The following is a 113831-nucleotide window of genomic DNA, read 5'->3' as shown; positions in this document are numbered from 1 at the left end:
CGTCGTCATCCTGCCCGGCATCGTCACGCCGGCCGACGCGGCCACCGTCGCCGCCAAGATCACGGCCGCGCTGTCCACCCCGATCGAGGCCAACGGCCACGACCTGCACACCAGCCCGTCGATCGGGATCAGCATCTTCCCGGACGACGGCCCCGACGGCGATGTCATCCTGAAGAACGCCGACACGGCGATGTACCACGCCAAGGCGGCCGGCCGGAACAATTACCAGTTCTTCGCCGCGGAAATGAACCAGTCCGCCGCCGAGCGCCTGAACATCGAGGGCAAGCTGCGCCATGCCATCGCCCGCAACGAACTGAGCCTGGTCTTCCAACCCCAGTTCAGCGCCCCCGGCGTCGAGCCGACGGGGGTCGAAGCCCTGCTCCGCTGGCACCATCCGACCGACGGCCTGATCTCCCCCGCCCGCTTCATCCCGATCGCCGAGGAAACCGGCCTGATCGTCGACATCGGCGACTGGGTGCTGAGCACCGCCTGCCAGGAAATGGCTCGCTGGATCAAGGCCGGCCTCAAGCCGATGCGCATGGCGGTCAACGTCTCCGCCCGCCAGCTGCGGCGCCGCGATTTCTGCGAAACGGTGGCCAATGCGCTGATCACCTCCGGGCTGCAGCCCGAATTGCTCGAGCTGGAAATTACCGAAAGCTCGGTGATGGAGAACCCACAGGAGGCCATCCTGATCCTCGAACGCCTCGGCCGCATGGGCGTCACGCTCGCCATCGACGACTTCGGCACCGGTTATTCGTCGCTCGCCTACCTCAAGCTGTTCCCCATCGACCACCTGAAAATCGACCGCTCCTTTGTCGCCGACATCGAGCACGACCTGAACGACCGGGCCATCGCCTTCGGCACCATCGCGCTGGCCCACTCCCTCGGCCTGCGCGTCATCGCCGAAGGGGTGGAAACCGAGGACCAGCTCGAACTGCTGCGCTCGAACGCCTGCGACGAAGTCCAGGGCTACCTGTTCAGCAAGCCGCTCAACAGTGCTGCCGCCTTCGCCTTCCTGCACGCCAAGCAACGCGCGGAGTAAAATCGCGCCTTTGTCATTGACGCAGGAGTTCCCATGGCACAGCAACGCACGCTGGCGCGCTACCTCACCGAAGAACAACGCAACAAGGGCGTCCTCACCGGCGACCTGAAGTTCCTGATCGAAATCGTTTCCCGCGCCTGCCAGGCCATTTCCATCGCCATCGGCAAGGGCGGACTCGGCGGCGTGCTCGGCGAGGCCGGCAGCGACAACGTGCAGGGCGAAGCGCAGAAGAAGCTCGACGTGCTGTCCAACGACATCCTGCTCGACGCCAACGAATGGGGCGGCCACCTCGCCGCCATGGCCTCCGAGGAAATGGACCTGCCGCACCTGGTGCCGCACCGCTTCCCGAAAGGCGAATACCTGCTCACCTTCGACCCGCTCGACGGCTCGTCCAACATCGACGTCAATGTCTCGATCGGCACCATCTTCTCGGTCCTCAAGTGTCCGGAAGGCGCCGACCTGAGCACCCCGGAAGCCGCCGAACAGGCCTTCCTGCAGCCGGGCACCGCGCAGGTCGCGGCCGGCTATGCCGTCTACGGCCCGACCACCCTGCTCGTGCTGACTGTCGGCGACGGTGTCGTCGTATTCACGCTGGATCGCGAACAGGGCCAGTTCATCCTGACCCAGGAAGGCGTGCAGATTCCGGCCGACACCAAGGAATTCGCCATCAACATGTCCAACCAGCGCTTCTGGGAAGCCCCGGTCCAGCGCTACGTCGCCGAAATGCAGGCGGGCAAGGAAGGGCCCCTCGGCAAGGACTACAACATGCGCTGGGTGGCATCGATGGTGGCCGACGTACATCGCATCATGACCCGTGGCGGCATCTTCATGTACCCCATGGACAGCAAGCTCAAGGACAAGGGCGGCAAGCTGCGCCTGATGTATGAAGCCAACCCGATGGCCTTCCTGGTCGAGCAGGCCGGTGGCGCCGCCACCACCGGCCGCCAGCGTATCCTCGACATCGAGCCGAGCAACCTGCACCAGCGCGTGCCGGTGATCCTCGGCTCGATGAACGAAGTCGAGCGCGTCACTGGCTATCACGCCGTCTGACCTGCTACATTTGTCCACTCGACAACGTCATGGAACGACCGCGATGACCAAACTCACCCTTGCCCTGCTCTTGGCCGCCGGCACGCTGATCGCCGGCTGCAAGAGCAACGAAGCTAAGCCGGAAGAAACGACGGCTGCTGCCCCGGCTGCAGCCGCCCAGCAGGCGCCGGCAGCGGCGCCGGCCAAGCCGGAATGCCCGCCGGAACCGGCCAAGAAGAAGACCAGCAAGTCAAAGACGGCGAAGAAGACCGACAAGGCCGATACGCCTCCCGAGGACTGTGAACCGGCCAAGCCAAAGACGGCCGCCACCAAGGCTGCCGAGCCGGCCAAGCCGGCTGCCAAACCGGAACCGGCACCGGCCGCCGCCACCAACAGCACCGTCGGCAAGACCTGCAACCCGTGCGCCATGAAGTCCAAGGATGGCACCTTTGAAGGCGAGGTCTACGGCACGATTCCGGCCGGCAGCAAGTGGGCGCGCCTGCAGATCGGCATGCATCAATCCGAAGTCGAGCGCATCCTCGGCGTGACGTCGAACATTCGCGCCTACGTCACGGCCAAGGCCTGGATTCCCTTCTACTTCGGCGGCGACAGCCACCGCTACGAAGCGGTCTATGCCGGCCAGGGCAGCGTCGCCTACACCGGGGGCAGCTTCGGCGGCGGTCAGGGCATCCTGATGATGATTAATTTTGATCCCAAGATTCAGTAAAACTGATCAAAGGCAGGCCTGAAAAGCCTGCCTTATTGCCCCCTTGCCCTACCCAAAAGGAGGGTTTTCCCGGATAATTTAGGCTTTTCAGCAGGCTGGATTTCCGGATCATGAGCGTCAGCACCCTCCCCAAGTTTTCACCCCTGACCGGCGCCATCCGCGCCCTCGCCATGGACGCCGTCCAGCAGGCCAATTCCGGGCACCCCGGCGCCCCGATGGGCATGGCCGAAATCGCCGAAGTGCTATGGCGCCGCCATCTGCGCCACAATCCGGCCAACCCGGAATGGGCCGACCGCGACCGCTTCGTGCTGTCCAACGGCCACGGCTCGATGCTGATCTACTCCCTGCTCCACCTCACCGGCTACGACGTCAGCATCGCCGACCTGAAGAATTTCCGTCAGTTACACGCCAAGACCCCGGGCCACCCGGAATACGGCTACACCCCGGGCATCGAAACGACCACCGGTCCGCTTGGCCAAGGCATTACGAACGCCGTCGGCTTCGCGCTGGCCGAGAAGGTGCTGGCCGCCGAGTTCAACAAGCCGGGCCACACCATCGTCGACCACAACACCTACGTCTTCCTCGGCGACGGCTGCCTGATGGAAGGCGTCTCGCACGAAGCCTGCTCGCTGGCCGGCACCCTCGGCCTGGGCAAGCTGATCGCCTTCTGGGACGACAACCGCATCTCCATCGACGGCCACGTCGAAGGCTGGTTCACCGACCACACCCCGGGTCGTTTCGAATCCTACGGCTGGCACGTCATCGCCAACGTCGACGGCCATGACGCCGAAGCCGTCGAACAGGCCCTGCTCGCCGCCAAGGCGGTGACCGACAAGCCGAGCCTGATCTGCTGCAAGACGACCATCGGCGCCGGCGCCCCGAACAAGCAGGGCTCGCACGACTGCCACGGCGCCCCGCTCGGCAAGGACGAAATCGCCGCCGCCCGCGAATACATCGGCTGGGAACACGCCCCGTTCGAAATCCCGGCCGACGTCTACGCCGCCTGGGACCGCAAGGCCGACGGCGCCGCGGCCGAAGGCGACTGGAATACCCGTTTCGCCGCCTACCGCGCCGCCTTCCCGGCCGAAGCCGCGGAGTTCGAGCGCCGCGTCATCAACGGCAAGCTGCCGGCCAACTGGGAAGCGACCAAGGCCGCCTACGTCGGCGCCTGCCGCGAAAAGGCCGAAAACATCGCCACCCGCAAGGCTTCGCAGAACGCCATCGCCGCGCTGGTCCCGGCCGTGCCGGAAATCTTCGGCGGTTCGGCCGACCTGGCCGGCTCCAACCTGACCTTCGTCAAGGGCAGCAAGGGCGTCACCCGGACCGAGGGCGGCAACTACTGCTACTACGGCGTGCGCGAATTCGGCATGACCGCCATCGCCAACGGCATCGCGCTGCACGGCGGCCTGCTGCCCTACACCGCGACTTTCCTGGTCTTCTCCGACTACGCCCGCAACGGCATCCGCATGGCGGCGCTGATGAAACAGCGCCAGATCATGGTCTACACCCATGACTCCATCGGCCTCGGCGAAGACGGCCCGACCCACCAGCCGGTCGAGCACATCCCCAGCCTGCGCATCATCCCGAACCTCGACGTCTGGCGCCCGGCCGACGCCACCGAAACCGCCATCGCCTGGATTTCGGCGGTCGAGCGCAGCGACGGCCCGAGCGTGCTCGCCCTGTCCCGCCAGAATCTGCCGACCGTTACCCAGAAGATCGCCGACGCCGACATCGCCAAGGGCGGCTATGTGCTGTCCGAAGCGGACGGCGAAGCCCAGGTCACGCTGATCGCCACCGGCTCCGAAGTCAAGCTGGCGCTCGACGCCCAGGCCGCACTGGCCGGCGAAGGCATCAAGGCGCGCGTCGTGTCGATGCCCTGCACCAACGTCTTCGACCGCCAGAGCGCCGACTACAAGGCCGCCGTGCTCGGCGGCTGCAAGAAGCGCATCGCCATCGAAGCCGCCCATTCCGACTTCTGGCGCAAGTACGTCGGCCTGCACGGCGCCGTGGTCGGCATCGACCGCTTCGGCGAGTCTGCCCCGGCCGGCCAGCTGTTCGAACTGTTCGGTTTCACCGTCGCCAACGTCGTGTCCACGGCCAAGGCGCTGCTGTCCTGATTCAATACTTCAAACGCAGAGAGGAAATACATTCATGGCTATCAAGGTTGCTATCAACGGTTTTGGTCGTATCGGTCGCTGCACGCTGCGCGCCATCTACGAGCAAGGTCTGCAGAACGAGTTCGACGTCGTGGCGATCAACGCCTCCGGCGATCTGGCCACCAACGCCCACCTGCTGAAGTACGACACCACGCACGGCCGCTTCGGCACCTCGGTTGAAACCGAAGGCGAGAACGTCATCATCATCGACGGCAAGAAGATCCCCTTCTACTCGACCAAGAACCCGAAGGACATCGACTGGTCCAAGCACGGCGTCGACCTGCTGCTCGAATGCACCGGCGCCTACACCACCAAAGCCAAGGCCCAGGCCCTGCTCGAACAAGGCGCCAAGCGCGTGCTGATCTCCGCCCCGGGCGGCGACGACGTCGACACCACCATCGTCGTCGGCGTCAACGAAGGCGCCCTGAAGGCCGACATGACCGTCGTTTCCAACGCTTCGTGCACCACCAACTGCCTGGCCCCGGTCGCCAAGGTGCTGGCCGAGAGCGTCGGCATCAAGCAGGCGCTGATGACCACCATCCACGCCTACACCAACGACCAGGTCACCGTCGACGTCCGCCACAAGGACCTGCGCCGCGCCCGCGCCGCTGCCGCCAACATCATCCCGACCAAGACCGGTGCCGCCAAGGCCGTCGGCCTGGTGCTGCCGCAACTGGCCGGCAAGTTCGACGGCTTCTCGCTGCGCGTGCCGACCATCAACGTCTCGCTGGTCGACCTGACCTTTACCGCCGAGCGCGAAACCAGCAAGGAAGAAATCAACGCCTTGATGACCGCCGCTGCCAACGGCCCGCTGAAGGGTGTGATGGCCGTCAACAACGAGCCGCTGGTCTCCTCCGACTTCAACCACACCACCGTGTCCTCCACCTTCGACGCGACGCAAACCCGCGTCATCAAGGGCGCCGACGGTTCCGTGCTGGTCAAGGTGCTGGCTTGGTACGACAACGAGTGGGGCTACTCCTGCCGCATGCTGGACGCCGCTCGCGCCTGGATGGCCACCAAGTAAGCAAAAATAAGCAGTACCCCTCGCCCCGCACTTGCGGGGCGAGTCGTTTCAAGCTGGAGAAATTCAAAGTAGCCCACTGCCCAGCGGGAGTTCGAGATCAACCGCAGTTTCGCCCGCCGCGCCGTTGCCGCCGGGAGCGAAGCCGCCCAGAAGGAGCCGGCCCCGGCCGCCACGTCAGTTGCTGAAGCCCAAACGACTTGCCATCAACGGATACGGCCGCATCGGCCGCTGTTTCCTGCGCGCGCTGCTCGAATCCCCGGTCGCGCACAACCTGCAGGTCGTTGCCATCAACGAGCCGGCCAATCTGGAAAGCATGGCCTACCTGACCCGCTACGATTCGACGCACGGCCGCTTCCCCGGCCTGGTCGAAGCGGTGGACGGCCAGCTGTTGATCGACAACCGCGCCATCCGGGTCAGCCATGCGCGCACGCCGGAAGAGGTGCGCTGGGGCGACATCGACCTGATCGTTGAGTGTTCCGGCGCCTATGGCCGGCGCAGCGAACTGAGCCGCTTTCTCGACGCCGGCTGCCCGCGCCTGCTGCTGTCACACCCCGGCGCCAGCGCCGACGACGTGGACGCCACCATCATCGCCGGCATCAACCAGGACAGCCTGAACGGCAACGAGCGTCTGGTCTCCGCCGCTTCCTGTACGACCAACGCCATCGTCCCGCTGCTCGACCTGCTCGACCGCGAGGTCGGCATCGAGCAGGCCCTGCTCAGCACCCTGCATTCGGTGATGAACGATCAGCCGCTGATCGACGGTTACCACCACGACGACCTGCGCCGCACCCGCTCCGCCATGCAGTCCATCATCCCGGTGTCGACCGGGCTGGCCCGCGGCGTCGAGCGCCTGCTGCCACAACTGGCCGGCCGGGTACAGGCCAAGGCCATCCGCGTACCGACCACCAATGTCTCGGCCATCGACCTGACCCTCAGCACCCAGCGCCCGGTCTCGGCGCACAGCATCAACGCCCTGCTCGCCAACGCGGCGCGCGGCCCGCTCAAGCAGTTCGTCGCCTATTCGGAGGCGGCGCACGCTTCGATCGATTTCAACCACGACCCGCATTCGGCCATCGTCGACGGCAGCCAGACGCGCACCGCCGGCACCCACCTGGTCAACCTCTTCGTCTGGTTCGACAACGAATGGGGCTTCGCCAACCGCATGCTCGAAGTGGCCGACCACTGGTCGCACCACTGGCCCACGAATCCAACCTAACCAAAACTCAGGAGATAACCCATGAACGTCATCAAGCTGACCGACCTCGATGTTTCCGGCAAGCGCGTCTTCATCCGCGCCGACCTCAACGTGCCGCAGGACGAAGCCGGCAACATCACCGAGGACACCCGCATCCGCGCCTCGCTGGCCTCGATCAAGTACTGCCTGGAAAAAGGCGCCGCCGTGATGGTTACCTCCCACCTCGGCCGTCCGACCGAAGGCGAGATGACGCCGGAAGATTCGCTGATGCCGGTCGCCGTGCGCCTGGGCCAGATGCTGCACACCTCGGTGCGGCTGATCGCCGACTGGGTCGATGGCGGTTTCGAGGTCAAGCCGGGCGAAGTCGTCCTGCTCGAGAACTGCCGCGTCAACAAGGGCGAAAAGAAGAACAACGACGACCTGGCCCAGAAGATGGCCAAGCTGTGCGACGTCTACGTCAACGACGCCTTCGGCACCGCCCACCGCGCCGAAGCCACCACCCACGGCATCGCCAAGTACGCCCCGGTCGCCTGCGCCGGCATCCTGATGGGCGCCGAAATCGACGCGCTGGGCAAGGCCCTGCACAACCCGAAGCGGCCGCTAGTCGCCATCGTCGGCGGCTCCAAGGTGTCCAGCAAGCTGACCATCCTCAAGTCGCTGGCCGACAAGGTCGACCAGCTGATCGTCGGCGGCGGCATCGCCAACACCTTCCTGCTTGCCGACGGCAAGCGCATCGGCCAGTCGCTGGCCGAGCCAGATCTGGTCAAGGAAGCCCACACCATCATGGACATCATGAAGCAGCGCGGCGCCGACGTGCCGCTGCCGACCGACGTCGTCGTCGCCGACGAAGTGTCGGCCCTGGCCCGCGCCAACAAGATCTCGGTCGATGACGTGCATGCCAACGACCGCATCCTCGACGTCGGCCCGAAGACCGCTGCCAAGCTGGCCGAAATCATCGCCAACGCCGGCACCATCGTCTGGAACGGCCCGGTCGGCGTTTTCGAACTGCCCCAGTTCGCCGGCGGCACCAAGATGATGGCCTCCGCCATCGCCCACTCCGAGGCCTTCTCCATCGCCGGCGGCGGCGACACCTTGGCCGCCATCGCCAAGTTCCACATCGCCGAAGATGTCGGCTACATCTCGACCGGCGGCGGCGCCTTCCTGGAATTCCTCGAAGGCAAGACCCTGCCGGCCATCGCCGTACTCGAAGAGCGAGCCGCCAAGTAAGCAATACCCTGCCGTCGGTCTCGCCCCGAGACCGACGGTGCTGCACCCACAAAACATACAGGAAGAGACATGTCCCGCCATACCAAAATCGTCGCCACGCTGGGCCCCGCCTCGTCGGCGCCGGAAGTCCTCGAACGCATGGTGCAGGCCGGCATCGACGTCGTGCGCATGAATTTCTCGCACGGCACGGCCGAGGACCACAAGGCGCGCGCCGACGGCATCCGCGCTGCCGCCACCAAATTCGGGCGCACCGTTGGCATTCTCGGCGACCTGCAGGGGCCGAAGATCCGCGTCGGCAAGTTCGACGGCAACAAGATCACGCTGGCCGTCGGCGACAACTTCATCCTCGACGCTGCCTGCATGCTCGGCAACCAGGAACGCGTCGGCCTCGACTACAAGGACTTGCCCAAGGACGTCGTCACTGGTGACATCCTGCTTCTCGACGACGGTCGCCTGAAGCTGGAAGTGTTGAGTGTTCGTGGCCAGGAAATCCACACCCGGGTACTGGTCGGTGGCGAGCTGTCAAACAACAAGGGCATCAACCGCCAGGGTGGCGGCCTGACCGCACCGGCGCTGACCGCCAAGGACATGGACGACATCAAGACGGCGGCGCAGATCGGCGTCGATTTCGTTGCCGTGTCCTTCCCGAAGAGCGCCGCCGACATGTACATGGCGCGCCAGCTGTTGCGTGCCGCCGGCAGCAATGCCGTGCTGATCGCCAAGATCGAGCGCGTCGAGGCCGTAGCCAACCTAGAGGAAATCCTCGACGCCTCGGACGGCGTGATGGTCGCCCGCGGCGACCTCGCCGTCGAAGTCGGCGACGCGTCGGTGCCGGCCCTGCAGAAGAAGATGATCCGTCTGGCCCGTGACCGCAACAAACTAACCATCACCGCGACGCAGATGATGGAGTCCATGATCCATTCCCCGGTCCCCACCCGCGCCGAAGTCTCCGACGTCGCCAATGCCGTGCTCGACGGCACCGATGCGGTCATGCTGTCGGCCGAAACGGCGGCCGGCAAGTACCCGGTCGAGGTCGTCGAATCGATGGCACGTATCTGCGTCGAGGCCGAGCGCTCGGCCGAAGTCACCCTCGACCGCGAATTCCTCGACCGGGTGTTCACCCGCATCGACCAGTCGATCGCCATGGCGGCGATCTGGACGGCACACCACCTCAAGGTCAAGGCTATCGCCGCCCTGACCCAGTCCGGGTCGACCGCGCTGTGGATGAGCCGCATCAATTGCGGCGTGCCGATCTACGCGCTGACTCCGGATGCCGATGCGGTAGCGCGCATGGCCCTCTATCGCGAGGTCTACCCGCTGCAGATGACGCAGCAGCACAGCGACCGCGACCGGCTGCTGGCAGAGGCGGAACAGCTGCTGATCGACCGCGGCGTCGTCGAAAAGGGCGACCTGATCGTGCTCACCATCGGCGAGCCGATCGGCACTGCCGGCGGCACCAACACGCTGAAGATCGTCCGGGTCGGCGAGCACCAAATCCTTTAAAATAGAATAATCAGCTAAACACGTTACCGAACAGGAGTTCCCCATGCCGCTCGTCTCCATGCGCCAACTGCTCGACCACGCCGCCGAAAACGGCTACGGTCTGCCCGCTTTCAACGTCAACAACATGGAACAGGTCTGGGCCATCATGGAAGCGGCCAGCCAGGTCGACGCTCCGGTCATCATGCAGGCCTCGGCCGGCGCCCGCAAATACGCCGGCGAGCCCTTCCTGCGCCACCAGATCCTGGCCGCCCTCGAAGCCTACCCCAACATCCCCATCGTCATGCACCAGGACCACGGCCAGAGCCCGGCGGTGTGCATGGCCGCCATCCGTTCCGGCTTCACCTCGGTGATGATGGACGGCTCGCTGCAGGCCGACGGCAAGAGCGTCGCCAGCTACGAATACAACGTCGAAGTGACCCGCAAGGTGGTCGAATTCGCCCACGCTATCGGCGTTTCGGTCGAAGGCGAACTGGGTGTGCTCGGCTCGCTGGAAACGATGAAGGCCGACAAGGAAGACGGCCACGGCGCCGAAGGCCACATGACCCGCGAAGACCTGCTCACCGACGTCGAGCAGGCCGCCGATTTCGTCAAGCAGACCAACTGCGACGCGCTGGCCATCGCCATCGGCACCAGCCACGGCGCCTACAAGTTCACCAAGAAGCCGACCGGCGACATCCTGGCCATCGACCGCATCGCCGAAATCCACGCCCGCATCCCGAACACCCACCTGGTCATGCACGGCTCGTCGTCGGTGCCGCAGGAACTGCTGGCCGAAATCCGCGAATTCGGCGGCGACATGAAGGAAACCTACGGCGTACCGGTCGAGGAAATCGTCAAGGGCATCAAGCACGGCGTGCGCAAGGTCAATATCGACACCGACATCCGTCTCGCCATGACCGGCGCCGTCCGCCGCTACCTGGCCGAGCATCCGGACAAGTTCGACCCGCGCGACTACCTGAAGCCGGCCCGCGAAGCCGCCAAGAAAATCTGCCTGGCCCGCTTCGAAGCCTTCGGTACCGCCGGCCAGGCCAGCAAGATCAAGGCCGTCGCCCTCGACAAGATGGCCGAGCGTTACGCCAAGGGCGAACTGAACCAGATCGTTCGCTGAACGACCTTGAAGCATCCCCGAAAAGGCCGCGCCACGCGGCCTTTTTCTCGCCCCGGATTCGCTCGCCACGATGCTTGAGCGCTTCGTCGCCCCCCCCCGCTGGCTAGCCATCGCCCTCTTTGCAGGCGGGCTGGTCGCGGCCGGCTGGCGCATTCCCGCCGCACCGCCCCCGGTGCCGGAAGCCGTTCCCCCCCTACAGTTGGCTGCCGACGAATTGCCGCCGGCCGCCCGCAATTCGCCGCACCGCGCCAGCCTGACCCGCCTGGCCGATGGTCGGCCGGCCGTGGCCTGGCTGGGCAATGGCGACGCCGAAAGCGCCGCCATCTGGCTCGCCATCCGCGACGGCAAGGGCTGGCGCGAAATCGGCCGCATCGCCAGCCGGGAGAGCACGGCGGCGGCCGCCTTCATGCACGCCCAAGGGGTGGGCCACCCCATCCTGTGGGCCGAGGGCGGCTGGCTGCACCTGTGGTACGAGGCCTATCCACTGCGTCGCGGGACGGGAGCGTCGATCATGCACAGTATGTCGACCGACGGCGGGCGCAACTGGAGCCGGACCGAACGCCTGGAAAGCGGCCCCTTCGGCGGCTTCGGCCCTAACCTCGGTCTAGTACCGAAACCGCTGGCTGATGGCGGCCTGCTGCTGCCCCTGGCTCCGGAAGGCTCCTGGCTGCGCTTGGCGGCGACCGGGCAGGTCATTGAAAAACTGCAGTTGCCGATGGCGGCAGCGCCGCCGGAAGCGGCCCGGCCATGAGCATCGAAGCCGCCTACGGCCTGCTCGCGCATGCCCTGGTCTTCGGCGCGCTGACCGCGCTGCTGCCGTTCGGGATGTTCCGCGCCCGCGTCGCACTGGCCGCCACGGCGCTGTCGCTGATGATCGGCATCGCCCCGCTCATGCTGGCCTTCTTCGGACCGCCGTCGACGACGCTGCTCTGCCTGGCCGTGCTGCAGTTGAGCGGAGCGCCAATATCGCCGCTGAGTCGCTGGCCGGCCGCCGCCGTACCGGGTACGGCAGTCGGCCTCTATCTGTCCGCGGCCGGCTGGCTGCCCGGCGACATGTACGCCCTTGGCTACCAGCCCTGGCCCTTGCTGGCTGCGTTGCTGGCCATCGGAGTAGCCCTGTGCTGGAAAAACCAGACGACCTGGCTGCTGATCCTCGCCATAGCCCTGCTGGCCTATGCCGGCGGCCTGTTCGCCAACCTGTGGCAGGCGCTGCTCGATCCGCTGCTGGTCCTGCTCGCCCTGGCCGTCGTGCTGCGCCAGGGGGCCGTCCGCTTTATCGCGTCAAGGAATCGGTGATCAGGCGGCGGATGCTGCCAGCCTCGAACGGTTTGTCGCAGATGGCGGAAACGCCGGCCCGCTCGACGGCGGCGAGGCGCCCCATGTTCTGTTCGCTGGTCACCATCAGGATCGGCACGTCTGCCTGCCAGCTCTGGGTGCGGATGTATTCGACCAGCTCGCGGCCATCCATTTCCGGCATGTTGTAATCGGTGATGACCAGATCGACCATGGCCTGTTCAAGCAGGCTGACCGCCTCCTTGCCGTCGGCCGCCTCGGTAATGCGCTCGATACCGAGTTCGGTAAGCAGGCGGTGCAGGTGGCGGCGCGAGGCCAGGCTGTCATCGACAATCAGCACGCGCAGGTTCTCGATTTCGGCAACATCGATGTCCTGCGGCGGATTCAGGTAATCGGCAGCAGCATAGAGGGCGCGCGACAGCTGTTGCTCGTTGAACGGCTTGGCGACGATGCTGCAGGCGCCGGATTGGCGCACCGGTTCGAGCACCTGCGGCCGGGTTTCGCTGGAGACCAGAATGAATGGCACGGATTCCAGTTCCGCTTCAGCGCGCATGGCGGCCACCAACTCGGTACCAGGCAGATCGGGCAGATACAGGCTGCTGATCACCACCATGTTGTCGTACTGAGCCCGTAGCGCCGCCAGCGCCGCTTTCGCCGTATCGACCACGGTCACCTTCCCTACCCCCTGATGTTCCAGCATGCGCTGTACCAGATGCGCCTGCATGGACGACGGTTCGACCAGCAAAACCGACAGGTCGGCCAGGGAGGTAGTCAGGGACATGCATCACTCCGAAACGAAGGGGAATGATTGCACTATAGCAGTGCGCCGGCGCTTTGAAAGCACCGGCGCAGCGGGTGGTCAGCCGCGCAGGCGGGCGGCCAGGCGAGCGACGCGCTGACCGTAGGCCTTGGCGGTATCGAGATCGCCCTGCGGGATTTCCTCGACGCCGGCGTCGGACGGCGAACGGACCAGCAGGCCGACCGAGCCGCCGAGATGGTTGCTGTCGTTATGCGTGGCGGCCTTGGTGTTGGCCGGCAGCATGCCGAGGCTGACCCAGATGCCGCCGTGCTGCGAGGCCAGGGTCTGCAACTGGATCATCGCCGTGCCCTTGTCGCCGACCGGGCTGGCGCTGTTGGTGAAACCGCCGAACACCTTGTCCTGCCAGGCGCGGCCATACCAGTTCTTGGACGAGGCATCGGCGAATTTCTTGAACTGCCAGCTCGGGCCGCCCATGTAGGTCGGCGTGCCGAAAATGATGGCGTCAGCGGCATTCAGCTTGTCCCAGCCGCCTTCCGGCAGATTGCCTTCGGCGTCGATGGCGACGAGTTCGGCTTCGGCACCGTCGGCCACGTGCTGGGCGACGCGCTCGGTGTGGCCATAACCGGAGTGATAAACGACGACTGTCTTGCTCATGCTGTTTTCCTTTCGGGAATTAAAATTTCTTAGTGAGTCGGGGGCAAATCGAAAAGCAGAATCTCGGCCTCGTCGTCGGCGGCGAAGTGCAGCTCAGTTTCCTCGCCGATCTTGGCGCCGTCGCCGGCGGCCAGCGCGATGCCGTTCAACGCCAGATGGCCGCGCACGACATGCACATAGCCCAGGCGGCCCGCGGCCAGCGCATAGCCGAGCGCCTCGCCGGGCGACAGGACGGTGGCCGACAGGCGTGCATCCTGGCCGATGGTGGCGCTGCCGTCGGCGCCATCCGGCGAGGCGACCAGCCGCCAGCGGCCGCGCATGGCGTCGACCGGCAGCGCCTGCTGCTCGTAGCTGGCCGGCGTGCCATGCACCGCCGGTTCGATCCAGATCTGCAACAGATGGACTTCCTCGTCCGCCGATGGATTGAACTCGCTATGCAGGATTCCCTTGCCGGCCGTCATGCGCTGCACTTCGCCGCGCCGGATGACGCCGCCGTTACCCAGGCTGTCCTGGTGCTCCAGCGCGCCGGACAAGATGTAGGTAACGATTTCCATGTCGCGATGACCATGCCGGCCGAAGCCGGTGCCCGGCGCGACGCGGTCCTCGTTGATGACACGCAGCGCGCCCCAGCCCATCTCGGCCGGGTCGTAATAGTCGGCGAAGGAAAAGCTGTGCTTGGCCCGCAGCCAGCCATGGTCGGCGTAGCCACGTTGCCCGGAAGGCCGCACGGTAATCATCGTATTTCCTTTGTGAATTAATCGTATAGCTTTGTTTCAATAATAGGCCTAGAGTTCGTGTCTAAATGACGAATAGTTTTAGACATATCGTTCAATAAATTTCACATGAAAATTTCCTTTGAATTGCTACAGATACTCGATGCCATCGAGCGCCACGGCAGCTTCACCGCGGCAGCGGCCGCCCTGCACCGCGTCCCGTCGGCCCTGTCGCACGCCGTCGCCAAGCTGGAGGACGACCTCGGCGTCACACTGTTCCAGCGCGAGGGACGGCGCGCCACGCTCAATGTCGCCGGCCTGACCCTGCTCGAGGACGGCCGCCACCTGCTGCGCGCCGCCAGCGATCTCGAGCGCCGCGTGCAGCGTATCGCCGACGGCTGGGAGGCCGAACTGCGCATCGCGCTCGACGCCATCATTCCGGCCGAACGGCTGTTTCCCCTGCTGCAGGACTTCTACGCTGCCGGCCACCCGACGCAGATCCGGATTGCCGGCGAAGTGCTCGGCGGCACCTGGGATGCCCTGGCCACCGGCCGCGCCGACCTTGCCATCGGCGCCCCCGGCGACGTGCCGGCGCGCAGCGGCATCGCCAGCCGGCCGCTGGGCACGCGCAGCGATTTCGTCTTCGCCATCGCCCCCGACCACCCGCTCGCCGCCTGGCCCGGCCCCATTCCGGGCAGCGAACTGATGCGCCACCGCGCCATCGTCGTCGCCGACACCTCACAGGAGCTTGCCGCCCGCACCGTCGGCCTGATCGAAGGCCAGGACATCCTGCGCGTCCCCGACATCCGGGCCAAGGCGAGCGCCCAGGTCGCCGGCCTGGGCATCGGCCACCTGCCCCGCTGGCTGGCCGACCCGGAAATCGCCGCCGGCCGGCTGGTCGAAAAAACGCTGACCGAGCCACGCCAGGAATTCCCGATCAATATCGCCTGGCGCAGCCGCCACGTCGGGCAGGCGCTTAGCTGGTTCCTTGAGCGGCTGGCCGAGCGGACGGTCATCCAGGCTCTGATGGACGGCCTGTAAAACAATGACAGCGACAACCACAACGCCCCATTTCGGTGCTAAGGTTCGCTCGTCACCAAGAAAAAGCACAACAGTGAAAAATGGGGATAAGCGCAATTTCCGGTGAACCGCAGGCCAGCCGAGGACCGGGCCGCAGCTTCCTGCAAAAAAACGGTGCCTGGCTGCTCTGTGTCGCCATCCTGCTGGCAACGGCGGTGCTGTGCGCTATCGTTTATCAGAACACCGCACAGCAGGCCCAGCAGCGCTTCCTGTACCGGGCCGACCAGGAAAGGTCGCGCATCCTGTCCCGCATGGACGCACATGCCCAGGTCCTGCGCGGCGCCGCCGCCTTCGTCGAGGCGAGCGACGAGGTCAGCCGCGCCGAATGGCAGAACTACGTCAGCAACCTGCACCTGGAGCGGACCCTGCCCGGTATCCAGGCGACCGGGTTCATCCGGATGGTGGGAGCAGGGGACAAGGCGGCGCACGAAAAGGCGATGCGCGCGCAGGGCCTGGCCGGCTACACCATTTATCCGGAAGGCCAGCGCGACCAGTACGCCAGCGTGACCTACCTGGAGCCGCCGACCGGCCGCAACAGCACGGCTTTCGGCTACGACGGCTATGCCGAACCGATACGCCGCCTGGCTATCGAACGCGCCCGCGACAGCGGCGAAACTTCGCTCACCGCCAAAATCACCCTGGTTCAGGAAACCGAGCACGACGTCCAGCCCGGCTTCCTGATCTATGTCCCGATCTACCGCAGCGGCATGCCGCGCGACAATTTCACGCAACGCCGGGCGGCATTGCTCGGCTTCGCCTTCAGCGCCTTCCGCACCCATGACCTGTTGCGCAGCGTCATCACCGCCGACAACAAGGACGTCGAACTGCGCCTCTACGATGGTGCCGCCACACCCGAGAACCTGATTTTCGACTCACACCCCGGCCACGAAAAGCACGGTGGCCGCTACCAGGCCGAACTACCGATCGATTTCGGCGGCCACCAGTGGATCGCCCGTTTCAGCAGCCGCCCCGAACTGGAAACCGTCACTGCCACCGGACTGCCGGACAGCATTGCGACCAGTGGCGTGCTGATGGCCCTGATTGCCTATCTTTGGCAAATCCGCAACCAGCGCTTCGGGCTGCGCCTGTCGGCCTACGCCGATCGCCTCGCCGACAACGAGGAACGCTTGCGCACCCTGATCAACACGATGCCCGACATGGTCTGCCTGAAAGACAGCGAGAACCGCCTGATCGAGGCCAACAGCGTCTTCCTGCGCGAGCTGGGCCTGAGCGGCGTCAACTATCGCGGCAAGAACGGGCCGGAACTGGCGGCCGCCGCCGGCCTCGATTACGCCAGGCTGGCCGACATCGAGAATTCGGACAACGACGTCTGGGAGCAGGGCGAACGCCTGCACGACGAGCTGATCGTGCGCCACCCGGACGACAGCGAGCGGGTTTTCGAAATCGCCAAGGTGCCGCTGTTCGCCCCGGACGGCCGGCGCCAGGCGCTGGTCATGGTCGGCCGCGACATCACCGAACGGGTCGCCACCGAAAAGGCGCTGCGCGCCGCCGAACACAAGTTCCGCGGCCTGGTCGAGCAGTCGCTGGCTGGGGTATACATCATCCAGCACGGCCTTTTCCGCTACGTCAATCCGCAATTCGCCCGGATTTTCGGCTACGCCGCCCCCGAGGACATCATCGACCAGGTCGCCGTCTTCGAACTCGTCGCCCTGACCGACCGCGAACGGGTGGCCGACAACATTCGGCGCCGGGCCGAAGGGTTGGTCGAATCCATGCACTACGGCTTTACCGGACTGCGCCGCGACGGCCGGCCGATCGAGGTCGAAGTTTTCGGCACCGGCGTCGATTACGAGGACAAACCGGCGGTCATCGGCATCATCCTCGACATTTCCGAGCGCAAGCGCGCCGAAGCCGAACTCAAGCGCCACCGCGAGCACCTCGAAGAGGAAGTCGCCGCCCGCACCGCCGACCTGCTGCTGGCCAAGGAGGCGGCCGAGGCGGCCAATCGGGCCAAGACGACCTTCCTGGCCAATATGAGCCACGAGTTGCGCACGCCGATGAATGCCATCATCGGCATGACCTATCTGCTGACCCAGCGCAGCAATGATCCCTGGCAACGCGACAAGCTGATCAAGGTCGATCGCGCTGCCGACCACCTGCTGCGGCTGCTCAACAACATCCTCGACCTGTCCAAGATCGAAGCCGACCGCCTGACCCTGGAACACGTTCCGCTGCGCATCGACGACGTCGTCGCCAATGTCGAATCGCTGATCGGCGAGCGCATACAGGCCAAGGGGCTGACCCTGCGCAAGGACATCAGCCCGCAGCTGAGCCAGATGCGGCTGCTTGGCGACCCGCTGCGCCTGCGCCAGATCCTGCTCAACCTGGTCGACAATGCGCTGAAATTCACCGACCACGGCAGCATCTCGCTGCGCGCCGGCGTCATCGCCGAAACACCGACCGCTATCACGCTCAGCATCGCCATTCAGGACACCGGCCGGGGTATCCCGCCGGAAGCGCAGCAGCGCATCTTTTCACCCTTCGAGCAAGCCGACGGCTCGACCACCCGCGAGCACGGCGGTACCGGCCTCGGCCTCGCCATCGTCCGCCAGCTGACGCAGATGATGCAGGGCGACATCCAGATCAGCGGCACGCCGGGAACCGGCAGCACCTTCACGCTGACCGTTCGCCTGGACAAGCTCGCCGCCGACCAGCAAGACGCGTACAGCGCGCCGGATGTAGCGTGGACCGCCCCGACCTTCCCGCTCGGCAACAAACGCCTGCTGGTCGCCGAAGACGACCCGATCAACCGCGAGGTCGCCCTCGACCTGCTGTCCGATTATCCGGAGCTGAAGGTGGACGTTGCCGAGAATGGCGCGCAGGCCCTCGAACTGGCCGGCGCCGGCCCCTACGACCTGATCCTGATGGACATGCAGATGCCGGTCCTCGACGGCCTGTCCGCCACCCGCGCCATCCGCCTGTTGCCCGGCCATGCCCGGACGCCGATCGTGGCGATGACCGCCAATGCCTTCGCCGACGACCGGGCGCGCTGCATCGAGGCCGGCATGTCGGATTTCATTGCCAAGCCGGTCGCCCCTCGGCTGCTCTTCACCAAGCTGGCGCACTGGCTGAGCGCAGCGCCTCAAGCCTGAAACCGGCGGCACAGCCCGCCCGGAAGGTCAGGCGTGCCCCACCTCCGCCCAGTCGATGATGGCCTGCCACTGTTCCAGGTCGCGTTCGGCCCGCGAGCGCGGCAGATCGAACAGGGTCATGCCGGCGGCGGTGGCCTGGACATAGACCTGGGTGTCGCGCAGGTAGGCGAGCACTGGCAGCTCGAAGGTGGCGAAAAAGCGCTCCAGCTCGCCGGCGGCGCGAGTCCGGGCATCGACCCGCATGCCGATCACCGCGACATCGGCCTTGCCCTTGCGCACGGCCTTCTCGGAAAGCAGTTCGCTGAGGAAATGGCGGGTCGCCAGCATGTCGAACAGCGACGGCTGCACCGGCACGATGACCCGCGAGGACAGTTTCAACACCCGTTCCAGCATCTTGCCGTGCAGGCCGGCCGGGGTGTCGAGCACGACGTGGCTGGTCCCCTTGGGCGGCCGGGCGATGTTGTCGTGGCCGATTTCCCAGGTGTCGATGGTCGGCAATTCGAACGGCCGGATGCCCAGCCATTCGCGCGACGACTGTTGGCGGTCGATGTCGCCGAGCATGACCTCGTTGCCGCGGTTGGCGAAATAGCCGGCCAGATTGGTGGCCAGCGTACTCTTGCCGGACCCACCCTTGGGGTTGGCCACGAGAAAGGCTTTCATTTCTGTGCTTCCCTTTTGTCGAGAATGCCGCGCACCAGATTGACGTGTTCGCGCAGGGTGTAGACGAGATCGGTAAAGCCGAGCGGCACCCGCAGGGCCACCGCCTCCGCGTCGAGCGCATCGAGCCGGTTGCGGTAATCGTCCAGGCGGGCCGGGTCGAAATGATGGGTCAGGTCGTCTTCGAGGAATTTCAGTTCGCCATAGCAGCGGAACACCTTGGAGCGAACCCGCCAGGTGTAGATCGCCGGCGCCACCTTGAGCAGCGGAATGAGCAGGGCGACGATGGGCACCAGCAACACGATCAGCCGGTCGACCAGCACGGCCAGCCAGAAGGGCAGATAGCGCTGCAGGAAGGGCGGCCCGGACTTGTAGTAGCGCGCAGCTTCGGCCGACAGCGGCAGCATCTGGTCCTTGTAGGCCGGAAACTCGCCGGCGTCCTGGAAGAAGCCGGTCTTCCCATGCACCTCCGCAGCCGCCTGCAGGAGCAGCATCTGCAAGGCCGGATGCAGGTCGTCGCGGATGATCAGGTTGGCGGTCGGGGCCAGCACCTTGATGTCCTGCGGTGGGAAATCGCGGACCAGATCGGCCACGCCGTGCGGGAAAGTCAGCTTGGTCAGGAAGGGGAAGCGCCGCTGGTAGGCGCCGGACTGCTCGAAGCTCATCAGCTTGATGCCCGGCGAGCGCAACAGCACCTGGACTACCGGCGCGTTCTCGGCGGCGATGACGAAAGCGGCGTCGATGCGCCCCTGCTGCAATTCCTCGGCCGCCTTCAGGCCGGACAGCGGTACCAGCTTGTCGCCGGCCGGGATTTCGTTGGCCTGCAGCAGCTGCTGCGCCAGCTGGCGCACGCCCGACCCTTCCTGGCCGATGGCAATGCGCTTGCCGCGCAGGTCGGTCAGCCGGGTCAGGTCATGGTCGCCGCGGTAGAACACCCACACCGGCTCGTAGAACAGGCTGCCCAGTGACAGCAGGCCGGAGTCGTCCTCGGCATCCGGGTCGTCCTTGGGCGGGACGACGCCGCCCTGGACGAAGCCGACCTGCGCCTCGTCCTTTTTCAGACGTTCGATGTTCTCCAGCGAGCCGGCCGAGTCCTTGACCACGAGGGTGATGTCGTTCTTGGCCAGGATGGCCGCGTAGCGCTGGGCGAACTGGTAGTAGGCACCAGCCTGGCCGCCGGTGGTGATGACGATGCGCGTCGGCGGCGCCGGCTGGACGAACTGGAAGGCAATGACGAAGCCGATGCCGACGATCAGGAAAATCCACCAGGCGGTGGCAAACAGGTCGCGCAGCGACAGCAGTCCGGCTCTGATCCGGGCCATCATGGAAGCAGGATGGTGGAACCGGTGGTCTTGCGCGCCTCGAGATCGCGATGGGCCTGGGCAGCGTCCTTCAACGCGTAGCGTTGATTGACCTCGACCGGGACCCGGCCGGAGGTCACCGCTGCGAACAGCTCGTCACCCAGTTCGACCAGATCGGCCCGCTTGGCGGTGTAGTTCATCAGGGTCGGCCGGGTGAGGAACAAGGAACCCTTCTGCGAGAGCAGAATCAGATCGACCGGCGGCACCGGCCCGGACGCGTTGCCGTAGGAAACCATCATGCCCATCGGCCGCAGGCTGTCCAGCGAACCCATGAAGGTGTCCTTGCCGACGCCGTCATAGACCACCGCGACGCCTTCGCCGCCGGTGATGTCGCGCACCCGCTGCGTGAAATTCTCGGTGCTGTAGTTGATCACGTGGTCGCAGCCGTGCGCCCTGGCCAGTTCGGCCTTGGTCGGCGAACCGACGGTGCCGATCACCGTCGCCCCCAGCGCCTTGGCCCACTGGCAGGCAAGCAGGCCGACGCCGCCGGCCGCGGCGTGGATCAGCACGGCATCGCCGGCCTGCACGCGATAGGTCTTGCGCAGCAGGTAGGCGGCCGTCAGCCCCTGCAGCATCATCGCCGCGCCGGTTTCGAAAGCGATGCTGTCCGGCAGGACGAGCAGACGATGGGCCGGGATGTTGCGCACTTCGGCATAAGCGCCGAGCGGGCCGCCGGCATAGGCCACGCGGTCGCCGACCTTGACTTCGCTGACGCCGGCGCCGACCGCTTCAACGATGCCGGCGCCTTCAAGGCCGATGCCGGAAGGCAGCGGTACCGGGTAGAGCCCGGTGCGATGATAGGTGTCGATGTAATTGAGGCCGACAGCATGGTGGCGTACCGTCGCTTCGCCGGGGGCCGGGGCCGGCAGATCGACTTCTTCCCAGGCGAGCACTTCCGGGCCGCCGGTTTGGTTTATGCGGATGGCGTGGGGCATAGCAGTCTCCGTTGATCTTATGGGCGAGATTACGAGGTTATCACCGTGCTGCGCTTCCTTCCACCGTGTGCCAGGCCGGTGGCAATCTCTCAGCCGCCCGACAGCTCGGCCCAGGCGATGCCCAGCCATTCGTGCAGGGCATAGTAGGAATGGTGCAGGGCCGCGGCGCTCGGCAGCAGGCTGTGCATCTCGAAATCGCTGCCGCCCCGGGCGACGAAATGCGCCGGCGCCGGAATGACGGTGAAACCCTGCGCCTCGAACAGCAGGCGGGCCCGCGGCATGTGGAAAGCCTGGGTGACGAGCAGAATGCGCCGCACGCCGTCCTGGCTGAGCAGCTTGGCCGACTGCCGGGCATTGCCGGCCGTATCCTGGCTGTCGTCCTCCTGCCAGCGCACGGCGACGCCGAATTCGCGTTCCAGGATCTCGGCCATCACCGCCGCCTCGGACTGCTCGGCATGCGGTGGGCGCCCTCCGCTGACCAGCACCGGCAGATGGGTGTCGCGCGCCAGTTGCGCACCGCGCCGGATGCGGATCAGGGTGCGGTCAGAGGCCGTTTCGCCGCCGAACTCGGCCGGCGGCCGGATCAGGCCGCTACCCAGCACGACGATGGCCTGCGCCCCGGCAGTATCCGGCGCCCACGCCCCGGCCCGGCTTTCCAGCGTGCCCATCAGCGCCGTGCCGACCGGCGGCAGCGACTGCGCGAACAGCAGGCCGCCGCCGAGCAGCGCCACGCCGTAAGCCCAACGCCGCTTGCGCCGCCAGGCGGCCAGAGCTAGCAGACTGAGGCCGTTGCCGGGCGGCAGCAGGATCGCCACCAGCAGGCTCTTGAGCACGAAGGCGAGCGTCACAGCTTCATCGCCGGGCTGTTGCCGGGCGGCGCTTGCCAGGCCTGCGCGTTGCGTCGTGCATGATCGTCTTTGCTCGTCATCATCCTGCCCCAAGGTTATCACCCACGCCGCATGACGGGCCAGGCCGGACTCCTGAAAATCATGATGCAGGAATGGCGATCCCCCGGTCGTTGCGCCCGGTACGCCGGCCAACAATAAGCCATCGCATCGTCGCCACCGGGAGGAAAACAAGATGCCGAACGAAAATCAGGGCCTGAGCCTAGACGGCCAAGGCAAGCCGCTGTGGCTGTCGCTGGAATTGACCTACCGCTGCCCACTGAAATGCTCGTGGTGCAACAATCCGCTTGATTTCGCCGACTACGGCAGCCAGGAACTGAGCACCGCCGAGTGGAAACAGGTACTCGACGACGCCCGGGCGCTCGGCGCCCTGCAGCTCGGCTTCACCGGCGGCGAGCCGCTGCTCCGCGACGACCTCGAGGAACTGGTCGCCCACGCCGAGCGCATCGGCCTCTATAGCAACCTGATCACCTCCGGTATCGGCCTGAGCGAAGAACGCCTGCTGGCACTCAAGGCGGCCGGCCTCAAGCACATCCAGCTGTCGGTCCAGTCGTCGCAGCCCGGGCTGACCGACGCCCTGGTCGGCGCCCGCGCCCACGCCGGCAAGATGGAAGCCGCCCGCCTGATCAAGAAGCACGGTTTCCCGATGGTGCTCAACGTGCCGGTCTTCAAGCAGAACATCGGCGAGGTCGATGCGATGATCGCCTGGGCGGCCGACCTCGGCATCGAATACATCGAATTCGCCAATATCCAGTATTACAACTGGGCGCTGATGAACCGCGACGAGTTGATGCCGACGCTGGCTCAGGTGCGCGAGGCGGAAGCCGTGGTCAATCGCTGGCGCGACAAGCTAGGCAACAAGACGACCATCTACTTCGTCATCCCCGACTATTACGAGGGCCGCCCCAAGGCCTGCATGAACGGCTGGGGCGCCATCCACCTGACCGTGGCGCCGGACGGCGTGGCCATGCCCTGCCAGGAGGCGCGGGTGATTCCCGGCCTGCAGTTCGAGTCGGTGCGCGACAAGTCGCTGGGCTGGATCTGGCACGAATCGCCGCTGTTCCGCAAATACCGCGGCGTGGACTGGCTGCCCGAGCCGTGCAGTTCGTGCTCGGAAAAGGACAAGGATTTCGGCGGCTGCCGCTGCCAGACCTTCCTGCTCACCGGCGACGCCGGCCACGCCGACCCGGCCTGCAGCCGCTCGCCGCACCACGGTGTGGTGCAGCAGGCGGTCGCCGTGCGCGAACAGGCAGTGCGCTTCCAGAAGCCGCTGATCAAGCGCTCGGCGCAGGCGGTGATCACCGATTTCATGGACGCCTAAACCATGCGCCATCCCTTCGATTCGGCGCTCACCACCCTCGCCCTCGGCCTGCTGCTGACGGCAGCACTGAACCAGTTGCTTCGCGTCTGGATGGGCTAAGGCCATGGACGGCGCCACTTTCGACCTGCTCGCCCGCTGGCTGCATTTCATCGCCGGCATCGTCTGGGTCGGGCACAACTACTCCAGCGTCGTCCAGCGCCCGACCTGGCAGCCGCTCACCGCCGCCGACCTGCGCGATCCGGACAGCCCGCGCCTGCGTGCCGTCATCAACCGCGAGCACGGCACCTTCCGCTGGGCCGCCGTCGTCGCCTGGGGTGCCGGCATCGCCATGCTCGCCCAGCGCGGCTGGCTGCTGCCGGCCTTCACGCTACAGGGCACGCTGGCACCGCTCGGTTTGGGTGCCTGGATCGGTACGCTGATGTTGGCCAACTTGTGGCTGGTCCTCTGGCCGCACCAGCAAAAGGTACTCGGCCTGAAGCCGGCGAGCATAGCCGAACGCCTGCGCTGCTCGCGCATCACCCACCTGTCGTCGCGCACCAACACCATGCTGTCGGTGCCGCTGCTCTTCTTCATGGCCGCCGGCAGCCACGGCGGCCATCTGTTCGCCGGATGAGCGCCTGGAATTTCGCCGCCGGCCCGGCCCGCCTGCCCGATGCCGTGCTGGCCCTGGCCGAACGCAGCCTCTTCGCCCGCGACGCCAGCGGCGCCTGCGTCAGCGAGCAGCCCTTTTCCGGCGCCGCCTGCCGCGCCCTGCGCGCCCATGCCAGCCGGCAACTGGCGGCGCTGATCGATCTGCCGGCGGATTACCGCATCCTATTCCTGGCCGGCGGCGCGATGCAGCAGTTTTCGCTGCTCCCGCTCAACCTGGCGGCGCCCGGGCAGCGCGTCGGCTACGTCGACACCGGTTACTGGGCGGCGCGCGCCGCGCTCGAGGCCACCCTGCACCGCCCGGTGCACACCCTGCCGCCGCCCGGCGACGCGCCGCTCGCCGTGCCGGACGACCTTGCCTACTGCCACCTGACCACCAACGAAACGGCAGACGGCCTGGCCTGGCCGGAACTGCCGGCCCCGCCGCCGGGCGTGCCGCTGGTCGCCGACGCTACCGCCGATTTCCTGTGCCGGCCGCTCGACATCAGCCGCTTCGGCCTGCTCTACGCCAGCGCGCAAAAGAACATCGGCGTCGCCGGACTGACCGTCGTCATCGTCCGCCAGGACCTGCTGGCGCGTAGCCCGGCCAGCCTGCCGGCGCTGTGGTCCTATGCCCGACAGGCCGAGGCGGACAGCTGCGTCAACACCCCGCCCGTCCTCGCCCTGCAACTCGCCGCCCTGGTCTTCGACTGGGTGGCCGAACAGGGCGGCCTGCCGGCCATGGCCGCCGCCAACCGGCGCAAGGCGGCCCTGCTCTACGCCGCCATCGAGCGCAGCCACGGTTTCTACCGCTGCCCGGCCAGCCCGCCCTGGCGCTCGCCGGTGACGGTGTGCTGGCACTTGCCTGAAGCCGGGCTGGAGGAACGTTTCGTCGCCGAAGCGGTGGCCGCCGGCCTGCACCACCTGGCCGGCCATCCCCGGCGGGGCGGTATCCGGGCCTGCCTGTACAACGCCATGCCGGAAGCCGGGGTCGCCGCCTTGGCCGAGTTCATGGCCGACTTCCAGCGGCGCTTCGGCTGATGCACCGCCCGCCTTGGCTCGGCGGCGTCGGCCTGGCCGGCGGCATCGACAAGACCGGCGAACGGGCCGGCGAACTGCTGGCGGCCGGCTTCGCCAGCGTCGAATTCGGCTCGGTGACCACGCTGCCGCTGCCCGGGATTTCCTGCGGCCTGGCCGCGCTGCTCGCACGGCTGGCGGCAGTCAAAACCCCGCGCGCCGCCATCGGCATCGGCCTCGGCTTGCCTCCCGACCTGCCGGCCGGGCAACTGGCCGAGCAATGGCTGTCCGGCCTGCACCTGCTCGCCGCCAGGCCGGCGGTGGCCGACTACCTGAGCTTCAACCTGAGTGCCGCCGCCAACCGGCGCTTTGTCGAACCGACGCTCTATCCGCAGTTGGCCGAAGCCCTCGCCGCGGTGGCCGAATTCCGGCAGAGTCAGGCCGGCCGGCACCTGCCGCTGCTCGCCGCCAAGCTGTCGGTCGCTGCCGCAGCAGCCCTGTGGGATGAGCTGCGCGCCGCCGGCCTGGCCCAAGTTACCGTCGTGCTGCCTGACGGCGTGCCGCCGGCACAGGCTCTCGCCCCGCTGGCCGGCCGCCACGGCCTGTGGCGGGTGGCCGTCGGCGGCATAGCCAGCGCCGACGAACGCCGGGCCGCCCACTCCGCCGGCGCGGATGGCGTGCAGGTGCATCGCCTGTTCGTGGCGCACGGCGCCGCCTGCCTGATGGCTTTGTCATGAATTTCTGGAGCGCTTTTTGGCGAACAGCACGGTGCCGGAGCCGTGCCGCCCCCGAATAATCGGTAGTGGCGCGGCATGTTGCCGCCCATCAAACTTAGGAGACACATCATGTGGAATACACCGGCTTACTGCGAAATCCGCCTCGGCTTTGAAGTCACCGCCTACGTTTACGTGCGCTAAGACGAACGCGGGGTGACGGCCATGCCGCCGCCCTGCCGATGCACCTCACCTGCCGAGCCGACCATGCCGACCATCCCCGAACGCCCTCGCCTGAATCCGCACTTCGTCTTCCGCTGGGAGCCCAGCCAGAACGCCCACATCCTGCTCTACCCGGAAGGGCTGATCAAATTGAGTCTGGAAGCGGCGGAAATTATCAGCCGCTGCGACGGCGTGCGCACCACGGCGGCCATCATCGCCGAACTCGACGCCGCTTTCCCCGGCCACGCCGAGGCCATCGCCGCCGACACCCACGCCTTCATCGCCACGGCCGGCGACAAGGGCTGGCTGCGCGAGGCCTGAGACTGCCGGTTCCGCCAATCAACGCGCCCTCCAGGCTTTAACCGCTGCCGGCCACCAGCCGCAAGGCTACGGCCGGGGCGTGACGCTCACACCGGCGTCAGCTTGGCGTATTCGAGGGCCAGCCACTTCATGCCGCTGCCGCCGAAATTGACCTGCACCCGAGCATCGGCACCGCGCCCTTCGGTGGACACGATGACGCCGATACCGAATTTGGCGTGCTCGACGGTCTGCCCGATACGCAGGCCACCGCTGGCCGGCGGCTCGGCGTAACCGCCGCCGAAGGCGCTGAACGAGGGCACCGCCGAGGTCGCTTCGGCCTTCTTGTTCAGCTTGCGCATCAGGTTTTCCGGGATTTCGTCGAGGAAGCTCGACGGCATGCAATAGCGCGTCTGGCCATGCAGCATGCGGGTCTGCGCGCAGGACACGTAGAGCCGCTGGCGCGCCCGGGTCACCGCCACGTACATCAGCCGGCGCTCTTCCTCCAGGCCGTCTTTGCCCTCGTTGACCGAGTTTTCGTGCGGGAACAGGCCCTGCTCAAGGCCGGTAATGAAGACCACGTCGAATTCCAGACCCTTGGCGGCATGCACCGACATCAGCTGCACCGCCTCCTGCCCTTCGCCGGCTTGGTGCTCGCCGGCCTCCAGCGAGGCCAGGGTCAGGAAGGAGACCAGCGCACCGCCCTCGCCGATGGCGCCTTCGTCGTCGATGAAGGTGGCGGCGGCGTTGATCAGTTCGTCCAAGTTCTCCAGCCGGTCCTGGCCTTCCTTCTCGGTGCGGTAATGCTGGGCCAGGCCACTCTTCTCGATGACGTGCTCGACCATCTCGGGCAACGGCAGGCCCTCGGTCTCCTGGCGCAGGCTTTCGATCAGCCGGATGAAGGCGCCGACCGTCTGGCCGGCCTTGCCGGTCAGCGAGGCAGCGGCGTTGTACAGGCTGGAATTCATCTGGTGCGCGGTGGCCTGCAGGTTTTCCAGCGAGCGAGCGCCGATGCCGCGGGTCGGGAAATTGACGACGCGCAGGAAGGCGGTATCGTCGTCCGGATTGCCCAACAGGCGCAGGTAGGCCAGGGCATGCTTGATTTCCTGGCGTTCGAAGAAGCGCAGGCCGCCATAAACCTTGTACGGCACGTTCTTGGTGAACAACTCGTTTTCGAGCACCCGCGACTGGGCGTTGGAGCGGTAGAGCAGCGCAATCTGGGTCGGCACCACGCCGTCGCGCACCAGTTCGCGGATTTCCTCGACCACGAAACGCGCTTCGTCGAGGTCGGAATAGGCCTCGAAGGCGCGGATCGGCTCGCCTTCGCCGGCGTCGGTCCACAGGTTCTTGCCCAGACGTTCGCGGTTGTTCTTGATGATGGCGTTGGCGGCGGCCAGGATGTTGCCTTGCGAACGGTAGTTCTGTTCCAGCCGGATGATGTTCTGGGCCGCGTAGTCGCGCTCGAAATCGCGCATGTTGCCGACTTCGGCGCCGCGGAAGCGGTAGATCGACTGGTCGTCGTCGCCCACGGCGAAGACATTCGCCCCACCACCGGCCAACAGCTTCAGCCATGCGTACTGCAGCACGTTGGTATCCTGGAATTCGTCGACCAGGATGTGCCGGAAGCGCTGCTGGTAATGGGCGCGCAAAGGCTCGTTGCGCTGCAGCAATTCATAGCAGCGCAGGAGCAGTTCGGCGAAGTCCACCACCCCCTCGCGATTGCACTGCGCCTCGTACTCAGCATAGATTTCGACGCGCTTTTGGGTGTAGTTGTCGTACACCTCGGCCTGCCCGGCGCGCACACCCTGTTCCTTGTGGGCATTGATGAAATGGCACAGCTCGCGCGGCGGGTATTTCTCGTCGTCGATATTCAGGTTTTTCAGCAGGCGCTTGACCATGGCCAACTGGTCGGCCGAGTCGAGAATCTGGAAGGTCTGCGGCAGCCCGGCCTCGCGGTAATGGGCGCGCAACAGGCGGTTGCACAGGCCGTGGAAAGTGCCTATCCACATGCCGCGCACGTTGATCGGCACCAGCGACGACAGGCGCGCCGTCATCTCCTTGGCCGCCTTGTTGGTGAAGGTCACGGCCAGGATGCCGTGCGGTCCGACCTGGCCGGTCGAAATCAGCCAGGCGATACGGGTGGTCAGCACCCGCGTCTTGCCGCTTCCCGCTCCGGCCAGGATCAAACCATGCACCGGCGGCAGGGTCACGGCCTGGAGTTGCGGGGGGTTCAGATTAGCCAGCAGATCGGACATAAAGACACCAAAATTTCATATAAATCAAAAAGATGCATGCCATTGGCAAGAGGTCTGACCAATTCGTTGCGTTTGCGCAACGTCAGCACCAAAAGTTAAACATTTTTTCACAGACAGCCGCCCGGCGCACCCGTATACTTCGGTCAACAAAAAAATATTGCAGTGCACAAAACTTTTAGCCCACAAGGCGCTCTTATTCGATAAGCGGTCACCCCCGCGAAGGAGAACAGCAATGAACAGCATGAACCCACCCAAGATCCTGCCGTGGGTCGCCCGCAAGGCAGGCATCAGCGACGAGCTAGCCCTCAAACTGTGGCGTCGCGCGGTCAGCGAAGCAGAATACCTCACCGGCAAGGCCGAAGGCTCCGAATTCTGGGGTTTGAGCGTCGAACGCTTCCTGGCCATCGTCGAGGACGAAGTCGGCAATGTTCCGTCCTACAACCTGACCCCGGCACCGCAAATGTCGTGGATGTGGCGTCACCAGACCCGCATGTCCATGCTTTCCCTGCTTGCCACCCAGAACGCCTATCGCATTTGGCAGAACACCTGGGACAACATGTGCCACCCGCAAAAAAAGGCTGCCTAAGCTAGCCACCGCGGTGTAGTACGGCTGTTGCGGCGCGTGCAGGCGCCGCAATGGTTTTCTCCGGGTCGTTCCCGGTTGGCCGTTGCCGGAAGCGCAACGTAGTGCCCGTCGGCGACGGGCCAGCATCTTTTATCCCCGAAAAACAGCAAACAGTCGATGCCGGAGCCTAGTTTTGACGGCACCGACAGGCATGCGCTGCAGACGGTATAATTCGCGGTTAATCTCTGATTTCCAGCGAAGAATTCCGCCATGCCCATGCAGGACAAATACTCCCCGGCCGACATCGAGCGCGCCGCCCAGCAACACTGGGACCAGACCGGCGCCGCCCGCGCCGTCGAAGACACCACCAAACCCAAGTACTACTGCCTGTCGATGTTCCCGTACCCATCCGGGAAACTGCACATGGGGCATGTGCGCAACTACACCATCGGCGACGTACTGTCTCGCTTCCACAAGATGCAGGGCTACAACGTGCTGCAACCGATGGGCTGGGACGCCTTCGGCATGCCGGCCGAGAACGCCGCGCTGGCCAATAACGTGGCACCGGCCGGGTGGACCTACTCCAATATCGAATACATGAAGACCCAACTCAAGTCGCTCGGTTTCGCCATCGACTGGAGCCGCGAACTGGCGACCTGCACGCCCGAGTACTACCGCTGGGAGCAGTGGCTGTTCACCCGCCTCTACGAAAAGGGCCTGGTCTACAAGAAGCTCGGCACCGTCAACTGGGACCCGGTCGACCACACCGTGCTCGCCAACGAGCAGGTCATCGATGGCCGCGGCTGGCGCTCCGGCGCGCTGATCGAGAAGCGCGAGATCCCCATGTACTACATGAAGATCACCGCCTACGCCGACGAACTGCTGACCGAACTCGACAACCTGCCGGGCTGGCCCGAGCAGGTGCGGCTGATGCAGAAGAACTGGATCGGCAAGAGCACCGGCGTGCGCTTCGCCTTCCCGCTGGCCGACAACGCCGACGAAAAGCTGTGGGTATTCACCACCCGCGCCGACACCATCATGGGCGTCACCTTCGTCGCCGTCGCTGCCGAGCACCCGCTGGCCACCAAAGCCGCCGCCAACAACCCGGAACTCGCCGCCTTCATCGAGGAATGCAAGAAGGGCGGCGTCGCCGAGGCCGACATCGCGACGATGGAAAAGAAGGGCCTGCCCACCGGCATCTACGTCACCCACCCGCTGACCGGCGATCAAGTCGAAGTCTGGGTCGGCAACTACGTGCTGATGAGCTACGGCGACGGTGCCGTGATGGCCGTACCGGCCCACGACGAGCGCGATTTCGCCTTCGCCAAGAAATACGATCTGCCGATCAAGCAGGTCATCGCCGCCGACGGCGAGACCTTCAGCCTCCACGGCTGGCAGGAGTGGTACGGCGACAAGAGCAAGGGCGTCTGCATCAATTCCGGCAAGTACGACGGCCTGCCCTATGCAGCCGCCGTCGACGCCATCGCCGCCGACCTCGCCGCCAAGAACATCGGCGACAAGAAGGTGCAGTTCCGCCTGCGCGACTGGGGCATTTCCCGCCAGCGCTACTGGGGCTGCCCGATCCCCATCATCCATTGCGCCACCTGCGGCGACGTGCCGGTCCCCGACGAGCAACTGCCCGTCGTGCTGCCCGAGAACGTCGAGATCACCGGTGCCGGCTCGCCTCTGGCCAAGATGCCCGAGTTCTACGAGTGCAAGTGCCCGAAGTGCGGCGGCGACGCCAAGCGCGAAACCGACACCATGGACACCTTCTTCGAGTCGTCCTGGTACTTCCTGCGCTACGCCTGCCCGGATAACGCCAACGCCATGGTCGACGAGCGCGTCGCCTACTGGTGCAAGGGCGGTATCGACCAGTACATCGGCGGCATCGAGCACGCCATCCTGCATTTGCTGTACGCGCGCTTCTTCACCAAGCTGATGCGCGATGTCGGCCTGATCGGCGACCTCGGCGAGCCTTTCGCCAACCTGCTGACCCAGGGCATGGTCGTCGCCCCGACCTTCTACCGCGATCTCGACGGGGGCAAGAAGCAGTGGATCAACCCGGCCGATGTCGATGTCGTCACCGACGAGCGCGGCCGCCCGACCGGTGCCACGCTGAAGGCCGACGGCCTGCCGGTGGTCATCGGCGGCACCGAGAAGATGTCGAAGTCGAAGAACAACGGCGTCGATCCGCAGGCCCTGATCGACCAGTACGGCGCCGACACGGCCCGCCTGTTCATCATGTTCGCTTCGCCGCCCGACCAGTCGCTGGAATGGTCGGATGCTGGCGTCGAAGGTGCTTTCCGCTTCCTGCGCCGCCTGTGGAAGACGACCTACGATCACGCCCAGGCCGGCCTGGTCGCCGCCTGCATCGGCAACGACGGCCTCTCTTCCGCCCAGGCCGACCTGCGCCGCAAGCTGCACCAGACCATGGGCAAGGTCGCCGACGACTACGGCCGCCGCAAGCAGTTCAACACGGCGATCGCCGCGGTCATGGAGCTCCTGAACGCCTTCGACAAGGCCGACCTCAAGGATGCCGCCGGCCGCGCGCTAGCCCAGGAAACCCTGGAAAGCATCGCGCTGCTGCTCTTCCCCATCGTCCCGCACATCGGCCAGGCGCTCTACGCCGAGCTGAAGCCGGGTGCCGATGCCGGCCTCGCCGCCTTCCCCAAGGCCGACCCGGCGGCGCTCAAGCAGGACGAGATCGAGCTGGTCATCCAGGTCAACGGCAAGCTGCGCGGTTCCATCCGCGTGCCGGCCGAGGCCGACAAGGCGAGCATTGAAGCCGCCGCGCTGGCCAACGAGGATGCGCAGAAGTTCATGGAAGGCAAGGCGCCGAAGAAGGTCGTCGTCGTCCCCGGCCGCCTGGTCAATATCGTCGTCTAAGGAAGCAACATGCCGCTGCTGCGCCCGCTCTTGCGTCCACTCGTCGCCCTGATCCTCGCCGTCGCCCTCGCCGGCTGCGGCTTCCATCTGCGCGGCGTGGGCAGCGGCAACCTGCCATACAAGACGATGTTCATCTCGCTGCCGGATACGGCCGAAGTGAACATCTGGCTGCAGCGCTACATCAAGGCCAGCGGCAGCACGGAAATCGTCGACGAGGCCAAGGCGGCCGATGCCATCTTCCAGCAACTGAGCGACTCGCGGCAAAAGACCATTCTCAGCGTCAATGCCCAGGGCCGCGTGCGCGAATACCGCCTGCAGCTCGACTACCGTTTCCGCATCGTCAACCAGAAGGGCCAGATTCTGGTTCCGGCCAACGAAATCAACCTGACCCGCGACATCACCTTCGACGACTCGAACGTGCTGGCCAAGGATCTGGAAGAAGGCCTGCTCTGGCGCGACATGAACAACGACCTGGTCAACCAGATCATGCGCCGCCTGAGCATCATCAAGCCGAAGAACCCCGACGTCGCGGACGACGAGTAATGCTGCTCAAGGGCGAACAACTCGCGGCGCACCTCGAACGCGAATTACGTCCGCTCTACGTGCTGTACGGTGACGAGCCGCTGCTCGTCCTCGAAGCGGCCGACGCCATCCGTGCCCGCGCCCGCCAGCAGGGCTACAGCGAACGCGAAGTGCTGACCGTGCTGCCGCAGTTCGACTGGGGAACTTTGCTGGCCGCCGGCGGCAACATGTCTCTGTTCGGCGACAAGAAACTGATCGACCTGCGCATCCCGACCGGCAAGCCGGGCAAGGAAGGCAGCGCGGCGCTGCAACAGTGGTGCCAGTCGTTGTCGCCGGACAACATGCTGCTCATCACGCTGCCCGAACTCGACTGGCGCGAGGAAAAGGCCGCCTGGTTCACCGCCCTGGTCAATGCCGGCGTCGCGCTCAAGCTCAACGCCCCGCCGCTGGCCGAACTGCCCGGCTGGATCGCCGGCCGGCTGCGCCGCCAGCAACAGGGCGCCGACGTGGACAGCCTGAAATTCATCGCCGAACGGGTCGAAGGCAACCTGCTCGCCGCCCATCAGGAAATCCAGAAACTCGGCCTGCTCTACCCGACCGGGCAACTGAGCATGGCTCAGGTGCGCGAGGCGGTGCTCAACGTCGCCCGCTATGACATCGACGGCCTGCGCGAAGCGCTGCTCGCCGGCGATCTCGGCCGCCTGAGCCGGACGCTGGACGGCCTGATGCAGGAAGGCGAGGCGCCGCCGCTGGTGCTGTGGGCGATGAGCGAGGAAATCCGTGCCCTGACCGCCATCCGCACCGGCATGGATGCCGGGCGGTCGGTCGATCAACTGCTCAAGGATGCCAAGGTGTGGGGGCCGCGCGCCGTGCCGGTCAAGAAGGCGCTGCAGCGCCTGTCGACTACCAGCCTGGAAGCCGCCCTGCAGCATGCCGGACAAATAGACCGGCTGGCGAAAGGCATTGGACAAGGTAATATCTGGGAAGAATTTCTACGCCTCGGTCTGCGGCTGTGCCCAACCAAGCCGATGCGGACTAGCAGCATGCACTGACATAAATTCATAAAAGCACGAACCTGGGGGAGGGTATTCATGCAATCTTTTCGTCCGAGCCTGACGACGCTCGCGCTGGCGGCTGCGCTCGGCAGCCTCCCGGCCGCCGCGCAGGCCGTCGGCAGCATCGACGCCCTGCTCCCCCTGTCGCTCGAGGAACTGATCGCCACCCCGGTCGTCACCGCGTCGCGCCGCCAGGAAGGCCGCGAACAGACGCCGGCCCACATCATGGTCATCACTCGCGAGCAGATGCGCGACCGGCGCTACAAGAACCTCGCCGACCTGCTCGAAGACCTGCCCGGCGTCGATTTCCAGCGCGGCACGCGCTCCGGGCAATACAACAATTTCGTCTTCCAGGGCCACATCAGCAACAACAAGCTGCTCATCCTGCTCGACGGCGTGCGCATCGACCATCCGGCCGGCGGCAAGATTCCGATCGCCGAAAACTTCTCGCTCTATTTCGCCAAGCAGGTCGAGGTGCTCTACGGTCCGGCTGCAGCACTGTACGGCGCCGACGCGCTGGCCGGGGTGATCAACATCATCACCGACAAGCCGAGCGAAGCCGGCGGCAAGATTTCGGCCGGCTTCGGCAGCTACGGTTCGCTGGAGGGCAATTTCCTGGCCGGGGCGCCGCTCGGCGCGGGTTTCTCGCTGACCGCCGGCGCCCATTACCAGAAAAGCGACCGCGCCCCGCTCGACAAGTATTACCCGGACTCCTACCCCAAGGTGGCGGCCGGCGGCCTGAGCGCCAGCCAGCGTGAGGACTACGTCGGCAACATCAGCAGCCAGAGCCAGTATTTCCGCCTCGATTACGAAGACCGCCTGACTGTCGGCTTCTATCGCAACAACTTCCGCAGCCTGACCAGCAACGGCGACAAGACGGTGACCAGCTACTACCTGTCGAATGCCTACTGGGACGCGACCATCGACACCTGGTACGGCAAGTTCCGAGCCGACCTGACGCCGACCTTGAGCAGCGAAACCATCGTCGATTACTCCAATTACGAAGTCTCCCCCCAGACCCGCTACGTCAACGTCTTCACCGGCTTTGCCGATCACGGCTACGACTACTCGATGGCCCGGCGGCGCAGTATCGAACAGAACCTGAACTGGCGCGCCACCGAGCAGCACGTCCTGCAGGGTGGCGTCGGCTATCGCGACTACAAGGCCATCGAAACCCCCGACCTGCCGCACCCCTACGATACGAACAAGGGGCCGCAAAACCAGGGCATGATCTACCCGAACACCAACCTCCCGTTGCGCATCTTCGACGCCGACTACTACAGCTGGTTCGGCTACCTGCAATGGCAGGCGCAGTGGACGCCGGCCTTGTCGACCATGCTCGGTTTCCGCGACGACTGGTATTCGACTTACGGCAACAGCGTCAATCCGCGTGTCGGCGCGGTCTGGAAGGTCGCCCCCGGCAACTTCCTGAAACTGCTCTACGGCGAGGCCTTCCGCGCCCCGTCGCCGGAAGAGGTCTACAGCGCCTTCGGTTCCTTCACGGGCGCCCAGGACATCAACGGCAACTACACCGCCTCCGCACGCTTCCGCGCCCCCAACGAGAAACTCCAGCCCGAGAAATCGAAAACCTGGTCGCTGACCTGGGACTGGCGGCCGCGCCACAACCTGAACCTGGTCACCAATACCTACTACACCAAGGTCAGCGACGTGGTCGTCACCTTGAACGACCCGACGCCGATCCAGTACATCCCCGGCGCCGTGCTGTCCAAGACCAATTCGAAGCAGAATGCCGGGGAAGACCGCTACTACGGCATCGACATCATTCCGCAATGGCAATTCCACCTCGCCGGCCCATGGACCGGCGACCTGTGGGGCAGCTACAGCTACATCCGGGGAACGACGCGCAATCCGGCCGACCAGGTCGATTGGGAGCAGACCAATATCGCCGCCCACAAGGTCAAGCTCGGCGTTACCTTCCGTTACCAGGACTGGCTGACCATCACGCCGCGCGTGCAGTGGATAGGCGAAACGACGACGGGCATGCCGGACACCACGAAGCCACCCGGCGAGCGTCTGAAAACCGATGCCTATACCGTCGCCAGCCTGCATATCGGTGCCCACAAGCTGGCCGGCGAACGCCTGTCGCTCTATTTCGACATCTATAACCTGTTCGATGCGCGCTATTACGCCGCCCACGGTACATCGAGCGACACGCTGCTGCAGGTACCGCAGCAACCGCGCACCTTCATGGGAACGGCCGAATACCGTTTCTGACCTCCGGCGTGCCGTTCTCCACCCTTCCTGCCGTGTTCCGCCGAGCGCTCATCGCCGCGCTCCTCCTGTGCCTGCTGCCCCTGCGGCCGGCGCAGGCGCAGGACGTCTCGGAGTACGGCGTGAAGGCCATCCTGTTCTATCGGCTCTCCCAATTCGTCTATTGGCCCGCCGACAACAAGCCGCCGACGCCGCTGACCCTGTGCGTGGTCGGCAGGAATCCCTTCGGCAGCGCCCTCACCCAGATCGACCAGAGCGTCGCCACCATTGAAGCGCGGCAGAGCCCGAGCGACCTAGGCAGCTGCCAGCTGCTGTTCATTCCGCGCAGCGAGGCGGGCAATCTCGAGGCATGGCTGAGCCGCACCGAGAACCGCCGCCTGGTCACCGTCTCGGACATTCCCGGCTTCGCCCGGGCCGGCGGCATGATCGAATTGCCCCTCGAAGGCGAACGGGTCAATATCGTCATCAACCGGCGCAGCGCCCGCCGCAACGGTTTCGAGTTCAATGCGCAGTTGCTGCGCCTGGCCCGGGTAATCGAGCCGTGACGCCGCCGCTCAAGTCGCTGCTCGCCCGGCTGCTGCCGCGGCCGACCATCCGCAACAAGCTGGTGGCACTGTCCTTTTCCTTTCTGCTGATCGTCGTCGGTCTCGTTTTCTGGCTGGTGTACACCCAGCAACGCCACCTGCTGCAGACCGAATGGTCCGAATCGATGACCGCCCAGGCTCGCCTGCTGGCCAGCAATTCGCAGGCCGCCCTGGCTTTTGGTGATTCCCACGAAGCGGAGCGGCTGCTCCGTTCGCTGGCCATCAACCCGGCCATCCTGGCCAGCCGCACCCTGTTGCCCGACGGCCATGTCCTGGCCGAATACCGGCGGGCCGGCACCCCGCCGCTCGTTTTCCCGGAGAATACGGCTACCGTTTCGCTGACCGACGACTACCTGCTGGTGCGCGAGCCCATCCTGCTCACCGAATGGAGCCCGCCGGCCGGCTGGATCGAAATGCTCGTCTCGCTCGAGCAATACCACAGCCATATGCGGCGCACGGCGCGCGACACCTCGTTGCTGCTGCTCGGGGCGCTGGCTGTCGCTCTGCTCCTCACCCGTTTTGTCGTCGGCCGGCTCACCGCCCCGCTCGAACGGCTCGACCAGCTCGCCAACCGGTTTTCGCAGGACGCCCGCCTGGCCGAGCGGGTCAATCTGCAGCGCCAGGACGAAATCGGCAGTCTCGGGCAAAGCTTCGATCGCATGCTCGACTCGCTGCAGACGCGCGACCGCGAACTGGGCAGCTATCGCGATTCGCTCGAGCAGATGGTCGAAGATCGCACCCGGGCGCTGCAGGAAGCCATCGCCGACGCCCGCCGCGCCAACCGGGCCAAGTCCGACTTCCTGGCCCGCATGAGCCACGAGATCCGCACCCCGATGAACGCCATCGTCGGCCTCAGCCACCTGGTGCTCGATACCACGCTACTGCCGCAACAGCGCGAACACCTGGAACAGGTGGTGCAATCGTCGGAGACCCTGCTCGGCATCATCAACGACGTGCTCGATTACTCGAAGATCGAAGCCGGCGGCCTGGTTCTGGAACGGGCGCCGTTCGAACCGGCCAAGCTGTTTCGCTCGCTGGCCGGCCTGTTCGCACCGCAGGCCGGCAGCCAGGGCCTGTCACTGAACCTGCCCGATGCCGACGCCCTGCCGCCGCGACTGGTCGGCGATGCGCTGCGTCTCGGCCAGATCCTGATCAATCTGGTCGGCAATGCCCTGAAATTCACCGAGCACGGCCATATCGACATCGGCGTCGGCGTGCTCGACAGCGACTGCGACCACGGCCGCCTCCGCCTGGCCTTCACGGTCAGCGACACCGGCATCGGCATTGCGCCGGAGCAGCAGGAACACCTGTTCTCGCCCTTTACCCAGGCCGACAGCAGCATCACCCGGCGCTTCGGCGGGACCGGCCTAGGCCTGTCCATTTGCCGCCAGTTGGTCGAAATGATGGATGGCGAAATCACGGTCAGCAGCATTCCGGGGCAAGGCACCACCTTCCGCTTTACCGGCGTTTTCGACCTGCCGACCGAGAGCGACACCCAGCCCGAAACCGCCCCGGCGGCACCGAGCAGCGCGGCGCGCGGCCCGCAGCCGCGCTGGTCGGGCGAACGCGTACTGCTTGCCGAGGACATCGCGATCAACCAGACCATCGCCATCGCGCTGCTCAACAAGGCCGGCCTCGACGTCCGCGTCGCTGCCAACGGCCAGGAAGCCATTGATCTGCTGCACGAGGAAGCCTTCCGGCTGGTCCTGATGGACATCCAGATGCCGGTGATGGACGGGCTGACGGCCTGCCGCATCATCCGCGCCGACCCGCGCCTGCACGACCTGCCGATCATTGCGATGACCGCCCACGCCACGGCGGAAGACCGCCGGCAATCGCGGGAAGCCGGCATGAACGGCCACGTCACCAAGCCGATCATGGCCGCCGTGCTGTACGAGGCCATCGCCCAATGGCTGCCGCCGAGCGCCGGCCAGCTTGAGTTTTTCCCCGCGCCGGCGCCGGAAACCGGCGCCGACTGGCCGGCAATCGACGGCGTTGACCTGCGCCGCGGGCTGGCCCTGCACATGCACCAGCCCGATATGTTCCTCAAATCGGCCCATGCCTTCCGTCAGGATTTTGCCGGGGCCGCGGTCAGCATCCGGCAATGCCTGGCCGACGACCGACGCGCCGATGCCATACGCCTCGCCCATTCGATCAAATCGGTCGCCGCCGCGCTGGGCGCCAGCGAGCTGGCCGACCAGGCGCGGGCGCTGGAAAACCGGCTGCACGACGCCGGCGAACCGCAGCAACTGCTCGATGAGTTCGCCGCCACGCTGGGCCGGCTGGTCGAGGGCCTGGCCGCCCTGCCACGGCCGGCCGCCCCGCCGAGCGAGCCGCTGCCAGATGTCGGCGGCGGCATCGAAACATTATTCAACTTGCTCGAGTCCGATCTGGTCTCGGCCAACGCCTCCAGCGAAGCGCATTTCGCCCGCCTGAAACGGGCGTTCATGGCCGCTGGAACAATTCCGCCTGAATATGAGAAGATAATGATCGAAACAGGTGCCCTGATCGCCGACGTCGAATACGAAGCTGCACTGGAAAAACTGCGCATCCTCCATCATCAATGGACAAACCGGCCGGCCTGACCCCTCTCCCCACGGTCCTCGTCGTCGACGACGAGAAGCCGAACCGCGACCTCCTGGTCGAGCTGCTCAAGCACGACTGCCGGGTCATCCTGGCCAAGAACGGAAGCCAGGCCCTCGACCGCGCCCACGAGATGCAACCCGACCTGATCCTGCTCGACGTGCTGATGGCCGACATGAGCGGCTACCAGGTCATCCAGACCCTGAAGCACGACGATGCGACACGGCACATCCCGGTCATTTTCATTTCGGCGCTCGACGCCCCGGAGGATGAGGAACGCGGGCTCGACCTCGGGGCCGTCGATTACATCACCAAGCCCTTCCATCCGTCCATCGTCCGCAAACGGGTGCGCAACCACCTGCAGTCAGTGCACCATCGCCACCTGCTGGAAAACCTGGCGATGATCGACAGCCTGACCGAAATCGCCAACCGGCGGCGCTACAACGAAGCACTGGAAAACGAATGGCGGCGCTGCGCCCGCAGCGGCAGCCCGCTATCGCTGGCGATCATGGACGTCGATCACTTCAAGGCCTACAACGATCGCCTGGGACACGCCGCCGGCGACGGCATCCTGCGCAACATCGCGACGACCCTGACCGGTTTCATGCGCCGACCAGGCGACCTGGCCGCGCGCTACGGCGGCGAGGAATTCATCTTTCTCATGCCGCAAGTCGATGCCGAAGCGGCGGCCTTGCTGGCCAACGAGATCCGCAGCGCGGTGGAAGCTCTTCGCCTCCCCCACCCGGATTCTCCGGTCAGCCCCTATGTCACCATCAGCCTGGGCGGCATGACGACCCCCCCGACGGACGGGCACGTCGATCCGGAATTCTTCCTGAATGCGGATACGGCGCTCTACACGGCCAAAGCCAAAGGCCGGAACCGGGTTGTCTGGCACCGACTGGCCAATTGAAACGCCCGAAGCGCCAGCGCGCCGTCTAAAGCGCGATCAAGCGTCCTTATCTTTGTCGGCCGGCGCATCCGGCTCGAGGTCTTCCCAGATGCAGGAACACTCCTGACGTACATCGTGCAGGCCAGGTTTCGTCATTTCCTGGACCAGGCATTGCCCCTTGCACTCTTCGGAAACCACCACCAGCTTCATTTCGGAATCTACGTGGCGCTCGCCGTCCCAGTAGCTGCACGTAGCGCAGACCTTGACCTCGGTCGGCAATATCAATTTCTCGGCCATCATGTCCTCGATGGAAAGCCCTGTTATCGTTGCGGGTAAGAGTTTACCCGGTTCCGGAAGTTCCCTGTAATTTGTCTGGCTATAATGTTCCTTTACCGAGCACGATGACTACGATGGATATCAAGGAATACATGCAGACCGTCGGCCGCCAGGCCCGCGCCGCCTCGCGCCGCCTGGCCGGAGCGACGACCGCAGAGAAAAACGCCGCGCTGCTGCACATCGCCGCCGCCATTCGCCGAGAAAAAGCTGCGCTAGTCGCTGCCAACCAGGAAGACCTCGCCGCCGCCCGCGCCGCCGGACTCGACACCGCCCTACTCGACCGCCTGACGCTGTCCGAGAAGGGCGTCGACAGCATGGCCGAGGGCGTCGAACAGGTCGCCACGCTGGCCGACCCGATCGGCGAAATGACCGACATCAAGTACCGCCCCTCCGGCATCCAGGTCGGCAAGATGCGCGTTCCGCTCGGCGTCATCGGCATCATCTACGAGGCCCGCCCGAACGTCACCGCCGACGCCGCGGCGCTGTGCCTGAAGTCCGGCAATGCCGCCATCCTGCGCGGCGGCTCCGAAGCCATCCGCTCCAACCGCGCCATCGCCGCACTTGTCCAGGAAGGCCTGAAAGCCGCCGGCTTGCCCGCCGAATCGGTGCAGGTCATCGACACCACCGACCGCGCTGCAGTCGGCGAGCTGATCACCATGCGCGAATTCGTCGACGTCATCGTGCCGCGCGGCGGCAAGGGCCTGATCGCCCGCCTGCTCGCCGAATCGCGCGTACCGATGATCCAGCACCTGGACGGCAACTGCCACGTCTATATCGACGACGACGCCGATCCGGCCAAGGCCCTAAAGATCGTCGAGAACGCCAAGACCCAGCGCTACGGCACCTGCAACACCGCCGAGTCGCTGGTCGTCGCCCGTTCCGTCGCTGCCGCCCAGCTGCCGGCCATCGCCGCCATGCTGACCGGCAAGGGCGTCGAAATCCGCGGCTGCGCCGAAACGCAGGCCCTTGTGCCGAACGCCGTCGCCGCCACGGAAGAGGATTACCACACCGAATACCTGGCGCCGATCATCTCGGTCAAGGTGGTGGCCGGCATCGACGAAGCGATCGCCCACATCAACCATTACTCGTCGCACCACAGCGAGGCCATCGTCACCGACAACCACCCGAAGGCCATGCGCTTCCTGCGCGAAGTCGATTCGGCCTCGGTCATGATCAATGCCTCGACCCGCTTCGCCGATGGCTTCGAATATGGACTTGGCGCCGAGATCGGCATCTCGACCGACAAGATCCACGCCCGCGGCCCGGTCGGCCTGGAAGGGCTGACCAGCCAGAAGTGGGTGGTGCTCGGCGACGGACACGTGCGCGGCTAAATACCCGTTTGCTTCAAACCCACATCCCCGCTGCGGCGGGGATGCGCTTTTTCGGAGGAATCGCATGGCCAAGGCAAGTTTCAACTGGGAAGACCCGCTGCTCCTCGACAGCCAGCTGGCCGCCGACGAGCGCCAGGTGCGCAACGCCGCCCGGACTTTCGCCCAGAAGGCGCTGGCACCGCGCATCCGCGACGCTTTCCGCAATGAAACCACCGACCCGGCTATCTTCCGCGAAATGGGCGACATGGGCCTGCTCGGCCCGACGCTGCCGCCGCAATACGGCGGCGCCGGCCTCAACTACGTTTCCTACGGCCTGATCGCCCGCGAAATCGAGCGCGTCGATTCGGCCTACCGGACGCTGCTCAGCGTGCAGTCCTCGCTGGTCATGCTGCCCATCTACGCCTTCGGCTCCGAAGAACAGAAGCAGAAATACCTGCCGCGCCTGGGCAAGGGCGAGCTGATTGGCTGCTTCGGGCTGACCGAACCGAATTCTGGCTCCGACCCCGGCAGCCTGGCCACCCGCGCCCGCAGCGTGCCCGGTGGCTGGAAGCTGTCCGGCAGCAAGAACTGGATTTCCAGCGCCCCGCTAGCCGATGTCTTCATCGTCTGGGCCAAGGACGACGACAACGCGATCCGCGGCTTCATCCTCGACAAGGGCATGCCCGGCCTGTCGGCGCCGGTCATCCACGGCAAGGTCGGCCTGCGCGCCGCAGTCACCGGCGAGATCGTCATGGACGAGGTCTTCGTGCCGAGCGAGAACCTGCTGCCCGGCGTCAGCGGCCTGAAAGGCCCGTTCACCTGCCTGAACTCGGCGCGCTACGGCATCGCCTGGGGGGCGCTCGGTGCCGCCGAGGCCTGCTGGCACACCGCCCGCCAATATACGCTGGACCGCACGCAGTTCGACAAGCCGCTCGCCGCCAACCAGCTGGTGCAGAAAAAGCTCGCCGACATGCAGACTGAAATCACCCTCGGCATCCAGGGCGCGCTGCGCCTCGGCCGCATGATGGACGACGGCAGCGCGACGCCGGAAATCGTCTCGATGATGAAGCGCAACTCCTGCGGCAAGGCCCTCGACATCGCCCGCACTGCCCGCGACATGCTGGGCGGCAACGGCATCTCGGACGATTTCGGCGTCATACGGCACTTAGTGAACCTGGAAGTGGTCAATACCTACGAAGGCACGCATGACGTGCACGCCCTGATTCTCGGCCGGGCCCAAACCGGGATTTCGGCCTTCTGAAGAACCCCACTGCGGAGGTTTTCGCCATGCAAGCTCGCCCGAACCAGACCTATCAGGCCATCGTCGCCGCCCCCGGTTTCTGCCTGGGTGTGCAGTGCGACAGCGACGAAATCACCGGCATCGATTTCCTCGAGCCACGGCCGGAAGTTGCTGCCGCGACGCCGCTCGCTGCCGAAGCCGTGCGCCAGCTCAAGGCTTACATCGCCGACCCGGGCTTTGCCTTCGGCCTGCCGCTGCGTCCGGCCGGAACGACTTTCCAGCGCCGTGTCTGGGAACAGATTTCAGCCATCCCGACCGGGCAAACCAACACCTACGGCGAGGTGGCGAAGAACCTGAAAAACGCCCCGCGCGCCGTCGGCCAGGCCTGCGGCTCCAATCCCTATCCTATCGTCGTACCGTGCCATCGCGTGGTCGCCACTGGTGGCGGTCTGGGCGGCTTCGCCCGCGAGCGCGGCGGCTTCCTGCTCGACGTCAAACGCTGGCTGCTCAAGCACGAAGGTATCGGTGCGGCCGGCTGACCTCGCCGAAATCGACAATTTCTGCGACGCCTTGTGGCTGGAAGACGGCCTGGCCAAGGCGACGCTGGACAGCTATCGCTCCGACCTCGGCCGGCTAGCCGGCTGGCTGGCCGAAGCCAGCCACGAGCCTCTGCTCGACGCCCAGTACCAGACACTGACCCTGTTCATCGCCCACCTGGCGCGGCGCACCAAGGCCAGTTCGCAGGCCCGCTACCTGTCCACGCTGCGCCGCTTCTACCGCTGGCAGGTCGGCCGCGGCCGCCTGGTCGCCGACCCGACGCTGAAACTGGCCAACCCCGGCCTGCCGTCGCGCCTGCCCAAGGTGATGTCGGAAAAGCAGGTCGAAGCGCTGCTCGACGCCCCTGATCTCGATACCCCGCTCGGCCTGCGCGACCGCGCCATGCTGGAAACGCTGTACGCCACTGGCCTGCGCGTTTCCGAGCTGGTCAATCTGAAGCAGCATGAGGTGGCACTCGCCGACGGCGTGCTGCGCGCCCTCGGCAAGGGCAGCAAGGAACGCCTGGTACCGCTCGGCCAGCTGGCCATCGACTGGATCAAACGCTATCTGGACGAAGCCCGTGCGGACATCCTGAATGGCCAGCACAGCGACGCTCTGTTCGTCACCGCCCGCGGCGGCGCCATGACCCGCCAGGCCTTCTGGCAGCTGATCAAGCGTTATGCCCTGTTGGCCAGCATCGATCCGGCCAAATTGTCGCCGCACGTGCTGCGCCACGCCTTCGCCACCCACCTGCTCAACCACGGCGCCGACCTGCGCGTGGTGCAGTTGCTGCTCGGCCACGCCGATATTTCGACGACCCAGATTTACACCCATGTCGCGCGCGAACGCCTGAAGACGCTGCACGCCGAGCATCACCCGCGCGGCTGAAAACCGGCCGCCGACGCGGAAATCCCGACGTATTTCCCGTACCGCCGCAAAGGCGTATTCTGTGGATTCCCGGCTGTTTGTTCAGTCCCTCCCACGAAAGGGTGACGACATGAAATTCAAAAGCCTTTCCCTCGTCGTTTCCGCCCTGCTTCTCCTCGCCGCCGGCGCCGCCCAGGCCCTGCCCGGTCCAGGACGTGTGCCCGGCCCGGGACACGTCCCCGGCCCCGGTTACGTGCCGGCCCCGCCGGCGCCGCCGGGTTACTATCGCCCGCAGCGCAGCGGCCGCCATTACAATCCGCCGCGTGGGCCACGCGGGCCGCTGCGGCCGGGACCGCGGGTGCCGCGTCCGCCCCGCCCGTAAGACGCCCGATCGATCCGCCCGAACACAACCGAGCCAGCCCCTGAAACCCGGGCCACCGCCCCCCCTGACGGAGTAACGCCATCATGAATGCCACTCTGCTCCCGCTCGGCCGCCTGGCCGGGTTCATCGGCTTCCTGCTGTGCCTCGTCGCCGGCTTGGCGCGGCTGGCCGGCATGCACTGGTTCGCTGGTTTCGAGATCGTCACCGTTCTGCAGATCGGCATCGGCGGCATGGTCTTCGGCTGTTTCTGCCTGCTTGTCGCGCTCACCGGCTCCGCCCGCCAGGACTCGGCATAATCGCGCGGCAGCGCCGCAACGCGGCCGTTGGCACGACGGCCGTTCTTCGGTAGCCTTCAATATCCAGATTGATTCCCGTTACCGTTGACCGCCCCTCATTCCGCCCCTCGTTCCATGTCCGAGCCCCGCTCCGATTCCGGCCGCTGGCACGCCGTCGTCAAGATCGTGCTGATCTACGCCGCCTTCGCGTCTGCATGGATCCTGCTTTCCGACAAGGCTGTCCTGCTGATAACGGCCGACCCGGAAGAACTGGTCATGATCAGCACCATCAAGGGCTGGCTGTTCGTCGCCGTCACCTCGCTGCTGCTCTTCGTGCTGCTCCAGCGCTACTGGCAGCAATATGCGGCCGCCCTGTCCGAGCGCATGGACACGCTACGCCTGATCGAAACGATCGCCAACAGCTCGACCGACGCCATCTTCGCCAAGGATCTGGAAGGTCGTTATCTAATCTTCAACAAGGCGGCGAGCCAATTTACCGGCAAATCCGCCGAGGAGGTCATCGGCCACGACGACTACGCCATTTTCCCGCCCGACCAGGCCGAAAAACTGCTGGCCACCAACAGCCGTCTCATTGCGGCCAATACCGTAGAAAACCTGTACGAGCACGTCGATACCGTCAAGGGAAGAACGGTTTTCTCGTCGACCAAGGGGGCGCTGCACGACGGCAACGGGCGGGTCATCGGCACCTTCGGTGTGTCGCGCGATGTGACCGAGCGCATACTCATCGAGAACGAATTGAAGCGGCACCGGAAAAACCTCGAAGACCTGGTCGAGGAACGGACCCGCGACCTGCAGCAAGCGAAGGCGGCTGCCGAAAGTGCCAACCGCGCCAAGGCCTCGTTCCTGGCCAACATGAGCCATGAGATTCGCACGCCGCTCAATGCCATTACCGGCATGGCGCACCTGATACGACGCAGCGAACTGTCGGCCGAGCAGCGCCGCCACCTCGACAAGCTGGAAGGCGCCGGCTACCACCTGCTCGAGGTGATCAACGCCATTCTCGACCTGTCGAAAATCGAGGCCGGCCATTTCGCGCTGGAAGACGCGCCGTTGGAGATCGACACGCTGCTCGATAACGTCGTCGCCATGCTGCGCGACCGCGCCACGGCCAAGCACCTGAGCCTGAGCGTCGAGCCGGCAGGCATTGCGGCCCGGCTGCGCGGCGATCCGACCCGGCTGCAGCAGGCCTTGCTCAACTTCGCCACCAACGCCATCAAATTCACCGAGCACGGCGGGGTGACCCTGCGCGTCGAGACGCTGGAAGACGGGGCTGACGACGCGCTGCTGCGTTTCGCCGTCATGGACACCGGCATCGGCATCGCGGTCGACGCCCAGGACAAGCTGTTCAATGCATTCGAACAGGCCGACAGCAGCACCACGCGCAAATATGGCGGGACCGGCCTGGGCCTGGCCATCACCCGCAAGATCGCCGAGCAGATGGGCGGCGAAGCCGGCGTCGACAGCCGCCCGGGGGCCGGCAGCACCTTCTGGTTCACCGCCCGGTTGGCCAAGGACACGCAGGCTGCCGTCGCCTCCACCCTGGCCCCCGGCATCTCGGCCGGCGCCAGCTTGCGCAGCCACTTCGCCGGCGCCCGCATCCTGCTCGCCGAGGACGAAGCGATCAATCGCGAAATCACCGAAATCCTGCTCACCGACGTCGGCTTGGCGGTCGACATGGCCGGCGACGGGGCCGAGGCCGTCGCCTTGGCCGCCCGGAACGACTACGCCCTGATCCTGATGGACATGCAAATGCCGATCATGGACGGCCTCGAGGCGACGCAGAAAATACGCCAGCAACCGGCCGGTGCCACGCGGCCGATCATCGCGATGACCGCCAATGCTTTCGCCGAGGACCGCCTGCGCTGCACCGCGGCCGGCATGAACGACTTCATCACCAAACCTTTCGCCCCCGAACACGTCTATGCCATGCTGCTGAAGTGGCTGACCGTTCCCCAAGCCTGACCGCCCCCATGAGCAAAACAGAACACGCCCCCGAAACCCAGGCCACCAAATTCCTCAAGGCTCACAAAGTCCCTTTCTCGACCCATCTGTACGCCTACGAGGAACATGGCGGAACCAAGGTTTCGGCCCGCGAACTGAATGTCGACGAGCACGCCGTGGTCAAGACGCTGGTTTTCGAGGACGAGAACGCCAAGCCGCTGATCGTGCTGATGCACGGCGACTGCAAGGTATCGACCAAGGAACTGGCGCGCCAGGTCGGCTGCAAGAAAATCGAGCCGTGCAAGCCGGAGGTCGCCAACCGCCACACCGGCTTCCTGGTCGGCGGCACCAGCCCGTTCGGCACCAAGAAAGCGATGCCGGTGCATGTCGAAAAGACCATCCTCGACCTGCCGCTGATCTACATCAACGGCGGTCGGCGTGGCTTCCTGGTCGGCATCCACCCGCACGACATCCTGCGCGTGCTGCAGCCCAAGGTCGTCGAGGCCGCGCTGCGCTAGCAGCCTGGCTGCCGAGCGCGGTCAAATGCGCGTTCATTGGCGCGAACTTTGTCAAACAGCGTTTGTCTCTCACTTCGGCCCTACCCCAACCAAGGAGACGAACCATGCCGCATCGTGCCGTAATCACGGTTATTCAGAATCGTCAATTCCTGACCACCACACCGGAGAAGAGCGTCCGGGCGGTGGCCGCCCACATGCGCGACAACAGCGATGGTGCCGTGCTCATCGTTTCGCCGGACGACGGAACCCTGCTCGGCATCTGCACGGAACGCGACCTGGCATTCAAGGTGCTGGCCGCCGGCCTTGATGCCGACAGTACGCCGATTCATTCGGTGATGACTGCCAATCCGCAGACGACCGGTCCCGACAAGCTATTCAGCCACGCTCTACACCTGATGTACGAAGGGGGATTCCGCCATCTGCCCGTCGTGCTCGAAGACGGTCGCCCGATCGGCGTAGTGTCGGCGCGCGACGCGCTCGGCCTGGAAATGTGCGACTTCCGCCAGGAACTGGAACATCGCGAGGAGTTGGCGGTCATTCTCTGACCCGTTCCGTTACCAACTACATGCCTGCAAAGCCGGATCAGTCCGGCTTTTTTGTTGCCCTCAGATCGAGCGTTCGATGATCACGCCGACGCGCTTGACGCCCGGCATCATGCCCAGCTTGGCGACCGAGACGCGCACCCACTGGGCGGCAAAATTCTCGAGCAGGAAGGTCGCGATGTGCTCGGTCAGCTTTTCCAGCAGATTGAAATGGCTGGCCGCCAGATCCTTGCGCAGGCGCTCGACGACCACAGCATAGTCGACGGTATCGCGGATGTCGTCGCTGGCCCCGGCCGACGTGGTGGACACCCCGATCTGCAGCGATATTTCGACCGTCTGGGCCATGGCCTTTTCGCGCGGATAGATGCCTATCCACGTTTCGGCGCGCAGTTCTTCGATGAAAATGATGTCCATGGGGCGGTCGACCGCTGCTGAGGTGTAAAATTCGCCGCGATTGTACCCCTAGAGTTCAAATTCCCCCCATGCAAAACGCCCTCGCCCTGATTGCCGCCTACCTGCTCGGTTCTGTTCCCTTTGCGATGATTTCGTCGAAGGTCTTCGGACTGGCCGACCCGCGCACTTACGGCTCGGGCAACCCGGGGGCGACCAATGTGTTGCGCAGCGGCAACAAGAAGGCGGCGCTGATGACCCTGATCGGCGATGCGCTGAAAGGCGCGGTCGCCGTCATCGTCGCCCGGCAGATGGGGTTCAGCGACACGATGATCGGCCTCGTCGCGCTGGCCGTCTTCGTCGGCCACCTCTACCCGATTTTCCTCAAGTTCAAGGGCGGCAAGGGCGTCGCCACCGCCGCCGGCGTGCTGCTCGCCCTCGACCCGGTGCTAGGCCTCGCCGTCGCCGGCACCTGGCTGCTCGTCGCCTACGTCTCGCGCTATTCCTCGCTCGCCGCCCTGGTCGCCGCCGCCGCCGCGCCGGTCATCGCCGTGCTGATGCACGGCGCCACCAACCAGACCCTTGTCGTTGGCGTCCTCGGCATGGCGCTGATCGGCAAGCATTGGCAGAACATCCAGCGCCTGATGGCCGGCCAGGAATCGAAGATCGGCAGCAAGAAGAAGTAGCCAGAAGTAGCGGCTCAGGCCGCCGGCAAGCGCACCACCACGCGCAAGCCGCGCCCGTCCGGGGCGTCGTCCAGCGCAATTTCGCCGGCGTGGCCATGGACGATTTCACGCACGATGGACAGCCCCAGGCCGCTGCCCTGATGATCGCCGGCATCGAGCCGGAAAAAGCGCAGGAAGACCCTTTCGCGCTCGCTCGCCGGAATACCCGGGCCGTTATCAGTCACCGTCAGCACCACCGTGGCCGCCCCCTCCCCACTGTCCTCGCAGGCCACGCCGACCGTCACCAGCCCGCCTTCTGGCGTGTAGCGGATGGCATTGTCGATCAGGTTGGCGATCAGTTCGCGCAGCAGCACCGCCTGCCCGGACACCGTCGCCGCGCCGCAACCGGCGGCCATGCCTTCGACGCCGAGGTCGATGTGCTTGCGCGCCGCCAGCGGCAGCAACTCGACCACCATGTCGCCGGCCAGCGCCGCCATGTCCACCGGTTGCGGCGCCAGGGCCAAGCCGTTGACCGGCTCGGCCCGCGACAGCGACAGCAGCTGGTTGGTCAGCCGGATGGCGCTGCCCAGGCTCTTGTGGAAGGCCTCGACCGCCGGCCGCATGGCCGCCTCATCGTGCTGGCGCAGGGCGTATTCGGCCTGGGTGTTGAGCACGGCGAGCGGCGTGCGCAACTGGTGCGCGGCGTCGGCGATGAAGCGGCGGCGGGCCTCGACCATCTTGTTGATGCGCCCCATATGCTGGTTGATGGCATAGACCAGCGGCGCCACCTCGCGCGGCACCTCGCTCGCCTCGATCGGCGTCAGATCGTCGTCCAGTCGGCTGCGGATGGCCCCGCCCAGGCGTTCGATGGGCTTGAAGGCGCGCCGGGTGGCGAGCAGGGCAACGGCCAGGGCAACGACGACGAGGACGGCCTTGCGGCCGACTTCGCCGAAGAACAGGCTCTGCACCACCTCCTGCCGGGAATTGGTCGTCTCGCCGAGGATGACGATGACCGGCCGCGGGAATTCGGTGCGGTAGAGCGGCTTGAGCATGGCCCCCAGACGCAGGGCCTGCCCGTTGTACACGCCATCGTAGAAGACCGCGACATTGGGCTGCAGCGTGGGCGGCAGGGGCAGCCCCTCGTAGCCGGTGATCTGCTCGCCCCCCTGGTAGGTGACGCCGTAAAAGACGCGGTCGGAACTGCCGGCTTCGAACAGTTCGAGCGCCGAGTACGGAATATCGACCACCACTTCGCTTTCCGTGGCGTAGATACGCTCGGCGATGCCCTTCAGCGAGGCCGACAGCGAGCGGTCGTAGGCCTGGTTGGCGGCGGCCAGCGCGTCGCGGTAGCTGTACCAGGCATCGACCAGCAGCAGCGCCGACAGCACGCCGACCAGCCAGACGACCAGCCCGCGCTTCAGGCTCTTGCGCGGCAGGCTGGCCGGTTCGGCTTCGCTGCCTTGCATCAGGCGGCCGCCTCGCCGGCAGCGTCGACCAGGTAGCCCAGGCCGCGCACGGTGGTCACCGCAACGCCGCTGCCTTCGAGCTTCTTGCGCAGGCGCGACACGTAGATTTCGATGGCCTCGGGCCGGGCGTCCTGCTCCATGCAGAAAACCTTTTCGAACAGCGCATCGCGCGACACCGGCCGGCCGATGCGGCCGAGCAGCGCTTCGAGCACCGCCAGTTCGCGCGGCGTCAGGGACAGGGCCTGGCCGTCGACGGTGGGCAGGCGGCTGACCGTATCGAAAGCCAGGCGGCCGAGGCGAACCACGGGCGTCTGCCCGCTCGACCGGCGAAGCAGTGCTTTCAGCCGGGCTTCCAGTTCGCCCAGTTCGAAGGGCTTGGGCAGGTAGTCGTCGGCGCCGGCATTGAGGCCGCTGATCCGCTCGTCGACCGAACCGCGCGCCGTGAAAATCAGCACCGGCACCCGCGAACCCCTTGCGCGCAGGCTCTTGAGCACATCCAGCCCGTCCTTGCCGGGTAGCGACAGGTCGAGCAGCACGCCGTCGTATTCGCCGGTCAGCAGGTAGTGCTCGGCATGGTCGCCACGGTCGGCAATATCGACCGCATAGCCGGACTGGCGCAGGGATTTGGCCACCCATTCGCACAGTTCCGGATGGTCTTCGACCAGCAGGATTTTCATGTCTTGTCTCCGTTTTGCCGGTTATCCCCGACTTTGCGACGCATTGTTCCGCGTTGATGCAGCGAAAGCAAATCGAAAGCTTGTCCGCCTTAAATGCGATCCCAGCCGGCACCCACCGGTTCGATTGCACATCGACAACAACCTCTCGGAGGAGACAATGCATCATCAATCCCTGTACCGGGCCGTCCTGGCCTGCTTCGCCCCGCTGGCCGTCGCCGGCACCGTCCACGCCGCGCCGCTCGACGACCTGCGCGCCGAAATCGCCGCCCAGAAAGCCCGCCTGGAGAAACTCGAAGAACTGCTGACCGCCACGGCAGCCACCAGCAGCGCGGCCACCAAGAAAGCCGAAGAGGCGACCAAGAAGGCCGACGAAGCGAGCAAGACAGCCCAAGCCGCGGCTGCCGCCGAGCCGGCCAAGAGCAAGGGCCTGTCCATGCCGGACGGCCTGACCATCTACGGCATCATCGATGCCGGCGTCGAATACGGCAACTACGGCCAGGGTTCCCGGGCACGCATCCAGAGCGGCCTCGGTTCGGCCAGCCGCCTCGGCTTCAAGGGGGCGCGTGATTTCGGCGACGACCTCACCGCCTACTTCCAGCTCGAAGCCGGCGTCTCCGTCGATAACGGCCAGAACACCGGCCACTCCTCCAACGTGAGCAACCCGGGCCAGGGCAACGCCTCGTCGGCCTCGGTCAACTCGACCGGCGTCGCCATCTTCTCGCGCAACACCTTCCTCGGCCTGAACAGCAAGACCTTCGGCGATCTGCGCTTCGGTCGGGACTATGCGCCGATCTACTCGATCACCAGCATCTCCGACCCGTTCACCATCGGTGGCGCCACCGCCTTCCGCCTGTGGTCGTCGGCGGCCGCCAGCCGCTTCGACAATGCCGTGTTCTACGCGACGCCGCGTCTTGCCGGCTTCCAGGGCAACATCGCCTACTCGGCCGGTATGGAGAACAACAGCCGAGCCGACGTCGGCGTGACCGGTGGCGCCCCCGGCAACAGCAATACCGGCCCCGAGGGCGAAGGCAAGGGGGTCAGCGCCAGCCTGACCTACGCCAACGGCCCGCTGTTCGTCGGCGCCGGCTACCTCGACTACGCCAAGATGGGCACCGTGACCGCGCCGGCCACCGAGAACGCCCACCGCAAGGCGTGGAACCTGGCCGCCACCTACGACCTGAAATTCGCCAAGCTGTACGGCCAGTTCCTGCATGGCGAGGACACCCAGGAAGGCGCCGCCGTCTACAAGAGCCTGGACCGCAACATCTGGTGGGTGGGCGCCGCCGTGCCCTTCATGGAGCGCCATACCGTGCGCGCCGTCTATGGCCACCTCGACGACCGCCTGAGCACCGACCGCGACTCCGACCACTACGGCGTCGGCTACGAGTTCGCCCTCGACAAGCAGACCGACGTCTACGCCTACTACGCCAAGGTGACCAACAAGAACGGCGGCCAGAACTCGCTGTGCGCCGGCGGCACCTGCCAGGGCTACGACAAGGATTCCGGCCTGCCGCCGAACTTCTCGCCGACCTCGCTGATGCTCGGCGGCCGCTACCGCTTCTGACCAACTAAAAAGATAGCTCACGGGCCGGCATCGAAAGGAATTCGAAAGGTCGGCCCGCTAGCATCACTTCCACAAGGTTCGCCAACGAGCGGGCCGAATGTAAAAATGAACAGACAGGAGACAATCATGAAAATCACTCGTCGCACTTTCCAGCGCGCCCTGCTCGCCGGCCTGATCGCCGGCACCGTCGGCCTGGGCGCCCCGGCCTACGCCCAGTCGGCCGCCGACCTCGTCGCCGCCGCCCAGAAGGAAGGCAAGCTGGTCATCTACGGCGTCACCGACAACGAGCAGACCAACCATCTGATCCGCGAATTCCGCACCCAGTACCCGGCGATCAACGTCGAGTACAGCAACATGAGCACCACCGAGCTGTACAACCGCTTCATTTCGGAATCAGCGGCCGGCAGCTCCGCAGACGTCACCTGGTCGTCGGCCATGGACCTGCAGATCAAGCTGGTCAACGACGGCTACGCCCAGCCGCACAAGTCGGCCGAAACCGCCAAGCTGCCGGAATGGGCCAACTGGAAGAACGAGGCCTTCGGCACCACCTACGAGCCGATCGGCATCGTCTACAACAAGCGGCTGATCCCGGCCGCCGACGTGCCGCAAAGCCACGCCGACTTCATCAAGCTGCTGACCACGCAGACCGACAAGTTCAAGGGCAAGGTCAATACCTACGATCCGGAAAAATCCGGCGTCGGCTTCATGCTGGTCACCCAGGACAAGCAGGTCAATGCCGCCGGTTTCGCCGAACTGCAGAAGGCGCTCGGTGCCGTGCAGGTCCGCGTCCAGGCCTCTACCGGCACGATGATGGAACGCATCGCCTCCGGCGAGAACCTGATCGGTTACAACCTGAACGCCGCCTACGCGCTGACCCGCGCCCAGAAGGACCCGTCGATCGGCATCGTGCTGCCCAAGGACTACACGCTGGTGCTCAGCCGCGTGATGTTCATCGCCAAGAAGGCGAAGAATCCGAATGCCGCCAAGCTGTGGCTCGATTTCATCCTGTCCAAGAAGGGCCAGGAGATCATCGCCAGCAAGTCCGACCTCTACGCCATCCGCCCCGACGTCGAAGGCGATACCACGGCCAGCGGCCTGAAGAAGCAGCTCGGCGACGCGCTGCGCCCGGTCGCCATCAACACCGGCCTGCTTACCTATCTCGACCAGGCCAAGCGTCTCGAATTCCTCAAGCAGTGGAATAGCACGGTCAAGGGCAAGTAAGCCCCGGCCGACCGGCAAGCCCCCGTCGCTCCCATCCCCCGCGGGAGCCCAGGAACCCCCGCCTGGATTCCCCTTAACCCGGGAATGACGGGGAACTTGCGACCAACCGCCTCCCCCTTTCTTCCGAGGTACTCCCATGTTGCAAACATTGCCCCGACGGGTAGTGGTGGCCCTGCTCGCCCTCTCCGTCTTCTTCCCCATCGGGCTGGTGCTCTACCAGAGCATCCTGTCCGGCCCCTTCTTCATGCCGACGGCCGGGCTCAGCCTGGAGTCCTACGCCTTCATCTTCGACGACCCCGATTTCTGGTCGGCGACCAAAAACACGCTGGCCATCGCCGTCGGCATGAGCGCCATCGCCATCCCGCTCGGCGCCATCCTGGCCTTCATCATGGTCCGCACCGACCTGCCCGGCCGCAAGTGGCTGGAGACGCCGATCATGATCCCGATCTTCGTCTCGCCGGTCGTCCTCGGCTTCGGCTACGTCGTGTCGCTCGGCCCGGTCGGTTTCTTCTCGGTGTGGTTCGAGTCGATCTTCGGCAGCGTGCCGTGGAACATCTACTCGCTGGCCTCGATCATCGTCATCGCCGGCCTGACGCATGTGCCGCACGTCTATCTGTACTCCTCGTCGGCCCTGCGCAACCTCGGCTCCGACGTCGAGGAAGCGGCCCGCCTGACCGGCGCCAGCCCCTTCCGCGTCGCCCGCGACGTGTCCATCCCGATGGTCTCGCCGGCCCTGCTCTACGTGGGCGTGCTGGTCTTCTTCCTCGGCTTCGAGATCTTCGGCCTGCCGCTGATCCTCGGCGACCCGGAAGGCCACCTGGTGCTCACCACCTACCTGTACAAGCTGACCAACAAGCTGGGCACCCCGTCCTACCACCTGATGGCGGCGGTGGCGACCTGCATCATCGCGGTGACCTTCCCGCTGGTCCTGCTGCAGCGCTTCCTGCTCAAGTCGGCGCAGCGCTTCGTGGCGATGAAGGGCAAGTCGGCCCGCCAGCGCCCGCTGATGCTCGGCCCGTGGAAGTGGGTGGCCTTCGCCCTGATCCTCGCCTGGCTGTTCTTCAGCGTCGTCGTGCCGGTGGTCGGCATCGCGCTGCGCTCGGTGGTGAGCAGCTGGGGCCAGGGCATCAACCTGCTCGACGTGCTGACCCTCGACCACTTCCGTGCCGTGTTCGACGAATCGACGATGATCCGCTCCATCATCAATTCGCTCCTCATCGGCACCCTGGGCGGCGCCCTGGCGGTCGGCGGCTACCTCGCCATCGGCCTGGTCACGCATCGCAAGAACGACGCCATCTCGCGCTTCGTCGATTACATCGTGCTGACGCCGCGCGCCGTGCCGGGCCTGATGGCCGGTCTGGCCGTGTTCTGGGTCTTCCTGTTCGTGCCTTTCCTGACCCCGCTGCGCTCGACGCTGTTCTCGGTGTGGTTCGCCTACGCCGTGGTCTGGCTGGCCTACGGCATGCGCCTGATCCAGAGCGCGCTGATGCAGGTCGGCCCGGAACTGGAAGAAGCTGGCCGCCTGGTCGGCGCCTCGAATGCCCGCGTCGCCCGCGACATCACCGTGCCACTCATCCGCAACGGCCTGCTCGGCGCCTGGCTGCTCGTCTTCATGATCTTCGAGCGCGAGTACTCGACCGGCGTCTACCTGCTCTCCCCGGGCACCGAGGTGATCGGTGCGCAAATCGTTTCCCTGTGGGCCTCCGGCGCCGTCGATGTGGTCGCAGCCCTGTCCCTGATCAACATGGCCCTGGTCGGCATCGGCCTGGCCATCGCCCTGCGCCTCGGAGTAAAACTTCATGACTGACAAGACCATCCTCGCCGTCGACAACCTCGCCCTGTCCTACGGCAGCAACCCCATCCTGAAGGACGTCTCCATGCAGCTGCGCCGCGGCGAAGTGGTCTCCCTGCTCGGCCCCTCGGGCAGCGGCAAGACCACCCTGCTCCGTGCCGTCGCCGGCCTGGAACAGCCGCATGCCGGCAGCGTCTGCATCGCCGGCCGCGCCATCTACGACGCCGCCGCCAGCATCGACATCCCGGCCGAAAAGCGCGACCTCGGCCTGGTCTTCCAGTCCTACGCGCTGTGGCCGCACAAGACGGTGTTCGACAACGTCGCCTACCCGCTGGTCCTGCGCAAGGTGGCCAAGAACGACATCGTCCAGCGCGTCCATGCGGCACTGAAGAACCTCGGCCTCGACCATCTCGCCGAACGCTACCCGCACCAGTTGTCAGGCGGCCAGCAGCAGCGCGTGTCGATTGCCCGGGCACTGGTCTACAACCCACCGGTCATCCTGCTCGACGAGCCGCTGTCCAACCTCGACGCCAAGATGCGCGAGGAAGCCCGCGCCTGGCTGCGCAACCTGATCGTCGAAATGCAGCTGTCGGCACTGGTCGTCACCCACGACCAGTCGGAAGCGATGGCCATGTCCGACCGCATCCTGCTGTTGAACGGCGGGGTCATCGAGCAGCAGGGGACGCCGACCGAGATGTACGGCCAGCCGCAGACCTATTTCGTCGCCGACTTCATGGGCAGCAACAACATCATGACCGGCCGCATCGGCGACATCCGCGGCGGCGAGGCGCGCATCGACCTCGACAACGGCATTTCGGTCTGGGGCCTGCGCCGGACCAACGCCGCCATCGGCCACGAAGCGAAAGCCGTCATCCGCGTCGAGCAGGTGCACCTGGCCGACGCCGCCGGCGACAACCGGGCCGAAGTCGAACTGGCCACCTCGATGTTCCTCGGCGACCGCTTCGAGTACGTCTTCCACGCCGGCAGCGACCTGCTGCGCGCCTGGGGCAAGCGCCACGAGGATGCCGGCAAGCGCTGGCTGGAATTTCCGCGCGACAGCGTCTGGATTTTCTGATTTCTCCCTGCGGCCAGCGTCCCCTGTGGCCGCAAGCTTGGCGTCCTGCCTGCCGCTGGCAGGACGCTTTTTTTGACCTGCGCTTTGCCCGCTAGCCCGTAAATCTTCCGGCCATGCCCACCCCTATCCGCCGCGTCCTGCGCATCGTCGCCGCCCTGCTCATTGCGGGACTGGCCGGCGCCGCCGCCAGCCACCTCCATTTGCCGCTGCCCTGGATGCTCGGCCCGCTGTTCGCCATCGCCATCCTACGCACCGCCGGCGCCCGCCTCGACGCGCTGCCCGGTGGCCGCCAGGCCGGGCAATGGGCGATCGGCACCGCGCTCGGCCTCTATTTCACGCCGGCCGTGCTCGGCGAACTCGGCCGCCACGTCGTCGCCATTCTGCTCATGGCCGGCAGCGCCGTCGTCTTCGGCCTCATCGCCGCCCGTCTGATCGAACGCTGGGGGCAGGTTTCCGCCGCCACCGCCTTCTTTGCCGGGCTGCCCGGCGGCGCCTCGGAAATGGTCGTCCTGGCCGAACGCCAGGGCGGCGCCCTCGACCGCGTCGCCGCCGCCCATGCCTTGCGCGTCATGCTCGTCGTCAGCCTGATTCCCTTCGCCCTGCATCACGGCGCCAGCAACGGCCACGAGTCGTTCCGCGCCCTGGCCGGCAGCGTCGATTGGCTGCGCTTCCCGCTGCTGGTCGCCGCCTCGCTGGCCGGCGTCTTGCTGTTTGCCAAACTGCGCATCGCCAATGCCTGGGTGCTCGGCCCGCTGCTCATCGTCGGCGGCTTGACCGCCGCCAGCCTGCCATTGAGCAGCCTGCCCGGCTGGCTGGTCAATAGCGGCCAGTTGCTGCTCGGCACCGCGCTCGGCACCCGCTTCTCGCCGGCCTTCTTCCGCGCCGCGCCGCGCTTTCTCGGCGTGTCGGCCCTGGCCACCGGGCTGACCCTGCTCCTCTGCGCGCTGTTCGTCGCCGGGCTCGGCCAACTGATCGCCATTCCGGTGCCCTCGCTGCTGCTCGCCTCTTCCCCCGGCGGCATGGCGGAAATGAGCATCACCGCCCGCGAAATGCACCTCAGCGTGCCGCTGGTCACCGCCACCCACGTGCTGCGTGTCGTGCTGCTCACCGTCTGCGCCCCGCTGCTCTGCCGCCATTACCTGGCCTGGCGCGAAAAACAATTCACCCCCACCAAAGGAGACCAATCATGAATCCATCCACCGCTTCGACTGCCAGTCAGCACGCCGCCCCGCCCAGCGGCCAGCCGACACCGGTCTATCGCGACGAGCGGCAAAGCCCGGCCGTGCCGGCAAGCGTCGAGCGCAACCCCGCCCAGACGGACGACAGTCCGGCCGCCATCCTCGGCTACAACTGAGCCTACGGCCATGCTGTGCCTGGCAGCCCCGCTCAACCACCCGCTGCGCCTGGCGCTGGCCAGCGAGATCCACGCCCGGCCCTTCATGGTGCTCGAAGCGCCGGCCCGCATTTCGCACCTGGCCATCCACACCGACGGCGGCGAGGCCGCGCACGACCAACTGCTCGCCACGCTGTGTGCCCGCTTCGGCGTCGCCCCGCCGGCCGCCGGGGCGCAGTATTTCTTCCACGACTTCGGCCATTTCCGCCTCAAGTGGGAGCGTCATAGCGAGTTCTCGACCTTCAGTTTCGTCGAGGCCGGCGAGGAAGGCGGCGACTTTGCGTTCACCGCCCTGCGCCACGTGCCGGCCGACTGGCTGGCAACGCTGCACGGCTCGGTGATCGTCGCCTCGCACATCATCACCGAACGCGGCGCCCCGCTCGCCATCGCCGATTGGCGGCTCAAGCGGCTGTTCCCGCTGCCGCCCCTGGTCGGCAGCCAAGTGCTGTCGGGCGGTGAAATGTGGACCGATTTTCAGGTCGGGCCGGACGGCTTTTCGAAATTCCTGATCCGCGACACCGATCTGCGCGAATCGCAGATGGGCCGACTGGTCCAGCGCCTGTGCGAAATCGAGACCTACCTGATGATGGCCCTGCTCGCCCTGCCGCTGGCCCGTGAAAGCGCCGTGCTGCTCGGCCGCATCGAGGAGGACCTGACCGAACTGGGCAGCCGGATGAGCAGCCTGGACATCGACGGCGATGCCGAAGGGCTGCTCCGCGATATCGCCCGCCTCGACGCGCAAGTTCGCGCCCAGTCCTTCCGCACCGGCTACCGGTTCAGCGCGGCGCAGGCTTACTACCGCATTGTCGGCGCCCGCATCGGTGAATTGCGCGAAAAGCGCATCGAAGGCGTGCCGACCATAGGCGAATTCATGGAACGGCGCCTCGCCCCGGCGATGGACACCTGCCTGTCGGTCGCCGCCCGCCAGGAGGCACTCGCCGCCCGCATCAGCCGCTCGAACGACATGCTGCGCACCCGGGTCAATCTGGCCCAGGAAAGGCAGACCCAGGGCGTGCTGGAAAGCTTGAACCGCAGCGCCCAGCGCCAGTTGCAATTGCAGCAGGCGGTCGAAGGGCTGTCGGTGGTGGCCATTTCCTATTACGGCATCGGCCTCGCCGGCTATGCGCTGAAGGCGCTCAAGGGCTGGGGTTTCGCCATCCCGGTCGATCAGGTCAGCGGCCTGCTCCTGCCGCTGATCGCCGGCGCCACCTGGCTGGGCATCCGCCGGCTGCACAAACGCCTGCACCCGTAAAGCTGACTGTACCCGGCCGGCCGCACCGGCCAGGGCTCAACCCGAGGCCGGCAGGTCGGCCATGCGTGCCGCCTCGTCGAGCAGCCAGTCGCGGAAGGCGCGCACCACCGGCTGCCCCGCCACCGCCTCGGGAATGACGAGGAAGTAGGCCTGCGGCCGGCGGATCACGATATCGAACAGCTCAACCAGCCGCCCGGCCGCCACCTCGGCCTCGATCAGCGGCTTCGACGCGAGGGCGATACCGACGCCGTCGATGGCCGCCGACAGCACCAGCCCGGAGTCGCTGAAATGCATACCGGCATTGCTGTCGATGCCGCTGACGCCGGCCAGGTTCAGCCATTCGTCCCAGGTCGGCCGCACCATCAGTTCGGGGATGGTGTCGTCATGCAACAGGGCGTGCTGGGCCAGATCGGCCGGCACCTTCAGGGGCTGCGTGCCGGACAGCAGACGCGGGCTGCACACCGCCGTATACACCGGCGAAAACAGGCGCTCGACCTGGCAGCCGGGATACTGGCCGCGCCCGAAGCGGATGAACACCTCGGCCTCTTCCGTCGCGCCGGCCGCATCCTCGACGGCCGGCGCCCCCTCGGCATCGGGCGGGTCGATCATGGCCAGCGAGGCCGTCATGTGCAACTGGATTTCCGGATGGCGCGCCGCGAAGCCGGGCAGATGGCGGATCAGCCAGCGGGCCAGGAAGGTCGGCGGCGACGAGACGAGCAGGCGGCCGCCTTCGTCATGGCGGCGCGTGCTGTCGATGGCGGCGGCGAAGGCATCCAGCCCCTCGCGCACCTTGGGCAGCATGGCCCGCCCCTTGGCGGTCAGCTCGATGGCGCGCGTCAGCCGGTGGAACAGGGGAAAGCCGAGGTAGTCCTCAAGGCCGCGGATCTGGTGGCTGATGGCGGTCGGCGTCACCGACAGTTCTTCGCCGGCCAGTTTGAAGCTGAGGTGGCGGGCAGCGGCCTCGAAGGCGCGCAAGGCATTCAGGGGGGGCAGTCGATACGGCATACAGCTGAGATTTTCTCACGTATCGACTGACAAATCATAGTTTGTTGCAACGCAGCATGCTGCCCTACAGTGGCGGCCGTCCAACACAAAATATATGGAACAGCACATGAACAGCGATCTGAACCTCTATGTCTCCGCCGTGGTTCTCGCCATGGTCCTCGTCCAGACCCTCTTCCACTTCCGCAAGGAAACCCGCAACCTGATCATCACCAGCGCCGGCAAGGCCCTTGCCTGGACGCTCGGCTGGCTGCGGCCGCAAACGCCCAGCAAATAAATCCCTCCGCTCACCGGAGCGGCTCTCCGCAGAAATGCGGCACGGAGCAGGAACAAATGGCGCATCGATCCGATGCGCCATTTTAGTTTGCACGGGGCGGGGCACCGCACCGGTCCAGTTAATGCCATTTGAATCAGCAACCAAAAGCTATCAATCCGATTGACTCAATCAATTAGATCAATCGAACGCACCCTCCTACACTGAGTCCATCAGGTCGGCTCGACCTTGTTCAACCCAGGAGGAAGCCATGATTTCCCGTTTCATCGATCGCTGGTTCGACGAACTGGTGGCCTGGGATTCCTGTATCGATGTCCTGGCCAATCTGCCGGACAACTTTTGACCCGCGCCATCCCACACACCAAGCAGGAGAGACACCATGAACGGCAATAAACTCACCACTGCCGCCGGCTGCCCGGTGGTCGACAACCAGAACACCATGACCGCCGGCCCGCGCGGCCCGGTCTTGCTCCAAGACGTCTGGCTGCTTGAAAAGCTGGCCCACTTCGACCGCGAAGTGATCCCCGAGCGCCGCATGCACGCCAAGGGTTCCGGCGCCTACGGCACCTTCACCGTCACCCACGACATCACGAAATACACCCGCGCCAAGATCTTCAGCCAGATCGGCAAGAAAACCGAGTTGTTCGCCCGCTTCACCACCGTCGCCGGCGAACGCGGCGCGGCCGATGCCGAGCGCGACATCCGCGGCTTTGCGGTCAAGTTCTACACCGAGGAAGGCAACTGGGACCTGGTCGGCAACAACACGCCGGTCTTCTTCCTGCGCGATCCGCTCAAGTTCCCCGACCTCAACCATGCCGTCAAACGCGACCCGCGCACCAACATGCGTTCGGCGACCAACAACTGGGACTTCTGGACCTCGCTGCCGGAAGCCCTGCACCAGATCACCATCGTCATGTCCGACCGCGGCATCCCGGCCACCTACCGCCATATGCACGGCTTCGGCTCGCACACTTTCAGCTTCATCAATGCGCAGAACGAGCGCTACTGGGTCAAGTTCCACCTCAAGTCGCAGCAGGGCATCAAGAACCTGAGTGATGCCGAGGCGACCGAAATCATCGGCCGCGACCGCGAGTCGCACCAGCGCGACCTGCTCAACAGCATCGACAACCGCGACTTCCCGAAATGGACCATGTACGTCCAGATCATGCCGGAGCGTGAAGCCTCGGCCGTGCCGTACAACCCCTTCGACCTGACCAAGGTGTGGCCGCACAAGGACTATCCGCTGATCGAGGTCGGCGTCATGGAACTCAATCGCAATCCGGAAAACTTCTTCGCCGAAGTCGAGCAATCGGCCTTCAACCCGGCCGCCGTCGTCCCCGGCATCGGTTTCTCGCCGGACAAGATGCTGCAGGCGCGGCTCTTCTCCTACGGCGACGCGCAACGCTACCGGCTCGGCGTCAATCATCACCAGATCCCGGTCAATGCGCCGCGCTGCCCGGTGCACAGCTACCACCGCGACGGCCAGATGCGCACTGACGGCAACCACGGCGCGACGCTGGGCTATGAGCCGAACAGCTACGGCCAGTGGCAGGAACAGCCCGATTTCCGCGAGCCGCCGCTGTCGATCGAAGGCGCCGCCGACCACTGGAATCACCGCGAAGACACTGACTATTATTCGCAGCCCGGTGCGCTCTTCCGCCTGATGACGCCGGCCCAGCAGCAGATCCTGTTCGACAACACCGCCCGTGCCATGGGCGATGCGCCGGAGGAGATCAAGCGCCGCCACATCGGCAACTGCGCCAAGGCCGACCCAGCCTACGGCGCCGGGGTCGCCCAGGCACTCGGCCTCGCCGCTTGATCGCTGAACCAAAGTGGAGCGCCCCCGTCAAACGGGGCCTCCGACTTCAACACCAATAAGGAAAACCCATGTCGCAAACTGTCACTCTCGGCGGCAACGCCATCAACGTCGCTGGTCAACTCCCGAAAAAGGGCGACACCGCCCCCGCCTTCTCCCTGGTCGCCAAGGACCTGTCCGACGTTACACTTGCCAGCTTCGCCGGCAAGCGCAAAATCCTGAACATCTTCCCGAGCATCGACACGCCGACCTGCGCCATGTCGGTCCGCCAGTTCAACGCCAAGGCCAACAGCCTGCCCAACACCGCGGTACTGTGCATTTCGGCCGACCTGCCCTTCGCCCAAGCCCGTTTCTGCGGCGCCGAAGGCCTGGACAACGTCGTTACGCTATCCACCATGCGCGGCCGTGACTTCCTCGAAGCCTACGGCGTCGCCATCACCAACGGCCCGCTCGCCGGCGTCGCCGCCCGCGCCGTGGTCGTCGTCGATGAAAACGGCACCGTGATCCACAGCGAACTGGTTCCGGAAATCAAGAACGAGCCGGACTACGCCGCCGCGCTGGCCGTGCTCTGAGTCCTTCGCCATGGCTGACCTCGACTTCAAGACCTTCGAAGGCCAGGCGCTCGCCGAAGGCTTCGACGAAGTCCTGGAACGCACCTGGCCGCCCGACGCCATCGTCGAGTCGCACACCCACCCGTTCGCCGTCAAGGCACGGGTGGTGCGCGGCGAAATGTGGCTGACGGTCGGCCCGGACACCCGCCACCTCCAGCCCGGCGACGAATTCACCCTGGCCCGTGATGAGCTGCATGCCGAACGCTACGGTAGCGCCGGCGCCAGCTATTGGGTGGCGCGCCGCAATTAGCGAAGTGAGTTATGGCCAAGAAATGCTGCCATCACAAGCCCCGGTGCAAAAACTGCCCGCTGCGCAAGCGCAAGTAGGTCGGCGCCAGCCACCCCGCTATGGCCGCCCCGGCGGTTCTTAGCGTGTAGTCTCCGACGACATCTCCATCAACGGCCAACGCGGCTGGACGGCGAAATCGCCGGCTTCCTTGGCCGGCGTTCCGGCCTGCAGGCGCAGGCAGCCGGCCAGGGCGATCATGGCGCCGTTGTCGGTACAGAACTCCAGTTCCGGGTAATAGACGCGGAAACGCTTGCGCTTCGCCTCGTCGTTCAGCGTTGCCCGCAGCTGCTTGTTGGCGCCGACACCGCCGGCCACCACCAGTTGCTTCAGGCCGGTCTGCTTCATGGCCTTCAGCGACTTCTTGACCAACACCTCGACGATGGCTTCCTGGAAAGCGCGTGCCGCATCGGCCTTGAAGGTGTCGGTCAAATCCTCGCCCTGTTCGCGGACCAGGGTCAGCACCGCCGTCTTCAGGCCGGAAAAGCTGAAATTGAGATCGCCGGAATGCAGCATCGGGCGCGGCAGTTCGTGGACGCCGGGCGTCCCCGTTTCGGCCAGTTTCGACAACAGCGCGCCGCCCGGATAAGGCAGGCCGAGCAGCTTGGCGCTCTTGTCGAAGGCCTCGCCGGCCGCGTCGTCGAGCGTTTCGCCGAGCAGTTCGTACTGGCCGACGCCGCTCACCCGCATCAACTGCGTATGGCCGCCGGAAACGAGCAGGGCGACGAAGGGGAAGGTCGGCGGATCGCGCGACAGCAGCGGCGACAGCAGATGGCCTTCGAGGTGGTGCACCGGGATGGTCGGCTTGTCGATAGCCAGGGCGAGCGCTTCGGCGAAGGCACAGCCGACGAGCAGGGCGCCGGCCAGCCCCGGCCCGCGGGTGTAGGCCACGGCATCGATGTCGTTCAACGACTTGCCGGCCTGCCCCAGCGCTTCGCGCAACAAGGGCACGACGCGGCGGATGTGGTCGCGCGAGGCGAGCTCGGGCACGACGCCGCCGTACTCGGCGTGCATCGCCACCTGCGAATGCAAAGCATGGGAAAGGAGACCGGCTTCGCTGTCGTAGAGCGCGATGCCGGTTTCGTCACAGGAGGATTCGACGCCGAGGATCAACATGGCGCTTATTTTACCACTTGATGCAAAAGGGTTTTCTCGCTTAGAATGTTCGGCTCTCCGCAAACCAGCGGAAACAATTTTGCGCGCACTGCCGTTTACTTGACCTGGCAGGCGCCTAACGGAAGGGGGTGATTTAGATGCCGAACATTCGTGTCAAGGAAAACGAGCCGTTCGAAGTGGCCATCCGCCGCTTCAAGCGCACCGTCGAAAAGACTGGTCTCCTGACAGAGCTGCGCGCCCGTGAGTTTTACGAAAAGCCCACCGCCGAGCGCAAGCGCAAGTTGGCCGCTGCCGTTAAACGCCACCACAAGCGTATCCGCAGCATGACCCTGCCGCCGAAGCTGTACTAATCGAGTACGCATCGCCGTAAAAAGAGCCGCCCGCCTTCAACCGCCGGCGGCTTTTTTCTTTGTTTTTCCCAAAAAGCACACCATGAGCCTCAAAGCACGCATCACCGAAGACATGAAGTCGGCCATGAAGGCCAAGGAAGCGGCCAAGCTGTCCGCCATCCGCCTGCTCAACGCTGCCATCAAGCAGAAGGAAGTCGACGAGCGCATCGAACTCGACGACGCCGCCGTGGCTGCGGTGATCGAGAAGTTGGTCAAGCAGCGCAAGGACAGCGTCACCCAGTACGAAGCCGCCAATCGCCAGGACCTGGCCGACATCGAAAAGGCCGAGATCGAAATCCTCTCCGCCTACTTGCCGGAAAAGATGAGCAGCGAGGAAGTCGCTGCCGCCGTCGCCGCCGCCGTCGCGCAGACCGGCGCCAAGGGCCCGGCCGACATGGGCAAGCTGATGGGCGTCCTCAAGCCGCAACTGGCCGGCAAGGCCGACATGGCCGAGGTGTCGAAGCTGGTGAAAGCCGCCCTCGCCGGCTAAAGCAGGAAAATGATCCCGGAGTCGTTCATCCAGGATTTGCTGGCCCGGGTCGACATCGTCGACCTGGTGGACAGCTACGTGCCGCTCAAGAAGGCCGGCGCCAACTACGCCGCCTGCTGCCCCTTCCACAACGAGAAATCGCCATCCTTCACGGTCAGCCCGACCAAGCAGTTCTACCACTGCTTCGGCTGCGGCGCCCACGGCACGGCCATCGGCTTCGTCATGGAATACCAGGGCATGGGCTTCGTCGATGCCATCAAGGATCTGGCCGGGCGCGCCGGCATGGTGGTCCCGGAAAGCGAAGGGCGCAGCTTCCAAGACGAGAAACCGGGGCAGACCCGCACGCTGATCGAAGTCATGGCGCGCGCCGCCGCCTACTACAAGGCGCAGCTCAAGGCTTCGCCGCGCGCCATTGAATACTGCAAGAAGCGCGGCCTGAGCGGCGAAGTGGCCGCCCGCTTCGGTATCGGCTACGCCCCGGATGGCTGGCAGAATCTGGAAGCCGTCTTCGCCGACTACAACGCCGACGAGTTGAAGGTTGCCGGCCTGATCATCGAGAACGAGGCCGGCCGCCGCTACGACCGCTTCCGCGACCGGCTGATGATCCCCATCGTCACCCCCAAGGGCGAGATCATCGCCTTTGGCGGCCGCATCATCGACCAGGGCGAGCCGAAATACCTGAACTCGCCGGAAACGCCGCTCTTCGAAAAGGGCCGCGAGCTATTCGGCCTGCCGCAAGCCCGCCAGGCGCTGCGCGAGACCAATACCGCCATCGTCACCGAAGGCTACATGGACGTCATCGCCCTGTCGCAGAACGGCGTCGGCAACGCCGTCGCCACGCTGGGCACAGCCACCACGCCGACCCATGTGCAGAAACTGCTGCGCCAGGTCGACCGCATCGTCTTCTCCTTCGACGGCGACAACGCCGGGCGCAAGGCCGCCTGGCGCGCCCTGGAAAACGCCCTCGAAGCACTGGCCGACAACAAGCAGATCGGCTTCGTCTTCCTGCCGGCCGAACACGACCCGGACAGCTTCATCCGTGAATTCGGCAAACCGGAATTCGACCGCCTGGTCGCCCAGGCCATGCCGCTGTCCGATTTCCTGCTGCGCGAACTGGCCCAGCGCTGCGACCTGACCAGTTCCGAAGGGAAGGCCCGGCTGATCTACGAAGCCAAGCCGCTGCTCCTCAAGCTGCCAACGCCGCTGCTCCGCCTGCAACTGGTCAAACGCCTGGCCGAGGCCAGCGGTTTCGCCCAGCCCGAAGTCGAGCGCCTGTGCGAGCTGAAGTCCTACACGCCAGCGCCGCCCGCCCGGGCCAAACGCACCGCCCCGTCGCTGACCCGCAACCTGCTACGCATCGTGCTGCACAAGCCGCAGCTGGCCCGGCGCATCCCGGTAGCCCTCCTCCCCGACACCCCGGAACGGCCGGCCCTGGCCCGTCTGCACCAACTGGTTTCGGCCAGCCACGAGACGGCCAGTTACGCCGTTCTGCGCGAACAACTGCGCGGCCTGCCGGAAGAAAGCATCATCGAACACGCCGCGTCGGAACTTCTTGGCCTGCCGTTTGACGAAGAAGGCGCGGACACCGAATTCCAAGACACCCTGGGAAAGCTCCAGGAAGGCGGTGAAAAGCGTGCTTTCAACGAACTGCAGATGAAGGCCCAGCAGTTCGGCGTGGCCGGCCTGAGCGCCGCGGAAAAACAGGCCTACATCCAGTTCCTCACCACCAAGGCTAATCGCAGCTAAGTTGTGGTAAAATCTACGGTTTTCTCGAATTCTATGGATCGCGTTCATGGCTAAGGCAAAAGACACCGCTAAGGAAGCCCCGAAGGCTCGCACCAGCAAGGCCAAGGAAAAGGCCGCCGAAAAGGCGCTGTTGCAGGGCCAGATGGCTGAAACTCCGGAACCGCTCGATGCCGAAGCGCGCAAGATGCGCCTCAAGGCCCTGATCAAGCTGGGCAAGGAACGCGGTTACCTGACCTACGCCGAAATCAACGACCACCTGCCGGACGACGTGGTCGACGCCGAATCCATCGAAGCGATCATCTCGACCTTCAGCGAAATGAGCATCCAGGTCTTCGACGAAGCCCCGGCTGCCGAAGACCTGCTGATGTCCGACAACGCCGTGGCCGCCGCTGACGACGAGGAAGTCGAAGCGCAGGCCGAACAGGCGCTGTCCACCGTCGATTCCGAATTCGGCCGCACCACCGACCCGGTCCGCATGTACATGCGTGAAATGGGCTCGGTCGAACTCCTCACCCGCGAAGGCGAAATCGAGATCGCCAAGCGCATCGAGGAAGGCCTCAAGCACATGATCCAGGCGATTTCCGCCTGCCCGACCACCATCGTCGACATCCTCGACATGGCCGCCAAGGTCGAAACCGACGAAATGCGCATCGACGAACTGGTCGATGGCCTGATCGACCCGAACGCCGTCGAGGAAGCTCCGGCCGCCGAAATGCCGGAAGCCGACGAAGAAGAAGAGGACGATGAAGGCGACGAAGACGGCGAAGGCGGTGGCGGCGGTGCCGCTGCGGCTTCCCTGCTGCAACTGAAGACCGACGCCCTTGAGCGCTTCAAGACTATCAAGGGCATCCACGCGAAGATGCAGAAGGCGCTGTCGAGCAAGGGTTCGCAGGACAAGGCCTACCTCAAGCTGCTGCAGCAACTGTCCGACGAGCTGATGAACATCCGCTTCACCTCGCGCTCCATCGAGCGCCTGTGCGACAGCGTGCGCGGCATGGTCGAGCAGGTCCGCGGCTGCGAGCGCAAGATCCAGCAAATCTGCGTGGACCGCGTCAAGATGCCGCGCCCGCACTTCATCCAGTCCTTCCCGGGCAACGAAATCAACCTCGACTGGGCCGACGCCGAAGTGGCCGCCGCCCCGAAGACCTACGTCGCAATCCTGACCCGCAACGCCCCGGACATCAAGGAAGAGCAGAAGAAGCTGCTCGCCCTGCAAGACCGCATCGGCATTTCGCTGAAGGAACTGAAGGACATCAACAAGCAGATGTCCACCGGCGAAGCCAAGGCCCGCCGCGCCAAGCGCGAAATGACCGAGGCCAACCTGCGTCTGGTCATCTCGATCGCCAAGAAGTACACCAACCGCGGCCTGCAGTTCCTCGACCTGATCCAGGAAGGCAACATCGGCCTGATGAAGGCGGTGGACAAGTTCGAATACCGTCGCGGCTACAAGTTCTCCACCTACGCCACGTGGTGGATCCGCCAGGCCATCACCCGCTCCATCGCCGACCAGGCGCGGACCATCCGTATTCCGGTGCACATGATCGAAACGATCAACAAGATGAACCGGATCAGCCGCCAGATTCTGCAGGAAACCGGCGTCGAGCCGGATCCGGCCACGCTGGCCAAGAAGATGGACATGCCGGAAGACAAGATCCGCAAGATCATGAAGATTTCCAAGGAGCCGATCTCCATGGAAACCCCGATCGGCGACGACGACGATTCGCATCTGGGCGACTTCATCGAGGACTCCGCCACGCTGGCCCCGGCCGATGCGGCGATGTACTCCAGCCTGCGCGGCGTGACCAAGGAAATCCTCGACACCCTCACCACGAGGGAAGCCAAGGTCCTGCGCATGCGCTTCGGCATCGAAATGAACACCGACCACACCCTCGAGGAAGTCGGCAAGCAATTCGACGTCACCCGCGAACGCATCCGCCAGATCGAAGCAAAGGCCCTGCGCAAGCTGCGCCACCCGACCCGCTCGGACAAACTGCGCAGCTTCATCGACACCAACAACAACTAAGGTTTCCGGGCCTGTAGCTCAGTTGGTTAGAGCAGAGGACTCATAATCCTTTGGTCCACGGTTCAAGTCCGTGCGGGCCCACCAAACACCGCCTTGAATACTAAGGCAATTTCGGCTGATCCGGCAAATCCGGACAGCCGATTTTTCTTTCTGACGCTCCGATCTACAGTCTGGTTAAAGTCAGACCCGAATTCCCACCCAGGCTTGATGGGAAAACTGCCACTACTCAGCCAATGCATACCGCCTCACCAATCGTGCGGCAATGCTTATCCGCCACGGTAGCTGAGCGGCTAACAACGCGTTGACGGCGCAGCGGTTATTCGCCTCCATAGGACGACACCTTGGCTCCGATGAATTATTGACCTTGGATTAGTTCATTGGACTGAGTACGCAGTACTTATTCGCCTACCCGCCTACTCCTGGTTTTGAGGAGACGATAGGTGGCCAAAAGCTTGACAAATCAATCAATCCAATTTAGCCTGAAAAAACTGCTTAAATTTAGCAGCCGGGTTTGGCGACTCGGAAATCAGAGGCGGACGGCCGCCATTGCGGCTTTTTTTACGTCCGTTGCATGGCATGCCCTATGGAAAACCGCCCCCGCCGCTACGCAGCAGGGGCAAGCATGCCGCCAGGGCGTGCCACAACCACCAATCGATGCCATTTGTATAAATAGTTCATAATCCAGGATTCCAGCTAAATACCTGTTGATTATCGAATGACCATTAAATTGCGCGAAGAGGATTTACTTAAGGCGGCTGGCGCTGTTGGGGCGCTGCTCCCATGTGCGGCTAGCGTTGCTGTAGGAATTTCGTTTCTTGCATATTTCGCCGGGTGGCGCGATGCCAACGCTTATTTCACTGCCCTAGGAGCGCCCTGGGTAGTTTCGCTACTTCCCGCGAGCCGCCTTCTCTATTTAAGCGGCGAGTTTGTTGCTGGAATTCTTGTATGCGCGTTCCTCGCTATGAATTCCGTTGTTTCTGGCGAGATAGGACTGAAAGGCCTTCGTCGATGGTCGTGGATCGCTTTTGCACTCGCTATGCTATCAGGCATAAATGCGCACTTGCTGCCTCCGACCTTGGTCTCACCAAAGGTCGCTTGGGGACTGTCCAATTTTGCGGGCCTTTGCATTGCCGTTGCTTCTGGAGCTACGTTAGGTGAAGTGGTAATTCGCTTGAAGGACAACGAGTTGCGGTGGACGGCATCGCACGCATATTCAATTTATTTAGCTGTCTTTATCGGCTTGTATTGGATGCCATCACAGATAGGGACGGCGAGGGCCAAATACCACCTCGCCTCTCTGGAGGCCACATTGCCAGCAGTTCGTCTAACCACACCCGCCACCAATGAAAACTGGCGGTTAGTTGAGGCGATAGGTGAGTCTGTACTGATTATGGACCGCTAAATGGCCACGACACAGCCGCTGTTCAGGAGGGTCAAGACAACCGATATATCGTCAATCAATGCCACCGATGCCCAAGCAATCAAGTAAGCACCAACTTTAACCGGCTATCGTATTGAGGAAGTGAGACCCAATCATCAAAAAGCCCGGCTGGAGCCGGACTTTTTCGTTTCAGCGACCGCCGAGAATCAGCGTTCGCTCAGCCGCTTGCCGAAGGAAACCGCATAGGTCGGCGAGCGGAAGCGCAGGATCGGGTCGTCGGTCGGCTGGATTCCGGGGGCCATGACCAGCGGATCGAAATTGATCGGCTCGCACGGCGCGCCCTTCTGCGCCTCGGCACGGCTGATGGTCAGCGTGCCGGCCTTGATGCGCGGGCGCTCGGCCGGCCACAGGACGGTCGGATCGGTCTCGCTGTCGCCCGGCTGGCCGATGCTGACCAGCATGTCCCAGCGCGCCGGCCCCTGCTTGGTCCGCTCGATCAGCGCCGACTCCAGGAAATTGGCGCCGGCCGTCTTCAGTTCGTCGTCACTCAGGCGCTTTTCGCCGTCCTGCGGCACGAATTGCCAGCGCACCAGCGTCGCCGTGCCCTTCTTGTCGATGAACTTGAAGGTGTGGATGCCCCAGTAGCTGCTGCTGGCGTAGCTGGCCGGCGGATTGTTGCTGGCCAGGTAATCGGCCTGCGCCAGGTTGTCCGGATGGCTGGCCTTGAAGGCCTTCATCTTTTCCGGGTCGGGTTTGCCGGTCGCCGGATCGGGTTTCAAGGCCAGCATCAGGTCGAGGAAGGTCTGCGGCTGCGCGGCACCGAACATCGGCGTGTTGAGCATGGTGATGTGGTGCAACTTGCCTTTCGGCAACTGGAATTCGAGCGCCATGCCGCGCCCGCTCTTGGCCACGTCCGGCACTTTCGTGTTGCCGCCGGACACCGAGAAGCGAGCGACGACCGGAACCGGCTTGCCGGAGAACAGCGGCGATTTGCTTAGGCGGGCCGCCTTGCGCGTGCCGACGAATTCGCCAGCCGCACAGGTGCCTTTGATGTGGTTGCGCCGCTCGCCGGGGGTGACGCCGAACACGCCTTCGATGGCGCCGACCACCAGATCGGCGCCGGGCTGGGCATTATCGGCCAGCAGCGGCGGGGAAATAATCAGCGCCGCCAGGGCGAGCATGGGCGTGGCAAGACTGGTTTTCTGCATGGGGTACTCCTCGGGGTTAAGTTTATTTTTGTTCCAGCTGGTCGTAGACAGCGGTCGCCACCTTGGCCAGTTCGCCCTTGTCGATGCCGGCCGACAGGGCGTAGCCGAACTTGCCGTCCACCCAGTAGAAGACGTTGACCGGGCCTTCGCGGGCGAAGCGGAAGCCGGTGTCGCGCTTCTCGGTGCCTTCGGTGGTCACGTACAGCGTCATGCGCTGGCCGCTGGCGTCGTGATACATGAACTGGGCGACCGGGCCGCTGTTGCCGGGCAGCAGGCGGCCGCCGACCAGTTCGTAGCCGAGCCCGCCCAGCTTGGGCGGCCGGACCGAGGTGCCGAGCCGCTTGCTCAGCCATTTGACCAGGGCTTCTTCCTGATCGGCCCCTACCTCGACCGGACGACGCACATCCGGGCTATAGACCACGTGTGCCACTGCCGCCTGATGCGAGAGAGGAACCAGGCGGGCCACGCGGTCCGGCCCGTACTGACCGTGCGCCAGCCAGCCGCCGACACCGCCCAAGGTGGCCACCAGCAGGCCGGCCGCGATGCGCTGCCACAGGCCGCCGCCCGGCCAGCCACCACCGGCTGGCGCGCGCAACGGTTGCACGGTCAAGGCATGCAGGCGTTCCGGCAGTGGCTCATCGAGCACGGGCTGGAACAGGGCTTTGAGCGCCAGCTTCTGGGCGCGATAGGCGGCGACCCGCTCGGCATCGGCCGGATGGCGGGCCAGGTGTTCCTCCACCGCCGCCCGATGCTCATCGGTCAGGGCATCATCGACGTAGGCGTGCAGTTCTTCTTCGGTGATCGGGTGCGAGGTCATCGGACGACTCTCAGATTGGCAGTCGGCTGGCGGCCTTCCATGACCTGGCGCAGCCGTTCGCGTCCGCGCGACAGGCGGGACATCACGGTGCCGACGGGAATGCCGAGCAAGGCGGCGATGTCGGCGTAGCTCATTTCCTCCAGGGCGACGAGAAGCAGGATCTGGCGCTGCTCCTCGGGCACCTGGCGGAGGGCGGATTCGAGGTCCATCACTTCGAGCAGGTCGCTCTGCGTGGGCCGGACGGGCACCTCGGCGGCTTCATCGTCGTCGAGCGAGGTGGTCGCTAGGCCACCGCGGCGCAACTGGTCGATGCGTAGGTTGTGCATGATGCCGAACAGCCAGGCGCGCAGATCGCTGCCCGGCCGCCACTGGGCAAGCCGGCTCCAGGCGCGTTCCAGGGTGTCTTGCACGAGGTCGTCCGCCGCCGCGCGGTCGCCGAGCATCGCCCGCGCATAGCGGCGCAGGCGGGGCAATTCGGCGAGGATGGCGCGGCTATCCACGTTTCCGGGTTACGGCTTGGCGATATGCCAGACGTTGTTGAAACCGTCGCCGGTCTTGTCGCCCGGCTTCTGGTCCTTGGACCAGTAGTACAGCGGCTTGCCCTTGAAGGCCCACTGTTTCTTGGCGTCGTCGCGCATGACGATGCTGTAGTCGCCGCTCGCCGTGTCGCCATCCATCGCCATCAGCGGCGGCCAGTTGGTGGCGCATGGGCCGTTGCACATGCTCTTGCCGCTGCCGGCCGTGTCCTTGTCGAAAACGTACAGGGTCATGCCGTTGGCGCCGGTCAGCACGCCGTCCGACATCTTCGCCGGGGCGGCGCTATACATACCGCCGCCGGCACAGGCAGCCAGGGTCAGCGACAGCAGCAGGGCGGAAATCAGTTTGGTTTTTTTCATGATGGCCTCCGTTGGTTATGGGGTGCTACACCTTCGTAAACGGAAGCGGCCATCGTTTTATTCCCTAATTTTTTCCGAGGCGCCACAAGGAGGTGACTTCAGCCGCCCGCGCCACATGCAGCGGGTCGCTGGCATCCTGCGCCTTGGGGTGCTTGGGCCGGGTATCGAGCCGGCCGATCACCTGCAGGCCGGCATCGGCGATCCACGCCAGCAACTGCTCGCGCGAGCGCAGGCCGAGCAGTTCGGCGATGTCGGAAATGATCAGCCAGCCCTCGCCGCCATCGGCCAGATGGGCCGCCAGATCGGCCAGGAAGCCACGCAGCATGCGCGAATCCGGATCGTACACGGCGTATTCGACCGGCGAAGTCGGCTGCGCCGGCAACCACGGCGGATTGCAGACGACCAGCGGTGCCTGGCCTTCCGGGAACAGGTCGGCCTTGATGATCTGCACGTTGGTCGCCAAGCCCAGCTTTTCGATGTTTTCGGTCGCGCAGGCCAGCGCCCGTTCGTCCTGGTCGGTGGCGACGATGCGCGGCACGCCACGTCGGGCGAGCACGGCGGCGATGATGCCGGAGCCGGTGCCGATGTCGAAGGCCCGCTCACAACCGGCCGGGATCGGGGCCGACGCGAGCAGATCGACATACTCGCCGCGTACCGGCGAGAAGACGCCGTAATGCGGGTAAATCCGCCCCTGCACGGCGGGCACCGGTACGCCCTTCTTGCGCCACTCGTGGGCGCTGATCACGGCGAGCAGTTCGCGCAGGGCGACCAGCGAATCCTCACCGCCGGCTTCGCCGTAGGCGGCACGGCAGGCTTCGGCCACCTCCTGCGCCCGGCGCAGCGGCACGGTGTAGTCGGCATTGAGCGGCACGAGCAGGCGATTGAGCAGGGCGGCCCGCTTGCCCTGCGTCTCACGGTGACGGGCAAAGGCCTCAGCCGGCGTCTTCGGCGCCTTGCCGCGTGGCGCCCCGAAACGGCGGTCGGCACGCTTGGTCAACGCCTGCATTAGGTGCCGGGCATTGACCCAGTCGCCGCGCCAGAGCAGCGCCGTGCCGGCTTCGAGCAGGCGGTAGGCATCGTCGGCCGCCGTCCGGTCGTCGGCGATGCGGATGTCGGCATGCGGCGCGATGCCGGCTTCCGAACGCCAGCGGGCCACATGCTCCTGATTGGCTTCCTGCCAGCGAATGGGGGGAAATTGAGTCGATTGCATGCCGCATTGTAGGGCACTTCCGGCACGCCCTTTAGTCATACAATGCCCCGCATCCCCCAGCCGACAAGACCAAGCATGAAATTCGAAGGTACCGATAGCTACGTCGCGACGCGCGACTTGACCCTGGCGGTCAATGCCGCCGTCGCCCTGCAACGCCCGCTGCTCATCAAGGGCGAGCCGGGCACCGGCAAGACGCTGCTCGCCGAGGAGGTGGCGCGGGCGCTGAACATGCCGCTGTTCCAGTGGCATGTCAAATCGACGACCAAGGCGCAGCAGGGCCTCTACGAGTACGACGCGGTGTCGCGGCTGCGCGACTCGCAACTCGGCGATCCGCGCGTCGAGGACATCTCGCATTACATCGTGCATGGCGTGCTGTGGCAGGCCTTTGAATGCGATGAGCCGTCGGTGGTGCTGATCGACGAGATCGACAAGGCCGACATCGAGTTCCCTAACGACCTGCTGCGCGAACTCGACCGCATGGAATTCCACTGCTACGAGCTGCACCGGACCATCAAGGCCAAGCACCGGCCGCTGATCATCATCACCTCGAACAACGAGAAGGAGCTGCCCGACGCCTTCCTGCGCCGCTGCTTCTTCCACTACATCAAGTTCCCGGACAAGGAGACCATGCAGCGCATCGTCGATGTGCATTTCCCGGCGCTCAAACACGAGTTGCTCAAGGAAGCGCTGGAGGTCTTCTTCGACCTGCGCGAGATCCCCGGCCTGAAGAAGAAGCCGTCGACCAGCGAACTGATCGACTGGCTGAAGCTGCTGCTGGCCGAGGACATCCCGCCGGAAGCCCTGCGCGCCAAGGATGCCAAGGACGCCATCCCGCCGCTGCACGGCGCGCTGCTCAAGAACGAACAGGACGTGCATCTGTTCGAGCGCCTGGCCTTCATGAGCCGCCGCAAGCCGTAACCCATGCTCGTCGACTTCTTCCTGCACCTGAAGTCGCGCCAGTTGCCGGTGTCGACCAAGGAACTGCTGGCCCTGCTCGAAGCGCTGGAGGCGCGGCTGGTCACCGGCAGTCTGGACGACTTCTACCTGCTGTCGCGCACCCTGCTGGTCAAGGACGAAGCCCTCTACGACCGCTTCGACCGCGCTTTCGGCGAATACTTCAAGGGCATCGAGGCGCTGCCCGGCTTCGACGCCATGGTGCCCGAGGAATGGCTGGAACTGGCCGCCCGCCGCCATCTGTCGGAAGCCGACCGCGCCCGCCTGCAGAAGCTCGGTTACGAGAAGGTGCTCGAACAACTGAAGGAACGGCTGGCCGAGCAGAAGGAGCGCCACGCCGGCGGCAACAAGTGGATCGGCACCGCCGGCACCTCGCCCTACGGTCACGGCGGCTACAACCCGGAAGGCGTGCGCATCGGCGGCGAATCGGTCGGCAACCGCACCGCCATCAAGGTGTGGGACCAGCGCGAGTTCCGCAATCTCGATGACACCGTCGAACTCGGTGTGCGCAACATCAAGGTCGCGCTGCGCCGCCTGCGCCGCTTCGCCCGCAAGGGCGCGGCGACCGAACTCGACCTCGACGGCACCATCGCAGGCACTGCCCGCAATGGCGGCTGGCTCGACCTGCACCTGCGCCCGGAACGCCACAACGCCATCAAGGTGCTGCTCTTTCTCGACGTCGGCGGCTCGATGGACGACCACATCCAGGCCTGCGAGGAGCTATTCTCCGCCGCCCGCGCCGAGTTCAAGCACCTCGAGCACTTCTACTTCCACAACTGCGTCTATGAAGGGGTGTGGAAGGACAATCGCCGGCGGCACGGCGAAAAGCTGGCGACCTGGGACGTCATCCACACCTACGGCCCGGACTACAAGCTGATCTTCGTCGGCGATGCCAGCATGAGCCCCTATGAAGTCGGTCGCCCCGGCGGTAGCGTCGAACACTGGAACGAGGAAGCCGGCGCCGTCTGGCTGCAGCGTCTGGTCGACACCTGGCCGCGCGCCGCCTGGCTCAACCCGCTGGCCGAAAATTACTGGGGCTATACGCCGTCGATCGCCATGATCCGCGACATCGTCGGCAACGACCGCATGTTCCCGCTGACCCTGGACGGCCTGGAGCAGGCCATGCGCAGCCTGTCAAAATAGGCCGCCACGACACCCGTTTCGTCAAAATCATCAAAACCGTGAAGTAATCGATTTCCGTCGGGAATCGCCGCGCCGACAATATTTCCATCCCGTCAGAAAACCTGATGCGCACCGAGGAAATATCGTGGCTACCGTAAATACCCTGCACACCGGACACCTGATCGACGCGGCCTTCCTCACCCGTCCGCGCCCCGCTGCCCGTCCGGAACTTCGCCTCGCCGGCGGCCACCAGCAGGCCATGACGCAACGGCTGCATCAACTGCAGACAGCGCTGGGCGACGAGGCGGCAAACACTCCGGTCAATACCCGGGCGCACGCCGCAGACGCCCCCGCCAGCCGCCGCTTCGGCACCGCCTCCATCCTGCTCGCCAGCCTGGCCTCGGCGGCCCTCGGAGCGAGCACCATGTGGTTTGCCATGAGCGCGAGTGACTCGCGCGCCGAGCCGTCCATGGCCCCTCTCGCCGCCCTCGCGGCCCCGGCCGTTGCGGCGGCAAACCCCACGCAAGTCCGCGCCGAGCCGGCGGTGGTCGTTGCCGACGAAATGCAAATCGAGAACATGCTGGAATCCTGGCTGCAGGCCTGGCGCGACCGTGACATCGCGGCTTACCTGGGCGCTTACGGCAGCGATTTCATGCCGGCCGACGGCAGCAGCCACAGCAGTTGGGTGGCTGCCCGCACCAAGAAACTCACCGGCACGGCAGCGATCGACGTGCAGATCCGGGACGTCACCATCACGCGCAAGACACCTGATCTGTTCAAGGTCAGTTTCCGTCAGGACTACGCGGCGGGCAGCTATCGCGAAGCCGGGCGTGCCAAGACTCTGTTGGTCAGCCGCACCGACGGCGGCTGGAAAATTGCCCGCGAAATGCAGGACTGAATAGCACTGAAGAAAATGGAAAGCCGGCCGATAAGCCGGGTTCTGTTCCCCCCTTGCGGGGTTCGGCAATCATTCCTCTAGGCCTGCCGTTACCGACAGGCTCAAGCAACCTACCCGGAAGCAGCGCGGGCCACGCCTCAGCTTCCCTATTTGGTCTTGCTCCGGATGGGGTTTGCCGTGCCGTCCGCCGTTACCGTGGACGCGGTGAGCTCTTACCTCGCCGTTTCACCCTTACCTGTACGTCTTGCGACGCCATCGGCGGTCTATTCTCTGTTGCACTTTCCGTCGCCTTCGCCTTGCGGCTTATAGCGCCCAGCCGTTAGCTGGCATCCTGCCCAATGGAGCCCGGACTTTCCTCCCGATACCGAAGTATCCAGCGATTGCCTGGCCGACTTTCCGGGGCGGATTATACGCGGCTGGCGAAGCCGCCGGGGGATGGCTGGGCTGAGAAAACGCCGCCCAGCTAGCGCCGCTTGCTCCGGGCCAGGCGTTTGGCATTGGCCGTGGCCCGGCCATGGACCGGCGCCATGCCTTTGTCCAGCACGTCGAGCACCGCCTCGTGCACGTCCCGGCCGAGGCGCGCCGCGCTGTTCGCCGTCCACGGCGACCAGAAAGTCCGGAACATCGACGCCGCCAGCGTTTGATTGGCCCGGAAGGCTTGCTGCGCCATGGCAGTCATCGATTCGGAAAAGGCCGCTACTTTCTCGGCACCCATCCGCTCGAATTCCCGGCGGTCTCGCACCGATGGCATTGCTCCTGCCGCCGCCATGCGGGCAACGCGATGCGCCACGACCTGCGGGGCGGCGATAGCCAGTTCGACGGATTTGGTGGCCAGCGACTTGGTGGTACGGCGGACAGCCATGATGACTCCTTGTATCAGCGTTACGGAAGACCCCGCCTCGATCTAGCGCGCCGGGGTCTTCACTGTCGCTAATAGACTTTCCGGAGAGCCCGGAGTTCAACGCCGTCGGCGTGCAGCGAAACGCTCCAGTGTCCGGCCATATGTGAGACGGCGGCTAGCCCGCCTGCTCCGCGTGCAGGGGATCGGCCAGCCATTGCAGCAGGATGGCGAAGAGAAGATCCGGATCGACCGGCTTGGCGATGAAGTCGTTCATCCCCGCGTCGTGGCAGCGCACCTTGTCCTCGACGAAGACGTTGGCCGTCATGGCCAGGATGGGCAGGCTGGCGCAGCCCGGCAGCCGGCGGATCCGCCGCGCCGCCTCGAGGCCGTCCATGCGCGGCATTTGCATGTCCATCAGGATGACGTCGTAGGTCTGCGCGGCCGCCTTGTCGACCGCTTCGACGCCATCGACCGCGACATCGACGACCATCCCGACATCGCCCAGCAGCGCGAGGGCGACTTCGCGATTGACCGCCTCGTCCTCGACCAGAAGAATGCGGCGACCGTGGTAGTCACGCAGGAGCACGCTTTCCGCCGACTCCCCGGTAGCCGGCAGCGGTCGACCGGCCGGGCCGCCGATTTTCAGGCGCGCCGTGAACCAGAAGGTACTGCCGACGCCGGGCGTACTGACCATGCCGACCGTGCCGCCCATCAGTTCGGCCAGTTTCTTGCTGATCGACAGGCCCAGGCCGGTACCGCCGAACTGGCGGCTGATCGAATTGTCCGCCTGCTCGAAGACCGAAAAGAGCTTTTGCTGCGCGGCCGGCTCGATGCCGATGCCGGTATCGATGACGGAAAAGCGCAGCAGGGCGCTGGTTGCGGTCAGTTCCTCGACTTCGGCGCGCAAGGTCACGCTGCCGTGCTCGGTGAACTTGATGGCATTGCCGGCGAAGTTGAGCAGCGCCTGTTGCAGGCGGGTGTTGTCCCCGAGCAGGCGGCAGGGAATGGCCGGCGCCTCGCTGCGGAACGCCAGGCGCTTGGCCTGGGCACGTTCACCGAGCATCGACAGCACATTGGCCATGACCGCTTCGACATTGACTTCGGTCTCTTCAAGCGTGAATTTGCCGGCTTCGATTTTCGACAGGTCGAGGATGTCGTTGATGATCTGCAGCAGGTGCCGGCCGGCCATGTCGATCTTGTCCAGCCGCACGGCCTGTTCCGGCGAAATCCCGGCGCGGCGGATCAGATGCCCCATGCCGGTGATGGCATTGAGCGGTGTGCGGATTTCGTGGCTCATGTTGGCGATAAAGGCGCTTTTCGCCACATTCGCCACTTCGGCATCGAGGCGGGCTCTGTCCAATTCCGCCGTGCGCTGGGCCAGCAGTTGGGCCGCCGTTTCCATGGCGGTCGCCACTTCCGCCGCCTCGCTGATGTCCAGTTGTGGCTTGACGAAGCGCTCGCCCTCGCCGATCGCCAGCGCCGGCTTGATCAGGGCGCGGATCGACGCGGCGATGCGTGTCGCCAGCAACGCCGCCGCCAGCAGGCCGACCAGGGCCAGCACCAGCACGATGCCGAGCAGGAACAGGAAGCGGTCGCGCAGCGGCCCCTCGAACATCTCCAGCGGCATGCCGATGCCGACGCTCCACTGCGACAGGGGCGAACGACTGAATACGACAATGGCCGGCGTGCCCTCCAGGGTCCGAGTCTCGACCATCCCGTCGGCCCGCTCGCCGATCGCCTTGACGACGGCCGGCACGGCCTTCTTGCCGACGAATTTTTCCGGCCCGTGCGTGCGTGCCGCGACCACGCCCTGCGCATCGAAGACCGCCAGCACCCAGTCGGGCGGCAAGCCAACCGAACGCAGCAAGTCGGTGAAATGCTCGGGCAACATCGAAATGCTCAGGCTGTATTTCACCTTGCCGTCGATAACGACCGGTACATCGACCGTCATCAACGCGCGCTGCAGGACCGAACCCATGAAGATATTCGAGATCACCGGCTGGCTGTTAGCGAACACGCGCTCCACCGTCTCCGGGCTGCCATGGCGCGGCAGCGCGGTACCGAAAGGACGCGCCGTATTGAGTATCTGCTGGCCGCTCTGATCGGTCAGCACGAGGTTATTGCCGCCCCCGGTCAACAGGATAACGCCCGTCGCCTGCCGGTAAAAAGCGGCCAGGTCGCCGCTCGCCAGATAAGGAGATTTCGACAGCGCCTGGGCGACTGCCCGGGTCTTGATCATTTCGCTGTCGACCGACTGCATCAGGGCGCGGGCCATCTGGATGGTTTCCACCTCGTGCTGCACGCGGTCGTCACGATAGGCCAGATAGAGAATGACCATCGCCCCGAGCATCCCGGGCAACAAGGCCCAGAGTAGAAGGCGCAGCAGCAGGTTGAGCACCGGACGCGCCCGCCGGGCGGCCGGCGCCGCGGACCCCCCTGCCCCAGCCATGACCGGCGCCATCGCCGGCGCCTGGCTCGCGGCATCCCCCCTGATTTCCCCCTGCTTCATTATCTCCGTCCCGATGCGCAAGACGGCAAGCGTCCGACCAGCACTAAAGCACTACCCCTTGCTTCATCCTGAAGCAAAAGCCTAGGTGGGTCAATCCCGCTGGTCAACCCAAGCCGACTTTCCGTCCGCTTCATGCAGATTCGGGGTCAACCCGCGGCAAATACCGGCAAACCGGTACGGTCGACCACCCGGCGCAGCACGAAACTGGTGTGCACCCCGGTCACTCCCTGGATGCGGGTGACCTTGTTGAGCAGCAGGTCCTGATAGGCGTCCATGTCCTTGACCACCACTTTCAACTGGTAGTCCGACTGCTGGCCGGTGATGAGCAGGCATTCGAGCACCTCGGGAATGTCGGCGATGGTCGCTTCGAGATTGGCGAAGCGCTCCGGCGTGTGCTGGTCCATGGAAATGCCGATCAGCGCCATCAGGCTCAGGCCGAGCTTTTTGGCGTCGAGCAGGGCACGGTAGCCGGTGATCAGGCCTGACTCCTCGAGGGCACGCACCCGGCGCAGGCAGGGCGACGGCGACAGGCCGATGCGGTCGGCCAGATCCTGGTTGCTGATGCGGCCGTCGGCCTGCAGGATGGCGAGAATTTGCCGGTCGTAGCGATCGAGTTCCATTTAATTTCTTTCAATATCATTTATGGGCAATTTTCTGCCAATAATACGCCGAATAACACACCAATACGCAAGCACCTGCCGGCATCTTTGGCCTAAACTTTCGCCATCGATAAAGCATTCAGGAGCCGCCATGATCACTACCCCGCACACCAAATACACCGCCTTCCCGCCGGTCCAGATCACCGACCGCCAATGGCCGGGCCGCACCATCGACAAGCCGCCGGTATGGATGAGCACTGACCTCCGCGACGGCAACCAGGCCCTCTTCGAACCGATGAATGTCGACAAGAAGATGCGCATGTTCAAGATGCTCTGCGACATCGGCTTCAAGCAAATCGAGGTCGCCTTCCCGTCGGCCTCGGAAACCGAATTCGGCTTCGTGCGCAGCCTCATCGAAGACGGCCATATTCCGGACGACGTGACCATCGAGGTCCTCACCCAGGCCCGCGAACACCTCATCCGCCGCACCTTCGAATCGCTCAAGGGCGCCCGGAAGGCCATCGTGCACGTCTATAACGCCACCTGCCCGACCTTTCGCGAAACGGTATTCAACATGAGCAAGGCCGAAGTCGTCGCCATGGCCACCGACGCCGTCCGCCTCATCCGCAGCCTCGCCGATGAAATGCCGGAAACCGAGATCACCCTCGAATACAGCCCGGAGCTCTTCACCGCCACCGAACTCGATTTCGCCAAGGAAGTCTGCGACGCCGTCACCGAAGTGTGGGGCGCCACGCCGCAGCGCAAGGTCATCCTCAACCTCCCGACCACGGTCGAGATCGCCACGCCCAACATCTATGCCGACCAGATCGAGTGGATGCACCGCAACCTCGCCCGCCGCGACAGCGTGATCATCAGCCTCCACCCGCACAACGACCGCGGCACCGCCGTCGCCGCCGCCGAACTCGGCCTCATGGCCGGCGCCGACCGCGTCGAGGGCTGCCTCTTCGGCAACGGCGAGCGCACCGGCAACGTCGATCTCGTCACCCTCGCCCTCAACATGTACACGCAAGGCGTCCATCCGGGCCTCGATTTCTCGGACATCAACGCCGTTGCGCGCACCTTCGAACACTGTAGCCAGCTCCCGATCCATCCGCGCCACCCGTACGTCGGGGATCTCGTTTTCACGGCCTTCTCCGGCTCCCACCAGGACGCCATCAAGAAGGGGTTCTCTGCTCAAAAGGCGGACGAGCAATGGGCAGTGCCTTACCTCCCGATCGACCCGGCCGACGTCGGCCGCAGCTACGATTCGGTCATCCGGGTGAACAGCCAGTCGGGCAAGGGCGGCATCGCCTATCTCATGGAGACCGAGTACGGCGTGGTCATGCCGCGCCGCCTCCAGGTCGAGTTCTCCGGCGTCGTCCAGCGCTACACCGACCAGCATGGCGGCGAAGTGAGCGCCGACGACATCTGGAACATCTTCAACCAGACCTACCTCGAAGGCGGCAGCACGGTGCGCTACCGCGAGCACCATCTGTACGAGCACGGCAGCGCCCAGGGCATCCGCCTTTCGCTCGACATCGACGGCACGCCGCATATCCTGACCGGCGAAGGCAACGGCCCGATCAACGCCGCCATGCACGCCCTCGAAAGCGCCGGCATCAAGGTCCAGGTGCGCAGCTACGAGGAACGCTCGATGGTGCCGATGGGCGAGGACGGCAACGCCCGAGCCTGCGCCTTTGTCGAAATGGCGGCGACCGGCAAGGGGGAAACCTTCGGGGTGGGCATCGACACCAATATCGTGTCAGCGTCGATCAAGGCCATCGTCAGCGGCATCAACCGCCTCGACGTAGCCGGCCGGGTCGACCAGGCGGCCTGAGTCACAGCACGGCCCCGGGTAACCGGGGCCAGTTGGAGTAGCGCTAGGCAGCCCGCCGGCCGGGCCGGAACTGCCAGGTATCGTCGTAATACGCCGGATCTTCGTTGTCCGGCGTCACTCCAGGAATGCCCAGTAGCGGCAAGGGCTGCAAGTCGCGTGGCCGGACGAAGCTACCGGCGGCGACATCGGCCGCCAGTCTGTTATCTACCGCGGCGACCAATTCAGTAGCCGGCATCTGCAACCAGGCCTCATCCACCTCGTAGAGCACGGCCTTGGCGGTCAGGCCGCGAAACGGTGACAGCAGTTGTTCGTAGGTCGCGTGGCCGAAAATGACGAAGCGCATGCTGCGCAGCACGGCGGCCCGCCGGGCTGCAAACAGCTCCCGCCAGTGGAAGCTGCGCAACAGCTCAAGCAGTTCGGGCTGTGCCGACAGCACGACGATGCCGCATTCGTCGAAATGTGTCAGTGCGTCGCGCACCCTGCCCCGCGCCTCGCCCGGCTGCTGCATGGCGCGCATGTGGGCGGCGCTGACGGCGATCTTGGTCTGCGGAAAGCTCAGCCAGACCAGGGCATTGAAGAAATCGTGCCAGTTGTCCGGGCGCGTCTCGACTTCGCCGCTCTCCCAGATCCGGCATTCGTAGACCAGGCCATCCGGCTGCGGCGGCACGAAACGGACGCGCTGGCCGTTCTCGGTATGGATGGGATGCTGCTCGGCCAGGTCAGCGAGTGCCGCGCTATCGGGCCGCGGCGGCAAGCAATCGAGCCAGCACCGCAGCGGTTCGAACAGGAAGGAAGTAAAGTGCGAGCCGGCGCTCACTCTTCGCCGGCGGATTTGTCGGTATCGCCTTCCTTGACGAAGACGAGCACGCCCTTCTTGACGCGGAAGGTGCCCATCAAGGTGCCCATGCCTTCGGGCGGCTCGGCATCCATCTTGGCGAAGCTCTCGCAGGTCTGCGTCTCGGTGGCGAACATCTTCTTGCCTGCCTTGATGATGAAGGCGCCGGACGGCACCTGGTACACCTCGACCCGGGTTTTCTCGGTGAAGGCGCCCATGCTGTGCCGACGCATGCAGGACGGCATGCGCGACACGACGAGGAAGAGATTGACCTTGCCGTCCCAGAAATACGGCTGCTCGCGGATCAGCGACAGCACATGCTCGCGGGTGTTGTCGATTTCATACGTCGCGCCGTCGTTCACGCAGGCCGTCAGCAGCGGCAGGGCAAACAGCGGCAGGAGTAGATGGCGCAGACGCATGATGGTTTTCCTCAGAGCATTTTCCAGGACAGGGTTTCGCCGGCGCGCAGCGGAACGATGGTGTCGGTGGCCAGATACGGGTAGTCGGCCGGCACTGTCCAGTTTTCCTTGGCCAGCGTGATGCGATCGGTGTTGCGCGGCAGGCCGTACCAGTCCGGGCCGAAATGGCTGGCGAAGCCTTCCAGCTTGCCCAGCGCGCCGGCCTGTTCGAAGGCTTCGGCGTACAGCTCGATGGCGGCGTAGGCGGTGTAGCAGCCGGCGCAGCCGCAGGCCGCTTCCTTGGCGCCCTTGGCGTGCGGCGCCGAATCGGTGCCGAGGAAGAACTTCGGATTGCCGGAAATGGCCGCGGCGACCAGCGCCTGGCGATGCGTTTCGCGCTTCAGTACCGGCAGGCAGTACCAGTGGGGGCGAACGCCGCCCTGGAAGATGGCGTTGCGGTTGTACAGCAGGTGGTGCGCGGTGATGGTGGCCGCCACGTTGGCCGGGGTGGAAGCGACGAACTCCGCCGCGTCCTGGGTCGTGATGTGCTCCATGACCACCTTGAGCTGCGGGAAACGCTGGGTCAGCGGTGCCAGTACGGTGTCGATGAACACCTTCTCGCGGTCGAACAGGTCGATCGCCGGGTCGGTCACTTCGCCATGCACCAGCAGCGGCAGGCCGACGCGCTCCATCTCGGCCAGCGTGGCGTAGGCCTTGGCGATGTCGGTCAGGCCAGCGTCGGAATTGGTCGTCGCCCCGGCCGGGTACAGCTTGACCGCCTTGACGAAACCGGAGGCCGCGGCCTTGGCCACTTCGCTCGGCGGCGTGTTGTCGGTCAGGTACAGCGTCATCAGCGGTTCGAAGCAGGCGCCGGCCGGCAGCGCGGCAACGATGCGGTCGCGATAGGCGGCGGCCTGGTCGACGGTGGTCACCGGCGGCTTCAGGTTGGGCATGACGATGGCGCGGCCGAACTGGCGGGCGGTATGCGGCAGCACGGCGGCGAGCGCTTCGCCGTCGCGCAGGTGGAGATGCCAGTCGTCGGGGCGGGTGATGGTCAGTTGCATGATGATTTCCGGAACAATTTGCGCAATTTTAACGTTTCAGCGTCAAGGCGAGGTCGTAAAGCGCGTTTTTCGCCGCCCCGGTGATGGCCGCGGCGAGCTTGGCCGCCTGCTTGGTCGGCAGGCCGTCGGCGAGCAGCAGTTTTAGGACGCGCTTACCTTCGCCATCATCGCCTCCGGCTGGTGCGCCAGATAGCATCAGCACGAACTCGCCGCGCTGGCGGTTGGTGTCTTCCTGCAGCCAGGCCAGCGCTTCGGCCAACGGCAGGGAATGCACGGTTTCGAACAGTTTGGTCAGTTCGCGGGCGATGACCAGGGTACGTTCGCCGAACACTGTCGCCATGTCGGCCACGGTTTCCAGCACGCGATGCGGCGCTTCGTAGAAAACCAGGGCGCAGGGATAGTCGCGCAGTTCTCCCAGCGCCTGCCGGCGCTGACCGCCCTTGGAGGGCAGAAAGCCGTAGAACAGAAAATGCTCGTCGAGCAGACCGGAAGCCGATAGCGCAGTCGTCGCGGCGCACGGGCCGGGCAGCGGCACGACCCTGCCGCCGGCAGCGCGCACGGCAGCGACGATGCGGGCGCCGGGGTCGGAAATGCCGGGTGTGCCGGCATCGGAAATCAGCGCCACCGACTCGCCGGCCTGCAGGCGTTCGACGATGCGCGCCGCCGCTTCGTGTTCGTTGTGCTGGTGGGCCGGCAGGGTGCGCGCCCGGGCGCCGAGTTGCTTGAGCAGCGGGCCGCTGTGCCGGGTGTCCTCGGCCGCCACCCAGGGCACCGTGCGCAGGATTTCCTCGGCACGGCGGGTCAGATCGGCGAGGTTCCCGAGTGGCGTCGGGACGACATACAATGCAGCGGATTCTTCCGTCATATTCTCGGACATGCAGACAAAAGCCGACGATACCACCACCGCCCGCGGCCGCGAAGCCGAGGAACACGCGGCACGCTATCTCGAACGCCATGGCCTGCGCGTCGTGGCGCGCAATTTCCGTGTCCGCGGCGGCGAAATCGACCTGATCTGCCGCGATGGCAAGGCGCTGGTCTTTGTCGAGGTGCGCCAGCGCAGCCGCAGCGACTTCGGCGGCGCCGGGGCCAGCATCACCGTCGGCAAGCGGCGGCGTATCGTGCTCGCTGCGCAGCATTACCTGGCCGGCCAGCCCGAATGCGACTGCCGCTTCGACTGCGTGCTGCTCGACGGGGAGCGGCTGGAATGGCTCAAAGATGCGTTTTCTGCTGACGCTTAGCCTGCTCACCTGGCTAGGCTCCGCCCACGCCGAGAGCGTGCGTGCCCTGATCCAGAGCTCGCCGCTGGCCGGCAGCCAATACTACGCCCTGAGCGCGGTGTGGCAGGAGATCAAAGCCGGCGATACGCTGACCCTGGTTCGCGAGGCCGATAACCGCCATGATCGCAATGCCATCCGCGTCGAATGGCGCGGCCGGAAGCTGGGCTACCTGCCGCGCGCCGAAAACCGCGCTATCGCCGCCGCGATGGATGCCGGCGAACGCTTGAGCGCCCGCGTGTCGTCCATAAACGACAACAAAAATCCGTGGCAACGGGTGGCCTTCGAAGTCTTCGTCGAGCTGTGAGGTAGAATGCCTTGATCTATAGACACAAAACCACGAACGATATGGATCTGATCGCCCGCGTTGCCAAGAATTTCGAAGACAGCGCCCACACCAAGCTCAATGCCGTTGAAATGATGGCCGCTCCAATTGCCGCCGCCATCGAGACGATGACCAACAGCCTGATCAACGGCGGCAAGATTCTCGCGTGCGGCAACGGCGGCTCGGCCGGCGACGCGCAGCACTTCGCCGCCGAACTGATCGGCCGCTTCGAAGCCGAGCGCCAGGAACTGGCCGCCATCGCGCTGACCACCGACAGCTCGATCCTGACCGCCATCGCCAACGACTATTCGTTCAACCAGATTTTCTCGAAGCAGGTGCGCGGCCTCGGCCACGCCGGCGATGTGCTGCTCGCCATCTCGACCTCCGGCAATTCGAGCAACGTCATCGAGGCGATCAAGGCCGCCCACGAAGCCGACATGCGCGTCATTGCGCTGACCGGCAAGGGCGGCGGCCAGATCGGCGAGATGCTGCTCGACGACGACATCCATCTCTGCGTCCCGGCCGACCGCACGGCGCGCATCCAGGAAACCCATCTGCTCACCATCCACTGCCTGTGCGATGGCATCGATGCCCTTCTTCTCGGAGTCGAATGATGCAAAAAGCCAAACTGAGCCTGGCCGCGCTGGCCCTGGTTATTGCACTGCCCGCCCTGCAGGGCTGCGTCGAAGCCGCCCTGCTCGGCACTGCCGCCGCGGCCAGCGTGATGTCGGCGCACGACCGGCGGTCGACCGGCACGCAGACCGATGACGAAACGATGGAATGGAAAGCCAATAACCACGTTCCGGCCCAGTACAAGAACCTGTCGCACGCCAACTTCACCGCCTTCAACCGCCGCATCCTGATCACCGGCGAAGTGCCGAGCGACGAAGCGAAGTCGATGATCGAAAGCGAGATCCGCAAGATCGAAGGCGTCAAGGAGGTGTACAACGAACTGGGCATTGGCCCGGCCACACCGCTCGCCAGCCGCAGCAACGACAGCTTCATTACTTCCAAGGTCAAGGCCCGCCTGGTCGATACCAACCAGCTGTCGGCCAACCACATCAAGGTGCTGACCGAGCGCGGCATCGTCTATCTGATGGGCATCGTCAACGAACGCGAGGCCAAGGTCGCCATCGCCGTTGCCCGCACCACGGCCGGCGTCGTCAAGGTGGTCAATGTACTGGAAGTGGTCAGCGAGGAGGAAACCCGCCGCCTCGACAACCAGGTCCTCGGCGCCCGTACCCCGCCGGCGCAGAGCGCCCCGGTCGAGAATCGCTGATTCGCGAATTCTCCGCCGCCGAACAGGAGTAAGCTGACAGGGCGTCCCGGCCAAAGCGGGACGCCCTGTTCGTTTTGGCGAGGGGAAACTCCATGAATCTCGAAAAGGTCATTTTCGGTTTCTTCATCCTGTTGGCGGCGACGCTCAACTTCGGTTTCTTCATCGGCGACATCGCCACCCCCGAACTGCACAGCGTCTATGAACTGGCCGCTGCGCTGATCGTCAGCCTGATCGCCACCGCCCTCAAATTTGGCGACCGCACCCAGATCGGCGCTATCCATTTGTCCACCAGCCTGGTCGCCGACCTGCAGCTGATCGCCGCCGCCATCACCTGGACCGTGGCCGTGCATGTCACCGGCGTTGGCATGACGCCGCATATCACCTCCAGCGTGGTGTCGCTGTCCGGTGGGGCGCTCTTCGCCAACATCGTGTCGGTCATCATCCTGATCATCGAAACCGTGATGCTGCGCCGCTAGGCCGCACGGCATGAACAGCACCTTCTTCCTGGTCCTGCGCCGCATGCGGGCGCCGATCATTGTGCTCATCGTCATCTATGCGATCTCGATCTTCGGTCTGACCCTGGTGCCCGGCGTCGATGCCGACGGCAAGGCCGGCGCCCCGCTCTCCTTCTTCCACGCCTTCTATTTCATCAGCTACACGGCGACGACCATCGGCTTCGGCGAAATTCCCGCTGCCTTCTCCGATGCCCAGCGCCTGTGGGTCACCTTCTGCATCTACCTGACCGTCATCGGCTGGTCGTATTCCGTGGTTACCCTGATCGCCCTGCTGCAGAGCAAGGGCTTCCAGAACACCCTGACCACCAACCGCTTCGCCCGCCGCGTCCGCCAGACCAGCCAGGACTTCTACCTGATCTGCGGCTGCGGCGAGACGGGCAGCCTGATCGCCCACAGCTTCGACCATATCGGCCAGGCCTTCGTGGTCATCGAGAAGGAAGAACTGCGCGTCGAGGAACTCGACCTCCTCGATTTCAAGACCGACACCCCGGCCCTCGCCGCCGATGCCCGCCTGCCGGAGAACCTGCGCCTGGCCGGCCTGAACCACCCGCGCTGCCGCGGTGTGCTGGCCATCACCAACGACGAGCAGGCCAACCTCGCCATCGCCATCGCCGTCCGCCTGCTCAATCCCGACATCCCGGTCATCGCCCGCGCCGAGCAGGCTGCCGTCGCCGCCAACATGGCTTCGTTCGGCACCGACCACATCATCAATCCCTATGAACGCTTCGCCGAGAGCCTGGCCCTGGCCGTCGCCGCCCCCGAACGTTTCCGCCTGATCGAACTGCTGACCAGCCTGCCCGAAACGGCCATCCCCGAACCGCACCGCCCGCCGCGCGGCCACTGGATCCTGTGCGGCTACGGCCACTTCGGTCATGCCGTGGCCAATCGCCTGCGCGACACCGGCATCACGCTGACCATCATCGATCCGGTCGCCCAGGATGCCGACCACGGCATCAGCGGCGACGGCAGCGAAGCGGAGACATTGCGCCAGGTCGGCGTCGTCAAGGCCAGCGGCATCGTCGCCGGCAGCGACAACGACATCAGCAACCTGTCGATCGCTGTGACGGCGGCCGCACTCAATCCGCAGCTGTTCGTCGTCGCCCGCCAGAACCATGCTGCCAACAGCGCCCTGTTCGCCGCCTATGACGCCGATTTCACGGTGCTGCCCAGCCGCATCATCGCCCAGGAATGCATCGCCCTGCTGACTGCCCCCCTGCTCGCCCGTTTCCTCGACCGGATCAAGCAAATCGACGAGGAACGCTGCCGGCAACTGGTCGAACGCCTGCACGCCGATTGCGCCGGCCTGACGCCGGTGGTCTGGGACAACCGCTTGAACGCCACCGAAGCACCGGCCTTGTGGCGCGCCCTGCTGCAAGAGCAGACGATACGGCTCGGCGACATCCTGCTCGACGGCGCCGACCGCGAACTTCGGCTGCCGGTGGTGCCGCTACTCGTCGAACGGGGGAGCGACTACCATCTTTTGCCGGCCGACGATTTCCGCCTGCACGCCGGGGACCAGCTGCTGTTCGCCAGCCCGCTGGCGACGCAGCGCGACCTCGAACTGACCCTGCGCAACGCCAACGAACTCGACTACGTGCTGACCGGGCACGAGAATTCGGGCAGCCTGCTCGGCAAGCTGCTGGGCGCCCGCTAAGCCGCTTGCCCGGCCGACAGCAACCAGCAGCAATTCCATTCCGTTATGTGTCATTCCCGCGCAAGGGGGAATCCAGATGCCACGGTTTTTCCAGGTTCCCGCTGTCGCGGGAACGGCAAATCCCCGCCGCTAGCGGAGGAATTCGTCGATTTTCTTCAGCAGGTCCGGGTCATCGGGCTTGGTCAGGCTGGTGTAGGCCACCACCTGCGTCGCATCGCGGTTGATCAGGTATTTGTGGAAATTCCACTTCGGTCGGCTGCCGGTGATTTCGGCCAGCCGCAGATAGAACGGGTTGGCCAATTTACCCTTGACCACCGTCTTGCCGACCATCGGAAACTCGACGCCATAGGTCAGGCGGCAGAAATCGGCGATTTCCTTGTTGTTGCCCGGCTCCTGCTCGCCGAAGTCGTTGGACGGAAAACCGAGAACCACCAGCCCTTTGTCCTTGAGCCGGGCATACAGCTTTTCCAGGCCGTCGTACTGCGAGGTGAAGCCGCAATAGCTGGCGGTATTGACGACCAGAATCACCTTGCCGGCGTATTGGCAGAGCGGCAATGGCTGGCCGTCCTGCAGGCCGGTGAAGGTGTGTTCGAGCAGCGGCGGGCAGGCAGCCGTCGCGGCGACGGGCGGCACGCTGGCCACAATCAGGCCGGCAATGCAAAACCAGCGTTTCAGAATGGCGTTCATAGCCGACTCTCCAATGGTATTCCAGACAACGGGCCAGCCATGCCCGCCCCAAACGATGGACCGTCCTGACGCCGTGTCGTTCGCCCGCCCTTGAAAAAGTTTCACGGACCGACCCAAAGCTTCACCGAGCCGCCCTGCCACCGAGCGCTCCTGCCACCGGCCGGTCGGCCTCGTTTCGCCCCACGCCGCACCGAACCGGCCTGACGCCCGGTAGCGGCTTTGTATCTGTTTGTTTCATTGCCGCCCCAGGCTCAACCTTTGCAACGGAATGACGTTATTAGACTCGGGAGCGGCGAATTTCCCGCTCTCCGCACCAAGGAGTTTCGCCATGACCTACTGCAGCCAACTGGATCTCGAATCACTTGCCGCCACCGCCAGCCGGGCCGCCGCCTATCTTGACGACTGCGATGCCGGCGCCTGCAACGTCCGCCTCGACGCCGATTACTACCGGGCCTGCAGTCATGTGCTGGTGCAGATTTTCAAGGTGTGCGACGCCGGCCGCGACTTTCCGATACTGCTCGAGCATTCGCCGGCCGCGCGCGAGGTGGACGAGGCCCTGCGCATGGGGCGGCGGATCGAATGGAACCGCCCCGCCTTCTACCCGGAACTCCACGCCCTGATCGCTCGCAGCGCGGCCTGATGGCCGGTCGGCGCAGCCCGGCGCGCGTTTTCGTGCCGACGCGGCGAACAGGCACTAAAATGTCGGGTTGTTGCCACTCATCTGCCAGCCATGTCCTACGCCCTGCCCGACTTCGAAACCAAAATCTGCCCGCCGGACCAGCTCGCCGCCCGCGCCGCCCAGCTGGCCCGCCCGCTGGTGTTCACCAACGGCTGCTTCGACATCCTGCACCGCGGCCATGTCACCTATCTGGCCCAGGCCGCCGCGCTGGGCACCAGCATGGTGGTCGCCCTGAACAGCGACGCTTCGGTCAAGCGCCTGGGCAAGGGCGACGACCGCCCGGTCAATACGCTGGAAGACCGCCTCGCCGTCATGGCTTCGCTCGGCTGCGTGGCGCTGGTCACCTGGTTCGACGAAGACACGCCGCTCCAGCGCATCCTCGACTGCCGGCCGGAAATCCTGGTCAAGGGCGGCGACTGGCCGGTGGACAAGATCGTCGGCTGCAGCGAGGTGCGCGGCTGGGGCGGTACGGTACATTCGATCCCCTTCATCCACCAGAAATCGACGACGGCGCTGCTCGACAAGATCCGCCGCCTGTAACCGTGCGCCAAAGGAACTAGGCGCGGAACGAACCGCGGCCCCGGCGATCTACCCGTCATGGGCAGTCTGCGGACTGCCGGGATGGGAGTTCGCCATGGACACCACGCTGATCGCTTTCCTGCTTGTCGCTGCCGCCCGCATCACCGGCCTGCCGCCGGTGGCGGTTGAGGAACTGCCGTCTTTCGTTGCGTTGGCGCCCAGCGAACTCGAACGCCAGGTGTGCCCGGACGGCGGCAATGGCTGCCGCGGCATCGCCGCCTATTTCGACGCGCTGCACTACCGCATTCTGTATCGCGACACGCTGGATCTCGAACAGCCGCTCGACCATTCCTTCCTGCTGCACGAAATCGTCCATGTCCTGCAGCATCGGCAGTTCGGCAACGGGATGTACGCCGACTGCAAGGCCACCCTGCGCACCGAGGCGCAGGCCTATCGCGCCCAGAACGCCTATCTGCGCACCTACGACCAGTGGGCCTACGTCGGCGTCGCCCTGAACTACGCCGCGTGCTCGGGTTAGGGCGGCAGCTACAGGAGGAAGGACGGCGAAGCCGCCCTAAAGCACGACCTGAGTGCCGAGTTCGACGACGCGGTTGCTCGGGATATTGAAGAAGGCCGTCGCCGAGCCGCCATTGCGAAACATGGCGACGAAAATCTTTTCCCGCCAGAATGCCATTTCCGAACCGAGGCGCGGAATCAGCGTTTCCCGTCCGATGAAGTAGGAGGTCTCGAGCTGGCTGAACTCCAGCCCGGCATCCGCACACAGCGCCATGGCCTCCGGTATGTCCGGCTCGTCCTTGAAACCGTACTGGACGATGACGCTCCAGAAGTTCTCCTTCAATTGGCGCACTTCGACGCGGTCGATGTCCGGCACATAAGGAACGTCGAAAATCTGCACCGAAACGAGCACCACCCGCTCGTGCAGCACCTTGTTGTGCATCAGGTTGTGCAACAGGGCATGCGGCACGCCCTTGGGGTCGGCGTTGAGGAAGACGGCGGTGCCAGCCACCCGCGTCGGCATCGACGAGGCCAGCGAATCGAGGAACATCATCAGCTCCAGGCGCTCGCCCTTCAGGCGGTCGGCCAGCAGTTGGCGGCCGCGCTTCCAGGTCGTCATCAGGACGAAGATGGCCATCCCGGCGACGAGCGGGAACCAGCCGCCATCGGGGATTTTCAGAATATTGGCGGTGAGGAAAACCAGTTCGACCGATAGGAAGCAGGCGAAGATCAGGCCGGCCCTGATCCAGCCCCATTTCCACACCTTGGCGACGACGACGGTGGCCAGCACCGAGGTGATCACCATGTCGCCGGTCACCGCGATGCCGTAGGCGGCAGCCAGGTTGTTCGACGACTTGAAGCCGAGCACGAGGATCATCACGGCGACCATCAGGCCCCAATTGACCGCCGGCAGGTAGATCTGCCCCTGTTCCTTCTCGGAGGTGTGCTGCACTTCCATGCGCGGCACGAAACCGAGCTGCATGGCTTGGCGGGTCACCGAGAAGGCGCCGGAAATGACCGCCTGCGAAGCGATGACGGTGGCCAGAGTGGCCAGCCCGATGAGCGGATAGAGCGCCCATTCCGGCGCAGACAGGAAGAAGGGGTTCTTGGCTGCTTCCGGGTCGCCCAGGATCAGCGCCCCCTGGCCGAAGTAATTGAGGACCAGCGCCGGCAGCACGAACAGGAACCAGGTGCGCGAAATCGGCTTGCGGCCGAAATGTCCCATGTCGGCATACAACGCTTCGGCCCCGGTCACCGCCAGCACGACGTTGCCCATGGCCATCAGCGACATGGCCTTGTTGGCGAGCAGGAACTCGAGGCCGTACAGCGGGTTGAGCGCACTCAGGATGGCCGGGTGATCGACGATATTGATCGCGCCCAGCGTGGCCAGGGTGGTGAACCACAGCAGCATGACCGGCCCGAAGAAGGCGCCGACCACGGCCGTGCCGCTTTTCTGGACGAAGAACAGGATGAACAACACGACGATGGTGATCGGGATCACGAAGGCGTGCAGTGCCGGCGCCCCGACCTCCAGCCCCTCGACCGCCGACAGCACGGAAATGGCCGGCGTCACCATGCCGTCGCCGTAGAACATCGCGGCGCCGAGCACGCCGACGATCATGATCCACCGGGCGTGGTGCGGCTTGTCCTGCACCGTATGCAGGGCCAGGGCGATCAGCGCCATGATGCCGCCTTCGCCGCGGTTGTCAGCGCGCATGATGAAGGTGACGTATTTGACCGAAACGACGATGACCAGCGCCCAGAAGAACAGCGACAGGCTGCCGTAGATATTGGCGACGGTGACCGGAATCGGGTGATTGCCGGCAAAGACCTCCTTCACCGCGTAGAGCGGGCTGGTCCCGATATCGCCGTAGACGACCCCGAGTGCCGCCAGCGCCAGCGCAGCGAAGCGCTGGCCGGTGACCTCTGCGGAAGAGTGTTGACTGCTCATGACTGTACCCTCAACGGGCGGCTTTCTGTTTGAGCCGCTCCCAATGCCGGTTTTAAGGCGCCGGCTGGACGCCCTGCCGGGGCACCGGCCACATACTCCAAACGCACGCCCCCGCGTTGCGTTTCGTGGCCGGCTATCGGCATGTTTGCCGCTCCGGCGTTCAGCCGCCCAACGCGGCCTTCAGCGACTGCACTTCCTCTTCCGACTCGTCGATGATTTCGGCCAGCGTTTCGGCGTCGAACAAGGTATCGAGCACCGAGGTATCGACCGCGCCGTCGAGTTCCGGATCGCGCCAGCACGAACTGCGGTTGGCGATCTTGTTGGCGACGTAGAGCACATCCGACAGATTGCTGACGGTGCTGATCTCGCGATCGGTTTCGTGGTCGCGCACCGCTTCCAGTACCGACTCCGGCGAACCGAGGGCCGACAGCAGCGCGTGGCCGATATTGTCGTGCCAGCCAACGAGCAGGGCGTGCAATTCGGCCTTGTCATTGACCAGTTCGGGGAAATTGGCCGCCCGCGACATCAGGTAGAAGACGCCGAGGTCATGCACCAGGCCGCTGAACATCGCTTCGTCGCCATTGATCTTGGCCAGCTTGCGGGCCAATACGCGGCACAGCGCGGCGACGTGCGAGGTGTGCTCCCACAGGCGCTGCGACAGGTTCTCGAAGGGCTGCATCTGCTTCGACTTGAGCAGTTGCTCCATGGCCACCGCGAAGGAAACGGTGCGCACCGCTTCCATACCGACCCGGACGATGGCGCTCTTCACGTCGGCGATCTCGCGCCCGCTCGGATTCAAGGCCACCGAATTCGACATGCGGATGATCTTAGCACTCATCAGCGGCTCGGCGCCGACCAGCTTGGCCAGTTGCTCGACGCTGAGATTGGGGTCCTTCAGGGCCGAACGGACCTGGAAGGTGATGTCGAGAAAGGTCGGGAAAGTGATCTCGTCGCTCGACAGATCGCGGGCGATGTCTTCGAGTATCTTGAAGGTAACGGCGTTGGTCATGCTTGTACCCTTGGGCAGTAAGGCGAATGCCACCGGGAACGACGCCGTTCCCGGTCACCGGCGCGATCAGAACGGGATATCGTCGCCCAGATCGTCGAACGAGGGCTTCGGCTTGTTCTTCGGCGGCGCCGGGGAGTAGTCGGTCGGCTCGTCGTAGCCGCCACCGCCACCACCGCCGCCGGCCGGGGCGCCCATGCCTTGACGGCCGCCCAGCATCTGCATGGCGTCGCCGCGGATTTCGGTGGTGTATTTTTCCTGGCCGTCCTTGTCGGTCCACTTGCGGGTGCGCAGGCTGCCTTCGACGTAGATCTGCGAGCCCTTCTTCAGGTACTGGCCGCACACTTCGGCGGTCTTGCCGAAGAAGGAGACGCGATGCCACTCGGTCACTTCCTTGCGTTCGCCGGTGGCCTTGTCGCGCCAGTTGTCGGTCGTCGCCACGCTCAGGTTGCACATCGCGTCACCGCTGGCGGTGTAGCGTACTTCCGGGTCGCGGCCCAGGTTGCCGACGAGAATGACCTTGTTTACCGATGCCATTGCCTATGTCTCCTAAACAGTTTGTGCCGCCCCGGCCGGTTGGCGCCGTTGCGGAAAATTCATGGTATTCGCCACCGCCAGCCAGATCAGGACCAGACCGGTACACGCAGCAAAAACAGCATTATCGCCGAAATGCTGCGCAATATATCCGCCCAACGCGCCGCCGATGAAAAGCCCCATCGCCTGGGTCGTGTTGTAAACGCCCAGGGCAGCGCCTTTGGCCGCCGGCGGCGCGGTACGCGAGACCAGCGATGGCAACGTGGCTTCCAGCACATTGAAGGCGACGAAGAAAAGCAGCAGCCAGAAGGCGAGCGACCACAGGCTTTCGTGCAACACATACAGGCCAGCCTGGACGACGACCAGCAGGCCGACGGCGGCGATGAAGACCGGGCGCATCTTGTCCTTGCGCTCGGCGGCGATGATCGCCGGCACCATGATGGCGAAGGAGACCAGCACGGCCGGCAGATAGACCTTCCAGTGCGAGGCCGCGGCCAGCCCGCCATGATCGACCAGGGCGTGCGGCAGCACGACGAACATGGCCATCTGCACCATGTGCAGCACGAAGATACCGAGATTCAGGCGCAGCAGATCGGGATCGAAAACCACCCGGCGCAGCGGCAGCTTTTCATGGCCGGCTGGCGCCGGCGCCGCCGGCACCGCCTTGAGCAGCAGGCCGATGGCCGCCAGGGCGAGCCCGCCGGTCATGACGAACAGCCCGGACATGCCGATCCAGCCGTAAAGGATGGGCGCGCCGACCAGCGACAGTGCGAAGACCAGGCCGATCGACGAACCGATCATCGCCATCACCTTGGTGCGATGTTCCTCGCGCGTCAGGTCGGCGGCCAGCGCCGTCACCGCCGCCGAAATGGCGCCCATGCCCTGCAGCACGCGGCCGGCGATGATCCAGTTCATGTCCGGCGCCCAGGCGGCGACAAAGCTGCCCAGCGCGAAGATGAGCAGGCCGACGACGATGACCTGCTTGCGGCCGAAGATGTCCGAAGCGATGCCGTAGGGAATCTGGAACACGGCCTGGGTCAGGCCATAGGCGCCCAGCGCGAAACCGACCAGCGCCAGGTTGTCGCCCCCGGGGAGGGTTTTCGCATACACCGAAAAGACCGGCAGGATCAGGAACAGGCCGAGCATGCGCAAGGCGAAGATGGAAGCCAGCGAAGCGCCGGCGCGGCGTTCCTCGGGGCTCATGCGATCAGTGGGGGGGGACATTTTTGTTTGGTTTTGTTGCATTGCAGCGGAGGGGGAAAGTTTAGCAGGTTTGCCGGCGCCGACGCCCTGGCCCGACCAAGTCGGCTCCTCCATTCGGTTTCCCGAACAGCCGAGCAGGCCTGAATGCCGGAAACCCGGCAGACTTCCCAGCCATGAGTCACCACAAACACCAATAAATTCATTTATTTGACGAAAACAACAAACTTGGCACAGCGCTTGCGTTAAACCTTTCCCCAGTGTCCGCCACCGGACGCCCGCAGAGAAAGTTCATTACATGTCACTCAAGAAACGTCTGCTCGTTTTTGTCAGCGTCCTCATCGCCATTACCATCGGGCTGCTCGCCAGCCTATCCTACCAACGGATGCGCAGCGAGATTCTGGCCGGCGTTGAAGACGAGCTGAATGCCGCGATCAGCGGCAATCGGCACGCCATCGCCCAGTGGCTGACCCAGCGTCGCGACGTCATTGCCGCTGCAGCTGCCCGCGCCGGCGAAGTCGACGAGCCGCGACCAGCGCTGATACAAGGCAAGGAGGCCGGCCGCTTCGAGCAAACCTTCGCCGGCTACGCCGACAAACGCATGCTCTACCACCTGACCGACAAACGCCCGCCGGAAGGGTATGACCCGACGGCCCGCCCATGGTACAAACTGGCCGGCGAGGCCCGGGCAACCGTGGTTACCGCCCCCTATGTCTTTGCCAGCACGAAGAAACTGGGCATTACCGTGGCCAGCCCGATCCTGCGCCAGGGGCAGCAGATCGGCGTGGCCGGTGGCGATGTCGTGCTCGAAGAAGTGAGCTCCGTCGTGGCCGGCATCCGCCTGCGCGGCAATGGCCTTGCCTTCCTGGCCACTCGCGACGGCAAGATCGTCGCGCATCCGAAAGCGGATGCCGTGCTGAAGCCGGTCGGCGAAATCATGCCCGGCTTCGACACCGCCCAACTGGCCCTGGCCAGTGACAATACCCGCCTGCAGGAGATGCAGATCGATGGCCGGACGGCCTATGTCGATCTCTCGCCAGTCCCCGGTTCCGACTGGGTACTGGGCAGCGTCATCGACAAGGAGACCATACTCTCGCCGCTCAATTCGCTGATCGCCACGCTGAGCATCGCCGGGCTGGCCATCGGTCTTGGCGGCGTGCTGTTCGCCAGCTACGCGCTGAACCGTCTGCTCGGTGGCGTCACCCGACTGCGCGACGCCTTGCTCGAAATCTCTACCGGCCAAGGCGATCTGACCCGCCGCCTCAATGTCGACAGCAGCGACGAAATCGGCCAAACCGCCGAGGCTTTCAATCGTTTCATCGATAGCCTGCGCAAGATGTTCATTGAAGTCCGCGAAAATGCCGACACCCTGCACGCCGAACTGTCTTCGCTCAACGACCTGACGCGCAAGGTTTCGGCCGATTCGGAACGCCAGGCCGAAGCATCGAGTTCGACGGCGGCGACCATCGAACAGATCACCGTCAGTATCAACCACATCGCCGACAATGCCAGCTCGGGCGAGGCGATCGCCGTGCAGACCGGCCGGGTTTCCCGACAATCCGCCGAGGCCGTCACCGCACTCGCCACCGGTATCCGGCATATCGCCAGCGAAGTCGAGCAACTGTCGTCGACGCTCGGCGGGCTGGGCCGGCGCTCGACTGAAATGAATGCCATCATCGGCGTCATTCGCGACATTGCCGACCAGACCAACCTGCTTGCCCTCAATGCCGCGATCGAGGCGGCGCGCGCGGGTGAAGCCGGACGCGGCTTTGCCGTGGTCGCCGATGAGGTACGCAAGCTGGCCGAGCGGACAGCCAAGGCAACGGTGGAAATCGGCAGTCTGATCGAATCGACCCATGGCGAAATCCAGTCGGCGCTTTCCGGCATGAGCCAGACCCAACGCTCGGTTCATGCCGGGGTCGAGTCTTCGCATGCCGTGGCCAGCCAGATCGGCAGCATCCAGACCGATGTCGCCAGCCTCATCGAGTCGATCCGCGACATTGCCGATGCCACCCGCGAGCAGTCGGCCGCCACCACCGACATGGCCCGCGCCGCCGAACTCGCCAACCGCATGTCGATGGATACCGACGAGGCTGTGCAGTCGGCGACGCGGACCGTGAACCAGCTAAGCGCCTTGTCACAGCGACTTAACGCACTGGTTGGCCGCTTCCTGCTCTAACCCGGCAAGCCCCTGCAGCAAAAACCCGGGCCGGCGTTTGCCGGCCTTTTTCATTCCCTTTTTTCGTTCCCCTTTTTCGTTCCCATTTCCCGGCCAACCCGGATCGCGTTCGGAAATCCGAACGCCCGACCCCCGCCAAATCCGGATTCCCGATCCCGCCAAACCACACGCCCCGTATCCATCAACACAAAATCAATAACTTACGACAAACACCAACCCTGGCACGCCCCATGCAATAGATAAAGCCATCCGCAGCCCCGGCTTGCGGCCACGCACAACCACAGGAGACAACCGATGCCTAAATCCACTACCCGCCTCGAGCACGATCTGCTCGGCGACCGCGAAGTTCCGACCGCCGCCTATTACGGCGTGCATACCCTGCGCGCCCTGGAAAATTTCCCGATCACCGGCATTTCGATTGCCGTCTATCCCGACCTGATCCGCGCCCTGGCCCAGATCAAGAAGGCCGCCGCCCAGGCCAACCAGAAGCTCGGCCTGCTCGATGCGAAGCGCGCCGACGCCATCGTCGCCGCCTGCCGTGAAGTGATCGACGGCCAGTGGCACGACCAGTTTGTCGTCGACGTCATCCAGGGTGGCGCCGGCACCTCGACCAACATGAACGCCAACGAGGTGATCGCCAACCGCGCCCTCGAAATCCTCGGCTGCGAGCGCGGCGACTACAAGACGCTGCACCCGAACGAGCACGTCAACATGAGCCAGTCGACCAACGACGTCTATCCGACGGCGCTCAAGCTCGCCACCTATGTCGGCATCTTCCGCCTGGTCGATGCCATGGCCTATCTGCGCAAGGCTTTCGAGCGCAAGGCCGACGAATTCGCCGACGTGCTGAAGATGGGCCGCACCCAGTTGCAGGACGCCGTGCCGATGACACTGGGCCAGGAGTTCTCGACCTACGCCGTGATGCTCGGCGAAGACGAGGAGCGCCTGAAGGAAGCCGCCCTGCTCATCCGCGAAATGAACCTCGGCGCCACCGCCATCGGCACCGGCATCAACGCCCACCCCGACTACGCCCCGCTGGTCTGCCGCAAGCTGGCCGAAGTCAGCGGCGTGCCGGTGGTCACCGCCCCCAACCTGATCGAGGCGACGCAGGATTGCGGCAGCTTCGTGCAGCTGTCCGGCGTGCTGAAGCGTGTCGCGGTCAAGCTGTCCAAGGTCTGTAACGACCTGCGCCTGCTCTCCTCCGGCCCGCGTGCCGGCTTCAACGAAATCAACCTGCCGCCGCGCCAGGCCGGCTCGTCGATCATGCCGGGCAAGGTCAATCCGGTGATCCCGGAAGTGGTCAACCAGATCGCCTTCGAAGTGATCGGCAACGATTCCACCGTCACCTTCGCCGCCGAAGCCGGCCAGCTCCAGCTCAACGCCTTCGAGCCGATCATCGCCCACAGCCTGTTCAAGAGCGCCCTGCACCTGACCAACGGCTGCAAGGTGCTGGCCGACCACTGCGTCAACGGCATCACCGCCAACCGCGACCTGCTGCGCGAATCGGTCGAGCGCTCGATCGGCATCGTCACCGCCCTCAACCCGTACATCGGTTACGCCAACGCCACCGAAGTCGCCGCCGAAGCCTTCCGCAGCGGGCGCGGCGTCGCCGAAGTGGTCATCGAGCGCGGCCTGATGAGCCCCGAGCAGCTGGCCGAGGTGCTGCGCCCCGAGGTGCTGACCCGCCCGCAATTGATTCCCCAGTCTGTCGCCGCCTGATCCAGGCGTCTTTCCACCTAGCACCACAAGGAAAACATCATGAAAATGAATCGCCTGACCACCTGGATCGGCTGTGCGCTGGTTCTCGGCGTCATCGTCGGCTACGCCTGCAACACGATGGCCCCGAATGCTGCCGCGGCCAAGGAAATTGCCGGCTACTTCGGCATCCTGACCGACATTTTCCTGCGCATGATCAAGATGATCATCGCCCCGCTCGTCTTCGCCACCCTGGTTGCCGGACTGGCCAACATGGGCGACTCGAAGACGGTCGGCCGCATCGGCGGCAAGGCCCTCGGCTGGTTTGTCGGCGCCTCGTTCTGCTCGCTGCTGCTCGGCCTGGTCTTCGCCAACCTGCTGCAGCCGGGCACCGGCCTCAGCGTACCGCTGCCGGAATCGGCGGCCGGCCTGAACCTGAAGACCAGCGCCCTGAACCTGAAGGATTTCATCACCCACGTCTTCCCGAAGAACATCTTCGAGGCGATGGCGGCCAACGAAATCCTGCAGATCCTGGTCTTCGCCGTGTTCTTCGGCCTGGCCCTCGGCCACCTGCACAACCAGACGGCGCGCAGCCTGGTGTGCACCATGGAGGAAGTGGTGCATGTCATGTTGAAGGTCACCGACTACGTGATGCGTCTTGCTCCGGTCGGCGTCTTCGGTGCCGTCGCCGGTGCCATCACGACCAACGGTCTCGGCATGCTGCTCGTCTTCGGCAAGCTGATGCTCAGCTTCTACGCCGCCCTGGCTGCGCTGTGGGTCGTGCTCATCACCGCTGGCTACTTCGTGCTCGGCAAGGACATCTTCCGCCTGCTCAAGCTGGTGCGCGGCCCGATGCTGGTCGGCTTCTCGACCGCCTCCAGCGAATCGGTCTATCCGAAGCTGATGGAACAGCTGGAAAAATTCGGCATCAAGAACCGCGTCACCAGCTTCGTGCTGCCGCTCGGCTACTCGTTTAACCTCGACGGTTCGATGATCTACACCACCTTCGCCGCGCTGTTCGTCGCCCAGGCCTATGGCATCGAGATGAGTATCTCCACGCAGATCACCATGCTGCTGGTGCTGATGGTCTCGTCCAAGGGTATCGCCGGCGTGCCGCGTGCCTCGCTGGTCGTCGTCGCCGCCGTGCTGCCCATGTTCAACCTGCCGGAAGCCGGCCTGCTGCTGGTGCTCGGCATCGACCACTTCCTCGACATGGGCCGTACCGTCACCAACGTGCTGGGCAACGCGATTGCCACCTCGGTGGTCGCAAAGTGGGAAAATGCCATCGACCCGGTCGATCCGAGCCTGGCCGAAGCCGACGAAGCCCTGCCGGTGCCTGAAGACGTTGTCGCCCAGGCTGCCTGACCTGTTGTCTTCCCCGGATTCGGCCCAGCCCTCGGCGCCGAATCCTCCTTGCTTGCCCGGCGTCCGCGCCGGGCTTTTTTGCTGATTGCCCCGTGACCCGCCCATGATGATCGACTGGACCATCCTCGCTCCCGCAGCCTTCTTCGCCGGCATGGTCGATGCCGTGGTCGGCGGCGGCGGCCTCATCCAGATTCCCGTCCTCCTCTCGCAGTTTCCGCAGACGGCCATCCCCACCCTGTTCGGTACCAACAAGCTGTCGAGCATCGCCGGCACCGGCGCCGCCCTGTGGCGCTACGCGCGCAGCGTGCGCATCCCGTGGATCGTCGTCCTCCCTGCCACCGTCGCCGCCCTGCTCGGCGCCTGGGGCGGTGCCGCGCTGGTTGCCTGGCTGCCGCGCGAAACCATGCGTCCGCTGGTCGTCGTCATGATGATCGCCGTGGCGCTCTACACCTTCATGAAAAAGGATCTCGGCCAGCAGGTGACGCGCGTCATCGATGGCCGCGACCGCTGGAAGGGCGCCCTGTTCGGCGGCCTGATCGGCGTCTACGACGGTTTCTTCGGACCGGGCACCGGCAGTTTCCTGATCTTCGGCTTCGTCCGCCTGTTCGGCATGGATTTCGTGCAGGGCTCGGCCAGCGCCAAGGTCATCAATTTCGCCACCAACCTGTCGGCCATCGCCTTCTTCGCCAGCCACGGGCCGGTGCTGTGGCAGATCGGCCTGATCATGGCCGTGTGCAACCTGGCCGGTTCGTGGATGGGCACCCACCTGGCGCTCAAGCATGGCGCTGGCTTCATCCGCAAAGCCTTCCTCGGCGTCGTCGTCGTGCTCATCGTCAAGCAACTGGCCGACCTCTTCGGCTGAGCGCGGTAACATAGGTCCTCCTGCCCCGTCCGCTACCCGATGCCCCGACTCCGCTCCCTGCCGCTGCTGCTGATCTGCCTGCTGCTGGTCGCCCTCAGCGGCTTCTCGGCCTATCGCATCGCGCAGCGCCTGGGCATCGCCGACCTGCAGGCGACCGGCCTGCACCGGCTCGACCTGTACGCCACCAGCCTGGAACGCGAGATCAGCAAGTATGCCTTCCTGCCCGGCACGCTCAGCCTGGAGCCGGAAGTCCTCGACCTGCTCGCCGGTGGCGCCAGCGACTACGCCAGCGCCCGGGTCAACGGCTACCTCGAAAAGCTGAACGAACGCGCCGGCACGCTGGCCATCTACGTCATGGACACCCGCGGCAAGGTGCAGGCCACCAGCAACTGGCGGCGCCCGGACAGCTTCCTCGGCGAAGAGCTGTCCTTCCGCCCCTATTTCCGCGAAGCGCTGGAGGGCGGCAACGGCCGTTTCTTCGGCATCGGCACGACGCGCGGCGAGCCCGGCTACTACCTGGCGTCGGCCCTGACCGGCGACAACGGCACGCTGGGCGTGGCGGTGATCAAGGTCAGCCTCGAACAGCTTGAAAAATCGTGGACCACGGTCGAAGCGCCGGTGCTGGTCGCCGACGAGAACGGCGTCGTCATCCTGTCCGCCGTGCCGAGCTGGAAATTCACCACCCTGCGCCCGCTCGACGACAGCACGCGGGCCGCCTTCGACCACACCCAGCAGTACAACCGGCGCGCCCTGCAGCCGCTCGGCGTCAAGGAAATCGAGGACTACGACCACGGCGCCCGCCTGGTGCGCATCGCCGCCAGCGGCCCGGAAATGGTGTCGGTGTATCCGGTCACCGGGCGCTTTCTCGAACAATCGCGCACCCTGCCCGGCACGCCGTGGACGCTGACCGTGCTGTCGCATCTCGAACAGGTCGACGACCTCGCCCAGAGCCGCGCCGCGCTGGCTGCCATCGCCGCCGCCTGCCTGTGCCTGCTCGGCGTCATCCTGAACGAGCGGCGCCGCCACCTGCGCGACCGCCTGGCCGCCCGCGAGGCGCTGCAGAAGGCGCACGACGAACTGGAGCGCAAGGTCGAGGAGCGCACCGCCGACCTATCGGCCGCCAACCACCAACTGCAGGATGAAGTCGGCGAACGCATCCGCGCCGAGCGCACCCTGCGCGCCGCCCAGGACGAACTGGTGCAGGCCGGCAAGCTGGCGGTCATCGGTCAGCTGTCCACCGGCATCGCCCATGAACTGAACCAGCCGCTCGCCGCCCTGCGTACCCTGTCGGCCAACGCCGAGCGCTTTCTGGAACGCGGCGATGTCGATACCACGCGCACCAACCTCGGCCGGATTGCCGATTTGGTGGATCGCATGGGCCGCATCACCGGCCAGCTGCGCAATTTCGCCCGCAAGTCGAGCGGCCAGTCGGCGCCGGTGCCGCTCTGCCATGCCCTCGACAACGCGCTGGCCCTGCTCGACGCCCGCCTGCGCCGGGCCGGCGCCGAGATCGAGCGTAGCTGCCCGGTCGACGAGCCGGTCGCCCTGTGCGACGCCAACCGGCTGGAACAGGTGCTGATCAACCTGATCGGCAACGCCCTCGACGCCATGGCCGACCAGGCCCGGCCGCGCCTCGAACTGCGCTGGGAATGTGCCGACGGCATGGTCCGCCTGCACGTCCGCGATCATGGCCCCGGCCTCACCGACGAGGCACAGGCCAAGCTGTTCGAGCCCTTCTTCACCACCAAGCCGGCCGGCGACGGCCTCGGCCTCGGCCTGGCCATTTCCGCCGGCATCATCGGCGACTTCGGTGGTAGCCTGCACGGCGCCAATCATCCGGGCGGCGGTGCCGTCTTCACGCTCGAACTTCCGCTTGCTCCCGCGCCATGACCGACGACCTCAAAATCCTGATCATCGAAGACGATCCCGACGTCGCACTCGGCTGCGAGCAGGCGCTGCAACTCGAAGGGCTGGCCGCCGAATGCGCCGGCAGCGCCGAATTGGCGCGCCACCGCCTGCATGCCGATTTTCCCGGCATCGTGATCAGCGACATCCGCTTGCCCGGCCAGGATGGCCTTAGCCTGCAACGCGAACTGCACGCCCTTGACCCGGAATTGCCGGTGGTACTGATCACCGGCCACGGCGACGTGTCGATGGCCGTGCAGGCGATGAAGGACGGCGCCTACGACTTCCTGCAGAAGCCCTTCGCCCCCGAGCAACTGGTCGACGTCGCCCGCCGCGCGCTGGAAAAGCGCCGGCTGGTGCTGGAGGTGCGCAACCTGCGCCGGCAGCTCGATCAACGCAACCTGGTCGAAGCGCGCCTGATCGGCAATTCGGCCGGCATGGCCCGGGTCCGTGGCCTGATCGGCGCGCTGGGGAGCAGCGTCGCCGACGTGCTGATCCACGGCGAGACCGGCACCGGCAAGGAGCTGGTCGCCCGCTGCCTGCACGACGCCAGCCCCCGCCGCAAGGGCAATTTCGTCGCCATCAACTGCGGCGGCCTGCCGGAAACCCTGTTCGAAAGCGAAATCTTCGGCCACGAGGCGGGCGCCTACACCGGCGCCGCCAAGCGGCGCATCGGCAAGATCGAATACGCCAACGGCGGCACGCTGTTCCTCGACGAAATCGAGACCATGCCGGTGCCGATGCAGATCAAGCTGCTGCGCGTGCTGCAGGAACGCACGCTGGAGCGGCTGGGGTCGAATACCGCCATCCCTATCGACTGCCGCATCATCGCGGCGACCAAGGAAGACCTGACTGCGCTGGCTGAGCAGGGCCGCTTCCGCGCCGACCTCTACTACCGCCTGTCTGTCGCCAACCTGCCGCTGCCCCCGCTACGCGAACGGCGCGAGGACATTCCGCTGCTCTTCGAACACTTCCTGCTGCAAGCCGCCGCCCGCCACGAACGTCCGGTGCCGGCGACCTCGGCCGGGCGCATGCAGCAACTGGTCGGCTACCACTGGCCGGGCAACGTGCGCGAATTGCGCAATGTCGCCGACCGCTGCGTGCTCGGCATCGAAGCCGGCTCGCCGCCCTTCGGCCAGCCGGCCGGCGACGCGCCGCGCCCGCTGGCCGCCACCGTCGAGGCTTTCGAACGCGCCCTGATCGCCGACGCCCTGCGCCGCTACGGTAGCCTGGCGCGCACCGCCGAAGCCCTGGCCATCGCCAAGACGACGCTGCACGACAAGATCCGCAAGTACGGGCTGAGCGAATCTTCCTGACGATAAAAATCAAACGCAGTTTGAACTTCCCGAACGCGCCAACGTCATAACCCCCGTGGCTGGATGCCGTGGGGATAAGGCATCGTCTGGCGATGGGGGAGAAGCGTATGAAACGTACTCTGCTGGTCACGGTGGCGGCTTTTGTCGCCCTTACAATCGGTGTCTGGGCTTTCCAGAGCGAGCCGCGCGGCATCGGCCAGGCGCTGGCCATCGCGGCACCGCCCCCCGGCCCGCCAGTTCCCGAAGCCTCCGTCGTCGATCAGGACGCGCCCTACATGGAGGCCTGCGCCCGCGAGGGGCTCAACCAATCCGAATGCGTCGGCCGCCTGATCTGGTTCAAGGCCACCGCCGGCAATGACCGTTTCCACACCTATACCTTCCAGCAGCGCATCGGCGTGCTGGTCGACTGGTTCCGCGTGCTGCGCGCCGACCAGCGCGACGACCGCTTCTGGGCCTGGGGCATCATCAACGATCCCGCCTGCTGCAAGCCGGGCGACCCGGACTGCCCGGCCAAATCGGCCGAGGAGACCTACGGCTTCGACTGGTGCCCGGGCGACGACGTGCTGCTCAAGTACGTCGGCAAGCCGGGCTACGTCGATCCGGCCTGCGGCCTGAAGGACGCCGCCCTCGACCCGGACGATCCGCACAGCCAGGGCGGCAAGATCGATCAACGCGCTTCGGCCTGCGACCTAAAGTTCGGCACTTCGACCGGGGCGCTGGGCTTCCGCAAATTCCCCAACCCGCGCTTCGATGCCGCCAAGTGGCAGGCCCTGAACGGCGGCAATGCCAGCTGGTCCGGTTTCAATGCAAGCAAGGCGGCGGCCACCGGCATCGAGTCCGACAGCCGCGTTTCCAAGCTGGCCGACGCCTCGGTCGAGCCGCCCTTCCTGATCGGCACCTCCTGCGGCTCCTGCCACATCGCCTTCGACCCGCTCAACCCGCCGGCCGACCCGGCGCACCCGAAGTGGGAAAACATCAAGGGCCTGATCGGCAACCAATACACCCGGATGTCCGAACTGCTCGGCTCCGGCATGCCGAAGAGCAGCCTGGAATACCAGATGTTCGCCCACGCCCGCCCCGGCGTCACCGATACCTCGGCCATCTCGCACGACCAGATCAACAACCCGGGCACGATCAACGCGCTGATCAATGTCGCCCAGCGCCCGGTGTTCAAGGGCGAATCGGTGACCAAGTGGCGCAAGACCAACACCTGCGGCACCGAGAAGGACGAGGACAAGTGCTGGTGCGAACCCGGCCGCAACGGCAAGTGCTGGCAGAAGAGCACGCGCGACGACGACACCACGGCCATCTTCCTCGGCGGCCAGAAGGTCGTCCTGCCCGGCGTCCATCACATCCTGAAGGGCGGCGAGGATTCGATCGGCGCCCTGGAGGCCATCCAGCGCGTCTATTTCAACATCGGCTCGTGCTCCGAGCAGTGCTGGGTCAACAACTTCACCGACATGCGCCAGCTCGACCCGGAACAGCGCGGTTTCGGCCAGACGGCGTTCAACATCGGCCAGTGCCGGCGCGACTGCCCCAATTTCCGCGCCGTCGAGGACCGCCTGCAGAACATCCTCGATTTCTTCGCCTCGGCCGAGTCGGATGAAAGCGACCTCTTCGCCGCCCGCGCCAACCAGCGCAAGGCGAAGAACCCGGCCGCCACCTACACGCGGGCCGACCTCGCCGCCGATCTCGACAAGGAATTTGGCAAGGGCGCCGTCGGCCGCGGCCAGACGGTCTTCGCCGCCAACTGCGCACGCTGCCATTCGAGCATCCCGGAAAGCGTCGGCGGCGCCTTCGCCAATCGCGACTTCGCTGCCCCCAATGACGCCCACCCGCGCAAGGTGCGCAACGATTTCCTCGGCAACGACCAGCCGACCGCCGCCACCGAAGTCGGCACCTTCCGCTGCCGGGCGCTGCACTCCAATCACAAGCCCGGCCACCTGTACATGGAATACGCCTCCAACACGCTGCACAAGCAGCCGCCGGTGGCCGACATTCCCGAGCGGCCCGAGCTGAAGGACGGCGGCCGCGGCTACTACCGCAACATTTCGCTGGTCAATGTCTGGGCCACCGCGCCGTTCATGCACAACAACGCGGTCGGTCCGGAAATCTGCGGCAAGCCGGCCAACAAGGACAACGACTTCCATCGCGCCCGCTACGTCGGCGCCGACGGCCAGTTGCTCGCCGCGCAGCCCGACTGCGTGCGCTACGACCCGACGGTGGACGGCCGCTTCGATCTCTACAAGCGCTCGATGTTTGAACTGCTCCACCCCAAGGAGCGCGGCAGCAAGCGCACGCTGACCAACGCCGACCTGCTGCTCGACGTCGGTATCCGCCCGCTCGACGGCAAGACCGAGAAACCGCTCGGCGGCTTCGGCCAGGTCAAGATTGCGATGGGCGCCAGCGCCGGCTTCCTGAACGGGCTGGAGTACAAGCAACTGGTCGGCGACCTGTTCCTCGCCAAGCGCCACCCCGAGCAGCTTGAAAAAACCGGGCGCAAGGCCTTGCAACCGACCTTGCTGGAAATCGCCGACGAGGTCCTGAAAAATCCCTCCCGCTTCGTCGAGATTCTGCGCGAGAAACGCGATTTCCTCAGCGCCAACTACGAGACCTGCACGCAGGAAATCGAAAACGAGGGCCACCGCTTCGGCGAGGATCTGTCCGAAGCCGACAAGAAGGCGCTGACCGCCTTCCTCGCCACCCTCTAAGGCACGGGAGACCGATCATGAGACTGACCACGCTCACCCCGCGCACCGGCCGGATCGCCTCGGCCACCCTTGCCGCCCTGGCCACCCTGCTGCTCGCCGCCTGCAGTAAGCCGGAGCCGCCGAACATCGCCTTCGCCCCCTACGGCAAGGACTATGCGAGCAAGATGAACCTGGCCCAGGTCGAGTACAAGTACCCGCTCACCCCGGCCGAACTGGCCAAAATCACGCCGGACTATCTGGCCAAGCTGGATCAGGAGCAGCTCGACCAGATCTACGCCCGCCTGCCGGCCGGCCCCATTCCGGACGGCGCGTTCGACGGCCGCATCCTGCTGCCGCGCGGCGAGAGCGGCAAGTTCCGCCTGTCCGAAATCGTCGGCGGGTTTACCGGCATGGGCCTGCACCTCAAGGGGCTGCTTATCGAGGATGTCGGCGAGGCGCTGTGGCGCGGCAAGGTCTTCTTCCGCGACGAACGGGTACTGCGCAACCGCATCGAAGACCTGTCCATCCTGAAGAAGATCGGGCTGGTCGACGGCGAACCGAAGAAGATGAGCTACGGCGGCAAGGAAACCTGGCTGCTCTTCCCGGCCAAGCTGTACTGCGGGCAAAGCCTGCTCGACGCCCGCCGCGAGTCGATCATCATCGACTATTTCTTCACCGACGAAATCCCTGGCTACCAGGAAAGCCCGGACTTCCTGGCCGGTCGCCGCGGCCTCAAGGTGCGCGACGAAATCCGCATGATCCGCCCCGGCTTCTACCTCGGCCGGGCCTATCTCGACCGCGCCTTCGCGCTCAATTTCACGCTCTACGACAAGGCCAGCGACGACAAGGGGCGCGACGAATTCGCCAAGACCGGCACCGTGCAGCAGGACTGCTGGCCCGGCACCCAGGCCCGCGCCGTCGCCGTTTCCGCCAAACCGTGAGCGATGGCCGGGTCATGGACCCTCGTCATGACATGGCGCCATTCCCTGCACGCCGGCCTGCTTGCCCTGGGTTGCGGGCTGGGCATCGACATGGATGCGACGGCTGAAACCCGCCCGCCGGCGCCGGCCTGGGTCGTCACGCCCAGTCAGGCCGGAGACAACCTGCCGCCCGCCGGGCGTTCGCTGTTCGACCAGCTGTTCGCCGTATCGCGCAATGGGCAAAGCAGTATCGAGCTTCCCTACCCGTTCGCCGCCCTGCTCGAACGCCTCGACCGCGAACTGGCACGCGATCCGGCCAGCCCGCTACCGCCAGCCAAGCGCGTGTTGATCCCGCTCGGCCGTTCGCTGCAGCGCACCGCGGCCGCCCCCGACTATTTCGGCTTCCCGCGCGTGGTAGTGGCGGTCGATACGGAAAGCGGCGCGCAGTCGCCATTTTTCCTGAAGGACCGCCTGTACATCGGCTACCAGGAAAAATCCGCAGTGCTGGAAGTGATCAGCTACAACGAAGCAGCCGGGCGCTTCGAATTCCAGCTGGTCAAGGACTACCGGGCCGGCGGCCGGCCGCAGGTCTATTACGCCAACCGCAACCTGTGTTTTGCCTGCCACCAGAACGGTTCGCCCATCTTCTCCCGCGCCCTGTGGGACGAAACCAATGCCAATCCGCAAGTCGCCGGCCTGCTCGCCGCCAGCGGCCGCGCTTTCTACGGCATCCCGCCCGACCGCGGCGTCGATATTCCCTACGCCATCGACAATGCCACCGAACGGGCCAACGGCTTGGCGCTGACCCAGCGCCTGTGGCGCGAAGGCTGCGGCGAGAACGAGCTGGCAGCCCGCCGCTGCCGCGCTGGCCTGTTCGTCGCCGCCCTGCGCCATGCGCTGTCCGGTGGCCAGAACTGGGCGCCCGACGACAATTTCCGCCAAACCGTCGCTGCACCGCTGCAGCAGGAAGCCGGCCGCCGCTGGCCCGGCGGTCTGGCCATCGGCAACCCGGACCTGCCCAACCGCAATCCGCTGGCCGGCCAGGACAATTGGCCGGAAGAACGTGCTGCACGCATCGCCCGTTCCCACGTGGCGGCGCCGTTCGATCCGCTGCTGCCGCGGCAAACGCGCGACATCTGGCGCCCGCAGGCTGCGGACGCCCTGCGCACCACCATTGCCGGCCTCGCCGAATTCGTTTCCGCCGCCGACCGCCAGGCGCTGGACCAGGCTTTGGCACGCCAGCGCGGCCTAGCCAGCACGCAGCACACCGCCCCCTGCCGCATCGAGCGGGCGGCTTCGCGCTGGTCGGTGCGCTGCGCCCCGGCGGCCGGCCAGTCCGGGCCGAGCATAGACGCCACCCTGGCGGTCCGCGGCGGACGCCCGACCACCGGCCGCATCGAGCGGCTGACCTTGCCCGGCGGCACGGCCCTGATCAATATCGAGCTGACCAGCCGCTCCACCGATACCGGCTTCGCGCTGCGCTGGAACGGCCGGCTGCCGCGCAGCGCCGACGGCCAGGCGCTGACCCGCCTGCGCGTGCAGCCGGAGGCGGGCCAGCCCGATGCCGGCATGGTGGTCCTCGATAGCCGCGCCGACTTCGCTACCGTCGAGCAGGCCGTCGCCGCCCTGCTCGCATCGCCGCAGGGCGAAACCCTGTTCGGGGCAGGCGTCATCCCGCGCACTGCCTTGTTCGCGGCGCTGCTCGCCCGTCTCGACAGTCCCCGCCCGCCGCCCTGCTGCCAGGTCGCCGATACGCTGCCGCCGCCCAGGCTGGAAGCCGTCGCCGCCGTTCCCGGCGGCAGTGCCGATACGCCGATGGAAGCCGGGGTGCAAGGCTTCTTCCCCTACTGCGCCACCTGCCACCGGTCGGCCGAAACCTTCCCGCCCAATTTCCTGAGCGGCAACGCCACGCAGGTCACCGCCCGTTTGCGCCAGTGCGCCCCCCGCCTCTACGTACGCCTGGCCATGGCCGACCTGGCGCCGGAGCAGCGCGACAAGACGCCGATGCCGCCGGAAAGCATGCTGCCCGCTTTCGCCACCGATGTCGCCGGCTGGAAGAACAGCCCGGCCCGCGCCGCGCTGCTCGCCCAGGTCGACACCTGGCTGCGCGCCGAAAGCGGCCAGCCACCTAACCTCAACGCCTTGCTGGCCAACGGCTATGAAGCCCTGCGCCCCTGCCTGCCCATGCCGTAAGACCAGAAACCGAGGGGAAGCACCATGAACGAAGTGTCCGCATCGAGCCCCAGCAACCCGCCCGCCAGCCCCTGGAAGTGCCGCTTCCTGATTCTCCTGACGCTCACCGTCATCATTCCCGGCTTCATCGGCCTGTTGCTGCTCAAGCGCTTCGGCGACGACACCCCGGTCGATTACGCCAGCCCGAGCGAGCATTTCAAGTACGGTTCGACCGGCGGCGAGCACGAAATGGGCTTTCCCTACTGGATCTGGAAGGCGCTGCCCGAAGTCTGCCCGCAATACCTGCCGGGCAAGGGCTACCAATCGCTGGGCATGATTTACGAGAAGAAAACCGACGGCAGCGACCGCGACCTGCCGGTCGGCACCTCGCAGCGCCGCTTTCAGGGCATCAACCGCGTTTTCGTCAATTGCGCCGTCTGCCATGTCAGCACCTTACGCACTGCCGCCGACAAGGCACCGACCGTCGTCCTCGGCATGCCGGCCGCCACCTTCAACATGAAAGGCTTCGAGGAATTCTTCTTCCGCTGCGCC

107 protein-coding genes, 1 tRNA gene and 1 other RNA gene (2 of these 109 running past the window's edge) are annotated in these 113831 nt (G+C 65.3%); 77 read left to right on the top strand and 32 right to left on the bottom strand.

Annotation, left to right across the window (positions count from 1 at the left end; all coding sequences use genetic code 11):
- From LZ012_RS05350 to LZ012_RS05300, 11 genes are all read left to right on the top strand, one after another.
- Nucleotides 1–1042, top strand: the 3' portion of a protein-coding gene (locus LZ012_RS05350) for an EAL domain-containing protein (protein ID WP_275708318.1). The gene continues 1439 nt to the left of window position 1, outside the view; the window shows 1042 of its 2481 coding nt (coding positions 1440–2481); the start codon falls outside the window, past its left edge; it ends in the stop codon at nt 1040–1042.
- 33 nt (nt 1043–1075) lie between these two features.
- A complete protein-coding gene (locus LZ012_RS05345) occupies nt 1076–2092 on the top strand; it encodes a class 1 fructose-bisphosphatase (protein ID WP_275708316.1) in 1017 nt (338 codons plus the stop codon).
- A gap of 43 nt (nt 2093–2135) precedes the next feature.
- Nucleotides 2136–2798 (top strand): hypothetical protein, encoded by a 663-nt coding sequence (locus tag LZ012_RS05340; RefSeq protein ID WP_275708314.1) that lies wholly within the window; start codon nt 2136–2138, stop codon nt 2796–2798.
- 110 nt (nt 2799–2908) lie between these two features.
- Nucleotides 2909–4915: a transketolase gene (tkt, locus tag LZ012_RS05335; RefSeq protein ID WP_275708312.1), complete on the top strand. Its 2007-nt coding sequence runs from the start codon at nt 2909–2911 to the stop codon at nt 4913–4915.
- A 34-nt stretch (nt 4916–4949) separates the two neighbouring features.
- Nucleotides 4950–5978: a type I glyceraldehyde-3-phosphate dehydrogenase gene (gene gap / locus LZ012_RS05330; protein WP_275708310.1), complete on the top strand. Its 1029-nt coding sequence runs from the start codon at nt 4950–4952 to the stop codon at nt 5976–5978.
- A 178-nt stretch (nt 5979–6156) separates the two neighbouring features.
- A complete protein-coding gene (locus LZ012_RS05325) occupies nt 6157–7194 on the top strand; it encodes a type I glyceraldehyde-3-phosphate dehydrogenase (RefSeq protein WP_275708308.1) in 1038 nt (345 codons plus the stop codon).
- Nucleotides 7195–7215: 21 nt separating this feature from the next.
- Nucleotides 7216–8400, top strand: coding sequence for a phosphoglycerate kinase (locus tag LZ012_RS05320; protein WP_275708305.1), 1185 nt, complete (start codon nt 7216–7218; stop codon nt 8398–8400).
- A gap of 69 nt (nt 8401–8469) precedes the next feature.
- Entirely contained in the window at nt 8470–9903 is a 1434-nt protein-coding gene (pyk, locus tag LZ012_RS05315) for a pyruvate kinase (RefSeq protein ID WP_275708303.1), read from the top strand.
- Nucleotides 9904–9946: 43 nt separating this feature from the next.
- On the top strand, nt 9947–11011 hold the full coding sequence (gene fba / locus LZ012_RS05310) for a class II fructose-bisphosphate aldolase (protein ID WP_275708301.1): 1065 nt from the start codon (nt 9947–9949) through the stop codon (nt 11009–11011).
- 70 nt (nt 11012–11081) lie between these two features.
- Nucleotides 11082–11762, top strand: a complete 681-nt coding sequence (locus LZ012_RS05305) for an exo-alpha-sialidase (protein ID WP_275708299.1) — start codon at nt 11082–11084, stop codon at nt 11760–11762.
- Entirely contained in the window at nt 11759–12307 is a 549-nt protein-coding gene (locus LZ012_RS05300; RefSeq protein WP_275708297.1) for a hypothetical protein, read from the top strand. Before LZ012_RS05305 ends, LZ012_RS05300 begins: the two co-directional genes overlap by 4 nt.
- Here LZ012_RS05300 and LZ012_RS05295 read toward each other — a convergent pair.
- From LZ012_RS05295 to LZ012_RS05285, 3 genes are all read right to left on the bottom strand, one after another.
- Nucleotides 12285–13085, bottom strand: a complete 801-nt coding sequence (locus LZ012_RS05295) for a response regulator (RefSeq protein ID WP_275708295.1) — start codon at nt 13083–13085, stop codon at nt 12285–12287. The two genes, LZ012_RS05300 and LZ012_RS05295, sit on opposite strands and share 23 nt — an antisense overlap.
- 78 nt (nt 13086–13163) lie before the next feature.
- Complete coding sequence (locus LZ012_RS05290; RefSeq protein WP_275708293.1) at nt 13164–13718, bottom strand: flavodoxin family protein; 555 nt, start codon at nt 13716–13718, stop codon at nt 13164–13166.
- A gap of 29 nt (nt 13719–13747) precedes the next feature.
- Complete coding sequence (locus tag LZ012_RS05285; protein ID WP_275708291.1) at nt 13748–14455, bottom strand: pirin family protein; 708 nt, start codon at nt 14453–14455, stop codon at nt 13748–13750.
- Between the two features lie 105 nt (nt 14456–14560).
- Between LZ012_RS05285 and LZ012_RS05280 the strand changes: the two genes are divergently transcribed.
- Together LZ012_RS05280 and LZ012_RS05275 are read left to right on the top strand one after the other, a co-directional pair.
- On the top strand, nt 14561–15472 hold the full coding sequence (locus tag LZ012_RS05280; protein WP_275708289.1) for a LysR family transcriptional regulator: 912 nt from the start codon (nt 14561–14563) through the stop codon (nt 15470–15472).
- An 80-nt stretch (nt 15473–15552) separates the two neighbouring features.
- Nucleotides 15553–18624, top strand: a complete 3072-nt coding sequence (locus tag LZ012_RS05275) for a CHASE domain-containing protein (protein WP_275708287.1) — start codon at nt 15553–15555, stop codon at nt 18622–18624.
- A gap of 27 nt (nt 18625–18651) precedes the next feature.
- On the opposite strand, the gene LZ012_RS05270 is transcribed toward LZ012_RS05275, so the two are convergent.
- The 4 genes from LZ012_RS05270 to LZ012_RS05255 form a co-directional block, all read right to left on the bottom strand.
- Nucleotides 18652–19284, bottom strand: coding sequence for a ParA family protein (locus LZ012_RS05270; protein ID WP_275708285.1), 633 nt, complete (start codon nt 19282–19284; stop codon nt 18652–18654).
- The gene (locus LZ012_RS05265) at nt 19281–20603 is read right to left on the bottom strand and encodes a TAXI family TRAP transporter solute-binding subunit (protein WP_275708283.1); all 1323 of its coding nucleotides are present in this window, start codon (nt 20601–20603) and stop codon (nt 19281–19283) included. Before LZ012_RS05265 ends, LZ012_RS05270 begins: the two co-directional genes overlap by 4 nt.
- Nucleotides 20603–21577 carry a quinone oxidoreductase family protein gene (locus LZ012_RS05260; protein WP_275708281.1) on the bottom strand — a complete coding sequence of 325 codons (975 nt, stop codon included), beginning with the start codon at nt 21575–21577 and terminating at the stop codon, nt 20603–20605. Before LZ012_RS05260 ends, LZ012_RS05265 begins: the two co-directional genes overlap by 1 nt.
- 89 nt (nt 21578–21666) lie before the next feature.
- Nucleotides 21667–22425 carry a YdcF family protein gene (locus LZ012_RS05255; protein WP_275708279.1) on the bottom strand — a complete coding sequence of 253 codons (759 nt, stop codon included), beginning with the start codon at nt 22423–22425 and terminating at the stop codon, nt 21667–21669.
- 232 nt (nt 22426–22657) lie between these two features.
- On the opposite strand from LZ012_RS05255, the gene pqqE reads away from it, so the two are divergent.
- From pqqE to pqqD, 6 genes are all read left to right on the top strand, one after another.
- Nucleotides 22658–23803 carry a pyrroloquinoline quinone biosynthesis protein PqqE gene (gene pqqE / locus LZ012_RS05250; protein ID WP_275708277.1) on the top strand — a complete coding sequence of 382 codons (1146 nt, stop codon included), beginning with the start codon at nt 22658–22660 and terminating at the stop codon, nt 23801–23803.
- 103 nt (nt 23804–23906) lie between these two features.
- A complete protein-coding gene (locus LZ012_RS05245) occupies nt 23907–24416 on the top strand; it encodes a urate hydroxylase PuuD (RefSeq protein ID WP_275708275.1) in 510 nt (169 codons plus the stop codon).
- Complete coding sequence (serC, locus tag LZ012_RS05240) at nt 24413–25471, top strand: 3-phosphoserine/phosphohydroxythreonine transaminase (RefSeq protein WP_275708273.1); 1059 nt, start codon at nt 24413–24415, stop codon at nt 25469–25471. The genes LZ012_RS05245 and serC overlap by 4 nt, the downstream gene beginning before the upstream one ends.
- Nucleotides 25471–26184: a beta/alpha barrel domain-containing protein gene (locus tag LZ012_RS05235; protein WP_275708271.1), complete on the top strand. Its 714-nt coding sequence runs from the start codon at nt 25471–25473 to the stop codon at nt 26182–26184. Before serC ends, LZ012_RS05235 begins: the two co-directional genes overlap by 1 nt.
- A 75-nt stretch (nt 26185–26259) precedes the next feature.
- Nucleotides 26260–26364: a pyrroloquinoline quinone precursor peptide PqqA gene (gene pqqA, locus LZ012_RS19785; protein ID WP_420839472.1), complete on the top strand. Its 105-nt coding sequence runs from the start codon at nt 26260–26262 to the stop codon at nt 26362–26364.
- A gap of 63 nt (nt 26365–26427) precedes the next feature.
- Nucleotides 26428–26703, top strand: a complete 276-nt coding sequence (gene pqqD / locus LZ012_RS05230) for a pyrroloquinoline quinone biosynthesis peptide chaperone PqqD (protein ID WP_275708269.1) — start codon at nt 26428–26430, stop codon at nt 26701–26703.
- A gap of 86 nt (nt 26704–26789) precedes the next feature.
- On the opposite strand, the gene LZ012_RS05225 is transcribed toward pqqD, so the two are convergent.
- Nucleotides 26790–28934: a UvrD-helicase domain-containing protein gene (locus LZ012_RS05225; protein WP_275708267.1), complete on the bottom strand. Its 2145-nt coding sequence runs from the start codon at nt 28932–28934 to the stop codon at nt 26790–26792.
- A gap of 232 nt (nt 28935–29166) precedes the next feature.
- Here LZ012_RS05225 and LZ012_RS05220 point away from each other — a divergent pair, with 232 nt between their 5' ends.
- The 8 genes from LZ012_RS05220 (at nt 29167) to LZ012_RS05185 (ending at nt 40271) form a co-directional block, all read left to right on the top strand.
- A complete protein-coding gene (locus LZ012_RS05220; protein WP_275708265.1) occupies nt 29167–29520 on the top strand; it encodes a hypothetical protein in 354 nt (117 codons plus the stop codon).
- A gap of 255 nt (nt 29521–29775) precedes the next feature.
- Nucleotides 29776–32385: a leucine--tRNA ligase gene (leuS, locus tag LZ012_RS05215; RefSeq protein ID WP_275709631.1), complete on the top strand. Its 2610-nt coding sequence runs from the start codon at nt 29776–29778 to the stop codon at nt 32383–32385.
- A gap of 9 nt (nt 32386–32394) precedes the next feature.
- Entirely contained in the window at nt 32395–32928 is a 534-nt protein-coding gene (locus LZ012_RS05210; protein ID WP_275708263.1) for an LPS-assembly lipoprotein LptE, read from the top strand.
- On the top strand, nt 32928–33959 hold the full coding sequence (gene holA, locus LZ012_RS05205; protein ID WP_275708261.1) for a DNA polymerase III subunit delta: 1032 nt from the start codon (nt 32928–32930) through the stop codon (nt 33957–33959). The genes LZ012_RS05210 and holA overlap by 1 nt, the downstream gene beginning before the upstream one ends.
- A gap of 39 nt (nt 33960–33998) precedes the next feature.
- Complete coding sequence (locus LZ012_RS05200; protein WP_275708259.1) at nt 33999–36197, top strand: TonB-dependent receptor plug domain-containing protein; 2199 nt, start codon at nt 33999–34001, stop codon at nt 36195–36197.
- An 8-nt stretch (nt 36198–36205) separates the two neighbouring features.
- Nucleotides 36206–36739: a YfiR family protein gene (locus LZ012_RS05195; protein WP_275708257.1), complete on the top strand. Its 534-nt coding sequence runs from the start codon at nt 36206–36208 to the stop codon at nt 36737–36739.
- On the top strand, nt 36736–39363 hold the full coding sequence (locus tag LZ012_RS05190; RefSeq protein ID WP_275708255.1) for an ATP-binding protein: 2628 nt from the start codon (nt 36736–36738) through the stop codon (nt 39361–39363). Before LZ012_RS05195 ends, LZ012_RS05190 begins: the two co-directional genes overlap by 4 nt.
- Nucleotides 39342–40271: a diguanylate cyclase domain-containing protein gene (locus tag LZ012_RS05185; protein WP_275708253.1), complete on the top strand. Its 930-nt coding sequence runs from the start codon at nt 39342–39344 to the stop codon at nt 40269–40271. Before LZ012_RS05190 ends, LZ012_RS05185 begins: the two co-directional genes overlap by 22 nt.
- 36 nt (nt 40272–40307) lie before the next feature.
- On the opposite strand, the gene LZ012_RS05180 is transcribed toward LZ012_RS05185, so the two are convergent.
- A complete protein-coding gene (locus LZ012_RS05180) occupies nt 40308–40547 on the bottom strand; it encodes a hypothetical protein (RefSeq protein ID WP_275708251.1) in 240 nt (79 codons plus the stop codon).
- A gap of 113 nt (nt 40548–40660) precedes the next feature.
- Between LZ012_RS05180 and LZ012_RS05175 the strand changes: the two genes are divergently transcribed.
- From LZ012_RS05175 to LZ012_RS05135, 9 genes are all read left to right on the top strand, one after another.
- Nucleotides 40661–41917 (top strand): glutamate-5-semialdehyde dehydrogenase, encoded by a 1257-nt coding sequence (locus LZ012_RS05175; protein ID WP_275708249.1) that lies wholly within the window; start codon nt 40661–40663, stop codon nt 41915–41917.
- 64 nt (nt 41918–41981) lie between these two features.
- Nucleotides 41982–43157: an acyl-CoA dehydrogenase gene (locus LZ012_RS05170; protein ID WP_275708247.1), complete on the top strand. Its 1176-nt coding sequence runs from the start codon at nt 41982–41984 to the stop codon at nt 43155–43157.
- 26 nt (nt 43158–43183) lie between these two features.
- Nucleotides 43184–43675, top strand: a complete 492-nt coding sequence (locus tag LZ012_RS05165; protein WP_275708245.1) for a methylated-DNA--[protein]-cysteine S-methyltransferase — start codon at nt 43184–43186, stop codon at nt 43673–43675.
- Entirely contained in the window at nt 43662–44561 is a 900-nt protein-coding gene (xerD, locus tag LZ012_RS05160) for a site-specific tyrosine recombinase XerD (RefSeq protein WP_275708243.1), read from the top strand. Before LZ012_RS05165 ends, xerD begins: the two co-directional genes overlap by 14 nt.
- A gap of 109 nt (nt 44562–44670) precedes the next feature.
- Nucleotides 44671–44922 carry a hypothetical protein gene (locus LZ012_RS05155; RefSeq protein ID WP_275708241.1) on the top strand — a complete coding sequence of 84 codons (252 nt, stop codon included), beginning with the start codon at nt 44671–44673 and terminating at the stop codon, nt 44920–44922.
- 83 nt (nt 44923–45005) lie between these two features.
- Complete coding sequence (locus LZ012_RS05150) at nt 45006–45218, top strand: hypothetical protein (protein ID WP_275708239.1); 213 nt, start codon at nt 45006–45008, stop codon at nt 45216–45218.
- 114 nt (nt 45219–45332) lie between these two features.
- Nucleotides 45333–47180: a PAS domain-containing sensor histidine kinase gene (locus LZ012_RS05145; protein WP_275708237.1), complete on the top strand. Its 1848-nt coding sequence runs from the start codon at nt 45333–45335 to the stop codon at nt 47178–47180.
- An 8-nt stretch (nt 47181–47188) separates the two neighbouring features.
- Nucleotides 47189–47677 carry a Cys-tRNA(Pro) deacylase gene (gene ybaK, locus LZ012_RS05140; RefSeq protein WP_275708235.1) on the top strand — a complete coding sequence of 163 codons (489 nt, stop codon included), beginning with the start codon at nt 47189–47191 and terminating at the stop codon, nt 47675–47677.
- Between the two features lie 104 nt (nt 47678–47781).
- Nucleotides 47782–48222, top strand: coding sequence for a CBS domain-containing protein (locus LZ012_RS05135; protein ID WP_275708234.1), 441 nt, complete (start codon nt 47782–47784; stop codon nt 48220–48222).
- Between the two features lie 60 nt (nt 48223–48282).
- On the opposite strand, the gene LZ012_RS05130 is transcribed toward LZ012_RS05135, so the two are convergent.
- Nucleotides 48283–48633 carry a dihydroneopterin aldolase gene (locus tag LZ012_RS05130; protein ID WP_275708232.1) on the bottom strand — a complete coding sequence of 117 codons (351 nt, stop codon included), beginning with the start codon at nt 48631–48633 and terminating at the stop codon, nt 48283–48285.
- A 68-nt stretch (nt 48634–48701) separates the two neighbouring features.
- Here LZ012_RS05130 and plsY point away from each other — a divergent pair, with 68 nt between their 5' ends.
- The gene (gene plsY / locus LZ012_RS05125; protein ID WP_275708230.1) at nt 48702–49295 is read left to right on the top strand and encodes a glycerol-3-phosphate 1-O-acyltransferase PlsY; all 594 of its coding nucleotides are present in this window, start codon (nt 48702–48704) and stop codon (nt 49293–49295) included.
- A 14-nt stretch (nt 49296–49309) separates the two neighbouring features.
- Here the strand turns inward: plsY and LZ012_RS05120 are convergent, their stop codons facing one another.
- Complete coding sequence (locus LZ012_RS05120; protein WP_275708228.1) at nt 49310–50740, bottom strand: sensor histidine kinase; 1431 nt, start codon at nt 50738–50740, stop codon at nt 49310–49312.
- A complete protein-coding gene (locus tag LZ012_RS05115) occupies nt 50740–51417 on the bottom strand; it encodes a response regulator (RefSeq protein WP_275708226.1) in 678 nt (225 codons plus the stop codon). The genes LZ012_RS05120 and LZ012_RS05115 overlap by 1 nt, the downstream gene beginning before the upstream one ends.
- Before the next feature lie 157 nt (nt 51418–51574).
- Between LZ012_RS05115 and LZ012_RS05110 the strand changes: the two genes are divergently transcribed.
- The 7 genes from LZ012_RS05110 to LZ012_RS05080 all read left to right on the top strand — a co-directional run bounded on the left by LZ012_RS05110 (nt 51575) and on the right by LZ012_RS05080 (nt 59714).
- On the top strand, nt 51575–52981 hold the full coding sequence (locus LZ012_RS05110; RefSeq protein ID WP_275708224.1) for a porin: 1407 nt from the start codon (nt 51575–51577) through the stop codon (nt 52979–52981).
- 126 nt (nt 52982–53107) lie between these two features.
- Nucleotides 53108–54202 (top strand): ABC transporter substrate-binding protein, encoded by a 1095-nt coding sequence (locus LZ012_RS05105; RefSeq protein WP_275708222.1) that lies wholly within the window; start codon nt 53108–53110, stop codon nt 54200–54202.
- Nucleotides 54203–54338: 136 nt separating this feature from the next.
- The gene (locus LZ012_RS05100; protein WP_275708220.1) at nt 54339–56009 is read left to right on the top strand and encodes an ABC transporter permease; all 1671 of its coding nucleotides are present in this window, start codon (nt 54339–54341) and stop codon (nt 56007–56009) included.
- Nucleotides 56002–57069 (top strand): ABC transporter ATP-binding protein, encoded by a 1068-nt coding sequence (locus tag LZ012_RS05095; RefSeq protein WP_275708218.1) that lies wholly within the window; start codon nt 56002–56004, stop codon nt 57067–57069. The genes LZ012_RS05100 and LZ012_RS05095 overlap by 8 nt, the downstream gene beginning before the upstream one ends.
- 113 nt (nt 57070–57182) lie before the next feature.
- Nucleotides 57183–58259, top strand: coding sequence for an AbrB family transcriptional regulator (locus tag LZ012_RS05090; protein ID WP_275708216.1), 1077 nt, complete (start codon nt 57183–57185; stop codon nt 58257–58259).
- On the top strand, nt 58256–58423 hold the full coding sequence (locus LZ012_RS05085) for a hypothetical protein (protein WP_275708214.1): 168 nt from the start codon (nt 58256–58258) through the stop codon (nt 58421–58423). Before LZ012_RS05090 ends, LZ012_RS05085 begins: the two co-directional genes overlap by 4 nt.
- A gap of 10 nt (nt 58424–58433) precedes the next feature.
- The gene (locus LZ012_RS05080) at nt 58434–59714 is read left to right on the top strand and encodes a DUF3422 family protein (protein ID WP_275708212.1); all 1281 of its coding nucleotides are present in this window, start codon (nt 58434–58436) and stop codon (nt 59712–59714) included.
- Nucleotides 59715–59750: 36 nt separating this feature from the next.
- Here LZ012_RS05080 and gcvA read toward each other — a convergent pair whose 3' ends face one another.
- Nucleotides 59751–60719 (bottom strand): transcriptional regulator GcvA, encoded by a 969-nt coding sequence (gene gcvA / locus LZ012_RS05075; protein WP_275708210.1) that lies wholly within the window; start codon nt 60717–60719, stop codon nt 59751–59753.
- A 106-nt stretch (nt 60720–60825) separates the two neighbouring features.
- On the opposite strand from gcvA, the gene LZ012_RS05070 reads away from it, so the two are divergent.
- The 4 genes from LZ012_RS05070 (at nt 60826) to LZ012_RS05055 (ending at nt 63667) form a co-directional block, all read left to right on the top strand.
- A complete protein-coding gene (locus LZ012_RS05070; RefSeq protein ID WP_275708208.1) occupies nt 60826–60993 on the top strand; it encodes a hypothetical protein in 168 nt (55 codons plus the stop codon).
- A 376-nt stretch (nt 60994–61369) separates the two neighbouring features.
- A complete protein-coding gene (gene katE2, locus LZ012_RS05065; protein WP_275708206.1) occupies nt 61370–62809 on the top strand; it encodes a catalase KatE2 in 1440 nt (479 codons plus the stop codon).
- Nucleotides 62810–62877: 68 nt separating this feature from the next.
- Entirely contained in the window at nt 62878–63378 is a 501-nt protein-coding gene (tpx, locus tag LZ012_RS05060; protein WP_275708204.1) for a thiol peroxidase, read from the top strand.
- Nucleotides 63379–63388: 10 nt separating this feature from the next.
- The gene (locus LZ012_RS05055) at nt 63389–63667 is read left to right on the top strand and encodes a cupin domain-containing protein (protein WP_275708201.1); all 279 of its coding nucleotides are present in this window, start codon (nt 63389–63391) and stop codon (nt 63665–63667) included.
- A gap of 117 nt (nt 63668–63784) precedes the next feature.
- Here the strand turns inward: LZ012_RS05055 and tsaD are convergent, their stop codons facing one another.
- Nucleotides 63785–64819: a tRNA (adenosine(37)-N6)-threonylcarbamoyltransferase complex transferase subunit TsaD gene (gene tsaD, locus LZ012_RS05050; protein ID WP_275708199.1), complete on the bottom strand. Its 1035-nt coding sequence runs from the start codon at nt 64817–64819 to the stop codon at nt 63785–63787.
- A gap of 137 nt (nt 64820–64956) precedes the next feature.
- On the opposite strand from tsaD, the gene rpsU reads away from it, so the two are divergent.
- The 6 genes from rpsU to LZ012_RS05020 all read left to right on the top strand — a co-directional run bounded on the left by rpsU (nt 64957) and on the right by LZ012_RS05020 (nt 70869).
- On the top strand, nt 64957–65169 hold the full coding sequence (gene rpsU / locus LZ012_RS05045) for a 30S ribosomal protein S21 (RefSeq protein WP_275708197.1): 213 nt from the start codon (nt 64957–64959) through the stop codon (nt 65167–65169).
- A gap of 82 nt (nt 65170–65251) precedes the next feature.
- Nucleotides 65252–65698, top strand: a complete 447-nt coding sequence (locus tag LZ012_RS05040) for a GatB/YqeY domain-containing protein (RefSeq protein WP_275708195.1) — start codon at nt 65252–65254, stop codon at nt 65696–65698.
- A gap of 9 nt (nt 65699–65707) precedes the next feature.
- Entirely contained in the window at nt 65708–67444 is a 1737-nt protein-coding gene (dnaG, locus tag LZ012_RS05035) for a DNA primase (RefSeq protein ID WP_275708193.1), read from the top strand.
- A gap of 46 nt (nt 67445–67490) precedes the next feature.
- Nucleotides 67491–69467: an RNA polymerase sigma factor RpoD gene (rpoD, locus tag LZ012_RS05030; protein WP_275708191.1), complete on the top strand. Its 1977-nt coding sequence runs from the start codon at nt 67491–67493 to the stop codon at nt 69465–69467.
- A gap of 7 nt (nt 69468–69474) precedes the next feature.
- Nucleotides 69475–69551 (top strand) — tRNA-Ile (locus LZ012_RS05025).
- Between the two features lie 631 nt (nt 69552–70182).
- Entirely contained in the window at nt 70183–70869 is a 687-nt protein-coding gene (locus LZ012_RS05020; protein ID WP_275708189.1) for a hypothetical protein, read from the top strand.
- A 185-nt stretch (nt 70870–71054) separates the two neighbouring features.
- On the opposite strand, the gene LZ012_RS05015 is transcribed toward LZ012_RS05020, so the two are convergent.
- The 5 genes from LZ012_RS05015 to LZ012_RS04995 form a co-directional block, all read right to left on the bottom strand.
- Nucleotides 71055–72056, bottom strand: a complete 1002-nt coding sequence (locus LZ012_RS05015; RefSeq protein ID WP_275708187.1) for a catalase family peroxidase — start codon at nt 72054–72056, stop codon at nt 71055–71057.
- A gap of 22 nt (nt 72057–72078) precedes the next feature.
- Nucleotides 72079–72873, bottom strand: a complete 795-nt coding sequence (locus tag LZ012_RS05010) for an anti-sigma factor family protein (protein WP_275708185.1) — start codon at nt 72871–72873, stop codon at nt 72079–72081.
- Nucleotides 72870–73373 (bottom strand): RNA polymerase sigma factor, encoded by a 504-nt coding sequence (locus LZ012_RS05005; RefSeq protein WP_275708183.1) that lies wholly within the window; start codon nt 73371–73373, stop codon nt 72870–72872. The genes LZ012_RS05010 and LZ012_RS05005 overlap by 4 nt, the downstream gene beginning before the upstream one ends.
- A 9-nt stretch (nt 73374–73382) precedes the next feature.
- A complete protein-coding gene (locus LZ012_RS05000) occupies nt 73383–73769 on the bottom strand; it encodes a COG4315 family predicted lipoprotein (protein WP_275708181.1) in 387 nt (128 codons plus the stop codon).
- Between the two features lie 64 nt (nt 73770–73833).
- On the bottom strand, nt 73834–74979 hold the full coding sequence (locus LZ012_RS04995) for a class I SAM-dependent methyltransferase (RefSeq protein WP_275708179.1): 1146 nt from the start codon (nt 74977–74979) through the stop codon (nt 73834–73836).
- Nucleotides 74980–75054: 75 nt separating this feature from the next.
- On the opposite strand from LZ012_RS04995, the gene LZ012_RS04990 reads away from it, so the two are divergent.
- The 3 genes from LZ012_RS04990 (at nt 75055) to LZ012_RS04980 (ending at nt 77953) form a co-directional block, all read left to right on the top strand.
- Entirely contained in the window at nt 75055–75897 is an 843-nt protein-coding gene (locus LZ012_RS04990; protein WP_275708177.1) for an AAA family ATPase, read from the top strand.
- A 3-nt stretch (nt 75898–75900) separates the two neighbouring features.
- Nucleotides 75901–77076, top strand: coding sequence for a vWA domain-containing protein (locus LZ012_RS04985; protein WP_275708175.1), 1176 nt, complete (start codon nt 75901–75903; stop codon nt 77074–77076).
- Between the two features lie 124 nt (nt 77077–77200).
- Nucleotides 77201–77953 (top strand): L,D-transpeptidase Cds6 family protein, encoded by a 753-nt coding sequence (locus LZ012_RS04980; protein WP_275708173.1) that lies wholly within the window; start codon nt 77201–77203, stop codon nt 77951–77953.
- A 15-nt stretch (nt 77954–77968) separates the two neighbouring features.
- On the opposite strand, the gene rnpB is transcribed toward LZ012_RS04980, so the two are convergent.
- The 4 genes from rnpB to LZ012_RS04960 form a co-directional block, all read right to left on the bottom strand.
- Nucleotides 77969–78349: RNase P RNA component class A (gene rnpB / locus LZ012_RS04975), an RNA gene on the bottom strand.
- 67 nt (nt 78350–78416) lie between these two features.
- Complete coding sequence (locus tag LZ012_RS04970; RefSeq protein ID WP_275708170.1) at nt 78417–78815, bottom strand: polyhydroxyalkanoate granule-associated phasin; 399 nt, start codon at nt 78813–78815, stop codon at nt 78417–78419.
- 154 nt (nt 78816–78969) lie between these two features.
- Nucleotides 78970–81303: a hybrid sensor histidine kinase/response regulator gene (locus LZ012_RS04965; RefSeq protein WP_275708168.1), complete on the bottom strand. Its 2334-nt coding sequence runs from the start codon at nt 81301–81303 to the stop codon at nt 78970–78972.
- 146 nt (nt 81304–81449) lie between these two features.
- Nucleotides 81450–81923, bottom strand: coding sequence for an Lrp/AsnC family transcriptional regulator (locus LZ012_RS04960; protein WP_275708164.1), 474 nt, complete (start codon nt 81921–81923; stop codon nt 81450–81452).
- Between the two features lie 130 nt (nt 81924–82053).
- Here LZ012_RS04960 and leuA point away from each other — a divergent pair, with 130 nt between their 5' ends.
- Nucleotides 82054–83739, top strand: coding sequence for a 2-isopropylmalate synthase (gene leuA / locus LZ012_RS04955; protein ID WP_275708162.1), 1686 nt, complete (start codon nt 82054–82056; stop codon nt 83737–83739).
- A 43-nt stretch (nt 83740–83782) separates the two neighbouring features.
- On the opposite strand, the gene LZ012_RS04950 is transcribed toward leuA, so the two are convergent.
- From LZ012_RS04950 to rsmI, 4 genes are read right to left on the bottom strand one after another with little or no spacing between them, the layout of a single operon-like run.
- Nucleotides 83783–84493 carry a DUF3025 domain-containing protein gene (locus LZ012_RS04950; RefSeq protein ID WP_275708159.1) on the bottom strand — a complete coding sequence of 237 codons (711 nt, stop codon included), beginning with the start codon at nt 84491–84493 and terminating at the stop codon, nt 83783–83785.
- Nucleotides 84494–84552: 59 nt separating this feature from the next.
- Nucleotides 84553–84993 (bottom strand): hypothetical protein, encoded by a 441-nt coding sequence (locus tag LZ012_RS04945; protein WP_275708156.1) that lies wholly within the window; start codon nt 84991–84993, stop codon nt 84553–84555.
- A gap of 11 nt (nt 84994–85004) precedes the next feature.
- Nucleotides 85005–86036, bottom strand: a complete 1032-nt coding sequence (gene pyrC / locus LZ012_RS04940; protein WP_420839471.1) for a dihydroorotase — start codon at nt 86034–86036, stop codon at nt 85005–85007.
- A gap of 28 nt (nt 86037–86064) precedes the next feature.
- Nucleotides 86065–86913, bottom strand: a complete 849-nt coding sequence (rsmI, locus tag LZ012_RS04935; RefSeq protein ID WP_275708154.1) for a 16S rRNA (cytidine(1402)-2'-O)-methyltransferase — start codon at nt 86911–86913, stop codon at nt 86065–86067.
- Here rsmI and LZ012_RS04930 point away from each other — a divergent pair.
- From LZ012_RS04930 to LZ012_RS04905, 6 genes are all read left to right on the top strand, one after another.
- Nucleotides 86912–87274 carry a YraN family protein gene (locus LZ012_RS04930; protein WP_275708151.1) on the top strand — a complete coding sequence of 121 codons (363 nt, stop codon included), beginning with the start codon at nt 86912–86914 and terminating at the stop codon, nt 87272–87274. The two genes, rsmI and LZ012_RS04930, sit on opposite strands and share 2 nt — an antisense overlap.
- Nucleotides 87252–87617: an HIRAN domain-containing protein gene (locus LZ012_RS04925; protein ID WP_275708149.1), complete on the top strand. Its 366-nt coding sequence runs from the start codon at nt 87252–87254 to the stop codon at nt 87615–87617. Before LZ012_RS04930 ends, LZ012_RS04925 begins: the two co-directional genes overlap by 23 nt.
- A gap of 41 nt (nt 87618–87658) precedes the next feature.
- Nucleotides 87659–88249: a phosphoheptose isomerase gene (locus LZ012_RS04920; RefSeq protein ID WP_275708146.1), complete on the top strand. Its 591-nt coding sequence runs from the start codon at nt 87659–87661 to the stop codon at nt 88247–88249.
- Nucleotides 88249–88914 carry a BON domain-containing protein gene (locus LZ012_RS04915; RefSeq protein ID WP_275708144.1) on the top strand — a complete coding sequence of 222 codons (666 nt, stop codon included), beginning with the start codon at nt 88249–88251 and terminating at the stop codon, nt 88912–88914. Before LZ012_RS04920 ends, LZ012_RS04915 begins: the two co-directional genes overlap by 1 nt.
- Before the next feature lie 92 nt (nt 88915–89006).
- The gene (locus LZ012_RS04910; RefSeq protein ID WP_275708142.1) at nt 89007–89390 is read left to right on the top strand and encodes a DUF6394 family protein; all 384 of its coding nucleotides are present in this window, start codon (nt 89007–89009) and stop codon (nt 89388–89390) included.
- Between the two features lie 10 nt (nt 89391–89400).
- Nucleotides 89401–91083: a potassium channel family protein gene (locus tag LZ012_RS04905; protein ID WP_275708139.1), complete on the top strand. Its 1683-nt coding sequence runs from the start codon at nt 89401–89403 to the stop codon at nt 91081–91083.
- A 129-nt stretch (nt 91084–91212) separates the two neighbouring features.
- On the opposite strand, the gene LZ012_RS04900 is transcribed toward LZ012_RS04905, so the two are convergent.
- Nucleotides 91213–91770, bottom strand: a complete 558-nt coding sequence (locus tag LZ012_RS04900) for a glutathione peroxidase (RefSeq protein WP_275708137.1) — start codon at nt 91768–91770, stop codon at nt 91213–91215.
- A 328-nt stretch (nt 91771–92098) separates the two neighbouring features.
- On the opposite strand from LZ012_RS04900, the gene LZ012_RS04895 reads away from it, so the two are divergent.
- The 3 genes from LZ012_RS04895 to LZ012_RS04885 all read left to right on the top strand — a co-directional run bounded on the left by LZ012_RS04895 (nt 92099) and on the right by LZ012_RS04885 (nt 93506).
- The gene (locus tag LZ012_RS04895) at nt 92099–92410 is read left to right on the top strand and encodes a hypothetical protein (RefSeq protein WP_275708135.1); all 312 of its coding nucleotides are present in this window, start codon (nt 92099–92101) and stop codon (nt 92408–92410) included.
- 90 nt (nt 92411–92500) lie between these two features.
- Nucleotides 92501–92989 (top strand): adenylyltransferase/cytidyltransferase family protein, encoded by a 489-nt coding sequence (locus LZ012_RS04890; protein WP_275708133.1) that lies wholly within the window; start codon nt 92501–92503, stop codon nt 92987–92989.
- Between the two features lie 94 nt (nt 92990–93083).
- Nucleotides 93084–93506, top strand: coding sequence for a hypothetical protein (locus LZ012_RS04885; protein ID WP_275708130.1), 423 nt, complete (start codon nt 93084–93086; stop codon nt 93504–93506).
- A gap of 36 nt (nt 93507–93542) precedes the next feature.
- Here LZ012_RS04885 and LZ012_RS04880 read toward each other — a convergent pair whose 3' ends face one another.
- The 4 genes from LZ012_RS04880 to LZ012_RS04865 form a co-directional block, all read right to left on the bottom strand.
- A complete protein-coding gene (locus LZ012_RS04880; RefSeq protein WP_275708128.1) occupies nt 93543–95435 on the bottom strand; it encodes a potassium transporter Kup in 1893 nt (630 codons plus the stop codon).
- A gap of 160 nt (nt 95436–95595) precedes the next feature.
- A complete protein-coding gene (locus tag LZ012_RS04875) occupies nt 95596–96444 on the bottom strand; it encodes an HDOD domain-containing protein (RefSeq protein ID WP_275708126.1) in 849 nt (282 codons plus the stop codon).
- 66 nt (nt 96445–96510) lie between these two features.
- Nucleotides 96511–96978 (bottom strand): single-stranded DNA-binding protein, encoded by a 468-nt coding sequence (ssb, locus tag LZ012_RS04870; protein WP_275708124.1) that lies wholly within the window; start codon nt 96976–96978, stop codon nt 96511–96513.
- Nucleotides 96979–96990: 12 nt separating this feature from the next.
- Entirely contained in the window at nt 96991–98199 is a 1209-nt protein-coding gene (locus LZ012_RS04865; protein WP_275708122.1) for an MFS transporter, read from the bottom strand.
- 274 nt (nt 98200–98473) lie between these two features.
- Here LZ012_RS04865 and LZ012_RS04860 point away from each other — a divergent pair, with 274 nt between their 5' ends.
- The 10 genes from LZ012_RS04860 to LZ012_RS04815 form a co-directional block, all read left to right on the top strand.
- Nucleotides 98474–100354, top strand: coding sequence for a methyl-accepting chemotaxis protein (locus tag LZ012_RS04860; RefSeq protein WP_275708119.1), 1881 nt, complete (start codon nt 98474–98476; stop codon nt 100352–100354).
- Nucleotides 100355–100648: 294 nt separating this feature from the next.
- Nucleotides 100649–102073: an aspartate ammonia-lyase gene (gene aspA, locus LZ012_RS04855; RefSeq protein ID WP_275708116.1), complete on the top strand. Its 1425-nt coding sequence runs from the start codon at nt 100649–100651 to the stop codon at nt 102071–102073.
- Nucleotides 102074–102112: 39 nt separating this feature from the next.
- The gene (locus LZ012_RS04850) at nt 102113–103414 is read left to right on the top strand and encodes a dicarboxylate/amino acid:cation symporter (protein WP_275708114.1); all 1302 of its coding nucleotides are present in this window, start codon (nt 102113–102115) and stop codon (nt 103412–103414) included.
- A 106-nt stretch (nt 103415–103520) separates the two neighbouring features.
- Entirely contained in the window at nt 103521–104276 is a 756-nt protein-coding gene (locus LZ012_RS04845; RefSeq protein WP_420839494.1) for a sulfite exporter TauE/SafE family protein, read from the top strand.
- 39 nt (nt 104277–104315) lie between these two features.
- Entirely contained in the window at nt 104316–106166 is a 1851-nt protein-coding gene (locus tag LZ012_RS04840) for a sensor histidine kinase (RefSeq protein ID WP_275708110.1), read from the top strand.
- On the top strand, nt 106163–107497 hold the full coding sequence (locus LZ012_RS04835) for a sigma-54-dependent transcriptional regulator (protein WP_275708108.1): 1335 nt from the start codon (nt 106163–106165) through the stop codon (nt 107495–107497). The genes LZ012_RS04840 and LZ012_RS04835 overlap by 4 nt, the downstream gene beginning before the upstream one ends.
- A gap of 107 nt (nt 107498–107604) precedes the next feature.
- Nucleotides 107605–110208 carry a cytochrome c gene (locus LZ012_RS04830; protein WP_275708106.1) on the top strand — a complete coding sequence of 868 codons (2604 nt, stop codon included), beginning with the start codon at nt 107605–107607 and terminating at the stop codon, nt 110206–110208.
- A 17-nt stretch (nt 110209–110225) separates the two neighbouring features.
- On the top strand, nt 110226–111128 hold the full coding sequence (locus LZ012_RS04825) for a hypothetical protein (protein WP_275708104.1): 903 nt from the start codon (nt 110226–110228) through the stop codon (nt 111126–111128).
- A 27-nt stretch (nt 111129–111155) separates the two neighbouring features.
- Complete coding sequence (locus LZ012_RS04820; protein ID WP_275708102.1) at nt 111156–113300, top strand: serine/threonine-protein kinase; 2145 nt, start codon at nt 111156–111158, stop codon at nt 113298–113300.
- A 24-nt stretch (nt 113301–113324) separates the two neighbouring features.
- Nucleotides 113325–113831, top strand: the start of a protein-coding gene (locus LZ012_RS04815) for a c-type cytochrome (RefSeq protein ID WP_275708100.1). Its footprint extends 1026 nt past the window's final position; only the first 507 of its 1533 coding nucleotides appear in the window; it begins with the start codon at nt 113325–113327; its stop codon lies beyond the right edge, outside the window.

Source organism: Dechloromonas hankyongensis, assembly GCF_022012295.1.
GTDB classification, from domain to species: domain Bacteria; phylum Pseudomonadota; class Gammaproteobacteria; order Burkholderiales; family Rhodocyclaceae; genus Azonexus; species Azonexus hankyongensis.
This window is presented reverse-complemented; position numbering and strand designations above follow the sequence as displayed.

Bases quoted from the DNA above. Each gene is read 5' to 3' on its own strand.
- LZ012_RS05345 (WP_275708316.1), top strand. From the start codon at position 1,076: ATGGCACAGCAACGCACGCTGGCGCGCTACCTCACCGAAGAACAACGC.
- LZ012_RS05340 (WP_275708314.1), top strand. From the start codon at position 2,136: ATGACCAAACTCACCCTTGCCCTGCTCTTGGCCGCCGGCACGCTGATC.
- tkt (WP_275708312.1), top strand. From the start codon at position 2,909: ATGAGCGTCAGCACCCTCCCCAAGTTTTCACCCCTGACCGGCGCCATC.
- gap (WP_275708310.1), top strand. From the start codon at position 4,950: ATGGCTATCAAGGTTGCTATCAACGGTTTTGGTCGTATCGGTCGCTGC.
- LZ012_RS05320 (WP_275708305.1), top strand. From the start codon at position 7,216: ATGAACGTCATCAAGCTGACCGACCTCGATGTTTCCGGCAAGCGCGTC.
- pyk (WP_275708303.1), top strand. From the start codon at position 8,470: ATGTCCCGCCATACCAAAATCGTCGCCACGCTGGGCCCCGCCTCGTCG.
- fba (WP_275708301.1), top strand. From the start codon at position 9,947: ATGCCGCTCGTCTCCATGCGCCAACTGCTCGACCACGCCGCCGAAAAC.
- LZ012_RS05305 (WP_275708299.1), top strand. From the start codon at position 11,082: ATGCTTGAGCGCTTCGTCGCCCCCCCCCGCTGGCTAGCCATCGCCCTC.
- LZ012_RS05300 (WP_275708297.1), top strand. From the start codon at position 11,759: ATGAGCATCGAAGCCGCCTACGGCCTGCTCGCGCATGCCCTGGTCTTC.
- LZ012_RS05295 (WP_275708295.1), bottom strand. From the start codon at position 13,085: ATGTCCCTGACTACCTCCCTGGCCGACCTGTCGGTTTTGCTGGTCGAA.
- LZ012_RS05290 (WP_275708293.1), bottom strand. From the start codon at position 13,718: ATGAGCAAGACAGTCGTCGTTTATCACTCCGGTTATGGCCACACCGAG.
- LZ012_RS05285 (WP_275708291.1), bottom strand. From the start codon at position 14,455: ATGATTACCGTGCGGCCTTCCGGGCAACGTGGCTACGCCGACCATGGC.
- LZ012_RS05280 (WP_275708289.1), top strand. From the start codon at position 14,561: ATGAAAATTTCCTTTGAATTGCTACAGATACTCGATGCCATCGAGCGC.
- LZ012_RS05275 (WP_275708287.1), top strand. From the start codon at position 15,553: ATGGGGATAAGCGCAATTTCCGGTGAACCGCAGGCCAGCCGAGGACCG.
- LZ012_RS05270 (WP_275708285.1), bottom strand. From the start codon at position 19,284: ATGAAAGCCTTTCTCGTGGCCAACCCCAAGGGTGGGTCCGGCAAGAGT.
- LZ012_RS05265 (WP_275708283.1), bottom strand. From the start codon at position 20,603: ATGGCCCGGATCAGAGCCGGACTGCTGTCGCTGCGCGACCTGTTTGCC.
- LZ012_RS05260 (WP_275708281.1), bottom strand. From the start codon at position 21,577: ATGCCCCACGCCATCCGCATAAACCAAACCGGCGGCCCGGAAGTGCTC.
- pqqE (WP_275708277.1), top strand. From the start codon at position 22,658: ATGCCGAACGAAAATCAGGGCCTGAGCCTAGACGGCCAAGGCAAGCCG.
- LZ012_RS05245 (WP_275708275.1), top strand. From the start codon at position 23,907: ATGGACGGCGCCACTTTCGACCTGCTCGCCCGCTGGCTGCATTTCATC.
- serC (WP_275708273.1), top strand. From the start codon at position 24,413: ATGAGCGCCTGGAATTTCGCCGCCGGCCCGGCCCGCCTGCCCGATGCC.
- LZ012_RS05235 (WP_275708271.1), top strand. From the start codon at position 25,471: ATGCACCGCCCGCCTTGGCTCGGCGGCGTCGGCCTGGCCGGCGGCATC.
- pqqA (WP_420839472.1), top strand. From the start codon at position 26,260: ATGTTGCCGCCCATCAAACTTAGGAGACACATCATGTGGAATACACCG.
- pqqD (WP_275708269.1), top strand. From the start codon at position 26,428: ATGCCGACCATCCCCGAACGCCCTCGCCTGAATCCGCACTTCGTCTTC.
- LZ012_RS05225 (WP_275708267.1), bottom strand. From the start codon at position 28,934: ATGTCCGATCTGCTGGCTAATCTGAACCCCCCGCAACTCCAGGCCGTG.
- LZ012_RS05220 (WP_275708265.1), top strand. From the start codon at position 29,167: ATGAACAGCATGAACCCACCCAAGATCCTGCCGTGGGTCGCCCGCAAG.
- leuS (WP_275709631.1), top strand. From the start codon at position 29,776: ATGCAGGACAAATACTCCCCGGCCGACATCGAGCGCGCCGCCCAGCAA.
- LZ012_RS05210 (WP_275708263.1), top strand. From the start codon at position 32,395: ATGCCGCTGCTGCGCCCGCTCTTGCGTCCACTCGTCGCCCTGATCCTC.
- holA (WP_275708261.1), top strand. From the start codon at position 32,928: ATGCTGCTCAAGGGCGAACAACTCGCGGCGCACCTCGAACGCGAATTA.
- LZ012_RS05200 (WP_275708259.1), top strand. From the start codon at position 33,999: ATGCAATCTTTTCGTCCGAGCCTGACGACGCTCGCGCTGGCGGCTGCG.
- LZ012_RS05185 (WP_275708253.1), top strand. From the start codon at position 39,342: ATGGACAAACCGGCCGGCCTGACCCCTCTCCCCACGGTCCTCGTCGTC.
- LZ012_RS05180 (WP_275708251.1), bottom strand. From the start codon at position 40,547: ATGGCCGAGAAATTGATATTGCCGACCGAGGTCAAGGTCTGCGCTACG.
- LZ012_RS05175 (WP_275708249.1), top strand. From the start codon at position 40,661: ATGGATATCAAGGAATACATGCAGACCGTCGGCCGCCAGGCCCGCGCC.
- LZ012_RS05170 (WP_275708247.1), top strand. From the start codon at position 41,982: ATGGCCAAGGCAAGTTTCAACTGGGAAGACCCGCTGCTCCTCGACAGC.
- LZ012_RS05165 (WP_275708245.1), top strand. From the start codon at position 43,184: ATGCAAGCTCGCCCGAACCAGACCTATCAGGCCATCGTCGCCGCCCCC.
- LZ012_RS05155 (WP_275708241.1), top strand. From the start codon at position 44,671: ATGAAATTCAAAAGCCTTTCCCTCGTCGTTTCCGCCCTGCTTCTCCTC.
- LZ012_RS05150 (WP_275708239.1), top strand. From the start codon at position 45,006: ATGAATGCCACTCTGCTCCCGCTCGGCCGCCTGGCCGGGTTCATCGGC.
- LZ012_RS05145 (WP_275708237.1), top strand. From the start codon at position 45,333: ATGTCCGAGCCCCGCTCCGATTCCGGCCGCTGGCACGCCGTCGTCAAG.
- ybaK (WP_275708235.1), top strand. From the start codon at position 47,189: ATGAGCAAAACAGAACACGCCCCCGAAACCCAGGCCACCAAATTCCTC.
- LZ012_RS05135 (WP_275708234.1), top strand. From the start codon at position 47,782: ATGCCGCATCGTGCCGTAATCACGGTTATTCAGAATCGTCAATTCCTG.
- LZ012_RS05130 (WP_275708232.1), bottom strand. From the start codon at position 48,633: ATGGACATCATTTTCATCGAAGAACTGCGCGCCGAAACGTGGATAGGC.
- plsY (WP_275708230.1), top strand. From the start codon at position 48,702: ATGCAAAACGCCCTCGCCCTGATTGCCGCCTACCTGCTCGGTTCTGTT.
- LZ012_RS05120 (WP_275708228.1), bottom strand. From the start codon at position 50,740: ATGCAAGGCAGCGAAGCCGAACCGGCCAGCCTGCCGCGCAAGAGCCTG.
- LZ012_RS05115 (WP_275708226.1), bottom strand. From the start codon at position 51,417: ATGAAAATCCTGCTGGTCGAAGACCATCCGGAACTGTGCGAATGGGTG.
- LZ012_RS05110 (WP_275708224.1), top strand. From the start codon at position 51,575: ATGCATCATCAATCCCTGTACCGGGCCGTCCTGGCCTGCTTCGCCCCG.
- LZ012_RS05105 (WP_275708222.1), top strand. From the start codon at position 53,108: ATGAAAATCACTCGTCGCACTTTCCAGCGCGCCCTGCTCGCCGGCCTG.
- LZ012_RS05100 (WP_275708220.1), top strand. From the start codon at position 54,339: ATGTTGCAAACATTGCCCCGACGGGTAGTGGTGGCCCTGCTCGCCCTC.
- LZ012_RS05095 (WP_275708218.1), top strand. From the start codon at position 56,002: ATGACTGACAAGACCATCCTCGCCGTCGACAACCTCGCCCTGTCCTAC.
- LZ012_RS05090 (WP_275708216.1), top strand. From the start codon at position 57,183: ATGCCCACCCCTATCCGCCGCGTCCTGCGCATCGTCGCCGCCCTGCTC.
- LZ012_RS05085 (WP_275708214.1), top strand. From the start codon at position 58,256: ATGAATCCATCCACCGCTTCGACTGCCAGTCAGCACGCCGCCCCGCCC.
- LZ012_RS05080 (WP_275708212.1), top strand. From the start codon at position 58,434: ATGCTGTGCCTGGCAGCCCCGCTCAACCACCCGCTGCGCCTGGCGCTG.
- gcvA (WP_275708210.1), bottom strand. From the start codon at position 60,719: ATGCCGTATCGACTGCCCCCCCTGAATGCCTTGCGCGCCTTCGAGGCC.
- LZ012_RS05070 (WP_275708208.1), top strand. From the start codon at position 60,826: ATGAACAGCGATCTGAACCTCTATGTCTCCGCCGTGGTTCTCGCCATG.
- katE2 (WP_275708206.1), top strand. From the start codon at position 61,370: ATGAACGGCAATAAACTCACCACTGCCGCCGGCTGCCCGGTGGTCGAC.
- tpx (WP_275708204.1), top strand. From the start codon at position 62,878: ATGTCGCAAACTGTCACTCTCGGCGGCAACGCCATCAACGTCGCTGGT.
- LZ012_RS05055 (WP_275708201.1), top strand. From the start codon at position 63,389: ATGGCTGACCTCGACTTCAAGACCTTCGAAGGCCAGGCGCTCGCCGAA.
- tsaD (WP_275708199.1), bottom strand. From the start codon at position 64,819: ATGTTGATCCTCGGCGTCGAATCCTCCTGTGACGAAACCGGCATCGCG.
- rpsU (WP_275708197.1), top strand. From the start codon at position 64,957: ATGCCGAACATTCGTGTCAAGGAAAACGAGCCGTTCGAAGTGGCCATC.
- LZ012_RS05040 (WP_275708195.1), top strand. From the start codon at position 65,252: ATGAGCCTCAAAGCACGCATCACCGAAGACATGAAGTCGGCCATGAAG.
- dnaG (WP_275708193.1), top strand. From the start codon at position 65,708: ATGATCCCGGAGTCGTTCATCCAGGATTTGCTGGCCCGGGTCGACATC.
- rpoD (WP_275708191.1), top strand. From the start codon at position 67,491: ATGGCTAAGGCAAAAGACACCGCTAAGGAAGCCCCGAAGGCTCGCACC.
- LZ012_RS05020 (WP_275708189.1), top strand. From the start codon at position 70,183: ATGACCATTAAATTGCGCGAAGAGGATTTACTTAAGGCGGCTGGCGCT.
- LZ012_RS05015 (WP_275708187.1), bottom strand. From the start codon at position 72,056: ATGCAGAAAACCAGTCTTGCCACGCCCATGCTCGCCCTGGCGGCGCTG.
- LZ012_RS05010 (WP_275708185.1), bottom strand. From the start codon at position 72,873: ATGACCTCGCACCCGATCACCGAAGAAGAACTGCACGCCTACGTCGAT.
- LZ012_RS05000 (WP_275708181.1), bottom strand. From the start codon at position 73,769: ATGAAAAAAACCAAACTGATTTCCGCCCTGCTGCTGTCGCTGACCCTG.
- LZ012_RS04995 (WP_275708179.1), bottom strand. From the start codon at position 74,979: ATGCAATCGACTCAATTTCCCCCCATTCGCTGGCAGGAAGCCAATCAG.
- LZ012_RS04990 (WP_275708177.1), top strand. From the start codon at position 75,055: ATGAAATTCGAAGGTACCGATAGCTACGTCGCGACGCGCGACTTGACC.
- LZ012_RS04985 (WP_275708175.1), top strand. From the start codon at position 75,901: ATGCTCGTCGACTTCTTCCTGCACCTGAAGTCGCGCCAGTTGCCGGTG.
- LZ012_RS04970 (WP_275708170.1), bottom strand. From the start codon at position 78,815: ATGGCTGTCCGCCGTACCACCAAGTCGCTGGCCACCAAATCCGTCGAA.
- LZ012_RS04965 (WP_275708168.1), bottom strand. From the start codon at position 81,303: ATGAAGCAGGGGGAAATCAGGGGGGATGCCGCGAGCCAGGCGCCGGCG.
- LZ012_RS04960 (WP_275708164.1), bottom strand. From the start codon at position 81,923: ATGGAACTCGATCGCTACGACCGGCAAATTCTCGCCATCCTGCAGGCC.
- leuA (WP_275708162.1), top strand. From the start codon at position 82,054: ATGATCACTACCCCGCACACCAAATACACCGCCTTCCCGCCGGTCCAG.
- LZ012_RS04945 (WP_275708156.1), bottom strand. From the start codon at position 84,993: ATGCGTCTGCGCCATCTACTCCTGCCGCTGTTTGCCCTGCCGCTGCTG.
- pyrC (WP_420839471.1), bottom strand. From the start codon at position 86,036: ATGCAACTGACCATCACCCGCCCCGACGACTGGCATCTCCACCTGCGC.
- LZ012_RS04930 (WP_275708151.1), top strand. From the start codon at position 86,912: ATGCAGACAAAAGCCGACGATACCACCACCGCCCGCGGCCGCGAAGCC.
- rsmI (WP_275708154.1), bottom strand. From the start codon at position 86,913: ATGTCCGAGAATATGACGGAAGAATCCGCTGCATTGTATGTCGTCCCG.
- LZ012_RS04925 (WP_275708149.1), top strand. From the start codon at position 87,252: ATGCGTTTTCTGCTGACGCTTAGCCTGCTCACCTGGCTAGGCTCCGCC.
- LZ012_RS04920 (WP_275708146.1), top strand. From the start codon at position 87,659: ATGGATCTGATCGCCCGCGTTGCCAAGAATTTCGAAGACAGCGCCCAC.
- LZ012_RS04915 (WP_275708144.1), top strand. From the start codon at position 88,249: ATGCAAAAAGCCAAACTGAGCCTGGCCGCGCTGGCCCTGGTTATTGCA.
- LZ012_RS04910 (WP_275708142.1), top strand. From the start codon at position 89,007: ATGAATCTCGAAAAGGTCATTTTCGGTTTCTTCATCCTGTTGGCGGCG.
- LZ012_RS04905 (WP_275708139.1), top strand. From the start codon at position 89,401: ATGAACAGCACCTTCTTCCTGGTCCTGCGCCGCATGCGGGCGCCGATC.
- LZ012_RS04900 (WP_275708137.1), bottom strand. From the start codon at position 91,770: ATGAACGCCATTCTGAAACGCTGGTTTTGCATTGCCGGCCTGATTGTG.
- LZ012_RS04895 (WP_275708135.1), top strand. From the start codon at position 92,099: ATGACCTACTGCAGCCAACTGGATCTCGAATCACTTGCCGCCACCGCC.
- LZ012_RS04890 (WP_275708133.1), top strand. From the start codon at position 92,501: ATGTCCTACGCCCTGCCCGACTTCGAAACCAAAATCTGCCCGCCGGAC.
- LZ012_RS04885 (WP_275708130.1), top strand. From the start codon at position 93,084: ATGGACACCACGCTGATCGCTTTCCTGCTTGTCGCTGCCGCCCGCATC.
- LZ012_RS04880 (WP_275708128.1), bottom strand. From the start codon at position 95,435: ATGAGCAGTCAACACTCTTCCGCAGAGGTCACCGGCCAGCGCTTCGCT.
- LZ012_RS04875 (WP_275708126.1), bottom strand. From the start codon at position 96,444: ATGACCAACGCCGTTACCTTCAAGATACTCGAAGACATCGCCCGCGAT.
- ssb (WP_275708124.1), bottom strand. From the start codon at position 96,978: ATGGCATCGGTAAACAAGGTCATTCTCGTCGGCAACCTGGGCCGCGAC.
- LZ012_RS04865 (WP_275708122.1), bottom strand. From the start codon at position 98,199: ATGTCCCCCCCCACTGATCGCATGAGCCCCGAGGAACGCCGCGCCGGC.
- LZ012_RS04860 (WP_275708119.1), top strand. From the start codon at position 98,474: ATGTCACTCAAGAAACGTCTGCTCGTTTTTGTCAGCGTCCTCATCGCC.
- aspA (WP_275708116.1), top strand. From the start codon at position 100,649: ATGCCTAAATCCACTACCCGCCTCGAGCACGATCTGCTCGGCGACCGC.
- LZ012_RS04850 (WP_275708114.1), top strand. From the start codon at position 102,113: ATGAAAATGAATCGCCTGACCACCTGGATCGGCTGTGCGCTGGTTCTC.
- LZ012_RS04845 (WP_420839494.1), top strand. From the start codon at position 103,521: ATGATCGACTGGACCATCCTCGCTCCCGCAGCCTTCTTCGCCGGCATG.
- LZ012_RS04840 (WP_275708110.1), top strand. From the start codon at position 104,316: ATGCCCCGACTCCGCTCCCTGCCGCTGCTGCTGATCTGCCTGCTGCTG.
- LZ012_RS04835 (WP_275708108.1), top strand. From the start codon at position 106,163: ATGACCGACGACCTCAAAATCCTGATCATCGAAGACGATCCCGACGTC.
- LZ012_RS04830 (WP_275708106.1), top strand. From the start codon at position 107,605: ATGAAACGTACTCTGCTGGTCACGGTGGCGGCTTTTGTCGCCCTTACA.
- LZ012_RS04825 (WP_275708104.1), top strand. From the start codon at position 110,226: ATGAGACTGACCACGCTCACCCCGCGCACCGGCCGGATCGCCTCGGCC.
- LZ012_RS04820 (WP_275708102.1), top strand. From the start codon at position 111,156: ATGACATGGCGCCATTCCCTGCACGCCGGCCTGCTTGCCCTGGGTTGC.